Raw genomic sequence first — 115,343 nt, forward strand, 5'->3', positions numbered from 1 at the left:
AATTTTATAGACTTCTTCCACGTCTGTCTGCGGAAACAGACTACCAGCCAGTATGAGCAAGCCCAGGAAGAAAGCCGTGATGGATTTCATACTACAAAAATAGCCCATCTAGCTGACTACTTGGCTATCGGCTGATCATTAACAATTATAGGCTATCTGAATACTCTATGTATTTTAACATGATCAGGCGCTTACTATTCAACAATAGTTGCAACTGCTCTGATTTTTGTACCTACAAACAACTATTAATGAAAGTTTATTTTTTGTTGACAAAAACGAAAACCGAAATACGTATAAATAACAATAGCAGTGGTCTCAATAAATTGCTCCAGCCGATGGGTTTCGTAAAACCCACTTGTATGATCTTGAATGAGATCTACGAGGGCAGCACAGTACCAAATAAACGTTACCGCAGACCCTGTGAGCAACAAGAAAAGATAAAGTGATTTATTCATCAGACTTAAATTTTAGTTCTAACAAGCTATAAACAAGCCGAATAGCCCATTTCAAATTAGCTTGTAAACTAAAAGTGTACAATAATGTTTCGTGTTATAGAAAACTCGGATGTCTTAGGTGACAAATGCATTTTTATATACATCCAATAGGAAACATACACTTTGTACAAATCTTTTTGATATCCATTAACTACATATAAACAAAATATAGATACAACATACAATCGCTCTTTGTGCTTGCTCTGCCTGTAGAACCACTTAATCAATTGTCACAAACCATCTACGCAAATGGCTGTTCAGTCGAGACAACAACCAACTTCACTGTCATGGGAAATTTACTGTACACCATAGCCGTAATCCTCGTAATCATCTGGCTATTAGGCTTCTTAGGTTTTAACAGCTTTGGCTTAGGCGGTATCATTCATATACTGCTGGTCATTGCTATCATCGCCGTGCTTTTCCGATTGATTCAAGGAAGAGGCGTCTGAATAGGTAAGTATTGAGGCTATTTTTTGTGTCACTCACTGAGTCAATTGTAGCTATTCTGTGCAGAACCAAAACTGATATTACTTCTCTCGTCATCAATGATGAGAATATAGAAAAGCGACCGGACTGCTTTGATCCGGTCGTTTTCCATTAGCAGAGGCATAAAAAAGGCTAACTCGCAGGTATCAGCAAGTTAGCCTTTTTGTTTGTGCTCCCGAAGGGATTCGAACCCCTATCGATGGTACCGGAAACCATAATTCTATCCATTGAACTACGGGAGCGGCATCCCTACCAGCAGACCTGCTGCGTGTTTGGGAGTGCAAATATACACGTTGCCGATTAATTGCGGTAGTGAGGCTTCATGATTTTGTTTCGACAGCGTCGTTCTTACCCACGCATCAGGCAACTACTGGCCGGTTTGCCAGGTACGTTAGAATGGGAGCAGCGACCTCGTCGGGGTGAAACACCAGATTGAAATGATCACCCGGTGTTTCATGATAAGGCTCATCGGGGACACGCAACACATTGTCGGGGCGAGTATGAATACGCACGTCGGGCATAGCGGGCGGTACATGAGGCGGAGCCAGCAATACGCGCAGTTGCTGATAGATATAGCGCTGGGGCTGCGCGCACATCGCTCCGATCAGTTGTCGGTGTAAGGCCCGCGATTGCTCAAACGGGTATTTGCTCAGGGCATAGCGGGCGAAGCGTCGGCTTTGCACCAGCCCCAGTCGTACCAGCCACTTCAGTAGTGCAACATTGCGCGTGATGGTCACGATCTTCCGAGGGTCGGTATAGGAGGATATCTGTACCGCGCCACAGCCGGTTTGCGCTTTCAGGTTAACCGCAATCCAGCCACCCATCGAATGGCCAATCACCACATCGGCCGGCCCTATCTGGTATGTATTGGCCAGGTACGCCGCCAGTGACGACACGTTGACCACCCGATCGTTGGGATTCCAGCGGGCAAATTCATCCTGCAAATTCAGCTTCAGTACCGATTCGCCGGGTAGCAAAGGGGCCAGTTTATCGAAAATGCCGGGGTCTTCGACGTACCCATGAATGTAAATAAGTCGCATAAAAGCACACGTTGACAGTGCGTTTGTTGTGGCAACATTACGAAAAAGCACTGCATGCGCCGAGTCTTAATCGATTGGTAACGGTTGGCTCACGTATACGTCATACCTCGGAGGCACTTTTGTTGGCAAGATCACGGACTATGAATCGCCGGAACCTGCTGAAAACAAGCGGAGTGGGCTTTGCTTCACTTGCCCTCCCCCACCTGAGGCTTTCTGCCGGGGTTGCCTCGCCCCTACTCACTCAGGCGCCCAAACGCCAGCTACGCATTGCGCACCTGACCGATGTACACATGCAGTCGGTGGTGGGGGCTGCCAAGGGGTTTGCCCGCTGCCTGCATCACGTACAGAACCTACCCGAGCCACCCGATCTGCTGATGAATGGTGGCGATGCCATTATGGAAGCCCACGGACGCGGACGGGGTAGCGTTGCCCGTCAGTGGCAGCTTTACAACGAGGTATTGGCCGCTAATAACAGCCTCACCACCCTGAACTGCGTAGGTAATCACGACATCTGGTGTCGCGAGGAGTCGGCACTGGCGCTGTCCGACGGCAAACGGTGGGCAATGGATCAATTGCAGCTTCAGGCGCCATACTACAGCCTCGACCGCAATGGGTGGCATTTGATTGTGCTGGATAGCGTGCAGGCCAATGCCAACGGAAGCTGGTATACTGCCCACCTCGACGAAGCCCAGTTCGACTGGCTAAAAAAGGATCTCGCCAACGTACCCACCACAACGCCAGTGCTGGTGTTTTCGCACGTACCCATTCTAGCCGCCTGCGTTTTCTTCGATGGGAAACGCTATGAGGGGCAGACCTGGAACGTACCTGGCCGCTGGATGCACACCGACACCCGCCAATTGATGGAGCTTTTCAACCAATACCCAAACGTGAAAGCCTGTCTGAGCGGGCACATCCACCTCACCGACCGCGTCGATTACAATGGCGTCAGCTATTACTGCAATGGTGCCGTCAGCGGTGCCTGGTGGTTTGGCAAGTACCAGCATACACAGGCTGGTTACGCCCTCGTCGATCTTTATGAGGATGGGTCCGTTCAGAACCAGTACGTACCGTATTAGGCGGAACTAATCTTTCGGTTTCAGAGCATGGCTCAGTACCGAAATCAGCCCGGCGACGGATACCAGCAGCAAGACACCAACGGCAATCTGCGTGCTTGTACCCTGATTCGGATTGTCCATCAGGGTTCGGATGTGATGCGCCTGTGCGCCTGTCCAGATGGCCAGCAACGTGCGGGGTACCATGCCCAGAAAACCACCCAGCAAAATGTTGCGCAGTTGCGCGCCCGAAAGCGAAAACACCATGTTGGTAAGCGAAAACGGAAGGGCTGGCGACAGCTTGGCAAAGAAGATAAACTTCAGTTCTTCCTTCCGGATCCGGCTCATGATCAGGGCCGCTTTTGGGTTCTGCTCAATAAGCGTACGGATACGATCATGGTCAAACCACCGCACGACCAGATTGACTAACAGAATGGCCGACATGTTGATGATGAAGAGCGGCAAGGTAGCCTGCCAGCCGATAAAATAGCCAAAAACAAGCGCCAGTGGTGTCGGCAGCATCAGGGCAAACGCACAGCCCAGGCTACATACCAGCGTGATCAGCGCCCAGTCTGAGGCGGTAAACAACGCAATCTGCGCCTCGTGATTAACGGCGTAGTACGTAATCCAGGAGCTTGTCAGAACAGGTAATACAGACAATAAAAGGCCGAGCAAAGCCGGGCCCGTCAAAGCCTTTTGCAGGCGATTCGCCATGGGTTGTAGGGGGTGGGAGTGTAAATAACGAAACACAAACGATACTCCATAGACACCAGATCGGCGCCAATGGTTTTCTCGTCGAGTATGCGGTGTGGGCTAGCGCCGAATCATCACATTTCTAAACTATTCAAGATGGCATAGGTTAAACAGACACATATTTTCTGACAACTAAACCACCTAGCATATGGCTGCTTCATCAGCTCTTTCCGACGGCGCTCAACAGGCCAACATGGTCTCTAACGAAAACGCAGAAACGATGTTTGGTGCCGATCAGGCCGAAACAAACATGGTTAAACTGGTCGACGGTAAGCTTACGCCCATTGGCGATACCAACGACGACGTCATGGACGAACAACTCCGTAATCGCTATAGCAGCGACGAAGAGCGGAGTCTCCAAGGCTACGACGAAAAAACGTATGAAAACTCAGACGCTGCGCTGCGCGTAGGCGATGGTATTGATGGCGAGGCCGAAACAATGCCCGCTGATAGCCTTATCGCTGAAGCCGGCCTGACCGATAATCAGCCTGCCAACACCGCAGCGGCCAACGACTCGACGCCTACCGACCGTACGCAGGCCAACGGCGCCGATCAGACCAATACGTTCTCGGGTTTTAGCGCCGATATGGTACCTACTACGCCGTCTACGCCTGATCCGAACAACCCGGTGCCGGCTGCTCCCGAAACACCGCAGCCGCCAACCCCGCCCTCGCCCGGCCCCGAAATTCCTGATCTGCCCGGTTCACCGCAACCCGACCGGCCCGAGATCACCGAGCCGAGCGAACCAGGCCGGTCGCACGAGATCAACGCCCGGAGCAATGCTGTTGGCTTTTCGCAGTTTCCGGCGGTTGGGTACGTTGGTAATAGTACGTCTTCAACCCGTACATCGTCCGTATCGGTAGCCGATAACGGTGTGGAACCCTCACCCGATCAGGTCGAACCGGGCGAGGCTGTTCCCGGCACGCAATACGTGGGTATGTCGGCAGGGCCAGACGACGAAGGCATGGATGAGACCCCTAACACGGGGGATTCATCGCATCCGTACCGGGTCAACGGTGACGTAGCCAACGAGTACCGCCCCGACGAACGGCCCAACGAAGCCGCTCAGATGCAAAACCAGCCCCGCGAGGCAATGGACGAGAGCGGTGTGAAAGCGCAGGACATGCTCGACAACGACGGGGACGGGGACCGCTCGGACACGAAATCGACCGACGGACTCGATCGCAAATACAATGATCCGCAGGCGGCGCGCGACATGGCATCCTAGTCAGGTACGTCCGTTAGTCCATATTAACAGGGGGCTACTGCTTAGAAATAGGCAGTAGCCCCCTTTGTTGTGTAAACACACGCACATTCACATGAAAAAGACGTTGCTTACCGTGGGCCTGCTTACCTCAGCGACTGTTGCCCTGATGAGTTTTGGCCAGAAAGACAAATGGGTCAATCTGTTTGATGGTAAATCCATTACCGGCTGGCATAGCTACCATAAAACGGGCGTAGTCGGCTGGTCGGTAGAAGACGGTGCCGTAACGCCAGATGGGACAGGTGGCGATCTGGTAACCGACAAAGCCTACGAAAACTTCGATCTGGAATTTGAATTCAAGCTCCCGAAAGGCAGCAACAGCGGCGTTATCTACAAAGTAGACGACCGCCCCGACATTGCTACCACTTACATGTCGGGCCCCGAGTATCAGGTTATTGACGACAAGGGCTTCGACTGGCGCGATCAGGATGGGAAGAAAATTGAACTGGCCAAAAGCCAGCTCACCGGTGCCGCCTATGATATGTATGAGCCCAATAACCTCAACCTGATCAAGCCCATCGGCGAGTGGAACAAGGGACGGATCGTGGTCAACAATGACCATGTAGAGCATTACCTGAACGGCAAAAAAGTGGTAGAGTACCACTACGGTAGCGACGACTGGAAAGCCCATCTCGCCAAGAGCAAGTTTGCCAAGTGGCCCTACGCGACCCCACATGCCAAGGGGCATATTGCGCTTCAGTGCCACAGCCCGAAAGAAAAGGTGTGGTACCGTAACATGCGCATCCGCGAGTTGTAGGCCAATCACCTCTTTTAACTTCGTAGCTAGAAGGCCACCGTATGATCAGATACGGTGGCTTTTTAGCTATCAATCGGTTTCCAATAGCCGAATCAGTTCCGGCGGGTAGGATAGGTAGGCGCTGCTGCCTTCCACACGCAATGGAAATCGTTCATAACGACCTTCGTAGAACCAGTAATACGTCTCTGTGACTGAATACACCTCCTGCGTGTAGAAGTCGTGGATCATCTCATGTGAAGCCACAATGTATTCCATAACCGTATCAGCTTCGATCGGGTGAATAAACACCGTGCCTTTGGCCGGAATGCTCACCACCGCGCCGTAGGCCCCGACCACGTCTTCGGCGTTGCGCGTCAGTTCGACCGCCGCCGCCGCGGCAAAATCGTTATGAAACAAGCTGAAAACCGTAAGCGTGTTGGCTAGCTCGTAGGCTGTCAGGCTCAGTTCTTCGCGTGCTATGTTGTCCAGCGCGGTGTCGAACAGGTACGTGTCTGACGCCTCCCACTCGGTGATTTCGCTACGGCGCACATAATGCAGGGCTTCTTCAAAGTCGATCACCAGAAACGTGAACGTACCTGGAAAATCTTCCCGATATACGCAGTCCTGCATAATGTCTTTAGCAAAACCCGACGGTTTCACCTGCACTTTCAACAGGGGCGCGGCAAACTCAAAATCTTTGTAGATATAGGTAATCGCCGCGCTGTTGATGGGCAGTACCTTCACGTGTCCGGCAATCAGGTCAGGCCATTCGTCCCGGTCGGCGGCTTTGCATTTTCGCAGCAGATTGTCCATGTAGAACCGGGTGGGTCCTTTCTGCTTGTCGAACTGAATGGTAATGACGCCGTCTTCCGCTATCGACTCCACATTGCCCTTCAAACTGATCTGTTCAATGGTCAACTGCAAAATTTCGTTGTACTCGTCAGCGTTCAGTAAACTCGTCAGGTGAGTTGGTAAAGGGTGCAAATGGTCACGCATAAGACTAAAACCGATGGGCGCTGCGGCAGGTTGCTTACGTCGAAATAATCCAAACATCGTATTAGAAAGATACGAATAAATTTCCATGGTTAGTAGTGGGCCACTAACTGCTTTGTTAGGTACGTCTATTCGCCGGCACGGACTATGCCAAACCAGTAATTGCCTGTAGGCGACTGATTTTTAAGCACCTACCGGCATTTCCCGAAATAATGCTAATTTTGTGGTTCCATAATGGGAGAAACAGCTCTGTTTTTTGTTTTTGGCAGTAGTAAGGGCCATTTCTCCGATGCGGTGCCTACCTCAACTAACAGTGAGAGGGAATCTCAACACTTTTTTATTTATTCATGAAGAATGTATTGATCGTTTGTGCAGGGTTGGCAATGCTCTCATCCTGCGCGGCCAGCAAGAAGCGCAAAGCTGAACTGATTAACCTCCAAGCCGCCCACGAGAAAACCGTGGCCGACTTAAACAACTGCGAGAAACGCACCGCTGACCTCCAGGCAACTATCAAGAACAGAGATGCTGAACTGGCTACCAAGACCAGTCAGATGGGCGATCTGCAAAGCCAGATCGATTACCTGAAGAAAACCAACACCAACCTGCTCGACCGCATGAGTGACCTCTCGGTAGTGAGCAAGCAAGGTGCCGAAAGTATCAAGAAATCGCTCGAAACCCTCAACGAGCAAACGCGGTACGTTAACAACATCAATAGCCAGATTCGGAGCAAAGATTCGCTTAACCTGGCGCTGGTGATGAACCTGAAACGCTCACTGGCCGACATCAACGATCAGGACGTACAGGTGGAAGTGAAGAAAGGCGTCGTGTACGTATCGATCTCCGACAAACTGCTGTTCAACACGGGTAAATTTGACGTGAACCCGCAAGCGGAGGCCGTACTGGCCAAAGTGGCCAAGGTCGTAAACGACCATAACGAACTCGACATTCTGGTTGAAGGCCATACCGACAACGTTCCGTTTACGTCGGGTGTGCTGAAAGACAACTGGGACCTGAGCGTACTGCGGGCTACGGCCGTATCGCGGTTGCTGCAAACCAAGTTTGGGGTTAGCCCCACGCGCCTCACGGCTGGTGGCCGGGGTGAGTTCATTCCGAAAGATGATAACGGTTCGCCGGAAGGCCGTCGCGTAAACCGCCGCACCGAGATCATCCTGACACCGAAACTCGATCAGTTCTTTAACCTGCTGTCGAGCGGTTCACAAGGCAAATAAGCTTAGCTGATAACACAAAAAGCCCCGGTCAGTGATGACCGGGGCTTTTTGTGTTTAAGACCGCCGGAGATTACCCAGCCCAATAGCCACGCGGCTATACAGCTTCATCAACGGAGGCGGAATAATGTACTGTTGCAGAATCAGTTTGCGTTCGGCAGCATCCGGACGTCCCAACCAAAGGTATTTGGCCGCCAGCAGATTGCGCGGATAATAGCGATCACGGTATTGTTCGCTTTCGAGCATCATCTTGTAATACCGCGCAATGTTCCGTTTCAGCTTGCGGTCATAGCGGTAGTCCAGTTCCTGATTGATGCCCTCGTACATGTCGATGCGGTTACGCAGAAAGACGGCATCATGATACTTATCGGTGAAACTGGTCCCGCCCTGATTCTTTCGGTAAACCGACATCACGTCGGGCAGGTAGCCAATTTTGCCGTGCTTAGCCAGCAGAATGTAACGCGGAATGTCGCCGCTGACCGACCGCATAAACCAAGCTGGGTACGTGTGCAGTACATTCCGGAATAGCACGCTCGACGTCGCCATAAACCAGATTTCGTCCTCACCGATCAGATCATCGAGTGTTGATACGGCTGGCTGATCAGGCGGATTGAGAATGTGGCTCGGCGAGCCGTCTTCGTAAGTGATGAGGGCGTTGTGGTAGCAAGCCACAAAGTCAGGATGGGCGTCGAGGAAATCGACCTGTTTCTGTAGCTTCAGTGAGTCGGTCCAGTAATCGTCGCCATCAAACGAAGCCAGGTACGTTCCCTTAGCCAGTTTGAAGGTTTCCATCGCGTTAAACAGCCCATTTTGCCCCAGATTGCGCGGATGAAAAACGGGCTTGACCACATCAGGATACCGATCGATATAGGTCTGAACAACGGCCCGGGTGTTATCGGTCGAAAAATCATCGCCAACCAGAATCTCCATAGGGAAGTTAACCTGCTGCGCCAGCGCACTTTCGATGGCCTTCCCAATAAACTTCTCCTGATTATACGTGGCGATACAAACGCTGACTTTCATACTTGGAGTCCAGAGTACTTAGTGCCGAGTCTGGAAAGTCCGTTTAACGAGTTGACTGCGTAAGCAACACGACAACGACCTTCCAGACTCGGCACTAAGTACTCTGGACTTATTTTAAGCGTACACCTCCCGGATTTGCTCCGACGTGGGGAAATCGGGGGTAATGAGTTCGTCCTGAGGGCGGTAGATGTACGGCATGGGATAGCCGCGCTCGATGAACGTTGGCTCGGCCAGGTTGTTATACCGTAACTGCACCGACCAGCGGATGTTGCGCGTCACGTTGTTGCCCGACCGGTGCACCAGCAGTGCCGAGAAGAAGAGCATATCCCCTACTTCGTATTCGGTCTGTACGTACCGACTGTCGTCGATCTCTTCGCCAATCACGCCAGCATAGCCAGCGGCGTCTGCCTGCATCAGCCCGTCGCGGTGGCTGCCCGGAATGACCTGCAACGCCCCGATTTCTTCGCCGGCCGGCACCATGGGGAACCACACTACCACGCTATCGAGTGAGCCCTGTCCGTTGCGCCAGTCCTGATGCGCGCCCAGCCGCCAGTAGGTATTTCCGTCTTTCGACAGGAATCGGCTGTTGAACTGCATCGATGGCCGCACGGCAATCACCGGCTCAGTCAGCCCCAACGCTTTGATGGCGTCGATGATCTCGTCGCTCACACCCAGCTTGTGCAGGGCGATGGTGTGCTGTACGGTCTTGCCAGTGCTCGAAAACGCATTGAAATCTGCTTCGAAGAACGCAAACATCGCTGCCTCGAACGCGTCGCGGTCGTCGATATCGACTTTCTGACCCAATACCCGCTCGATCTGCCGGGCAAAAATGGCGCGCGCCTCCCGGTAAATTGGCTCAATGACTTCTTTCGGCAAAACGCCTTTCAACAGCAGGAATCCCTGCTCTTTATACTGTTCTATCTGCGCAGAAGTAAGCATAATAATCTGTAGATGAGTTGACTGATGGCCTGATGCCACGACACGAAGTACATACTGCCTGGGCCAAGGCCGCGCTGTTCTGGATCAATGCCGTTTATGATCTACCTCATAATTCGGCAATTATGGTTCCAAAAGCAAGTTAGTCTTCCCGAATGGCGTAGCCAAAACCCGACGCACCAAAGCCGTTGCCATTGTAGAACATCGTCCAGCGGTTCTGGTGTTCAATAATGTGGCAATAATCCATCATTTGGGAATCCCACCCATCTGCTGATCGTTCGATACCTGCCAGTTCGTCGCGGCGCGTCCAGTTGATACCGTCCGTCGATTCAGCGTAGCCGATCCGGTAGCTGCGCTCCACGTCGGTGCGGTAGTGCGTTGCCGACCGGTAAGAAAAGTACATCTTGTACAGATCCCCTTCCTTAAACACTGTAGGGCGGCCAATCGCATCGGTAAATTCGTCGTAGCCTACGCAAACCTGTCCAGTACGGTTCCAATGGATACCGTCGGCCGATTCGGCATATTTCACGTCGTAAAACGGTTCAGGATGACCATCGATGATCTCGATTTTGGTGCACGACAGGTACCACATCCGCCAGCGAACGGTGCCATCGGCTTGCGGTTCGCGCATGACGCACGGCTGCGCTACCCATACCTGATCGAAAATATATCGGTCCAGTAGCGGCCCCGTGAAGGCGCGCTCAAAGGTAAGCCCCCCGTCGCGGCTGATGGCCAGACCGATACCGAGGCGATAATGAGCCGTTTCGCTTTTGTTCCAGCCTGTGTAGTACAGCCAGATTTCGTTCGTACCATCCTCGCCCGGTACGTTCAGAAACCATGAGGGCATAACACCCGTTTCATCGAACGTACCTACCGCCCCGTGCTTGATACAGGGCTTGTCGTGTACGTACAGCACCTTCGAAAAATCGTTGGCATCCAGTTCGACGAACGTGGTAGCCGACTGCCGTTGCGCGTCGCGGGTAGCGAAATAAACGCGCAGCCGATTGGTGTCGGCCAATGGAAAACCAAACGGTACCTGAGCGTGCGTTTGACTAAACGGCAACGACGCATCGGGCTTAAACACCAGCCCTTTCTTACTCCAAGTCATAGAATGAAGTTTGGCGTTTGCTGACTGGGGTTCACTGCTACGCTGCCAACGTACCTGACTCGGCATTGGCAAGCAACGGCAGTCCCAACAACAAACGCCAACCTGATTTAAACGTGTTGCAGGCGGGCGGCCATGCTATCGTGGATTTGAACGAGTGTCTGCTTCAGATCGAAGGTCCAGTTCCAGCCGGGGTAGTGCTCCTTGAACTTCGACAGGTCAGAAATATACCAGATGTGGTCACCAATGCGGTTCGTTTCCGAATAGGTGTAGTTCATTTTATTGCCCGAAATCTCTTCGCAGAGGGCAATGCCTTCGAGCATCGAGCAGTTGGCGTAGCGACCACCGCCAGCATTGTATACTTCGCCGGGGCGCGGGTTCTGGTAGAAATGCCAGAACATGTTGACCAGGTCATAGCTGTGGATATTGTCACGTACCTGTTTGCCTTTGTAGCCGAAGATCGTGTATTGATTGCCTGTGATGGCGCACTTCATCAGGTACGACAGGAAGCCATGCAGCTGCGCCCCCGAGTGGTTAGGCCCCGTGAGGCAACCACCCCGGAAAATGGCGGTTTTCATGCCAAAATACCGGCCATATTCCTGCACCAGCACGTCGGCAGCCACCTTCGAAGCCCCAAACAGAGAGTGCTTGGTGTGGTCGATGCTCATGTGCTCATCGATCCCGTTCTCGAAATAGGGGTGATTCTGATCGATCTCCCAGCGCGTTTCCGTTTCAACGAGCGGCAGGAAGTTGGGGTTATCGCCGTATACTTTGTTGGTCGACGTAAAGATGAACACCGCCTCGGGGCAATGCTGACGGGTCATTTCCAGCAAATTAAGCGTGCCGTTGGCATTCACCGAGAAATCAGTGAAGGGTTCGCGGGCGGCCCAGTCGTGGCTCGGCTGAGCAGCGGTGTGCACAATCAGTTTGATGTCGGCTCCAAACTCCTTGAAGATTGGCTCCAGCTGCGACACCTCGCGAATATCGGCGGGGCGGTGAGCGTAATTGGTATAGGCTTCTTCCAGTCGGTTACGGTTCCACTCGGTTGAGCCGTCGGCACCAAAGAAATACTGCCGCATGTTGTTGTCGATACCAACAACCAGATCAAACTTATCTGAAAAAAAGGCAACAGATTCACTCCCGATGAGGCCTGCCGAGCCTGTAACAAGTGCAATATTCATAGCGTCAATGGCTTGTCTGTCAATATGTATTATCTAAAAAGTCCTAAATGGACCTACAGTTCGCTGCGACAAAGTAACGCAAAAAAGTTATACTGCTTGGCACCGTGTGCTAACTGATCATCGCCACCTTGACAGCCTTTTAACGTAACTCGACCTGCGGGTCGCCTTCATAAGCAGAGCCGATGCGCGTTAGTTCATGAAGGACTTCGGCAAAGAGATCATACAGCGCTTTCAAACGGTCGACATCTTTGATGACACCAACGACCTGAAAATACAGCTGATCGACCCCTTCGGGAAAGCGGCCACTCAGCCAGCCGTCATCATCTTTCACCTCCAGACTAATGGAGGGCTGCACATCGAACAGTTGCCGAATCATGCTGCTGGTCAGCAACTGCCGGACCTTGGTCTCATCGTTTCCCTGAAGGATAAAGTCCTCATCGAACTGCGGATGACCAATCTCGATATCCTGCATCCCGAAGAATTTGCCGATGCCACTAAACAGCCCTTTACGGTAAATCTTGAACTGAAAACCGTCTTTGTTGATGTACGGCGCCCGTATCCGGGTATAGGTAATGGTCGATTTTCCTGTCGACACGGCATAGGTATCCAGCCTGACGGTCCATTCGCCAACCGACGCATCGACAAAGCTTTTATGCCAAAGGCCTCCGTCGGTGTAGCGGGCGTTTATTTCGTGGGCGAGTTGTTGCCAAATTTCCTGCTTACTAGGGCCAAAAAGTGATCGCATAAAGCTCATACGCAATGTGTTTAGGTTTTGTCTGAGCAAAGATGCCTTCAGAGCCGACATGAAAAAAGCGGTACTGATAAGCACCGCTTTTTTGGGGTTCAATGGCTAAATCTCGTTGTCCAACGTTCAACGTCTAGGCTTTAGACGCTGCGTCGCTCCTGCACGAGTCAGGGTTGCGATAACACAACCGTAAACGCTGGCTGGTCAACCCAACTAAGCGCCCTGATTGATGCTGCCGTTGCCGAACAGCTTCTCGCGGATCTTCTGCGTGCGTTTGTCCAACTCTGGATTAGGCGTGTATTTGTATGTCGACTGTACAGCAGCCGAATCCTTACCCCGACCATATACTTCAGGATCACCGGCTTTGTAATCAGCGCTGACATCGTTCTTACGGAAGTCTTCCTGCCGAATGGTATTGTTTTTCTGGTAGTCGCACGAAGCCAGCGAGAGGCTAGCCAGCGCAAACACACCCATATACGCGACGCGTTTCATAGCGAAATGATTATGGCCTAATTTTTCGGCAAAGGTAGTGATAAAGTTGGGTTTTGCCCTGCCTCATATCGAACAACCCGCTCACCATCAATAACACCAATTTCGATGGTCGGGGTCGGGTCGGTCAGGTATTGTTTGAGGATAGTCTGCGCCGCGTAGGGCGTGTTGAGCAGCCGCCCTGAACGGAGCCAGCCCAGAACTGATGACCGCGTGGAGACCGTCGGGAAGATAAGCGGCGCCCGGCTGCCGTCGTAGGCGGCATTTTTCTCCCTAATCAGCACATACACCTCGGCCGATGACGAAAATGCGGGCTGTGGCATGCTCAACAGATTGACGCCAAGCCGCTCCTTGTTTTCATCAAACTGTACCTCGGCCTTACCGGCAATCGGGGCCTGTGCCAGCGCTTCGAGTTGTGGGTTATCGTACCGAAAAATCCCTTTGGCTTCGGCCTGTTCCATCCAATTGTCGACGACTTCCTTGTGCAGGAAATAAATGGGTGTTGAGGGAATGATGCGGTGGTGTTGCCAGCTATGCAGGTCGGCAAGCAGGGCCTGCCGAAAATGCTTTGCCTCAGAAGCGTATTGAAACCACAGGGTCAGGCTGTATAGAACGCTACCCCCTACCGCCACAGCCACCAGCCACGTTTGCTGACGAAGCCGAGCGGGCAACCGGTACAGCAGCAACAAATACAGCAGCACCAGCCACGCCATGTGCATGAACCGGTAGCGCGTAATAAACGCGGCCTGCACGCCTTCTACGGTGCGCCCCGTCGCGAAGAGCGTGAACACGCCTAGAAAAAGCAGTACACCGCCATACAGGAAGAGCACCTGTCTGTTAGGTACCTGCCGCTTTTTCAGATATAGCGCTGCACTTTGCCAGAACGAGCTCACCCACAACCCAACCCCGGCCAGCCCTACAAGGATCGTTAACCCCAGACGAACGGCAAATGGCAAGCGAGGAACGGCATCGGCCCAGAGTCCCTGCATCGATAGCCACAGTTGGAGCATCGTTCCCGGCAGCTTGATATTGTCGGAAAACGACGGCCGGTAACCCGGCACCTCAAAATGATGAAAATACGTACCCAGCGCCAGGGCCGTTACGGCTACCCAGACGGCCAGTTGCCGCCAGCGCTGTTGAATAACCAGTAAAACACCCCCGACGATAAACGGCAGCAACCCCGTTACGTCGGAAAGCAGCGCGATGACGGCCGCCATAATGGCCCAACCAAACGTTTGGCGGGTATCACGACTAATGAGCCAGATGGCCAGCAGCGCCCAGATGTAGACTGCCACGTGCTGAAACGGAATAATCGACCATAGAATCGCGTCGAAATATTGCGGGTGGAAGAGCATAAACGGCACGGGCACAAATAGCCACGGCGACCACCGATTGCGCCTGAACCACACCCAGAAAACACCCAGCGCCAGCAGCAATACCAGCGAGCCAGCCAGTATGTGCGTGCGGAAGTTAAACTCCCCCGTAAGCAGATACTGGGCGTGAACCGCCATCCGGTTGGTGATGATCCGGCGCTCATCGTCCTGCGTGGCGTAGGCCGTCCAGATGTCATCGATCGTCAGATCCGGTTTGCTGAAGGTAATGGCAGGTTCGAGCAGCCCGTCGAAATCATCCTGATAGGGTACGTTAACCGCCTGAAACCAGAAAAAAACGAAGAAGGCGACCACCGGTAACCCACCGACCACCCACACTAACCACTTCGCACTACGCACCCGTCGAACGACAGGGCTCTCCATTTCGGTAAACAGTTCGCTCATAGATTCGCCTTTAAATCAAGGCAAATTAACATATAAGTTAGCGAACGTCCGGATACTGGCTGCTTCGAAATTCAGGGTTCAGGCGCTTTTGACACCTCTGGCTAGCTACAGGCCGCCAACCAGCTTACCGGGCTGCCTGCTACCTGACAACATTGGCATACTTACGCTTTCAACCGACCGATTTCTTCCTGTAAGAAAGCCATCAGTTCACCGATATGCTCTTTCGAGAAGTCGAACGGCACATTGGCGGCGGCGTAAATGGTGCCGATTGGTGCTTGGTAGCCTAACTTTAGCGCCTCTTTGTAGCCCTGCAAGCCAGCCTGCGCATCGCGCCGGTAATTGCGCCAGACGCCAATGGCCCCTAGCTGCGCAATTCCGTATTCAATGTAGTAGAACGGCACTTCATAGAGGTGAAGCTGCTTTTGCCAGATGTATTCTTTATAATGCTCCAGCCCACTCCAGTCGGTTTGGGTATCGGCAAACTCGTCGAAGATACGTACCCAGGCGGCGCGGCGTTCGGCGTGGGTGTGGGCGGGGTGCTCGTAGACCCAATGCTGGAATTTGTCGATGGTGGCCACCCAGGGCAGCGTTTCTACAATCGATTCCAGGTGTTGCAGGCGGGCGCGGCGCAGCTCGTCGGGGTCCGTAAAGAACACGTCCCAGTGATCCATCGAAATAAGCTCCATCGCCATCGACGCCAGTTCGGCTACCTCCATCGGCGGATTTCGGAAAGCCTTCAGCGGCAATTCGCGGGTCAGGAACGAATGCACGGCATGCCCCCCTTCGTGCACCATCGTGACCAAGTCGCGCAGGCTTGACGTAGCGTTCATGAAAATAAACGGCACGCCAATTTCTTCGAGGGGGTAATTGTAGCCGCCCGGCGCCTTGCCTTTCCGCGATTCGAGGTCGAGGTGGCCCATTTGCCGCATCACGCGCAGGTAGCCGCCCAGTTCGCCGCTGGGGTCCAGGTGGTCGAAACAGCGGATCGTTTTATCGACCAGATCGGCACCGGTTGCAAACGGCACCAGCGGCGCGTGGCCATCGGGGTCGACCTTGCTATCCCACGGGCGCAGCACATCCAGCGACGTATCGGTCCGTTGCAGCTTGGCCTTGCGTTCGGCCGCCTGCTGAGTCAACAGCGGCACCACAGCCTCGGCCACCGACTGATGGAAGGTAAAGCAATCGGCGGGAGTGTAGTCGAACCGACCCAGAGCGGCAAAGGCGTAGTCGCGGTAATTGGCGAAACCCGCATTTCGGGCAATCTGATGCCGCAATGAAACGAGCGTGTCGTAGAGCGCATCAAGGGCTTCGTGATCCCGAAAACGCCGCTCCTGAATCAGAAACCAGGCGTTTTCGCGCACGCTCCGGTCGGTACTTTGCAGGAAATCGGTGGCTTTTTGCAGCGTAACTTCCTCGCGAATACCATCGATTTCCATCACCACCGTCATGGCGCCATTGAGCGCGCTGTATTTGCGCTCCTCGGTCTGCATCTCGGTTTGCAGTGGAATGTTTTCGTCCCGAAAAATAGCGTTGGCCAGTTTCATCCCCCGCACCATCACGGCGTGCGCTTCATCGTCGAGCTGATCGAGAAAGGGACTGGCCAGCGCTTTCTGATCCAGTTCATTGCCCAGCGTGCTCATCTGTGGCTGAATGGTCTCAATGAAGAAATTCAACTGAGAAACAAGTGCTTCACTGGCCGTATCGCAGGTCATGCGAATGTAGCGCCAGGCGAAATTTTCCGACAGATACGATTCCAGTTCGCTACGGTCGGCAAACCAGCGGCGCAGGTCGTCGGCCGAGTCGATGGAACGCTGAAGCAGATCGTCGTAAAAGGGCTGTACATGCGCCCAATCGGTCAGTTCGTAGGATTCGGGCAGAAAGTGCCGGGGAGGCTGGGCAAGGGTCAGTTCGGGCTGCATAGTAAACAAAAGTAATCATTTGTCGGGCTGGCATCACACCCGGCAAATGACTAACTCGACAAGCCCGTTTCGGTTTGTGGATTAGGACCGCAAACACATACCTGAGCCACAATTCAGGGTAGTACATTTCGGATAACCATACAGACGTAGAACACAGCACTGTCTTTAGCAAGCACGCAAGGCGATAACGAAGACTGTTAGTTTCCGAACTTGTAGATTGACTCCCCTTTGGTCTTGCTACTTCTTGAAACAGACCACGCCAAATACATTGTCCCGACCAACGTGGTAGGTAGGCATTGCCCCGACATAGCCGTTTTTGGCGGCCCAATCGCCTGCTACCCTCGCCCAGTCAGCGGTGTCGGCGCGGTCGAAGGGGCGTACATTCCTCAATGACGAGACATCAACGAACTTGATTGCCTCTGGTTTCACCAGCATGACCCCGCACACCATACCCCGGCCATGATCGGCGTGATAAAATGTAGGAATACCCGCGCCGTAACCGTGGTTGGTCGCCCAGGTCATGGCCTGACGCACCCGTTCCTGGTAATCAGTAAGTGATACGTTACCTAGCTCGGTTACAGGGATATCTTTGAACTCAACTGCGCTTTTCGCCAGCAGCACCGTTCCGTATACGATTTGTCCGTTTTTTTCACCGTTGTAAAAGGTGGGGATACCCGCCCCGAATCCATACTTGTTGGCGTAATCCATCGAGGCACGTACCCGGCCCATAAGGTCGGTAACGGCCACGCCGCCGAGTTCACCGGCAGGTACGTCCCGCCAGATAGCCCCCTGTGCCTGAGCGGTAAGTTGGGCGATGGCCAACAAAAAGGCGACGAATAGATTGGTTTTCATGTAACTTATAGAATTAGTGGTGGTGTGGTTAGAAGCGGAATGACTTACTGTACCATGCCGCTGATACCGGCGTGGTAAACGGTGCCATCTTTGGCGAGCACACAAGGCGATGACTCATCAACACCACGACCGGTTTCGTACTCCCATTTTTTAGCCCCGGTTGCCGCATCGAAGGCGTAGACTTTCTTGTTGATGCCCAGATAAACCAGGCCATTCGCCACCACTGGTCCTGACAGAATCAGACCACTGCCATCGGGTCTGGTTTCCCATTTCTTCGCCCCGGTTGCGGCATCGACGGCGTAGAGCGTCCCACCCGCGCCGATGTACACAATGCCATCAGCGACAATGGGTGACGAATAATCGGGGCCACCATCGGGCGTTTTAAATTCCCATTTCTTTACACCCGTTTTAGCATCGATGGCGTAGAGCTTGTTATTGTCTGTGTTTGTGCCAAATGCACTCGCTCCCACGTAGACAATACCATTGGCAATGGTAGGCGAAGAGTTGACGATCAAGCCACTATCGAACGTCCATTTGATAGCCCCGGTGGCAACATCGATTGCCTTAAACCCGTTAAATTCCGATCCGGCATACAGGAGTCCAGCCACCACGGCAGGCGACGACTCCGAAATGCCAATCTCGGGCTGGTGCCATTTCAGCGCACCGGTTGCGGCATTTAAGGCATGAAGGCCCGACTTTCCGCCCGAACTGCCTCTGATACTGGCATACACAATCCCATCGAGCACCGTGGGCGAGGCATCCCAGCTATACACCTCATCATGCTGATACGTCCACTTCTCGGCCCCGGTCAAGGCATCGAAGGCGTAGAGATAATGCTCGCCCCCATAATAAACGAATCCATTCGCCACCATTGGGGCTGCAAAGGGTTGCTTGAGTACCGCAGCCGATTCCCATTTCTTGGCGCCGGTTTCGGCATCCAACGCATAGAGCTTCTTGTCTCCACTCGCAAAATAGACGAGCCCATTCGCTACGGTTGGCGTTGATTTAACAATATCACTGGTCGTGAATTGCCATTTCTTGGCACCCGTCAAAGCATCCAGGGCGTACAGGTTACCATCAAAACTACCGATGTACACAGTCCCGTTATTGACAGGCTTCGCTATTGTCACATTCACCGTATATGCCTGCGTCGTACCATCTTCGGCTGTCACGGTATAAGTTACGGCTTTTGAAAAATCCTGAACAACGCCTGATGCGGGCGATACCGTCGCTTTTTCCGACAGCGTGATCGTGGGAATCAGCTTGGTGGCGTCGGTGCCGGCGGGCAACGTACCTGTAACGGTTTTGGCCGTAGCATCCACCGTGCAGGACACCGCCGGGATAAGGGCCGCAAACGTGAACGTCAGAATGGCCTTCGCCGAACTCTTGTTTACCGACATGGTGGCCGTATAGGCCTGCGTGCTGCCGTCTTCGGCCGTGACGGTATACACCACCGGCTTGCTGAAGTCCTGCGCTACGCCCGATGCAGGCGAAACAGTGGCTTTGTCAGACACCACAATGGTCGGCGCCAGGCTGCTCAGGCTTGTGCCGAGCGGCAACGTACCTGTGATGGTGTTGCCGCTAACGGTGGCCACCACCGCCGGGCTCAACGACCCAAACGTGAACGACGTAATGGCCTTGGCCGAATTTTTGGCAACCGGGTCGGGGTCTTTCTTGCAGGCGGTAACCAGACCAAGCAGCAAGACTAGGCCAGTCAGCAAAGGCGTTACGGAGGCACGGAGCGTTCTCATGATTATACAGCGTTAATAAGGGGTCTTTTTCCTGGCAAAAACAACAAGTCCCTGCGGATGACCGAGGTTAAAGAATCAGCAACCCGATGATAGCCATCGCACTCACAATCAGCGAGATAGCCAACCCAATAAGGGCCTGATTAGTCTTGGATGGTTTCATGCGTAGCGTGTCGATTACCTTAGCAAAGGTCCCCTACCGACCAAGGCCCATCCATACCCTGATCTTGGTATTTTACAGCCCTGCCACCGGCACCTCGATTACGGTACACATCCCCTTTCCGGGCTCGTTATCGAGCTGGCAGGTGCCTTTGAGCAGGTCGATCCGCTGCCGTATATTGATAATGCCGTGGCCAGATGTACTGGCTGGCGTGGTGCCCGCCATGCCGCGCCCGTCGTCGCGGTAGCTGAGCGTAAGGGTGTTGGCCTTGTAGTGAAGGCTCAGCCAGACGTGCTGGGCGTTGGCGTGTTTAAGGGTGTTCTGGACCAGTTCCTGCACCACCCGGAACAGGTTGATCTCGATGGCCTGCGGCAATTGGCTGGGTACGTTGTCTACGTCTAGCTGTAGGTACAGTTGGTTGGTGTCGTTCAGCATGGCCACCATGTCGGTCAGGGTCTGGGCTAGTCCCTGCTGACTCAGGCTGCGCGGGTGCATGTCGTTGATCAATGCCCGGATGTCGCTGACCGAACTGTTGAGCACAGCCATCGCCCGCCCCCGAATGACCTCCGGGTTGGTGTGGCCTTTTCCCAAGGAGGACAGGTAGAGCTTCAGCACCGACAGGTTGGCGCCAATGCCATCGTGCAATTCTTTGGCAAAACGCTGACGTTCCAATTCCTGGGTACGTATGGCTATAACCATTTCCTGCGTCAGTTGCCGCTGAACCTGCCTCAGCCGAAACCGGTAAACGCCCCAGATGCCGGTCACCAGGAGCGCGATCAGCCCCACCCGAAACCAGATCGTTTGCCAGTACGGCGGTGCCACCCTTACCCACACCGACGCCCCCTGCGGGTTCCACGGGCCACCATCGGTGCGGGCCTGTACCCGGAAGCGGTAGTCGCCGGGCGGTAGTTTGGTGTAGTTGGCCGTGCGGCGCGTGCCAGCCTGCACCCAAGCGGGATCGAGACCAATCAGTTGATACCGATACTGGGTACGTCGGGGGTTGGCGAAGTTGAGGGCCGTAAAGCCAATCGTGATGAAGTTCTGGTCGGCAGCGAGCCGCAACTCGGCCCGGTTGGGCGTATAGACGCTATCGAGCACTGTCAGGGCCGTCAGGCGCACGGTTGGCGGTGTTCGGGGGGGTAGCAGCGTCGGCGGGCGGAAATAACTCACCCCGTTAACTCCCCCAAAAAACAGCGTGCCATCGGGGTCTTTGAAGCAAGCGTTGGTGTTGAACTCATTGCCTTGCAGCCCGTCGGTTTCGTCGTAGGTGATCAGCACGCCCCGCGTGGGCGAAAACTGGGTTAGCCCCTGGTTGCTGCTCAGCCAGAGGGTTCCCGCGTCGTCGGGCAGTATGCCATAGATCACCTCGTTGGGCAGGCCATCGGCGTGGGTGTAGTGGCGCAACAACCGCATCGTAGCCCGGTCGATCCGAAACAGCCCCGCATCGGTTCCGACCCAGATAGTGCGCCCCCCCGCCCACACCGACCGGATATTGGCCGTGCCCAGCCCCACCACCCGCTCAAACGACCACAGGCGGCGAGTCTGGCGATCGTAGGCAAACAGCCCGTGATTCAGCGTACCAATCCAGAGTCGGTCGGGCACGATTGGGTCGGGGTGCAACAACCGGATGGGTAGCCCTGTTACGCGCAGCAAGACCGGGTGATCGTGCCAAGTCAGCCACTGACGCTGACGCACATCGAACCGCAACAGGCCCGTTTGCCCACCCACCCATACTTCGCGGGTCTGGCGAGTGGCCGGGTCGGCGACCATATGGGCAGCAAATACATACGGTTGGCCTTGTTGCTTCTGGGCAACGGGGTACGTCTGCACGGTTTGGCGGGCGATATCGTAGGCGTAAAGGCCTTGCCAGTTGGCCAGCCACAGGCGTCCTTGCGCGTCGGGCACTATCACCCGTACCTCACTACCCGCCTGAGTGGGCAACAAGGCCGTGACGCGCCCCGTGGTGCGATCAACGCGGGCCAGGCCACCCGTGGCGGTGCCAATGTACACCTGTTGCCCTTGGCCCACTATCCTAAAAATCATGTTATCGGGTAGCGAGCGCGGGTCAGCCGGGCGGTCGGGATGCTGCTGTAGGCGTTGAAACACAAACTGCCGGGGGTCGTGTTTAGCCACGCCCTGACTGCTAAAGCCCACCCAGATCAGCCCGGAGTGGTCTTCAAACAGCGACCAGACATTGTTCTCGGTCAGGCTGTGGGGTTCGCCGACTTCGCGTTGATAATGGCTAAAGCGTCGCGCTTGGGGGTCATAGACAGTCAGGCCGCCGGTGCGGGTGCCGATCCAGACGTGACCGTCGCGGGCCATCAGCAGGGCCGACAACTCATTGCTGCTCAAGCCGGTGGCCCCGGCCCGCCACGGCTGTACCCGTGCATGTGCCCCCGGCTGCTCGACCCAAAACAGGCCATCGCTGCGGGTGCCGACCCAGAGCCGTCCGGGCTGATCGAAGGCCACCAGCCGAAAGGGCGATGCACTCGGTAGCGGGTAGGTGCCAGATACGTTGCTGCGGCTCAGCACTGGCTCAAACTGATCGGTTTGCGGGTTGTGTCGATAAATAACATCACGGGTAGCCAGCCATAACACCCCGCCGGGACCGAGGCAGGCGTTTTGCAACGTCAGATTTGCACCAAAAAAGACCGTTACGGGCCGATTGCGCCGGAGTGCCAGCAGCCCGTGAGCGTCCGTCAGCACCCAAACGGTATGGCTGCTGTCTTCGATGATCTGCTCGACTGAAGCCTGACCGAGCGCCGCCGTGTGGGGTTGCTTCAGGTACGTTGTGGCGGCAATAAATTGCTCAGAAATGGGCTGGTACAGGTTCAGCCCTTTGGCCGTACCCACCCAGAAACGACCCTGCGAGTCGGTAAACAGAGCCTGCACCATGTTGTTGCTGAGCGACCCGGCACCGCCCGCCCGAAAGACCCGAAACCCATAGCCATCGAAACGGTTGAGGCCGTCCTGCGTACCCACCCATCGGAAATCGTCGTACTCAGCCACGGCATAGCCTGTTCCCTGCGAAAGGCCCTGCGCCTGCCCCCACGTCTCGAAAAATCGCGACTGAGCCGCTGCCGTAACAGCCATCCCGAGCAAGAGCCAGCTCATGCCCACGGCCAGCAATCGGGCTGCCAGGCCGCTCATAGCAGACGCCGCTGACGGGCGATAGCAGCCAGCTCGACGTTGGTGTGTACCCCCAATTTGCGGTATATGTTTTTCCGATGTGTTTCGACGGTTCGGGGACTCAGGCAGAGCTGTTCGGCAATCTGCTGCGTGCTAATCCCGCTGGCAATGAACACAGCAATCTCGGCTTCGCGGGCACTCAGCCCGGTGCTGTCGAGCCCCTGCTGCCTGGCTTCGCGCTGTTCGAAATAGATAGGCGGCAGGTAGGTCTGGCCAGCCAATACAGCGGTCAGCGCCGTCAGGAGCTCATCATAACCCGAATTTTTGGGGCAGTAGCCCGTGGCACCGGACTCCATCATGCGCCGAATCGAGTGCGTATCTGTGAGCATGGACAGCGCCAGAATCGCCGTTTTAGGAAAATGAGCCCGAATTTGGCCCGCCAGCTCAAAGCCCGACCCATCGGGCAGGTCGATGTCAAGCAGCAGGGCATGGGTCGGCTGCTGCCGCAGGAAGTGTAGCACGTCGCGGCTGCGGTTCAGCGTGCCGACGACCGTATAGCGGTTGGTTTGTTCGAGCAAAAACCGGATGCCTTCGGCAAACATCCGGTGGTCGTCGATAATCAGGACGGTGGCTTTCGCGACGGGAGTATGGCTGCACATAGGTCAACAGGTGGTCAAAACTTACTTCCAGTAAAGCAACAGCACATCAATCGGCTTAAACTCCCCAAAATGGGGGACCCGTCACTTATCATCGCCGCCGAGCCCGCCAGTCCGGTATAGTTGCCGCCTTTGTGTCTTATCTTGCCGCAACCTCAACAGGCACTAACCGTTGCGCTAAAACTCCAGTTATGAAACCGTTTCTGTACCTCCTCCTGACCCTATTCACCTATACAACCCACGCCCAGCGCCTCGCTAATCAGAACGCCCAGCGCGAAGACTGGCTGTCGCTCTTCAACGGCAAAGACCTCTCGGCCTGGGACATCAAAATCACGGGCTATCCGCTGGGTGAAAACTGGGGCAACACCTTTCGCGTCGAAAACGACATGATTCGGATCGCCTACGATCAGTACGAACGGTTCGACGGGCGGTTTGGGCATATGTATTACAAACAGCCGTTCTCGCACTACAAGCTGCGGTTCGACTACCGCTTTACGGGCAACCAGACGCCGGGCGGGGCCAGCTGGAACGTGCGCAACAGCGGCGTGATGTTCCATTCGCAATCGGCGCAGAGCGTGAGCCTAAAGCAGGATTTTCCGGTATCGCTGGAAGTGCAGACGCTGGGTGGTTTGAGCAATGGCAAACCCCGCCCCACGGCCAATTTATGTTCGCCAGGTACGTTGGTGAAGCAGAAAGGGCAGGTGAACCCGCTCCACTGCATCGAATCGAACTCGAAAACCTACGATGGCGATCAGTGGGTAACGGTTGAAGTGCTGGTGCTGGGCGATTCGCTCATCGAACACCGCATCGACGGCAAGACGGTGCTGGCTTACGAAAAACCCGTTACGGATGCCGTCTTCATCAGCAAAGACAATGACTTCGAGCAGTCGGGCGTGGCCAACGCCGAGTATTGGCGACAACGGGCCGGCAAGCCCCTGAAAGAAGGCTACATTGCCCTACAGGCCGAAAGCCACCCGATCGACTTCCGCAACATCAAGCTGCTGAACCTGAAAGGCTGCATGAACCGCAAGGCGAAGAACTACAAGTCTTACTACGTCGAATCGGATGAAGCGGCGTGTGTATTTAAATAAGCTTGGGGGTGGGGGCTCAGGGCGGGGGGTATTGCTTTCGCATGAGTAATCCCTCACCCCTACGCCCCTCCCCTATGCCCAAATCACTTTCTCTACGTGCCGGACTCGGCAGCATTTTATTCTGGTCGGTTATTTCGGCGGCTTTTATTGGGCCCGGTTCGGTAACGGCCTGCGCCATCGCCGGGTCGCGCTACGGCCTCGATCTGCTTTGGGTGCTGACCTTCGCGACGCTGGGAACGGTCTGGTTACAGGAGGCTGCCTCGCGCATCACCCTCACCACGGGCCGCGACCTGGGGCAGGTGATCCGGCAGAGCTATGCGGAACCGACGGGGCGGCGAGTGGCCTGGGCGTTGTTTGGGGCCATTTTCCTCGGCTGTGCGGCTTACCAGGCGGGCAATATTCTGGGTGCCGTGGCGGGGTTGTCGTTACTGACGGGCCTACCAGCCCCGACACTAACCGTTGTAGTAGGTATCGGCTGCGCAGCGTTGTTGTGGATTGGCTCCACGCAGGGCCTCGCCAATATGCTGGGGCTGGTGGTGTTTGCGATGGGCGGGGCATTCGTATACGTCGCATTTGGTACGCCCGTGACGCCCCTCGCCCTAACCAAAGCGCTCATCGTCCCCAACGTACCCAGCGGCTCGCTCAATGAGTCACTGCTGCTCATCAACGGGCTGATCGGCACCACCATCGTACCCTACAATCTCTTTTTCGGATCCAGTATTTCGCCCAACCAATCGCTGGCCGATATGCGGCTGGGCATCTGGGTGGCCGTGGTGCTGGGCGGTATTATCTCGGTGGTACTGCTGCTGGCGGGCCTGCTGATTCCCAACGATTTCACCTACGCCCACATGGCCACGGTGCTGGCCGACCGGCTGGGTACGTGGGCAGGTACGTTGTTTGCCTTCGGGCTGTTTGCCGCCGGGTTCGCCTCCTCGCTGACGGCCCCGCTGGCCGCGGCGATTACGGCGACGAGCCTGCTGAACGTACCCAGAAACTCGGGTACGTTCAGGCTCATCTGGGCGCTGGTATTGCTAACGGGCGTCGGCTTCGGGCTGGCCAACGCGACGCCGATCCCGGTGATCGTGGCCGTGCAGGCGATCAACGGGATTCTGCTACCGTTCGTGACGGTGTTTCTGTTCAGGGCCGTCAACGACCGGGCTTTGCTGGGGCAGCACGTCAACTCGCTGGGCCAGAATCTGGCGATGGGCCTGGTGGTGCTGGTCACGGCTGTGCTCGGCGGCTGGAACGTCTGGCTGGCGCTGACCGCCTGATGCCTTATCTCGGAATCAGCGTATACACGTTGATGGTGTTGCCCGTTTTCAGGTTCGGCTTGCTGGCCGTAATCACGACCTGCGTATCGGAGAACGAATTGACGTCAAATTCGACGGTGCCGCCCGAATTGGTCGGGGTTGGGGTGAGGTTACGCAACGCCAGGTACGTTCGTGAGCTGTTGTCGAGGGCGGTCCAGTCGCCGTCGAAGACCTCGCCGGTAAACTCGGTCAGCTTGACCTTCTGCCCCGTAAACGTCAGTTGGTAGTTTCGGTAGCCGGGATAGATGTTGTCTGAGCGGCCATCCTGATAAACTGTTACGGTTCCCTCCTGCACGCGCAGGGCTTTCCACGATTTGTTGGCAATGATGTCGGCAACGCTCTTTGTCGGTTGTGGGGTGAGCGTGGGGTCGCTACCGGCGGTCTTACAGCCGATACCGAACAATGTGACAAACACGAGGAGGCTGGTGGTGGTGATGAACGGGCGCATGGAGTTAGCGTTTTAGAAGACGGGTAGAAAAACGAGTTGTTGTGGTAGACACCGTGACGACATACAGGCCCGTGGGCAATGCCCGTAGATCGAGCACGAAGCGACCAGCCAGGCTACTGACCCGTTGCTCGAGCACAGGTAAGCCCGCCACAGACAGAATCTGCACGACACCCGACCCACCCGACGGACAATCGATGGTCAGCAGGTCGCTGGTGGGATTGGGGTAAACACGGACCTCGGCGGGCAGACTGACGGCACTGACCAGCGGCGCCCGGTCCGTAATGACGTTCGACCAGTCGGAAAAGGTGGTGTTCTGCACAGCCCTGACCCGGTAGAAATAAGGTACACCGGCCCGCAGCCCTACATCGGTGAAGGTGGCCGCGTTGGCGGGCAGTTGGGCCACGCGGTTCCAGTTGGTCTGATCATTGTCTGCACGCCACACTTCATAACCCGTTTCGGTGGTGGCCACGTCGGTCCAGAGCAGGCTCAACTGCGTAAAAACGGGCGAACTCGTGGCAAAGCGCAGGCTGGTCGGCGCGGGCAAGGTGACGGGTGTACTCGTCTGCGTGGTAGCGGTCGTTTCCAGCCAATCACCGCCGCCGCCGCAGTTTTTGGCCCGCAGCCGGAGCCAATAGGGCGTGCCGGCTTTCAGGCCCGTTACGGCCTCGGTCCGGTTGGCTTTGGCGAGGTCGCGTTTGGTGCTGTTGGCATAGTTGCCATTATCCGCATATTCCAGCTCAAAGGCCTCTTCCGTGCTGGCCGTGTAGGTCCAGGCGAGGTCGATCTGGGACTGGCTGACGGCGGTCCCGGCGAGGCTCGCGGCTTTTCCAGGTACGTTGGGGCTAAGCGTAATTTTTCCACTTAGCCAGTCTGAACTACCGGCGCTGTTGGTCGCCGCGACGCGCACGTAATAGGTTCGGCAGGGTTGCAGGTTATTGACCGAACCCGTAACCACGCCCGCGCCGACATTGGTTGCTGTAGGATTGGCAAAATCGGCGGTTTCGGCATATTGAATATCGAACCGGTCTTCGTTGGAAGAGGCGTCTGTCCAGCCAATGGTGATGACGCGCCCGTCAGCGGAACCGCTCAGATTAAGGTTTGTCGGGGCGGCGGGTTTGGTAAGTGGGGCCGGAGCGGTGCGGGCGTCCGCGGTGGCGGCGGGCGACGTACCTACGCCGTTGATCGCGTAGAGCCGGAAGTAATACGTTGTGTTGGGCAGCAGACTTTGCACCGAAAACGCATTGGCAGTGCCAGCCAGCCCGGTCTCGGTTTTCAGGTTTGCAAATGCTGCGTTGTCGGCGTATTCCAGTTTGTATCCCGTCAGGCCGACGGCGGCAGTCCAGCCTAGATCAATCTGGGTCGAACTGACGGTGGTGGCCTTAAGATTAGCCGGGGCCGATGGCGCCACCAGCGTGGCGTTCGTGGTGGCATCTTTCAACACCCAGTCGGAGGCGAGTCTGGTTACGCTGTGTGACGCCCGCAGCCGGAAGAAATAGCGCGTATTGGGTTGCAGGCTGCCGATGGTGACGGTACTGCCCGCAACAGGTACGTTCTGCCCGCCCAACCCGGTTGCGAAACCGTTATCCAGCGCGTATTGCAACTCCAGGGTGGTGGCGTTGGCACCTGCCGTATTCCGGTAATCGACTTTGATGTCGGTGCTCGACAGCACTTGCAACGAATACTCGGGCGCGGCCGGCACCGTCGGGACCGTAATCGTTTTTACCTCAGACAGCGCATTACCACTCACGTTGGTCGCGCTGATCCGGTATGAATAGGTTTTTCCTACCTGAACGGTTCGATCAGCGTAGGTGGTTTTGCTTGCGTCCAGGTTATCGATGTTTCCAAAACTGCCCGACCCTTCGGCCCGCTGTACGAAAAAGCTGGTTGCCCCGCCGCCATCGGCCCACGACAGGTCGATCTGGCTGGCCGATACCAGCGTCAGTTGCAGGTTGGTGGGCGCGTTGGGCGGGGCGGGGGCTGTCGAGGCGCAGGCTTCGTTGGAGTAGTCGGAAGGGCCACCCGCATTGGTCGACCTGACCCGGTAACAATACGTCCGGCCGGCGAAGAGTTTGATGTCGGTGAACGTACCGGCCCCATTGAAAGCCCCTGTTTTACCGAAATCGGCAAAAGCCCCGTTGCCTTCCTTGCGCTGAATTTCGTAGTCGACTTCGTTACTCGCGTTGTCTTTCCAGGTCAGTGTAGCCGTTGTTCCCGCAATCGCTACGACGAGGGCGGTAGGAGCCGTCGGCGTCTGAATAGGCGTATTGATTTTGGCCGAAAGTGCACAGGCCTGGCTAGTCTTGTTCGAGGCACAAACCTGATAATAGTAGGTCGTGTTAGGCTGCGCGCCGTTATCCGTAAACGTTTTGATGTTGACTCCTACCCGACCAGCCTCTGTCCACGGCCCATTCGATCCCGCTGAACTGCGGCTGATGATGAAATTTTCTTCGTTATCCGAATTGTCGGTCCAGATAACGTCGACCCGCGTGGGTAATATGGGCGTAGCCTGAACTCCCGTCGGGGCTAATGGAGGTCCCAGATCTGTTGTCGCGTTTACTGTATTCGACCAGTCAGACCAGTACTCTATGCCGCCGACGGTATTTTTGGCCCGTACCTGCATGTAGTAGCTTGTGTTGTCGTTCAGGTTCGTAAACGTGTAGGATGTCTGAAGGAAGCTAATATCCTGCGTAATAAGCCCCTTTGTAAAATCAGGTACGTTGGCCCGTCGGGCCTGATAGCCCTCAACCCCAGTAACGGCGTTCCATTTTATGCCAAGACTGTTTGTGTTCTTGCTGGTGACGGCAAGGCCCGTTGGGGTGGCGGGCCGGGCATCCTGGGTAGCGGCTTTGGCCTGCACCCAATCCGACTCCTGCGATCCGTTGTATGTTGTTCGTTTTAGCCGAAAATAGTAACCGGTATTGGGGGTTAGCCCGTCAACAAAACCGCTTTGTTCCGTCGTGAATCGTTTGGCGGAGGCTCCGCTGAAATCTGCGTTTTTGCTGTATTCAAGCAGGGTGGGAAACCCGCCGCTGTTCCAGGCCAGATCGATCCTTACGGTTGATGCCGCCGTAATGCCAAACCCCGTCGGCGGATTTGAGAGCGTGGTAGCTTTAGCAGAAACGGTAGTGGAGTTTCTGGCGCCCAGCGCTGCGTACATCCGGTAAAAGTAAACGGTGTTGGCATTCAGCCCTTTATCGTTGAATGACCGGCTAGTAGTAGCCGGACTGGCTAAGGCTCTATAGACAACTCCATCGGTCGATTTCTCGATAACGAACTTGTCGATGCCTTTGCCGTCGTGGTTCCAGCTGAGTTTTATTTCTGTGTTCGAGACTACATCGAGCGTAAAGCCCGTGGGGGCGACCTGTGCCGTGGCGGTTATAGTCGTCAGCAGCAACAGTAAACTGTAAAATGCTTTCATAAAAAACGGGGATGAAAAAGTCGTAGATGGTGTAGAATCGGCATAGGGGAAGCCAAGCGACTTGCCTAAGTCGCTGATGAACAACTAAAAGATGACAGATTGGCGCTATTGACAGCTTTGATTGGTAGTCAGAAAGTAGCGTCGGCCCTGGAGGTGGATCTCGCCCTGAGCACCAGGTGTCAGACCGTACACACTCGGCTGGCCATTAGCTGGTCTTAATTCCAGATAGACCACGTTACCTTCCAGCCCGACCCGCCACGTTCCGCTGCCGCCATCGCGCATATAGGCACTGAAGTCGCTGCCACCGCCGTAGCTGCCGTAACTGGTGTCGTCGCTATAGACGTAGGTACCATTGCTACACAGGTCGTAATACCACTTCTGGGCCAGGCCATTACCTGTTTTTAGGTACAGTAAACGCCGCCCACGCAACAGAGCATCTACATTGGCCGCGACACCCGACGTTGGCCGTTTGGCAGGGACTGCCCGTTGCGGGCCAGGTACGTTGCGGGCTTGCGGCGAGGCCACCTGGCCCGCGCTCCCTTGCTGCGTAAACGCGCCCATGATGCTGGGTACGTTGTTGAGGCCAAACGCCACCACCAGTTTCCCGTTGGTCAGGGCCAGTTCTACGTTCATCGACGTACCGGCGGCGGCGTCGGTAACCGTACCGGCGGCCTGCGTACCAGTTATCTGGGCATTCACCCGGTACGTCTCGGTGCCGGTCGGTACCTGCGCCGTTACCGTCCCGGTGAGTTGGCTACCTGCCGCGCGGAGGTTCATACTGGCCGGGTACTCCTGATTCGGGTTCTGCACCCCGGCAATGGCCCCCTTCCAGTTGCCGGAGAATGTCTGCGCCATCAGCATAGACGGGTAGAGAATAAGGGAGAGGATGAGTAGCCGTTTCATGACTGTACTGTCTTCCGATTTATAGTCAATTCGGCTATGCTTTTGCGGCTTCCCGCGTGGCCTGCGTGTAGTAATAGACAAAGCCAAGCCCCAGCACCAGCCGGAACAGGGTATCGACCACGAAAAACGTGCTGAAGGGTACGTGCAGCACCAGTACGTGGTAGATGCCCAGCACCACCCCCGTCAGAATCTCGCTCGCCTGTGCCAGCAGCAGCGTGCGCAGCGGGTACGAGTTGGGCTGATTGCGGTTCAGCAACGTCATCAGTGACAGCGCACCGACGTTGGCCCCCAGAAACTGCATGATCGCGATATGATCGACGTCGACTTTGGGGACACCATAATTGGTCAGGCTGCTCTCTGTCAGGAAGAGCATGGTCAGGGCCAGCAGCACGCCGTAAGCGCCGGCGATTAGCAGAAAGTGGGAGCGTTTCATGGATAGTCGATTCGGTTTGGGGAAGTAGGAAGTGAGCGTTACTAAAATGGTGTGGATAGAGTCACTCGGTGTGTATGGGTAAGCGTCACTGTGGGTTGGCTCAGTGGGTCAAAGGTCTGCCGGGGTTGCCCTGTCTTGTACCTACCAATTCGGGTGGTTTTCTGGCAATCAGATCAGTCTCTGGCGTAGGGCTCCCTTCAACAGCCCTGCCACCGGACGTGTAGTATCCTGCCTGGAACTGCTTAACAACACCATCAGGCGACAGCGTCTACCCTTGCGTTCAGTTTCTCCGTAAGTATGTTGCTGCTGACGGTTAGTAATAATGGCAAAGGGGTGGCCGACCTGTCAACAAACGACCTATTAGGCCACAGAACACAACGGCGCGGGTGGCCCCACTCTCAGGTACATTGGTCACCGATTCGGAGCCAGGCGGAGGCGACTGTACGTGGGTTACAGTGCCGATCAGGCTACCAGCCCGTGCTTCATCGCAAACTTGATCATGCCCCCTGTTGTGTTGAAATTAATGCACGGCCAAGTAAGTAACAGGAGTAATAAATACAACGATAACCACAATTAGTTAATCTGTTAATCGGGTGGCGCGATCAGTCTGCAGAAAGCGGATTTATAAATTTAGCATATGTCGTTTTCCACAGCCCATAGGCGTAGAACACGTTTTGAATAATCATAATAACGTTGCGCACAAACGAGGCTTTTACGAAGAGAACAAAATCAGTTTCGTAGAGCTTCGCCCCAACAAAATAGAATAATAGAGTAGTCAAATGCAACAAAATAAAACCTAGACTAAACCAGACATAAGGCACTTGAAAAAAGGAGACCTGTTGTCCACTTTTTCCAAGAAACCACAGATAAAACATAGGCAACAGCGTAGTAAATAAGCCATTCATAATTGGGATCAGTACCCCCGGCGACTTATAACCGGTTAACCACACATAATCGACTAGGGCAAATACAGACAAACCGAGTGCCGTCCATCTTATATACTGGCGCAGTTTACCCACAAATAGTAAGCTGTAACACCACCCAAACAAACCGAAATTGCACAGATACGATATGATTTGCAGGAAGTGTGTATCGCCAATGCCCCAATAGCTTAGGTAGGGCGACCAGAAAGCCTTATAGGCGTTGACCGCCCAGATAAAGGCCACTTCAAGCCCACTACAAAACAGGGTAGCCACAGCAAACCACCAGAATGCCCAGATAGGCTGATTAAACTGCCTGTATTTCAACATAACAACAGCCACCGGAAGGATCATGGTGGCCGTTGTTAGCTGCCCAAACTGGGTCAACAAGTCGTTATAGTAGCTTTCTTCTGGCGTCATGGGCGGCCACCTGGAATTTTAACGCCGCAGGAAGCAGTCAGGCCCTGTGGATGTGGCCCCGATGATGTATACGGATTAATTATTGGAAGATTATCATCCGTAAGGTAGTCGAACGGGAACAGCGTAAGAAACAAATCGCCACCTGGCCCTTGACCTGGCGCAATATAAAAACCCGAATATTGATTCCAGAAGAGACTTCTAACACGAAATCGGAATACAAAGCGAGCAGACGAGCCTTCTGTTTCAATAATATCTTCAATATCTATGCGAAAGATAGGGCGCAGTAATGAATCTACTGATGGTCTGGGTAATGCAATAGACTCAAAGCGATTTCTGGAAAGTAGACGTAGTGTATCACGCTTGTAATCATGGGCGAATTTTATCTTTGTCGGATCATCAAAATAAGTTACTGTAATCTCAAGTAAATCATCCTGATGATTCCTGATTTCTGCAGTGTCGATGGTATGGCAGCGTATAGGAGAAGCACCAAAATAGGCACATAAAGCCATATTTCTTTCTCCGTCATTAGTCCAAGCGGACTGATTCGCGTCAATAACAATGGTGCGAGGTGCATTGGCTGATGGAATCATCTTTGTTTGTGGTTTAAGGGATAAAAAGGGGCTATCAACTCACCAGTTTCCCCTCGATTGCTTTGGCGACGGCTTCGGGGGCGGAGTTGACGTGAAGTTTTTCGTAGATGTTCTTTACGTGCCAGTGTACGGTATGGTAGCTCAGGCAGCAGGCGTCGGCGATCATCTTGTAGCTCATGCCTTTCACCATGCAGCCCAGCACTTCGCGTTCGCGGTCGGTGAGGTCGACGTAGGTAGGTTGTGTCTGCACAAACTGCTGCTGAAACATACCCAGCACCTTCGCCGCGATTGTGGGCGACATCTGTGCCCCGCCGTTATACACGTCGCGCACGGCCTGCACGATCACCTCCGGATCGGGGCTTTTGAGCACGTACCCAGACGCTCCGGCGCAGATTGCCGCGAACACCCGATGCTCATCTTCGTAGACCGTCTGTATCAGCACTTTCGTGTCGGGGAACGTCGCTTTGATGGTCTGTAGCGCCTCGATCCCCGACACGCCCGGCATCTGAATGTCCATCAGTACCACGTCGGGTTTGTGCTTCCGCACTTTGGCCAGCGCGTCGTTGGCGTCGGGGAAGGCGCCGCAGAAAAACAGGCCATCGGCGCTTGCCAGGTACAGACCAAGGCTTTGCCGTAGGCTCTTATTGTCTTCAAACAGCACGACGCGGATCATGACAAACGTGGTTAAAACGAGTAGCAAAACTGCCGGTAAGTCGGCGATAACGTACCCCCTAATTCTGGTGGTATTTCACAGGCTTGGCACCAGCAAGGTCAGTTGTGTACCATGCCCCGGTGCCGATTGCAGGGTCAGCTCAATAAAACTCAGGGCGGCCCGTTCCCGAAAATTCTTCAGGCCGTTGCCTGCGTAATCAGTGGAGGTGTCGAAGCCGCGCCCATTGTCGCTAATGACCAGGCACAGGCCTTCGGCGAGCGGGCTTACTTCGATACGGGCTTTGGTGGCGGCGGCATGTTTGGCGATGTTGTTAATGGCTTCTTTCACTATCAGATACACGTGTCGGCGCTGATCCATGCTCATAGTCTGCTTGTTACCGGGCGGTGGCGCATAGTCGAACTCAAACGCTATGCCTTGCGTGGTCAGCACCTGAAACCCAAACGATCGCATTTTTTCGAACAGCTTGTCAAGCGAGTCGTTGTCGGGGTTGATGGCCCAGATCGTATCGCGGATGGTGTAGATCGTTTCTTCCGAATCGGTCATAATCGTGCTCAGGATCGACTGCACGTCGGGCTGCGAATCGCCCACTTTTTTCTGAGCCAGCCGGGTCGAGATGGCAATGCTGCTGAGGGTAGCACCCACTTCGTCGTGCAGGTCGGCGGCAATTCGGTAGCGGATATGCTGCACTTTCAGCTTCTGCCGGAAGGTGTAGAGCAGGAAAAAGTAGATGGCCGCGCCTAACAGCAGCATAACGTACCCAACCACCGACGGCACAAACCACCATTCTTCGGTCAGTTCGCGCTCGACCTGCACCGGTATCAGGTACGTAGCCGACAGCCGACCACGTACCTGATACCGAACCCGAAGGGTGTAATCACCACCGGTCAGGTTGGTGTAGCGGGCAACAGGATAAGGGCTGCTCTGCCATTGGCGGTCAAACCCGACAAGCTGGTATTGATACGTACCTGAGCCGCCTGGAATGGGGCTGAAGAAGATGGAAACATCGTTATCCAACGCGGCCAGCCGTAAGGGTTGCCCGGCCTGTATCGACAGATTGCGTCCGTTTGCCAGAACCCTAACGACCGTCGGGATAGCCGCACCAATCCCAACCGCCGGCAGCAGGCTCAGGCAAATGGCAAGCAGGTACGTTGTGGTAGGCATGGCGTTGATCGCCCTTACGGCGAATTACCCACGAACGTACCAATAAGTTAGGTATTTTCAGCAGCCTCTAAGTATTTCCAGCAGCTTCAGTGCGCTACAGCCCCATAGCGCGCTTCCCTCAGACGGACCCTCGTGCCGGGGGAAGGCCATTTTTGGGTCCGCTGCACAATGAACAGCCGATCGAACTCCTGCTCGCCAATGCTCGTAACGGTGGGGGTGGCTCCCAACGCCCGTACAATCTCCAGAATAGTGTTGCTGTGGCCTACCACGAGGCAGGTCTTTTTCTGGCGGAGCGTTTCGGTAAAGGCGGCAAGCACGTCGGCCTGCCTGGCGGGGTCGGCGTAATTGTAAAGCGTAATGGCTACGCCAGTGGCTTCCGAGAGCGGCGTAGCCGTGAGGCGGGTACGTCTGGTGTCAGTACTGAAGATATGCGTGATGCCTTTGTTTCGGAGCGAATCGGCCAGCACGCGGGTGCGGGTTTCGCCAGCAGGTGTAATAGCATCCTGCCCTGGCACCCGGTCGGCGTGGCGCACAATGTAGTAGGTGCGGGTCGTACAGCTACTGGCCAGCAAGAACAACAAGGCTAAAAGGGTGTGGGTGGTAACTTTCATAGCAGTGACGTGAATACGTTTCCGTTACGGTTTGCGGTTAGTGGGAGGTTGGTTGGGGGGCAGGCGCAAGGTCGCGATTCGTTTGCCCTGGCCGGTTAGTTCCAGTTGCTGGATAGCCGGGTCATTGGGTAGCAACACTTCAAACGTGAACGTACCCGTTGGGCTGCGTGGTCCCACTCGCTGGCTTTCACAACTCCGCACAGTCTCGGGCATTTGTATCGAATAGCCCCCCAGCCGTTTGCCATTCGTGCCAATAAAACTGATCCCGAAAGGCGCACCCATCTCTTGCGAAAAGGGTAGTTTACCCGGCCTGACTACCCGCCGAACGGGCGTATAGACCCCATTGGTGACCGACACGGTCAGAGCCTGATGCTGATGACGGGCATCGTTGAAAAAGGCAGGGTTGAACTGACCCGCTGCCTTATCGAGCTTAGGCAATTCGGTATCCAGGCGTTTGCGCTCATCGTCCGATGGCTTCTCAGTGTTAGTCTGAGCATGGAGCAGTACCGGAAACAGGACCGTCCCAAGCAATAACAGGTTTGTTTTCATGGCTTTATGACGTCATTAGCTTATTCGCTCCCCCGTTTCAGGAGTGCATACAGAATACGGTCTCGGCACGGTTTTTCGTAGGGATGCATCGCTGTACCCGACGACTCCATCACGCAACTGGTGGGGCAAAGCTTGTACCAGCCACTGCTCCCCATCTGATGGGCATCGGCGGTGGTCATACCCCGTCCGGGCGCATCGGCCTGGCAAGCTGCCAGGCTGCTCCAGTTAGTGGGCAGGGTGGCTTCCTGCCAATGTGAGCCCGAGGGGTATTCGTCGGCCAGTCGGTAGAAGCAATGGCCGCTTTCATGCAGAAACGTACCCCGCACGTAATGTTCGGCAGAAAATAGATTTTTGTCGGGTTCGTTGAAATCGCGGATACTGCGGCTGTGCAGAATGGCCTTACCCTGGGCAAAACTCAGGTTATCCCAGTTGGCAGGCAGTTCGTGATCGTGCGTTTCGGTGTCGAAGTCATGGGCGTGGCCAGCATCGGGATTAATGAAGAAGTTGTACGAACTCCTGAACCGACGTACCCAGTCTTCACCGTGGATCACCTCGTCGATATCGGTCTGCACGGCCGTTCGGAAAGTAGTCATATCGGCTGCCATGTCTGTATCGGGAATAAAGACCAGGTTCATGACACTGTTGATGTCGCCTACTACATACACTGGCGCGGCCTGACCCGCAACGGGATAGGGCCGGGTAGCAAACGAAATACGGTGCTGGTAGGTCTGCTTAGATCCTACTACTTCGAATCGGTACGTCACGAAGCGGTTGGTACCATAGCCGCTACTCCGGGTAAAGGTCAGCGGAAAATCGGTAGCGGCGGGGGAATTCCAGGTACGTAGCAGCTGTTCTGTTGGACTTCCCGACACTTGCCCGGCGGCATTTACGTTCTGAACCACCTCAAAAAGCCGTACCGTTTTGGCGTCGCCTTCAACCCGCCGGAGCGAGTAGGTTACCGTTTCGGTACTGGCCGGAAAAATGGGGCTATGAATAGCAAACGTTTGAGGCTGCTCTACACAGGCAAAAAATGATTGGCAGGCGACAAGCAACAATGCCAGCCGAAACAAGGGAATAGGTTTACAAGACATAGTTGAGGTACGTTTAGGTGAAGATAGGATTCGAGAAATCAGGCAAATGCACAACTAATGACCTGACTTTCAATACACAGCACGACAAGACTTGATCTACCGGAAGCCGATTGATTAACTGGCAACCAAACGAAAGAAGCCCGACGACGTAGCCTGATTAGTATAGAACAGGCCATGTCGTCGGGCAAACATACAGGCAATATCCCCGTTGCGAACCCGCCAATTCAGGTGGTATTCGGGGGGTAGAGCAAATCGCTTACGCGCCTAGTTGACGGGCAAAACTGGCGGCGTCCCAGTTGACCGTCAGGCTCTGGATTTGGTCGGCTTCGTTGAATGTGAAGACAAAGACATGGTCAGAGCCGAAGCGGAGCCCTTTGCTGGGAATACCCAGAAACTCCTTTGCCTGTGTGCCGCTGATCGTTACGTTAGCCGTTACGGTATCACCCTCAGCCACCAGTTGATCAACGGTGTTGCTGATGTCGGGGAAACAGTCGATGAGCGAGTCCCAGACGGCTTTACCGAACGTCCAGAACGTACCCAGCCCCGCCTCGCCGAGGGGCAGAAAATGAACGGTGGCGTCGGGGGCAGCCAGGCCAATCATGCGGGCGGTGTCGAGGTCGTCGTAGGCCGTAAAGAAGGCCAGACAAGCGCCTTTGCGGCTCAGAGCGGAAACAGATTCCTGTTGGGTGGTCTGCATGGCAGTTAGGGGTTTATTTGGCTGAAAGTGATCCTTGTGGATAGTTGGGATGCTGTTTGATCTTGGCGATCTGGCGCAAATGCCGGTCGACGTGGCCCCACTGGAAAATGTAGACCTGGTGCATATTGCGCGGATACGGCGTGGCGGTTCGTTCAAAATGAGCGCGCATGTCGGCCGTTGTTTTGCCGACGAACTCGATGGTCTGATTGCGCAACCGCAGGAAGAACGTCAGGTTGTTCTTGCCGTCGATGAAGCCGCTGGGTCTGGCAAAGTCAGGGGCGTTGTGTGGCGCGGGTTCCATAATCCATTCCCTGTAGAAGCTATCCGGGCGGCTGGTCTGATTCAGTTCGGGCAGGGGTTTGTTGCCGATGCCTTCCCCCACTTCCCGCGCCCAGATGATCTCCCAAAGGGCCAGGTGCTCAACCACTTCGCCGATGCTCCAGCGGTCGGGCGATTCGCGAAACGCCCATTGCGCGGGCGTCAGGTTTTCGGTTTCGCGAGTCAGCGCGTCGCGGGTCCGTTTCAGGTTGTCGATCGTATAAGCACGGTCGGCTTCGGTCCAGAGTTTGGGCGGCGATTGGGCCACTACCGGACTGGCCGTCAGCAGCAGGGCGATACAGCCGTAAACAATGTTCATGACAAAGGGAGGTTTGTGTGTGGCTCAAAAGTCGCACCGCTGCCCCGCCCCGGATTGTATAAATGCGACATTACCGCGCCAGATAGTGACTCAGTTCGGCATTGTCTTTCACGTAGAGGGTAGGCCGCTTGCCCATAAACTGCGTGAACTCCCGGATGAAATGCGACTGATCGTAATAGCCCGCCCCAAAGACCACATCCTGCCAGTCGGTTACCTGCCAGCGTTGCGATGCCAATTGGGCACACAGATACCCGACGCGCCGGATACGGGCGTAGTATTTGGGGCTCACCCCCACTTTCTGGAGAAATTGCCGCTCGAACTGCCGCCGACAGACATACAGATCGTCCAGTAACTCATTGATGGTGAGCACACCACACCGGTCTACAATCAGGTTGGCGGCAAAGTCGGTCCGGTCGAAGTGGTTACCCCGGCGCAGCAGTTGCCGGTTCAGGAATTGGTCAAGCAAGGCGATTCGGCCGTCAGTTGTCCGGCAATCGCCAATCTGTTCGTGCAGGTACGTTATCGACGTACCCAGCACATCGGTCAGGCTCACGCGCTCGTCGTTGAATTCGTACATCGGCAACCCGAAGAGCGTGCTCAGCCCCGCCGGTCGAAACACGATGCCCACCATACCAAGTTGCCCAGCCAGTTGCAGTTCATACTGCCGGGTGGCCTGCCCGGTCAGGAAGGCCACCGGAATCGTGGTTATCGTATTCCCGGTACGTACCTGATAGGGATCGCCGTAGACAAACACCATCGACGCAAAACCCGTCGGCGGCGACTCGATCCGCAGCGGCGTTACCAGCCGATCCTGCTTTTCCCACACGAAATAGCACTCCACGAAAGGAGCCAGCTGCGGGGCCGGTTTGTGTTTCTGGTAGTGCATTGGCCTGATCGTCAAGCCATGAAGCTACCTAACCGGGTGGTTAGCCAACCGATGACTTTAGTAAGTGGCATTAATTCTTACGAATCGTGTGGGGGGTATTGGCTCGCAGCGCATCCATAAGCCGCCAATACAGGTAGCCGGTACATCACAATCGGAAATAAAATGGATATTGAGCCCCAGCCAACCCATCCCTTTCATCATAAATGCAGTCCAAAATCGTTTAAATAAGGTACTACGAAATAGCCGGTCGAAAACGTTATTATCTTGGGCGGGTTAATCGGTTATCGCTCACTTCGTTACTATGAGATTCTTTACGCAGGCCTCACTGCTGTTGATACTGGGTGCGGCCATTGGCCTCGGCGGGTGCAACTCAGCCATGCAGGCTTATAAAAAAGGGGTTCGCCACTTCGAGGCGGGCGAATACAACCTGGCGCTGGGCCAGTTTGACAAGGCCAGCAAAGGCACGATCGATGCGGCACGCCTCAATTATTACACTGCCGAGTCGTATCGTCTCTCCAACCGCATTGCGCAGGCGGTGCCGTTTTATCAGAAGGCGATCGATGCGGGCGCCGGTTCAACGGTATCGGCCGACGCCACAGCGCCCAAATCGGGCGTTACCGACCCGGATCTGCGCCTCAACTACGCCTATGCCCTGAAAGCGAGTGGCGACTACGCGGCTGCCCAGGGTCAGTTGCAGCAGTACCTCGACAGCCGCCCCAAAAACAAGGTCGGGCTGGCTAAAGCGCAGCGCGAGATCGAAACGCTGAAGGCGATCAACCTCATTTCGTCGAAACAAACCGACTACCGCCTCACCAACCTCGGGGGGCTCAACTCGCCCGGCACCGAGTATGCGCCCATCCTGCGCGGCGATGAACTGGTGTTTACGGCCTCGCGCAAAGACGTTGTCTACAAAAACAATGGCTTAGCCATGACGGGTCTTTACAAGGCCAAAATTGGCCAGACCCCCGATGAAACCGGCGCCGGTGGACCACAACTCTTTAGCGGATCGGTCTTCCAGAACGACGTGAACGAAGGCACGCCTGCTTTCTCGAAAGATGGCAAGATGATGATCTTCGCCCGGGGCAACAACGGCAAACGCAAAGGTGGCCTCGACGTGGATCTGTACATGAGTCGGCAGGATCAGGGCGGCAACTGGGGCATTCCCTTCCGGCTTCCCATTTCCGACTCGACGGCCTGGGATGGCTCACCCGCTTTCTCGGCCGATGGCAAAACGCTCTATTTCGCCTCGAACCGGGCCGGTAGTGTAGGCGGCATCGACCTGTACCGCGCCAACATGGACGCCTCGGGCCGGCTGGGGCGCCCCGTCAACATGGGCCGCGACATCAACACGCCCGGCGACGAGCTATTTCCCTTCGTGGCCGCCGATGGTAAACTTTATTTCTCATCCGACGGCCACCCCGGCCTCGGTAAGCTCGACATCTTCGTAGCGACCCGGTCGCAGGGGGTTATCCGGGTCGAAAACATGGGCGTACCTATCAATTCACCCGCCGATGACTTTGGTCTCACCTTCCCCGAACCAAACCGGGGGTATATGGCCAGTAACCGACCGGGCGGCAAAGGCGACGACGACATCTATCTGGTTCAGACCGGCGCCGATTCGCCCAAAACACCCGGCGATTCGACAACGATTGCACAGAATCCGCCCAAACCCGGCACACCCGGTGCACCCAAGGTCGTGCGCTATTTCCTGGCGGGTACCGTAGCCACCAACAGCACACCCAACGCCCCGCTCGACTCGGCCCGCGTTCGGATTATCGACGACTCAAACGAGGCGACCGTAGCCGAAACGACGACCGGGCAGCCAGGTACGTTCGGTAAGTTTCCGGTGCAGGAAGGCAAAACGTATAGTGTCGTGGCCGAACGCCCCGGTTACCTCACCCGCCGCGAACCCTTCACGATGCAGGGCCGCAGCGTACCCGAGATGTTCCTGACCAAACCCGAGACCGATACGACGTTCAACGTGGCTTTGCTGCTCGATAAGGTAGAGTTGAACAAGACGTTCGTACTGGAGAACATCTATTACGATCTCGACAAGTATGCCATTCGCCCCGACGCTGCCGAAGAGCTCGACAAACTCGTGACGATTTTGAAAGACAACCCGACCTTGAAAATCGAACTTAGCTCACACACCGACGTGCGTGCCCCGGATGCCTACAACATGACGCTGTCGCAGAACCGGGCCAAAGCCGCCGTCGATTACATCATCTCGAAAGGCATTGACGCCGACCGATTAATCGCGAAAGGCTATGGCGAAACGCAGTTGATTGTGAAGCGAGCCCGCACCGAAGAAGAGCACCAACGCAACCGTCGCACCGAGTTTAAGGTGTTGGCTTTATAAACCTATAAGGTCTTGAAGACCTTATAGGTTTGACAAAAATGCCGGCTGTAAATCAGCGGGCATTTTTGTTTAAGTGCCGTCATACCGGACTGCGGGAATAAGTGCCAAACAATGACCCGACTCTCATTTGTTCGTCTAAAGCATGATGAGGATTGCTGTACTTTTCTGGTTCATCACGCTCGCGGCCACAGCGCAGGCACAAATTACCCTTCGAGGGCGCGTCATTAATGCGGCAGATGAACAGCCCGTGCCCTTTTGCAGTGTCTTTCTGGCCAACACCAACAAAGGCACAACCGCCGACGAAAACGGCGCTTTCACCCTAACCAACGTACCTGAAGGCCGCTACGAACTCGTGGTGTCGAGCGTAGGCTTTGAAACCTGGACACAGCGGCTGTCCGGCCAGTCAGACGATGCCCTGCTGATTCGCGTACAACCCACCACTACGCAGCTAAAAGAGGTAGAAGTCAATGCGTTTGGACCTGAATGGGAGAAACAGTACGCCCTGTTCAAGCAGTTTTTTCTGGGCACCAGCAAGAATGCTCAACAGTGCCAGATTCTGAATCCGAAAGCGATCTGGTTTGAGCAGGACCCCGCCACCGGGCGACTTACGGGCGGCGCCCGCAAACCACTTATGATCGAAAACCTGGCGCTGGGTTACCGCATTCAGTACGTACTCGACCGGTTTGAAGCGGAGCCCAATCAGCAGGCGGTAACGTACCTGGGCTACCCGGTGTTTGACGACATCAAACCTAAAAATCGGCGCGAAGAACTGCGCTGGCAACGCGCCCGGCTCGATACCTACGCGGGCTCAACGCTGCATTTTCTACGCGCACTGTACGCCCGGAAAACCAACGAGCAGGGGTTTATCATCCGGCGGGTGCTCGAACGGGCAACGGATTCTAGCCGGGTCAACGGGGATTGGCAGGTGCGAAAAGCCCGTTTTCTGGTGAAAGATCCCCTGCCGCCCACCTTTCTGATCGACGACCGCGAATCGACCGAAAGCGCTAAAGCACTTACCTTCGACACACCCATTCAGGTCATTTTCAAAGGCGAACCCGAACCACCTGAATACCAAGACGTACCCGATGAGCAAGGCACCCTCGGGCGGACGGCGGGCGTGCAAACGTCGCTGATTCGCCTCACCAAGCCGATGGTGCTGCTCGAAGCCAATGGGAATTATTACGAACCGCTCGGCTTGGCATTTGAAGGCTATTGGGGCTGGGAAAAGATGGGCGATTTGCTGCCACTTACGTATCAGCCTTAACAGGAGTTTGTCGTTTGTGGTTTGTAAGTTCGTGGCGGCTCACTAACGCATTGGTTATCGGGCCTACCTATAGAGTACAAACGAAAACGACAAACCTGCCATGTTGAACGACCGTCTACGCCAATTTCTGGTTGTCTTCGTCACCGTTTCGCTGATCGTCATGAACGGCCTCTCTAATATCCGCGTGTTCGGGCCGAATACCAATGCCGACATTTCTGCCAAATACGATACGCTGGTAACACCCGCCGGCTATGCCTTTTCGATCTGGGGCCTGATTTTTCTGGGATTACTAGGCTTTTCGGTTTATCAGGCACTGCCCAGCCAACGGCATAATCCTCGGTTTCGAACGGCGGGGCCCTGGTACATTATCAATGGCATTGGCAACGCTATCTGGAGCCCCATTTTCAATCAGGGCTGGATTGGGCTGGCGCTGGCCGTGATTCTGGTCATGTTTGCCAGTCTGTTTATGGTGATGGAGCACCTGCGGATCAACCCCCGCACCGATATGGCCATGATGCGACCCGTGAAAGTAGGCGAAACGTGGCTGGCGCGGGTTCCGTTTTCGATTTACTTCGGCTGGCTCACCGTTGCGACCATCCTCAACATTACGGTCTGGTTCCGGGCCACCCGCTTCGATCTGTCGGGCATTTCGGAGCCGATCTGGGCGGTTGGCGTGCTGGTTATCGGCCTGATCGCCGGGGCGGTCTTGTTCAACCGCTACCGCAGCGCCGCCTACATGCTCGTCTTTACCTGGGCCTACGCCGCCATCGCCGTTAAACAGGCCGATCTGCCAACGGTAAAATTCGTCGCTATCGGCGGGGCGGTGATCGCCGCCCTGCTAGCCCTCTACGGCCTCTTCGCCCCCCGCCAACAACGGGCTACTGTTTGAATGAATAATGTATGATGGACAGTGTATAATGGGGCTGACGCAAGAGTAAGACGCGTCAGCCCCATTATACACTGTCCATCATACATTATTCATTCACTTAAGCGTTCACTAGCTTCATCATGGCTTCGGGGTAGCGCAGGCCCGCAACGGCGTCTTTGGGCGAAATGGCTTCGATTTGGGCCAGATCGTCGGGGGTAAGCGTTACGTCGAGCGCGCCAATATTTTCCTGTAGGTACGTCCGGCGTTTGGTGCCGACGATCGGCAGAAACTCCTCACCTTTGGCCAGAATCCAGGCCAGCGCCAGTTGCGACGCGGTTACGCCTTTGTCGGCGGCCAGCGCCTCAATCCGCCTCACCACGTCGAGGTTCTTCTGGAAGTTCTCACCCTGAAAACGCGGCGAGTGGCGGCGGTAATCATCGGCGTCCAGATCCTCGAACCGTTTGATCTGCCCCGTCAGGAAACCCCGGCCCAGCGGGCTGTAGGCTACCAGCGTGATGCCCAGTTCGCGCACGGTCGGCAGCACGGTATCTTCGATGTCGCGGCTCCAGAGCGAATACTCCGACTGCACGGCGGCAATAGGATGCACCGCGTTGGCCCGCCGAATGGTCTCGGCGCCGGCCTCCGACAGACCCAGGAAACGCACTTTTCCTTCCTCAACCAACCGGCTCATCTCGCCGATAGTGTCCTCGATCGGCGTGTTCGGATCGACCCGGTGCTGGTAATACAAATCGATATGGTCGACGCCCAGCCGCTTCAGACTTCCCTCGCACGATTGCCGCACGTAGTCGGGTCGGCCGTTGATGCTCCGTTTTGTCGGGTCGTTGGGATCGCGCACAATACCGAACTTGGTAGCCAGCACAACCTCGTCGCGGCGGTCGCGGATGGCTTTTCCAACCAGTTCTTCGTTCGTATACGGGCCATACATATCGGCCGTATCGAGCAGATTGATCCCCGCGTTGAGCGCAGCGTGAATGGTGGCGATCGACTCGTCGTCGTTACGTTGACCGTAGAAATCGGTCATACCCATGCAGCCCAGCCCTAACACCGATACTGACTGGCCACTCTGGCCAAGGGTTTTCATTTTCATAGTGATTCTGTTGATTACGATACTGATTCAGCAGCAGAACAAGCGAGAGCAGGGCAAATGGTTCGGAGCAAGCCGAATAGTTAGCGACCGTGCCCGGCCGTCACCATTGGGTAAGTGGCTCCCGCATATCTACACGACAATGCACCGCCCGCTCGTTTTATATAAAGCCTTTCCTAGAAACTCGTCTGAAGGCATTGTTGCTCAACGCGTATACCTTTGTTCATGCTTTATCCTTTTCGCCACACCTCATCATTTTTTTTAACTACTTCGCTACTAATTAGCAGTCTTGGCGTCTTGCTAACGTACCCGGCAAGGGCTCAGGCACCACGTCAGCATCAATACCAGGCAGAGGCGGGTACGTTGCTCGCCACCGATCAGACTCCCTTCTGGCTACGCGCCAATCAATATGGTATCGTACCGCTGAAAGGGCCGGTTCTGCGCCTACGGGCGGGCCTCCGCTCAGACTACCGGCTCGCCGACAGCACCGGAGCGAGGCCCACCGTCGATTGGGGCTATGCGCTCGACGCCGTTTCCAACGTAGGCGCGACGAATCAACTGCTGTTGCCCGAAGCGCACGTGAAAGCCCGGCTGGGCAATCTTGAATTCTACGCAGGTCGGAAGCGGGAAGTCGTTGGCCTGGTCGATACGCTATTGACCACGGGTGCCTATGCCTGGTCGGGTAATGCGCTGCCGATTCCAAAAATTCAGATTGGGTTGTATCAGTATACCTCCGTGCCGTTCACAAAAGGCATCGTCTCTTTTTTGGGTGCTTTTGCGCACGGCTGGTTTGAGAACGATGGCCGGCTGGTGAAGGGATCTTACCTGCATCAGAAATACCTCTATGGCCGCCTGGGTAAGCCCACCTGGCCTTTCCGGCTTTATGGCGGGTTCAATCATCAGGTTATTTGGGGCGGGCAGGCTGCCCCCGGTGTGCTAAGTGATTTAGTGTCTGTAAATGGGCAACTTCCTTCCGGCATCGAGTACTACCGGGCCGTTGTGTTTGGCTCCCGCGGACAATGGAAGCCCGGCGACCCCAACGTGACCTCCTTTGAAGACAACCGCATCGGTAACCACCTCGGCTCGCTCGATTTTGGGGCCGACGTGAATCTGAGCCACTGGAATTTGTATGCCTACCGCCAGTTTTTTTACGACGATGGGTCGCTTTTCTACGGCACCAATCTGGCTGATGGCCTCAATGGGCTTCGGCTCAAAAACCGCCGCCAACCCGACGGGGAAGCCTTCTTTCTACAACAGATTACACTGGAGTTTCTGTACAGCGCCAGCCAGGGAGGCGACGCCTTTGTGATCGACGATTCGGACCTGCGCGGGCGCGACGACTATTTCAACCACGCCCAATTTCTCGACGGTTGGGAATACCGGAACCGGATCATCGGCACGCCGTTTTTCTCATTGCCCAACGAAACGCGTCCGTCGCTACCTCAACGAGTAGGGGTGTCCAACAACCGGGTAAGCGTAGGGCATTTTGCCGTTAAAGCACTGGTCAACGGCCGTATTGACCTAACTAGTCGCCTCTCGCTCTCGCGCAACCTGGGTACGTACGCCCTCTCTTACCCCACTGCGCCAATGCAATTTTCAGGCCTGTTTAGTGCCGCCCTGCCCGTATCGGCCTTTGGTGGGGCCACGCTGAGCGGTTCGCTGGGTCTCGATCTCGGCGGCTTGTTACCAACAAGCGTGGGTGTGTATGTAGGGCTGCGGAAGACGGGCTTGCTGAGCCGTTCCACAACGTATTGATGTTCGTTTAGTGAAACCTCTTATGTCTGTTCAGCCACCCATTCCGCTTTCGCATACGCTTTTTCTGTTGCTGGGGGCCAACCTCGGCGATCCGCGCCAGACATTTACCGAAGCACGGCAGCAACTGACCGAGCAGGTTGGTATTATTCAGCAGGCATCGGTGCTCTACGAAACCGCCGCCTGGGGTGTCACCGATCAACCAACGTACCTGAATCAGGTATTGCGGCTGGGTACGTTACTCGCGCCCGACGCCGTACTGGAACGTACCCAGGCAATTGAACAGGCGCTGGGCCGGGTACGTCGGGAACGGTGGGGCGCCCGCCTCATCGACATCGACTTGCTGTTCTACGACAACCTCGTCTTACAGACGTCTACCCTCACGCTGCCGCATCCGCTGCTGCACGAGCGCCGCTTCACGCTGGCCCCGCTGGCCAATATCGCCCCCGAATGGCTCCATCCGGTACTTGGCAAAACAGTAGCGCAGTTGCTGGCCGAATGCACCGACGCGAGCGACGTACACCAACTCATCTTTTAATCTTGCACCTCTCTGTGTAGCTCTGTGCTCCTCTGCGAATCTCTGTGTTACAGCTCTTTTCGTGGCTTCTCATCAATTAAATTCTCACAAAAACACGCCTTAACCGCTTGTGATTCACTAATTTTGCGGCCGTTCAGTTGCTAAATTTTCAATAAAACGACAGAAACTATGTCTGCCGCCGTAGCAAGCTCTGCCAGTCTGCTGGCCGATCGGATCAACGCCCTCGAAGAGTCTTCGACACTGGGTATGACCAAGATGGCCCGCGAACTCGCGGCTCAGGGTCATAAAGTCATCAGCCTCAGCGTGGGTGAGCCCGATTTCAAAACACCCGCCCACATTTGCGAAGCCGCCAAAAAAGCCATCGACGACGGCTTCCACGGCTACAGCCCCGTAGCGGGTTACCCCGACCTGCGGAAAGCCATCGCCGATAAATTCAACCGTGACAACGGTCTCAACTGGAAGCCCGAAAACGTGGTGGTCTCAACGGGCGCCAAGCACTCACTGGCCAACGTGTTGCAGGTGCTGGTAAATCCCGGCGACGAGGTAATTATTTTCTCGCCTTATTGGGTAAGCTATTCCGAAATGGTAAAGCTCGCCGAAGGTGTATCGGTGGTGCTCGACGGTCCGTTTGAAAACGAATTCAAGGTAACGCCCGAGCAGTTTGAAGCCGCCATTACCGACCGTACCAAGGTGGTGATGTTTGCCTCACCCAACAACCCCACGGGCTCGGTTTACACCGAAGCCGAACTGCGGGCCATTGGCGAGGTGGTTGCCCGCCACGAGAACGTCTATGTGCTGGCCGACGAAATCTACGAATACATCAACTTCACACCGGAAGGCCATTTCAGCATCGGTTCGATGCCCGAAATCCACGACCGGGTGATCACCGTCAACGGGGTGGCGAAAGGCTACGCTATGACGGGCTGGCGCATCGGCTACATCGGTGCCGCCAAATGGATTGCCGAAGGGGTTGAAAAACTACAGGGTCAGGTAACGTCGGGCACCAACTCGATTGCCCAGAAAGCCGCCGTGGCGGCTCTGAATGGCCCGCTGGAACCTAGCCGCGAGATGGCACAAGCCTATCAGCGCCGCCGCGACCTGGTGGTAAAGCTGCTGAAAGAAGTGCCGGGCTTCAAGGTGAACGTACCCCAGGGCGCGTTCTACGCCTTCCCCGACATCAGCGCCTACTACGGCAAGTCGGACGGGACGACGACGATCCACAACTCCGATGATTTCGCGACCTGGCTGCTCAACAAATCATTTGTAGCAACCGTAGCTGGCTCGGGCTTTGGGGCTCCCAACTGCCTGCGCATCTCCACCGCTGCTTCCGACGAAGCCCTCGCCGAAGCCGTGCAACGGATTAAGGATGCCGTAGCGACGCTGAAGTAATGAATAATTGATAATGTACAATGCACAATGGGGGCTGACGCTAGAGTAATATGCGTCAGCCCCCATTGTGCATTGTACATTATCAATTATTCATTCATCTACACCAACTCCCGCACCTGCATCAGATCGGCGGGGAGGGTGATTTTCGCCAATAGCTTCTCTTCGAGCAGATTAGCCCACTCGTTCAGGTACGTTACCACGTCGTCGCGGCGATTGTGTTTCAGAAAACGCGCCTCCAGGGGCAACCGCACGAGCACCTCGCGGTCGTCGAGTTTCTCTAAATGTTTCAGGTCTTCCAACGCCAAACCCGCGCCGAGCATCTGGTTAATGATGACATCGAAGGGTAATTGGCTTGTGTCGCAGTAATCAGCAACCTGTTCGTTCCAGTCGCCGTAGCGTTGCATGGCATACTGGTGAATTTGGTCACGCGTCATTTTCGTTAATTCTTGGGCAAGGTTGCCACAGTTACAGCCACCCATGTGCCCCCACTGGTAGGGAGCTCCTTCGGCCAATTTGCGGGCCGTGCGGCGTAAAGCGTCGATCAGTTCCGGATTGGGACGTGCCATTGTGAAGTTTGACGGTTGAAGTTTGGGGTTTGCTGGTTTTCACCCACATACGGTCAGCAAACTACGAACTATACACTGTTTCGTCAACGCCCTGCTCAACAAGATTGTTCATCCCAAATCGGCTTGCGGCTAAACAGACGGGCATTACCTTTGGCACCCTATTCTATCTCCTCACCGTGATTGCTTCCTTGCTTCGGACCGGTTTGTTCATTGGCCTTGCCGGCTTGCTGGCAGGCTGCTTTACCAGTCGTCCTCAGCCGGTTTTTCCGTTTACGCCAGTCACACAGACCTATTCGGTAGCGCAGCTACAGACCGACTTTCGGCTGATGCGACGCGCCCTCGAAGAAGCGCATCCTGGCCTCTACCGCTACCACTCTCGTGATAGTGTGTCGCGGTGGTTCGATACGGCGTTTGCGCAGCTCACCAAACCCATGACCGAACTCCAGTTTCGGCGGGTCATCGAGCCGGTAGTCGACCGCATTGGCTGCGGCCACACCGACCTCTACGCGTCGAAGTTGTTTACGGCTTACCGGAAAAAGCACCCGCTGCGCCCCTTTCCGGTCGATGTGGCCGTGCTGAATGATCGGCTGTATGTGCGCGACAACCGCAGCACCGACTCCACTATCCAGCGCGGCAGTGAAATCCTCGCCGTTGACGGGCAACCAACCCACACGCTGCTCAACCAGTTTTACCGGTACATCTCGTCGGACGGCTATAACCAGACGTTCAAGTCGTATGTGCTGAACACAGGCAGTTTTGGCTCCTATTACGCGCTGGTTTGCGGCATCGACTCTACCGCCCGCCGCCTCACCTTCCGCGACACAACCGGCACCGTCCGCACACTCACGTTCCGCACCCGCCCTGACAAGCTTCCTCCCCGCCTCGACTCGCTCGATAAGCGGAACGTACCGGCGTCGAGCCCCCGTAAGCGGCCAAAACCCGACAAAGCCCCCGACGAGCAACGACAGTTCTGGCTCTCCGAGCGCGACTCGTCGGTGGCGATCATGAAAGTGTCGTCGTTTTCCGGGTTTGGGCAACGGATGTTTTTTCGGCAGAGTTTCGAGTCCATTGCCGCCAGTAAAACCATCAATACCCTGGTCGTTGATCTGCGCGGTAATCTGGGCGGCAACTCCGGTACGAGCTTGCGGTTGGCGTCGTACCTGATTGATAAACCCTTTCAGGCATACACGCAGGTGGATGCACCCGTGCGGAATGTGTCCTTCAACCGGTATCTGGGTTGGAAATTCTGGCGGTTCTGGCTGCGGAATTTCTTCACGCGCCGCACCCCCGAGGGTACCTACCGCCGCACCGGCACCACCAGCCTGATCAAGCCCATCAGGCGCTACGGCTTCCGGGGACGCGTTTTCCTGCTCGTCAACGGAGGTACGTTCTCGGCGGCGTCCATTTTTGCTTCTCTGGTGAAGCATAACAGCGCGGACCGGGTCACCGTTATCGGGCGCGAAACAGGGGGCGGGGCCTACGGCTGCAACGCCTTTACCTCGCCCTACATGACCCTACCCGAAACCGGCGTACAGCTACGGCTCCCCCTCTACAAAATTGTGCTGGCGATTCCCGGCCAGGATCAGGGCCACGGCGTCCTGCCCGACGTACCTGTGGCCTACACCGTACCCGCCCTCCTTTCTGGCCAGGATCTGGACATCGAAAAGGTATACGAGCTACTGCGGTAGTGGGCAGGGGGCAAACAGGTGCTTTTGTCCCCAAGCCCCTCAACAAATAAGCCCTCAGACAGGCGTCCGGAGGGCTTATCGACACTACCTACGAGTGAATTAATTAATGCTGGGCGACTGCGCCGGGGCTGAAGCGGGCATCAGCAGTTTGCTCATGAAATTGGGGAAGTAATACACCCGGTACAGGCCGTTGTCGTTGATGACCCACCTTTCGCGCTGGGCAATCCGAAACAACCAACTCGATACTTCCGACTGCCCGGCCCGGTAGCCCTGATCACGGAGATACAGTTTTACGTTCAGCGTGGTGGTACTGCCCTCGGCCAGCATCAGCATGGTAGCAGCCATCCGCACCGCCTGACGATTCAATGCTTTAAGTTTCATGGAGACTAGTTGTTAGGGCCATTGCCTTCGGCGTCATCGATTGTCGTTGTTGCTTTTACGATGAATGACAATCAATAACTACGAATGACGCCGAGGGCAAATGACCTTTTTAGCTTTTTATACGGACCAGATACCGGATGGTGCTTTGGTCCTGATTATAAACGATGAATTCGTTTTTCAGCAGGCTTTTGCCGCGCTGGGCATACACCGAATCATAGTGCTTGCCCCGCTGTTTCAGCTTGTCGGCATCGAGGTCGTAGCACCATACTTCGTGCTGATCAACAACCAGTTGCTTGCCCACGTGCACTTCATAAATCGCCAAGTACGCTTCTTTTTCCCGACCACCGGCCCAAACCGAACCGTGGAGTGAGGTGTAGTTGAGCGACTTGCTGAACTGATCGGCGAAATAGACGCCGTAGCCAAACATTTTGCCCGTAATGACAGCATTGGTTGGGCGCAGGACGAGGCCAGTTTTCAAAATCGACAGCCAGTTTTCGCTGCGGCTACCGTGCCAGAGCAATTGCGTTTTGGGGTGTCGGGCTTCCGCCATGTGCAGCGCAAAGGCCACCTCGGTCCGGGCCTGACTCACGCTGAAGGCGGCATCGAATTTGTCGGCATCGGGGCCCATCATGCGCTTGATGAACGTTAGGATGCGGTCGTCGGTAACGGGTTCGATGCTCAGGCCAAGCGTATCGAGCAGCGGGGGGGGCGTGGTTTCCGGCGAATCGGTAGGCGTGGCATTCAACTCCACCTGGCTCCGCATCACGTCAAGCGTTTCCTGCTCAGCGGCCAGCCGGTCGCGCAGGGCCTGAAGGTCAGCGTCAGTCTGCGGGGTCTGCGTTACCAGGTGCTGATTTACCCGGCCCATCTTGCGCGGAATCGTCTGGAACAGCGTCAGGAGGGTGTCGTTATACACGGCGGGGTCGAGCGTCAGGCTCATCATGCCGGCCAACTGATCGAGCAGTTGCTGGGCTTTCTCGACCTGTTGACGCGTCACCTGCTGCGCTGTTACGACGTAGTTACGGAAGATCGACTGGCGGGCGTAACCGATCAGTTTATCCACCAACGAGCGCACCGTCTCGTCGGCGATGGTTTCTGTGCCTGTCGACTCCGGCTTGTCGGCATACAGGTGCGTCTGATCAACGTAGCCTTTGGCCAGTTTCTCCCGGATTTTGTTGTCCCACAGCGCGATTGGGTACGTTGCCGTGCTTTTGGTACTACCCACCCGGCCATATTCGACCTTAAACGTACCGTTGGCTGTCTCGCGCATTTCGTAATACTTATTGTTGTTCTGCGCCGACACCATAATCAGCTTCACGGTGCGAAGGGCCGTAATATCCTGCGCGGCCATCTGGCTTGGGGCAGGCGTAGCCGTAGTCGTCAGCGTGGGGGGCTTACTGGTGGTTGGGGTAACGGCTTTGAGCGCATCGGCCGGATCAGCCGTGCCCATTATATGTTGGATTAACTGAGAAAGCATAGGAAAAAGGCTTTACCACAGCGACACCGAGCCCCGCAAGGGCAGTCCAGTGTTCATGGCTTCATACTCAGTGCCTCTGTGGGGTCTGACAATCACTTACAACATGGCCCGCCAGAACAGCGTGAGGCGTTCGCGCTGGGTATAGCTACCCGAATCGGCAGCCGGAGTCTGCGTGATGCTGCCATACTGGCTCAGGCTGTAGATGCGGGCGGCAGCAGGCAGCGTCGCGTATTTCACCAGCGCCTGAAACCACACCGCGCGGTTCTGATAAGGGGCCAGCAGCGTGCGGCCACGGCTCAGCAGCCGGTGCTGCTTGGGCGTCCAGACGGGCCGACGCAGGTGCACCATGCCGTTGCCCATTAGCAGATCGGGCAGGGCTTCAGGCGGCGCGTCGGGCAGGAGTTCGGTCAGCAGAAACAGGCCCAACTCGATATTCAACAGCCGGTTGGCCGTTTGCCCGTGCAGGTCGTACTGGTGCTTGATGCGCGTGGCCAGTGGTTCCTGCCAGCCGAAACGCCCACCGCCACCGTATGTCGGCAGGGGCAGGGAAGGCAGCGTGTCGGCAAAACCGACTACTGGAGCAGTGGGGTTAGCCGAAAGGCGGGTTGAGTGTGCTATCGTTTTCATTAGTTGTTGTCGTTGTTGTTTGGTACTGTTCGAGCGGGGTCACGCCAGCAGGTGAGTCAGGGTGCGGACGCGGTTGCGAAAGAATCCCACTGATTTGGGGCTGAACCGGTTGCCATCGCAGCTGATGTCGAAGGCTTGGGTATCGTGCGGGAGCCGGGCGTAGCGGTCGAGCAGATCGGCCCAAAGGGAGCGTGTCCCGTCAGGGCGGGATGGTTGCGTGAGTTGCGCCAGCATCAGCCGGGCTTTGTCGAGGCTGCGGCGTTGTTTGGCCGTCGGGGCGGTACCGTCGATCAGCAAATCGGGCAGGGTAGCCGGCGAGGCCGACGGGCTGATGGCGGCCAGCAGGCACAGGCCCAGTTCAACGTCGAACAATTGGCGAGCTGAGAGTTGGCTCAGTCGGGGTGTACGCTGCGTCGGGCCGACGGGCAGGGCGGTTAGCGTGGGGTTGGTTTGAGGACGCTGTCTAAGGTTCATGATGTTCGTTCTATAATGTCCTGTACAAAGATTTACCCCCCAGAACGTAATCTTTTTCCGTTGTGCTATTCTTTTTCAATTATTTTTCGCGTGAAACAATTGAACGCAAAGGCGCGAAGGGTTCGCAAAGAGCGCAGCGTCTTACTGAAAAAAGAGACGTCTTCGCGGCCTTTGCGAACCCTTCGCGCCTTTGCGTTCAAATCATACTCCTATGCCGATAACCCGCTCTGCTTTTCAACGCTATCGCCTGATCGATGAGGTGATTAGTCGCTACCCGCGCCAGTATTCCAAGCAACGGCTTTTTGAGCTTTGTCAGGACACCTGCGGTATCCGGTCAATTTCGTCGCTCGAAAAAGACATTCAGCGCCTGCGCGAAGACCACGACGCCCCCATCGCCTACGATAAGCGCGCCAACGGCTATTACTACACCAATCCGCAATTCAGGCTGCTGAAGCTGATGCTCACGCCCGACGACATGGAAGCGCTCGACTACGCCCGCGAGGTACTGGCCGCTACGCAGGGCGCCTCGGTCGCCGACGAACTCACGAGCGCCTTGCAGAAAGTGCGGCAAAGCCTCGACATCATTCGGGAAGTCAAACCCGGCGATCACCCCGATGGGGCCGGACGGCGGGTGGTGTATGTGGAGGAGAAAATTCTGGGCGGCAACCGCCACTACGTACCTGTGCTGATCCGGGCCGTCAACCAGAACCGACAGATTGAGTTTCGGTACCAAAAGCACGAGGACGTACCTGGCAAGCTGACCCGCAGCACCGCCCCGCCCCCACCCCTACGCACGCTTCACCCCATTCTGCTACGCGAAGTGTGGGACAGCTGGTATGTAATCGGCTACGACGAGAAAACGGGTGGTGAACGCACCTTCGCCCTCGACCGCATGAGCGACCTGAGCATCACCGACGAGCCTTGCGCCGTGCCGCAGACCGTCATCGACAACGTGAGCGAGCTGTTTGAGCACATCTATGGCATCACCGACAGCAGCGGCCCCGTCGAAGAAATCATACTGAAATTCAGCCCCTTGTTTGGCCGCTACATCAAAGCCAAGCCCATCCACCAAACGCAGGAGATCATCAGCGATACCGACACGGCCTGCGTGGTGCGCCTGCGCCTGGCCCCCAACCGCGACCTGCTGATGCACCTGCGTTCCTACGGCGAGCACCTGTGTGTGCTGAAACCCGAGAGTCTGGTGCAGGAGATTAAAACGTCGCTGGAAAAAACACTGGCCGCCTACCATGCCTGATACGCTGCACACCTTCACAGCACCCCTGCTTCGCTTTGGTGACAAGGGCGAAAAAACGGGCTGGACCTACATCGTGTTGCCAATCACCATCACCGAAGCCATGAAACCGGGCCGAAAAACGTCGTTTCGGGTGAAAGGCCTACTCGACGCCCACCCAATCCATCAGGTGGCGCTCATTCCGATGGGGCAGCAGGACGAACCAGACGAAAACTGGAACGGGGCGTTCCTCATGGCCATCAACGCTGGTATGCGAAAAGCCATTCGCAAAGAAGCAGGCGCCAGCATCACCGTCAGTCTGGAAGCCGACGATTCGCCCCTGGTCAACTCCGACGATCTGATGGCCTGTCTGGCTGATGACCCGGCAGCGCTGGCCTTTTTCGAGTCGCTCACGCCGGGGCATCAGCGCTATTACAGCCGCTGGATCGAGGAAGCCAAAACCATCGAAACCAAAACCAAACGCATTACGCAGGCCGTGCAGGGTTTCAGCATGGGCATGGGCTATTCAGAGATGATCCGGTATTTTAAGAGCCGAAAAGACTGACCAGCTTTTATGATGATAACGTCATTTTCTCCTGTTACCAAATAGAATAAGTGGCGTCTAAAAAACCGTATGCAGACGCTTTTCTGGCTCCTGGTCAGCCTCTTCTTCGTTGGACTGACCCTCAACACGCTCCACTACTTCTTCTACGCCGCCATCGGACGGGCGGGCAGCGCCGACGATGTGACGCCCACACCCGACATGCCGAAACGGCGTATTGCGGTGCTGGTGCCAGCCTACAAAGAAGATGCCGTTATTCTCGACTCGGTGCGGGCCAACCTACAGCAGGATTACCCCGCCGATCGGTTTCGACTGATCGTCATAGCCGACTCCTTTCAGCAGCATACCCTCGACGCACTGACGCAGCTAGCCGCGACGACGCCCGTAACGGTGCTGCCCGTTTCGTTTGAGGTCTCGACCGTAACGAAGGCTATCAACGCCGCCCTCGCTACGATCTCGCCCAACGACTTCGACATCGTGATGGTGTCCGATGCCGACAACCACCTGGCACCCGATTTTCTGAGCCGGGTCAATGCGGCGTTTGCTGCGGGTTGGCGCGCCATTCAGGGGCACCGGGTCGCCAAGCCCACCTCGGCCTACGAAACCTCGCGCGTGGCTGTGCTCGACGCCGTCAGCGAAGAAATCAATAACCACATCACCCGCCGGGGTTACCGCGTGGCAGGGCTGTCGGCCACGATCATCGGCTCGGGCATGGCGGTCGAAACCGGCCTGATGAAAGCCGCCATGAGCAACCTGACGACTATCGGGGGTTTCGACAAAGAACTCGCTATGAAACTCGCCGTGGATGGTCATCGCATCGGTTACCTTGAAAAGGCATTTGTGTATGACGAAAAAGTGGCCAAACGGGCTGTTTTCGAAAACCAACGTACCCGCTGGATTGCCGCGCAGTATCAGTTTGTGGTCGACTATTTCAAGCCGGGTATGGAAAATCTGCTGGCGGGCAACTGGCTGAGCGGCATCAAGCTCGTACAGGAAATGGCATTACCCAAGGTGCTGCTGCTAGGCATTTTGCTGCTGACGACCCTCGTTTGCGCGATCGCCGGACACGTACCTACGCTCCTGCTATCGGCCATCCTGCTGCTGACCCTGATCGTGAGCATGGCGCTGTCGATCCCGGCCTATCTCTGGCAACGGCTGTCGTTCCGCGACCTGGGTGTCGTCTTCACACTCATGCTCAGCTTTGGTAAGGCGCTGCTCAACATGCGCAAAGCGTTCAAATCGTTCATGCACACGCCTCATAACGCATAGGTTAGTTTAAAGTTTGGTGTCTAGCGTTTAACGTGGTCAGCAGCGAATTGCCTGAACAGAACGTTAAACTCCGAACACCAAACATCAAACGTCAGTCATGCTTCCACTTATTTCGCTCATTACGATCAACTATAATCAGGCCGAGATGACGCGGCTGTTTCTCGACTCGGTCCGTCAGTTGACGTACCCGAACGTTGAGGTGATTGTGGTCGATAATGCGTCGTCGCCCGCGCTGAACACGCAGGTCGATCTGGGTACGTACCCGTTTGTGCGACTGGTGCGGAGCGAGAAAAACCTTGGTTTTACGGGCGGCAACAACCTCGGCATCGAAGCCGCGAAAGGCGATTATTTTTTCATCGTCAACAACGATACCGAACTGGAAGCCAATCTTCTCGATGAATTGCTGAAGCCGTTTGCGCAAAATCCGCAGGTCGGGGTGGTTTGCCCTAAAATCCGTTTTTTCGACGCGCCCAACCTGGTGCAGTTCGCGGGCTACGGACCCATGAATATGTATACGGGCACGGCGCATCTGGTCGGCTTCAACCAACCCGACGGCCCACAGTTCGACGCCCCGGCTAACACGCCGTTTGCCCACGGCTGCGCCATGCTCGTCAGCAGGGACGTGGTGGAGAGCGTCGGCCGGTTTGCTGACCGGTTTTTCCTCTACTACGAAGAACTTGACTGGTCGCAACGCATCCGCGACGCGGGTTTCCTGATTTACTACCAACCCACGGCCACGATCTGGCACAAAGAGTCGGCGTCGGTGGGGCGCGAAAGTACCCTACGTACCTACTACCTTACCCGTAACCGCATTCTGTTTATCCGGCGGCACGGTTCGCTGGCACAACGGCTTATTTTTTACGGTTTTTTCGCCACGGCCGTACTACCCAAGCACATGGCCTCGTATTTGCTGAAAGGTCAGTGGAAACACGCTAAAGCCTTCGTCGACGCCACCGTCTGGAACGTCTGGAACGGAACGGCTTCGCCTGTTTAATGAATAATGTAAAATGTACGATGCATAATGAACTGATATGACATCCCTTAATGCGTCAGCGATCCGCCGTCAGGCTCATTGTACATTGTACATTATTCATTGACATTCATCCATGCCCCAATCACTCTCCCTTTTCCTGAGCCGCTGGCGCTATAACCCCTGGGTGTACGGGGGGATGGGCATTGGGCTGGCCTTGCTGGCGGGGGTGCTCATTGCTAAAATGGGCATTATGGGCGGGCTGGCTGTAATTGCTCTGCCCATTGGAATTGTGGTGCTGCTGGCAGTATTGCTCGAGCCTAAAATCGGGGTGTATATCTACGCCAACCTGAGCTTCATGATCGGGGCAGCCCGCTTTCTGGATGGCGACATTCAGGTTGGGCTAGGACTCGACGGACTGCTGATGCTCACCTTCGTGGGTACGTTGCTCAACGCCCGACGTATGGCCTGGCATCGGCTGAAGAACCCCGCCTTTTTCTGCGTGTTGCTCTGGCTGTTCTATACTATTCTGGAGTATTTCAACCCCAATTCACCTTACCCGCCCGCCTGGTTTTACCACGCCCGGTCGTTTTCGCTTAGTTGGGCGTTTCTATCGTTCATCGTACTGGTCAACCCCATCACCCGCAACGATGTCTGGCTGATGGTGAAAACCTGGATTGGCTGGTCGATTGTCGCCGCTTTCTGGGGCTTCAAACAGCAATATGGCCATATTCTCGGCCTGCGCGACCTCGAACAATCGGAACTGAACTGGCTAGCGGCGGGTGGTGCCCGCACGCACATTCTGTGGGGACAGCTACGGAGCTTCTCGTTCTATTCCGACGCCGGTCAGTTTGGCTCCGAAATGGCGGGCATCACGCTCGTCTGCATCATCCTATTTATGGCCGAAAAACGGTGGCTCTACCGGTTTGTCTATCTCGGCCTCACGCTCGTTATCTTCTGGGGATATGCCGTATCGGGCACACGCTCGGCCCTGTTTGTACTCATTGGCGGGTTCGGCGCATTTCTAATTCTTCAGCGTAAGGTCGCTCCGATTCTGTCCAGCGCCATGGTAGGTTTACCTTTGCTGGCTATTCTACTCTACACGCACATCGGCGATAGCGTATACCAGATTTACCGCATCCGCACAGCCCTGCGCCCTACGCAGGACGAATCGTTTCTGGTACGGCTCGAAAATCAGCAGCGGCTCAAACGGTATCTGGCCGATTTACCATTCGGAACGGGTATCGGCTCGTCATCCGGGGCGGGTGTGCGCTTCACGCCCTGGCACTGGGCCGCACAGATTCCGCCCGATAGCTGGTATGTGCAGCTTTGGATCGAAACGGGCATCGTGGGGCTGAGCGTCTACCTGTTTGTGTTGGCGGGCATCATCCTGACGGGTGTCTGGCGACTCTGGCACCTCAAAGACCCGTGGACCATCACGCTGATGCTCCTGCTTCTCAGCGAATTCATCGGTATCTGTGTAGTCAGTTATTCGAACCCAATTTTGGGGCAGTTTCCGACCAGTACCATGCTCTACATCAACTCCATGCTTTTCGCCTCAGCTAATCGGTGGGAGGAGAAATAATGTATAATGCACAATGAGCGAGCATCGAACTGCGGGCATGAGTGGTAAGTCTGCGTCAGCGGTACGCCGTCCATTCATTATACATTATTCATCGTACATCGTGCATTGAAGAATACTATGGACATTATTTGCGTCGGTCAGACCACCTGGGAGGGCGATTTTCAGAAGGCTATTGTACAGTTGAGTTGCGAATTGGCCGTTCGGCATCGTGTTCTGTATGTCGATTATCAGCATACCGCCAAAGATTGGGTGATGGGCGCACTGGGTCGCCAGAAGGACGTACCTGTACGAAAAATTGCCCGGCTGGAAAGCCCATTGACGACCAAAGCCGGCGAGCAGGGGAGCACTGTACACGTGTGGCAACCGCCCGTGATGCTGCCGATCAACTTCCTACCCGACGCCGCTCACGACCGGCTGCTGACCCTCAACGTGGGTCGGCTATTGACTGGCCTTCGCCGCGTGATAAAGCAGCTTGGCTTTAAAAAACCGCTGATCATCAACGGCATGCACCCAGTTTTGGGCCTGCCGATGCTGGGAAAGCTCAACGAAGCCGCCACGATTTATTACTGTTTCGATGAAATCACGATTTCGCCCTGGATGCGGCAGCACGGTGGGCGCTACGAACAGGACTACCTCCGCAGCGTCGATGCCGTTGTGACGACCTCCGAAACGCTGCGCCGGGTGAAAGCCCAGACGCAACCCAACGCCTTTTGCGTGAAGAATGGCGTGAATTTCGACCTGTTTAGCCAGGTACGTTTGCTGATTGAGAAAAACCCGCCCACCAAACCCGTAGTTGGCTACCTTGGCACTGCCGACGATCGTGTGAACGTCGACATCGTAGAGCACTGTGTAAAAACCATGCCCGACGTGACGTTTCAGTTCATCGGCGAGATCAAAGAGCCAGCTATCATCGATCGCCTAAGTACGTTTCCCAACGTAGTTTTCACGCCGCCGCACAAACCCGAACAACTCCCACCGCTGCTCGCCGGGCTGTCGGCCACGATGATTCCGTTCGTCTGCAACGCGCACACATACACCATCTACCCCTTGAAAATCAACGAGTATCTGGCAGGCGGGTTGCCCGTGGTATCGACGCCCTTCTCCATTCTGGATGATTTTACGGGGATTGTCGCGATGGCCGATACGCCCGAGGCATTTGCCAAATCCTTACGCCACGCCCTAAGCGATCAAGCCCCTGACCGCATTCAGGCCCGGATCGACATGGCCCGCGCCAATTCATGGGCACACCGCGCCGAAGAATTCGAGACCGTATTTGATCAGGTGCTGGCCGGAAAAAAAGTGGTGAACTAGCCGCTCAATAGCGCTTCACGACCCGGACTTTTTCGGCGACTCCAGCCACGTGGAGGTAATACGCGCCGCCTTCCTGACTGACGGTGGCCTGCGGTCGATATACCGAATGATCAACGTAGCGGTATTCATCCTGCTGCCAGCGCTCGCCATCGCTGAATACAAACACCGTCTCCCGATTGCGGAAACCGCTGAATTGCCCCTGTAGATTACCCTGTTTGATAATGGTCATGGCCGAGTTGAGTTAGATAGATTGATGAATACCATGTGCCGCCCATAGCGACTTCAACGCCTCTACCTGCGAGCGGTGCCGATCGATGTGAAAGCGCAGGAATTCGAGCCGCTGCCCGAACGTCATCAGGCCTGAAATAGGGTGTGGATGGGCTTTCCTGAGCAGATCATCTTCCTGGAGAATAGCGCAGAAGTCGGTCAGGCTGGTTTGCAGGCCGTGCAGCGCCGACGACCAGTAGGCCAACGGTCCACCCATACGCGGGGCGGCGACCGCCGGTACCAGTTCTTTCTCCTGCCACGTCCGCCGGATCACCTCCTCGATGGTCAGGTCATCGTTCGGACCGACGCCTTCGTAACTCACCGTACCCGCCCGGATACCCAGCAGCGTTTTCCACATGCCCAGGATACCGCCCTGCTCTGCCCAGAACAGGTGCTCGGTAATGTCCACGGCGCTCCACTGATCGGGGGCTGGTTCCCACTGCGCCGCTGTCTCGTCGAGATCGGCTACCGCGTCGAGGTACCGCTGACGGGCAAGACCAACGTTATGCAGCAGGTGTTGGGTGGTTATCATAACGACTGGTTAGGCAAGGAGCAGCAATATCGCAAAAACACTGACAACCAGCCACCACCGCTTACTAAGCTGCGTTGTATCGACATGCTAGTATGTACGATGATTCTGCCCCCTGAGCAGGATTCACGAAGCAAGAGCACAGGCTCTGTTTATTTTTACCGATTAACCAGCCGATTCCGCTAAAAGGGAAACCCGCCTATCAGGCAGCACACAAGACCTACACTCTGCAAGACAAGGCTCCAGCCAATAACGTAATAGGTATCGACAAGTTGAATAAAAAATGCATTCGTCGTCCAAAAAGAGGCAAGTATGCATAGTAAGCCAATTCCTAAAAGAGCTAATTTATTATCCATTGATTGACTATATACGCAGCGCGTGTCTCAGACAAAAGACGAGTTAACAAATACAAAGTATACTTTATTCAATCCAGTATGCATAGGCGAGCCTATTCAACTATAAAATAAATGTAAACCATGTTTATTACAGACGTTTTTATTAATTAAATTATTAACGGTATGTGTGATACAAAGTACTAAATAGAAAACCGTTAGCGACTAATTGGTATTGGCGTTACGGTATACCCTAATGCTCTCAATTGCTGAATAAGCCCCTGCTTATACATCAGATGCCTATAACCTACCGCAACAAAACAGTTATTGCTTGAAAAAGCGTTCTCTAACAGGCGAACCCATCTATTATTTCGTTGAACCAACAGAGGCGAGCGGCCAGCATTTTTCAGCAAGTCTACATCGAATTCATAATTAATATCAAATCGCTTGTAGGCACTAACTATGTCGCATCCTGTCAAATCATCATCAAGCATCATTTTCATGAACTGAATACTATAGGACGCATACAATGAATCTTGTAAAGAGCTAAACTTTTTAGCCTCTTCGGTTAGCAAACTAACTTGTTCTGTATCTAACGATTGAACCGATTTCCTGTCTTTCATTGCTACTTGCTCAATATGATGGTCCATCAAACCAGCTAAAGCAGAATCCGTCTGACAAAAATTCAGTAAGTATGATCTAGATGTTGTTAATGTAAGTAATAATGGATTTAGCTTATAATAGGCTCTATCCTCTGCTTTTTTCACAAAATCAGAAAAAACCTGATCTTGTGTATTTGTTAAAAGTGAATTCCATTTATCGGTATTCCACCCTGTCTGTTCAGAAGGCGGTTGTTTTCTGGCATCAGAAATGCGTTCTTCAACAAACAGAATAGTTGATCCCTTTAATTTATCAACAACGTTGGTTAATGAATCAAAGAAGTAAGGATTTACTTCATGAAATGTACCAAATAGATACGATTCATTTTTGCTTCCTTCTTTGCTTACTTTCCAGAAAATAGTCCTGGGCTTATCCTGGCTATAAGCATTGGATAAACAAAAAAGTATCAAAGCAATAAATAATCCGTTTCGCATTCAATTTATTGGCAGAAAGCTGGCACCTGACGACTATTCATGAAAGAAGAAGCACTGGATAAATTACATCCTGTCATTCAATGTACCCAAAATATACCAGAATCGAACGTACCTGGTCAGCTAACCTACTTATGCACTCAATACCAGCGGGCAATTAAGGCTATCGTGTGACATCATAGTAGCAAAACGGGGTACGTGCCGGTTAACACGTACCCCGTCTAACGTACCTAGGCAATTTCCAGCTGTCGGTATTTGCCGGGTTGGTCAGGGTCGGGGACGAACCAGGCGGGGTTGCCCTGCTGATCGCGGCCAAGGCGGGCACCGGGTACGGGCGGTTGGTGCGCCAGCCAGGCTCCGGAGGTTGTTTCGGTAACCGACATCGGGAAGAAACCCGCCCGGATGAGTTCGTTGGCACTGTCGATACAGGCATCGCGGATCGTGGCGAGCTCAGCTTCGGTATGGGCTTCGGTAACGAAGCAGGGGAAGCCGTCCCAGATGTGGATGCCTTTCTGCCGCATCAGTGTGAAGAGCAGTTCGCCATAGGGTACATCCTCCGTCCATTTCAGGCGCCACAACGAGCCAAATTGCGCAGCGAACATGGGCAGTTTTAGGCGCGTGAAGGCGGCGTTGAGGCTTTCGGCGATGGTTTCGGCGTGGCGGGTCAGCGTTTTTTGCAGCGCAGGGCCTTTCTCTTTCAGGTGCAGCAACGACGCTTTGGCCGACGCCAGCGCCAGCGGGTGCCGCACAAACGTACCGGCAAAGTAGGTAACACCCACTTCGGGAATCGACTCGTCGCCGTACTCCCAGAAGCCACCGTCGAGCGCGTCCATGAATGATTTCTTACCCGCGATGATCCCGATGGGCAGGCCGCCCCCCACTACTTTTCCGTACGACGCCAGATCGGCCTGGATCCCGAACAAGGCCTGTGCCCCGCCCGGATGCATACGAAAACCAGTAATCACCTCGTCGAAGATGAGCGCCGTGCCCGATGCTTCCGTGATAGCCCGCACTTCCTTTAGGAAAGCGACCGGCTGGAATTCGGCGCGGCGACTCTGCACCGGCTCGACCAGTACGGCCGCCAGTTCGTGCGCCCGTTCGCGGATGATGCGCAGGCTTTCGTCGGTGCCGTAGTCGAGGATAAGCATATTCTGCACCGATTCGGGCATGATCCCCGCCGCCGCCGGGAATGACTTCAGCTTTTTGGTACCACGCACGAGTACCTCATCCACAATGCCGTGGTACGAGCCCGTAAAGGCCACGATCAGCGAGCGGCCGGTGATGGTCCGGGCAATACGCATGGTGCCCAGCACCGCTTCTGAGCCGGTACTGCACAGAGCCGCCCGCTCGTTATTGGTCATTTCGCAGAACAGTTCGCAGACTTCGCCGGCCAGTTCGTGCTGCGGGCCCACTTCAAAGCCATTTTCGACCTGCGCGTGCAGGGCTTCCTTGATGAAATCGGGCTGGTGGCCAAACATGGTGGCACCGAAGCCGTTGAGGGCGTCGATGTATTCGTTACCGTCGACGTCCCAGAGCTTGCTCCCCTTCGAGCGGTTGATCACGATCGGGTAAACCAGTTCTTTGGTCTGCGGCCGGAAACCCGACACCACCCGAGGATCGGCCATCTGAGCGCGGTGTTTCTGCGTGTAGGCTTTGCTACCGGCTGTTTTTGCATTATAGGTCTGGGTCAGTTCGGCCAGAAACTGCTGCTGTTTCGGACCCAGATTGTCCGTTTTTTGCCGCTCGATACGAGCCGTTGCGCCAAACGGTTTTTTTAACTCTACAGCTTCCTCCGGCGTGATGTCGGCGGTGGGCTGGGGACGCGGGGCTGGGGGCGTGGGGGTAGTGGATACGGCCGGAGGTGCAGAAACTGGCGATACGGCGGCTGGGTACGTTGCTGCCCCCTGTCCTATACCGCCCTGCATCAGCGCTACCTGACGGGCCAGTAGCTGCAACTGCTGAGCAATGAGCCCCAGCGCCGAGTCGCCACCGGGTAGGGCGGGCATCGGGTCGAAGCTCGCGGTCCCAGGTCCAGGTACGTTCATCGTAGGTACGTTGCCCATCGGCACTACGGGTGCCGGGGTGGGCGTGGGCTGATGCGTCTCGGCGGGTAGCTGGGCGTCGAGGTAATCGGCAACTTTCTGCGGCGTATCCAGTTCACTGCTCAGCTGCCGGAACGAAATAGGTATCCCAAATGAACCCCGCAGGCTGATCGAAATCTGGGTAAGCAGCAGCGAGTCGAGCCCCAGTTCGAGGAAAGTATCGTTGGCATTCAGATCGCCCAGATCAATGCCAGACGCATCTTCCAATAACGTCTTGATCTTGTTGAGTAAATGTTCGCTTCGCATAGGCGTAGGTACGTTGGCCGGAGCCGGGATGACTAAATTATAGGTTGTATCTGGGATATAGACAGGGGTACTCACAGGCGACGGGGCAACGGGCTCTTCCGCTGGGATTGTCACGTTCATCTGCGTAGGAATCAGCGCCATGTGGCCAGCCGGTGAGTCAATCCAGCACCGCTTGCGGTTAAACGGATAGGTAGGCAACGGGATACGTTTTCCAGCCGAACCGGCAAACACGGCATTCCAGTCGGGCGTGAGTCCGTGTTGCCAAAGCGTACCCAAGGCGGTCAGCAGGGCCTGCTCTTCGGTACGATCGGGATTTGGACGGTGCAGGCTGGCGACCGTCACGACGGGTCGAGTGCCGGCCTGCTGCCGCGCCAGCGTGGTCGAGCTGAAGCCCGGCCCCACTTCAAGTAGTACAGGCTGGCGCAGTTCAAACAGAGTGTCGAGGGCATCGGCAAATCGGACGGTTTCGCGCAGATGCTTCGCCCAGTAGGCGGGGTCGGTCGCCTGCGCGTCGGTCAGCCAGGTGCCGGTTACCGTCGAAACCACGGGTTTCTGCGGTCGCTGCAAGTGGATTTTCTCCACCACGGCCCGGAACGCATCGACTACGGGGTCCATCATGGCCGAGTGGAAGGCGTGGCTGGTCTGCAATACGCGGTTGGGCGTTTGCTGCTTGTCGAGCCGTTGGGCCAGCGCCGCGATGTCTTCGTCGGGCCCCGCTACTACACACAGGCTGTGGCTGTTGATGGCCGCCAGCGACAGGGTTTCGGGCAGGAGCGGCGCCACGTCGGCCGCCGACAGCCGCACCGACAGCATGCTTCCCCGCGGGCAGGCGCTCACTAGCTGGCCCCGCGTCGCGACCAGGTGCAGGGCGTCGGGCAGCGAGAAGACACCGGCTAGGTGCGCCGCAACAAACTCACCGATGCTATGTCCGCAGAATACCGTCGGCTGAATGCCCCAGCTTTGCCAGAGTTGTGCCAAGGCGTAGTTGGTCACGAACAGAGCGGGCTGGGTGTAGCGCGTATTTTTCAGCAGCTCTTTCGCCGCCAGATCTTCATCGTCGGAAAACAGCACCGTCCGGATATCGACATCGAGGTACGGCTGTAACAGGGCCGCGCACGCATCGATCGCCTCTCGATACACGGGTTTCTGGTCGTAAAACGTCCGGCCCATGTTCAGGTACTGCGCGCCCTGACCGGGGAACACAAAAGCCACTTCGCCGGGCTGCTGTTTCAGCACGACACGCGGTGCTTTCGTCAACAAAGCCGGGTCGACAGTGTCTCCGCTGGACACTACCGCAAACTGCCGGTGTGCATAAGCGGGGCGGGTAGTCGCCATCGTATAAGCCACATCAGCTACATCAGCCGTGGCGAGGGCATCGGCCAGTTTTTCGCCATACGCCGTTGCGCTGACGTCGTTTTTCGCCGACCACACTAGTAGAGACGCATTCCCATGCGTCTCCCGCGCGTCAGCCATTTCAGGATGAACAAACGGCTGACGCACAGAAGACGCATGGGAATGCCGCACCGGCGGACCGGTCTCTACATACGCTTCCAACACGACGTGAACGTTGGTGCCGCCGACACCGAATGAACTGACGCCTGCGCGGAGCGGGCCTTCAGCGCTCCAGTCGGTGAGGCGGTCGTTGACGTAGAAGGGACTGCTCCCAAAGTCGATAGCGGGGTTAGGTACGTTGAAATTGATGGACGGCGGCAGTTGACGATGTTGCATCGCCAGCACCGTTTTGATTACGCCCGCCACGCCCGCCGCCTGCGACAGGTGGCCCATGTTGCTTTTCAACGAGCCAATCGCGCAGAATTGGGTCTGGGCCTGTTCGCCAAAGGCCATGCGCAAACCGTCGATCTCGATCGGGTCGCCCAGCGGTGTGCCCGTACCATGGGCTTCTACATAGCTGATGGTAGTGGGGTCGATCTGACCATCAAGGTGGGCGTTGCGGATCGCGGCGGCCTGTCCTTCGGCGCTAGGGGCCGTGAAGCTGCCTTTGCCACCCCCGTCGTTGTTCACCCCAACACCTTTGATGACCGCTAGTATCGGGTCGCCATCGCGTTGGGCGTCGGCCAAGGGTTTCAGGAGCACCACGCCCGCGCCGTCGCTGAAGACGGTCCCTTGCGCTTCGGCATCGAACGACCGACAATGGCCGTCGCGGCTCATCATGGCCCCATCTTCGTAGAGGTGGCCGCTGTTGATGGGGGCTGTAATGCAGGCACCACCCGCCAGCGCCACCGTACACTGCCCGTTCCGCAGGCTCTCGACCGCCTGGGCAATCGCCAGCAGCGACGTCGAACAGGCCGAGTAGACGCTCACGGCGGGGCCCGTCAGGTTCAGTTGGTAGCTGGTTCGGGTAGCGATGTAGTCTTTCTCGTTGACCGTCATTGCCTGAAACGCCCCAACTCGCGCCATCTGCGCCGGATTCGGCAACACATTATTCAGGAAATAGGTGTTGTTGCCACTGCCCGCATAGACGCCCACGATCTCGTCGCGAACCTGCGGCAGGTAGCCGGTCTGCTCCAGCACTTCGTAGGCGATTTCGAGGAAAACGCGCTGCTGCGGGTCCATCAACTCAGCCAACGCGGGCGTAATCCCGAAAAAGGCCGGATCGAACTGATCGGCGTTGGTTATGATGCCCCGCGCTCGAACGTACCCAGGATTGGTGCGCACGGCGGCCGGAATGCTGGCGTCGATCTGATCGGGCGTAAAAAACGTGACGGTCTCACGTCCTTCGGCAAGCACGTTCCAAAGATCGGCGACCGAGTCGGCACCCGGAAACCGGCCCGCCATACCGATGATGGCGATGTCGCCGCCTTCAGCCCGACGGGGTGAGGCAGATTGTCGACCCTTCTTTTGGGTAGTAGCCCCCTGCCCACTCAGGTACGTTGCTAATCCGGCGACGGTAGGGTATTGATACAGTTTGGTAATAGGCAGTGTCTGACCCCGTTGGGCCAGTTGAGCCACGGTCTTCTGCGCCAGCAGCGAGTTACCACCCAGTTCAAAAAAGTTGTCGTCGAGACCAACGGGGCTGATTCCTAACAGCTCGATCCAGATGGCCGCGATAGCTTTTTCCTGTTCCGAAACCGGCTCCCGAAACAACGTACCCAGCGCGGGGCGGGTCGATTCGGGTTTAGGCAGGCGCAGCTTATCCACTTTACCACTAGTGGTGCGGGGTAATTCAGTCAGTTCAATGATATGCGCCGGCAGCATGAAGTCGGGCAGCGTTGCGGCCAGTTTGGCGCGCATATCGGCGACATTGGCCGTTTGCTCAGGCGCCATTAGCACATATGCCACGATACTTTTCAGGCCTGCTTCGTTTTCCAGAGCCACCGCCACCGCCACCGCCTGTTGCACGTCGGGCAGGTGTGCCAGCGCTACCTCGATCTCGCCCAGTTCGACCCGGTTGCCGCGGATTTTCACCTGATCGTCGGCCCGACCCTGAAAATCGAGCAACCGTGCGCCGATGCTGTCAGGTACGTAGCGGGCCAGATCACCAGTACGGTAGAGGGTCATGAGCCCTTTTTCCGGATGCTGCCATTGAATAAAGCGTTCAGCCGTGCGCTCAGGCTGATTCAGGTAACCCAGCCCCACGGGTGACCCGCCAATGCACACCTCCCCTACCTCGCCATCGGGCAAAAGCGTCAGCGTTTCCGACAGAATCAGCACCTCGGCGTTGGCAATGGGCGAGCCAATAGGCGGCAGTTTGGGCCAGTTGGGCGCGTCGCCGGTCAGTTTGTATTGCGTCACCCACACACTCGTTTCGGTGGGGCCATACACATTCATCAGCGTAGCGGTGGGCAACTCGGTAAAAAACCGGCGGATTTGCGGCGTAATGCGGAGGCGTTCGCCACCCGTGATAATCTCCTCAAGCGAAGTCGGGAACAGCCCCTGCGCCTCGGCCGCTTCACATAGGTATTGCAGCACGACGTAGGGCAAAAAGACCCGATTGATGGCGTTATCGACCATAAACCGCAAGAGCCGACCGGCGTCGAGGCGGTAACTATCGTCGATCAGATAGACCGTGCCACCGGTACTGAGCGGCAGGAAGATTTCCTGAAACGAGGCGTCGAAGCTAAGATGACAAAATTGAAGCGTGCGGCTGCCAGGGCGCGCCGGACCATGCGCGGCTTCCCAATGCAACAGGTCGATTAACCCGGCGTGACCCAGACAAACCCCTTTGGGTACGCCCGTTGACCCAGACGTATATAATACACAAACATACGGCGTCTGCTGGTGCGGCTCGGGTACGTCGGCTGGCGCCTCTTCGTTAGTACGCACTTCGGTCAGGCCCAGCCCGTTATACAAATTTTGTGCCAGGTCAGTAAGCACATGCGTCAGTTGCGCATTGTCGATCAATTGCCGAAGGCGACTGGCTGGGTACGTTGGGTCGAGAGGCAAGTAAGCTTTGCCGGCTTTTAGTATCCCCAGTAATTGACTCACCAACGACAGTCGGCGGGTTGTATCGATACCGATAATAGGGGCGTCCGGAGCCTGACTGAGCAGTTGATTGGCAATCCGATTAGCGGCTTCGTTCAGTTGCGCATACGTTTGAACAGCCCCTTCGATTACTACAGCCGGCTGATCGGGGTAGCGACTAGCCATCGCCTCAACGAGTTGCTGAACCTGCTGCGCTTCCGTAAACTGATTGGTCTGTTCGGAAAAAGGTGACGGGTCGTTTAAACGGGGCGTCTGCATAATAGAGTCAACTCAGGCGGTCATCAGGGTCAGCACCAATACTGTGCCCGTATAGCCATAGCCTTTAGACGAAGTCATCCGCACCGGGCCACATTGAGTTTACTTATTGTGGTAACAAATAGGAAAAAGCTATAGACTATTGGTAAAATCTATGTAATCTATACTTAAGTATATGATACCAATTTGTTTTACGTTTTTTGACAATTCCATGAATATAATGTAGTAAACAAAATCTACATTCATATATATATGGACATACACTAATTAGATATTCTATAGAAAGACTAGTGTTTATGAAGGAATTTAAAAGTGACTAGCAACCTCTCAATCAATTTCAATCTCAGAACCTTACTTATTTCCTGTGAAACATACCATCGTCTGTGAGTCCTTACCCAACTTACGATCATGTCTGACAACGGCGCACTGGGTAAATATAGCCTTTAACCAGTAGTAAATAACTGATAATGAACACCTAACGAATAGGTGGTTACGTAGCATTTATCTGGTGAAGGAGAGGCCGCTCAACTCGTAGCGGTGGGCGATCTGTTCCCGGCTGAAGCGAGGAGTTGACCAGTTTGGGGATTGTCTCCAAGCGGCTATCTAGCAACCGACCGCCTAATAAACCGTCAGTTAAATCGTAATTAACGACTGTGACGTATGAAACTAATACCTAGTCTAAAAGCATGTATTTAACGAACTGGCCGGGAGATACAAAAAGAGAATCGACAGCACTGGCTATACAGTGCCTCCACGTAGTCGATTCAGCGTAGCGTAACACGTCAGTTTTTTTACACCCATAATGCCTGCCGCGCACGACTAGATTTCAGCAATTGTCGTGCCAGATTTCTCCAAAAAAGAAGTAGCAGGGAAAACCTAGCCATAATGAAAACGTCATTGAAACACTTGCTTATCGTTGAGGAAAACCCACACATCGTAACGGTTTTAACCCAAACCTTAAGAGCTGACTATCAGATAACAGTAGCCACCAATAGCCGCGACGCCGTTCGCATGTTGATCCAAGGCCGCAAGTTCGACTGTGTGATTACCGAGCTTGACCTGCCCTTCTTCGACGGTCTGGAGTTGATTAAACTGGTCCGTATGAGCAAACTCATGGGCCGCACCCCCATTCTTGTTTTATCAGAAGCGTTTGACAGCGATACCCGGATTGCCTGCCTCGAAGCCGGTGCCGACGGGCACATCGCCAAGCCGTTCAATCCGCTTGAAGTAAAAGTGAAGCTCCAGTCGATGACTGGCCGCTCTGTGCTGGGCATAGAGAAAGCAGAAGCGCAAGCCGTACCGATTCATTCAGCCTTGCTGAAACGATTCTGGTCGCCAGGTTCCCTGAATCTATAATCGAACCGTACCAGGTCAAACGCCTCATTGACGCTGGTAACAGATGCCGGAAACCATGTCTGCTTTTCCCACACACCACAACACTTCACCGACTATGAATGGGCAGCAAGCGCCATGCTTAGTGCTGGTCGATAAAAATGAGGCCGTATTTAGCCAAATCAGCGACTGGCTGGATGCTTCGTGCCTGATCCGCTGGTATCAGCGGATGGACGATGCCATTGCCTGGGTACGTGACCGCCGATCTACCTCGCTCATCATCATCAACGAAACCGAAGCCCAAGCCGACTCACTGGCTGCCCTTCGCGACCTGACTATACAGCGCAGTGTACCGATTTTGCTGCTCTGCCAGACCGTTACCGACCGGGTAACCCAGCTGGCCATGCACACGGGCGTCACCGATCTGCTTACGCTGACCGATCCGACCCATCTGGAGCGCCGGATCAAGTTTTTCCTGACGCTGATGCGCCGGGTCGCTACTCAGCCCGACGCGGAAGTGGAAGGGCAGGCCTTTACCTTTCAATTACCGACCTGGAAACGCGCCATCGACATCGCGGCCTCCCTGCAGGCACTGATCGTGTTCAGCCCGCTGATGCTGCTGGTGGCTATTCTCATCAAACTCGACTCGAAGGGGCCGGTATTTTTTAAATCGAAACGGGTGGGTTCCAACTACCGCGTTTTCGATATGATCAAGTTCCGCACGATGCGGACCGATGCGGCCACGATGTTGAAAGACATGGCCTCAGAAAACCTGTACAACACTAGCGGTGTCAGCGACGAAACCCCGCAGGTGAAAGATATCTGCGAAGAATGTGCGTTGATTGCTTCATCCTGCCAGCGCAAGCTCTTCCACAACGACCGCTTTGTCTGCGAACGTCAATACCTCAAACAGGGCGAGAAAGGCGCCACGTTTGTTAAATTCCGGAACGACCCGCGCATTACGCGCCTTGGTCATTTCCTGCGCAACAGCAGCATCGACGAACTTCCGCAGCTGATCAACATCCTGCGTGGCGATATGTCGCTGGTTGGGAACCGCCCACTACCCGTATACGAGGCCGAAAAACTTACGGCCGATCAGACGGTGAAGCGCTTCGCGGGGCCCAGCGGCCTCACGGGCTTGTGGCAAGTGCAGAAACGCGCTAAAGGTGAAGCCAAAATGGACGAGCAGGAGCGCATTGCCCTCGATATCAAATACGTCGAAACGTTCTCGTTCTGGAACGACATGAAAATCATTTACCAGACGTTTTTCAGCCTTTGGCAGCAGGAAAACGTCTAATTGATCGACGAAGGCGCTCGGCAGGCTAAACGGTAATTAACGCACGACGATGTGCTGCCGAAGCGCCACTTCACCGCTTGTCGTTTACTACTCACCGTTTCTGGTTCCATGCTGCTTATCCTTCTCTTCTGGTTATTGTTTGCGCTGGTCGTGTATACGTACCTGGGTTATGGTCTCCTGCTGTGGGGCATCGTGCGGGTACGTCGGGCCCTGGGTATTGGCCAGCGAGTATTGCCGCCAATGGGCGAACCCGCCGATGTAACGCTGGTTGTGCCGGCCTATAACGAGATCGACTGCCTGCCTGCCAAGCTACAAAACTGCCTTGATCAGGATTACCCCGCTTCCCGGCTTCATTTACTGTTCGTGGTCGAAGGATCGACCGACGGTTCGGCCGAATGGCTGGAAGCGCAGCGCGCCAACGTACCCAACCTCACTATCCTCTCCGGGACGGATCGGCTGGGCAAAATCGTGGCGATGAACAAAGCCATGAAGCTGGTAAAAACGCCGCTCGTCATCTTCACCGACGCCAACACGCACCTTAACCCCGAGGCGGTCTCGCGGCTGGTTCGGAAGTTCGACCTGCCCAACGTAGGGGCCGTAACGGGCGAAAAACGCATTCAGTTGGAAGCGGCCGAAGCCGCCACAGGCAGCGGCGAAGGACTTTACTGGAAATACGAATCGTTTCTGAAACGCCTTGACGCCGAGTTGCACACCATTGTGGGAGCCGCGGGCGAGTTGTTTGCTATCCGTACCGATCTGTTTGAGCCTGTTGAAGCCGACACCCTGCTCGACGACTTCATGATTTCGTTGCGGATTGCCGCGCGCGGCTACCGGGTCGAGTATGAACCCAACGCCTACGCACTCGAACGGCCGTCGGCGGCGATTCGGGAGGAACAAAAACGCAAAGTTCGTATTGCGACCGGCGGCTTCCAGTCGATCGCCCGGTTGCGGCCGCTGTTCAACATCGGCCGGTATGGCTGGTTGAGTTTTCAGTACGTATCCCACCGAGTGCTGCGCTGGGCGGTAACACCTTTTTGCCTGCCCCTGCTGCTGCTACTAAATGGGCTGATCCTGCTACAATTGGTATACCAGCATGCCTCGTTGATCGCAATTGGCTTCTGGACCGTTATGTTACTTGGCCAAATTGCCTTTTACAGTCTTGCCTGGATCGGGTATCGGCTCGAAGATCAACAGACTCGCTGGAAGCCTGCTTTTGTTCCCTTCTACTTCACGTTTATGAACTGGTGCGTGTTGCAGGGGTTCATACGCTACCGACGCGGGGGGCTTTCTGGCATTTGGGAGAAAGCCACGCGAGCCGCCTGACGGCTCCCCGATAACCTACCGCCCGTGCAATTAGTGGGCAAGAGATCGCTTTCGGGCCGTAAATTTCCCCTGTTAAAAAAATAGGTTCTCTATCCTGTGTATGTATCCCCGCGATGCTGTGACAGGTTGGCACACTTTTCGTCAGAATAGATAGACAGCCTACGTCAAAAATCCCGTCGACCCTCGTCGGGTTGTCCATTTTAATCGCCCATGAACCGCTTGGTATCATTGAGTTCTTTTTATCGCTTTTCCAGCAGTCTATTAACCATAGCGATTATCTTCACCTCCGTTCGTGGCTACGGGCAGAATACAGGAGCGCGGGGTATGGTATCGTTCGGTAAATCGGCGGGGTTAGCCAGTGACACACTGTATCTGGACGTCAATCAGGATATTGCCGTGCAGTTGTTACCGTTTGAGCAACTATTGAAGGTGGCCATTGCTTACTCGCCCCTGATGAAATACCAGCGTGAAGTGGTAGGCATTGCTGATGCCGCCACCAGTGTAACCAAAGCGCAGATTTTGCAGAACGTGAGCGCGAGTGGCGGGTACGCGTGGACTAATCAATCGCTGGGCGGCAACACCCGGTCGAGTGTGCCGGTTACGCCAGGCACAGGCACACCGGGCACCAACCCGGACGTGAACACGAATACGTCGGGACTGCAACTGTCCAATGGCTACCGGGCGGGTGTTGATGTACGCATTTCCTTGTTCGATCTCTTCGGCCGCAAACACCAGATTCGGCAGGCAGTGGCGAATCAGCGGGCAGCCGAAGCGCAGCTCGACGTACTCGAACTCCAGCTACGGCAGCAGTTGATTACGTTGTACCAGGATATGATTACGTCGCAGCAGGTGTTGAAGGTGCGGTTGCTCGACGAACAGGCGTCACTGGCGGCCTACCGCATCGCCGAAGCCGAATTGCAGAAAGGGACCATTACAGCGACGGCCTTTGCCGCCTCTACTACCCAGTATGCACAAACCAAATCGCTCTCAGAACAACTAAAAGGCGATTTCTTGAAACAGGTTCACTTTTTTGAAGCCCTGATGGGTGTTCCCATTCAACGGCTGAAACGATAAAATATGGGTTCAACGATCAGGGTCTAGCAGTCAACGAGGCACCGCCATCTGAGATAGAGATTATGGTGATACCTTGACCGTTGGCCATCGACTATTGAACGCTCTCTGCTTATGTCACTCGACGGATTTTTAAGGCTAATGAAACAGCACGCGCTGCTGTTTGTACTGCTGCCGGCCATTACGGCCGCGACAGCCTTCTATGCCACGCGCCATGAGAAAAAGGTCTATAAGTCGGAGTCGACACTCTACACCGGGCTGGCATCGGGCTATAACCTGCTGAGCGACCGGCAATCGTCGTTTATGGACCGCTCGACGGGCGCCTTTGATAACCTCATGACCACGCTCACGTCCAAAGAAACGCTGTTGCAAGTGGGCATCAACCTGCTGGCCGATCATCTTCAGCTCCGCGAGTCGGATAGCCTGGTGCTTGGCTGGAACGGCTACCAGTGGCTTGAGCAGGAACTGCCCCGGCCCATGCGTGATGAGTTGGGTCTGTTTGGCCCCACGCCAAGGCTGCGGAAAGCATTAGACAGTCTGGCCAAAGCCGCCACGCCAAACCCCATCAAGACCCTGCTCTTCACCTCCGACTCGCCATATTCGGTTGAGAGCCTGATGATGAAACTGAAAGGGTCGCCGCGCAAGAACAACAATGACGTACTCCTGATGGAGTATGAGGCCAACGATCCTGCCGTAGCGCAGAAAACGTTGATCTACGCCATCGACGTGCTCAACGAGCGCAACACCCAGTATAAAACGTCGGAAACCAACTCGGTTGTCAAGTATTACGAGGGTCGGTTGGGTGCAGCCAAGACCAAACTCGATCAGGCTGAAGCCCGGCTGCGCGCCTTTAACGAGAACAATCAGGTACTGGACTACGACGAAGAGGCCCGTAACGTAGCCACCGCCCGCGAAGCTCTCACCGACCAATACAACCAGGAACTGATGCGTCGCGATGCCGCCAAGGCCTCGCTCGACGCCATCAACAAGCGCATGGGTCAACAGGGGAACGTATCGGCTGCCAACAGCGACCTGGCCGATAAGCGCCGCAAACTGGCCACCGCCGAGACCCAACTGGCCAATGCACAGGCCTATGGACAGCCCCGGCACGTCCTTACCAAACTACAGGCTGCCGCAAATCAGGCCGCCGAGGAGCTGAGAACCAGCGCCCAACGCTACGACGCCGTTACTAGTACTTCCGACGCGCTGCCGCAGGCGACTCTCGCCGCCGACAAGTTGAACAAGCAGCTTGAGTACGACGAGTCGGTTGCACGCCTGCAGGTCTACGCCCGGCGCATGAATGAATACCAGAGCAAGACCAACACCTATGGTCCGCTGGGTTCGCAACTGCGTCAGCTAACGCTCGACCGCGAACTGGCTGAGCAGGAATACAAATCACTGAAGCAGCAGGTTGATCAGTCGCAGACCCGCAAGCAGGACGTTGAAGTTGGGGGTAAGCTTCAAATTCTCGATGCGCCAAACTTCCCGCTCGAGCCGCAGGCTTCGAAACGTAAGCAGATGGTGATCATTGGGATCGGTGTAGGGATTTTCCTGGCGTTGTTGCTGACGGCCCTGCGCCTGTGGCTCGACAAACGCATTCAATCACCTGAGCAGGCCGAAAGCCTAATCGGGTTACCAGCATCGGCTTTTTTCCCCGTCGTAAAAAATCCGCTGTCGACAGCCAAAGCCGCCCGCGCGGCGCGAGTCATGTTCGAACAGTTGTTCAACGCCATCAACATCGAGATCGCGCAGGTAAAAGACAAGCCGTACCCACCCGTTATTTCGCTTTTTAGCGTGTTGCCCAAACAGGGTAAAACGTGGGTCGCTAATGGCCTGCTCCGGCTTGCCGAAGAGTCGGATCTGCGCGTGGCCTATTGCTATCCCGCAGTAACGGGCAAAGAACGCCGGGAATTGAATCTGGGGATAACGTACCTGCCGTATACGGTTAAGTCCGATTTCATGAACGTGACCAGTGTCGATTACCTGATCGACGCCGAACACGAGTTTGACTCGACGCAGTTCGACCGGATTTTCCTGGAAATGCCCGCGCTGGTTAATCATCAGATGCCGGTATACCTGCTAAAAAATACTGCCTTATCCCTGCTGATCGTCGACGCCAACAGCACCTGGAGCCGCGCCGAAAAGCAACTTATGGCCCTGTATGAGCGCATTACGCGGCAGTCTACCTTGCTGGTATTGAATAAAATAGGTGGTGACTACATCGACAATGCCAGCGCGGCGGTCGACATAGAAACACCTGAGCAAAAACGGAAACTTCAAACTGAGCGCAGAGGGTAGATTAAAATAGCATTAAAACCTATCTTTGTCTAAACGCTGCTGACTATAGTACATGTCTATCGCACCACCCCTACGCGCTGTTGATTTTGATCCGTTTGCCGGACCCGAGCTGTTTGGAGTGGTTCCTATGACCGAATCACAGGCCGAAATCTGGTTGGCCTGTCAGTTCGGAGGCGATGCAGCCAGTCGATCCTACAACGAGTCGGTTTCGCTGCGTTTTACGGGAAAACTGGATGTCGATGCGTTTGGAAGAGCCTGGGCCATGCTGGTGCGTCGGCATGAGGCGCTCCGCTCTACGTTCAGCCCCGACGGGCAGCATCTGTGCATCCTGGCCGATCTGGCCATTCCCCTTCAGGTTATCGATCACAGCGATCAGCCCGACAAAGCCGCTACGGCCGTTGCCGAGCTGACCGATGCCGACGCGCACCATCTTTTCGACCTGGAACACGGGCCGCTGGCAAAAGCCACGCTGCTGATCCTGTCTGAAACGGCTCACCATTTTACGCTGACGGCCCATCACATCGTTTGCGATGGCTGGTCGACGGGGATTCTCTTGCAGGATCTTGGGCAATATTATTCGGCCTATGTCCGGGGCCTGTCGCTGAGTTTGCCACCCGCGCCGCAGATCAGTCAGTTTGCCCTCGAGCAGCAGGCCTTTCTGAACAGCGATACGTACCGGGAAAGCGAAGCCTTCTGGCTCGATCAGTACAAAACGGGAGTGCCGCAAATCGACCTGCCGACCGACGTACCCCGGCCTCGGCAACGTACCTACGCCAGCCACCGTTACGATGTAGCCCTGGACGCCACGTTGGTTCAGCAACTGAAGCAGGTAGGTGTGAAAGCGGGCAGCAGCTTTGTGAGCACCCTCACGGCTACGTTTGAGCTCTGGCTGAGCCGCCTCACCAAACAGACCGATGTGGTGCTGGGCCTCCCCGCCGCCGGGCAACCCGTCGCCGACCGTTACTGGCTTGTTGGCCATTGCGTCAGCCTGCTGCCGCTGCGCAGCACCCACCGAGGCGACGAAACGTACCTGACGTACCTGCGCCGCCGCCGCACTGAGTTACTCGATGTGTTTGAGCATCAGCGTATCACCTTCGGGCGGCTATTGAAGAAACTGCCTATCCCCCGCGATCCGTCGCGCGTGGCGTTTGTACCGGTCGTCTTCAACGTCGACATGGGTCTCGATGAAGGCGTAGCGTTCGACGGACTGTCGCTGCAACTGCTGAGCAACCCGCGGGCGTTTGAAAACTTCGAATTATCGCTTAACGCGACGGGTTCCGAACAGACACTGATTCTGGAATGGTCGCACAACGCCCACCTCTTTTCCGCCCAAACCATCGCGACGTTCCACGCGTCGTTTGTCGACTTGCTGAAAGCAGTGGTGGCCCATCCTGATCAGCCGCTGGCTACGCTTGGAGTAGCGCCCGAGGCGCCGAAGCCCCTGAACGGACATGCCAAGACCATTGCTGCCCCCCCAACGGACTTACCGGCCAAAGGCAGTGGCTATACGCGTGAAAAAGGGCTTACCACCCTGCTGTCCGACACAGCCAGCCGGTTCCCGGATAAAGTAGCTATTCGCTTCAAGCAGGAGTCGCTGACCTACGCCGACCTGGACAAACAGGCCAATCAGGTGGGGCATGCGCTGCGGGGGCAGGGGATCCGGCCGGGCGATCGCGTCGGGCTTGCCATTGATCGGTCGTTACCGCTGATCGTGGGTATGTTGGGGATTATGAAGGCGGGGGCGACCTATATTCCCGTCGACCCGCAGCACCCGACCGACCGGATCAATTACATCCTGACCGATGCCGGTTGCGTAGCCCTGCTGACGTCGACTGCCCACAAAGGTCGGTTCGATCTGCCCAATACGCGTGAGTTGTTGGTCGAAACGCTCTGGCCAACACTGAGCCAGTACCCACAGACCGTACCCGATCAGCAGCCGACTGGTGCCAACATTGCATATATCCTCTACACGTCGGGCACGACCGGCCGCCCTAAAGGCGCGCTGATCCGGCATCATAGCGTGGCCAATGTGCTTTTCAGTGTGGCCAACGAGCCGGGCCTGACGCATACCGACAAAACCATCGCGCTGGCGACCATTGCCTTCGACTTGGCGGTGGTTGAAATCTACACGCCACTGCTCGTCGGTGCCGAACTGCTGCTAATCGACCCGGCAACGGCCCGGAATGGCGAGGCCCTGGCGCAGGTGCTTGGCGATCCGTCGATCACGTTCATTCAGACCACACCCGCCACCTTCCGGGTGTTGCTCGAAGCGGGTTGGCGCGGCCACAAGGCATTGCGCGTGATCTCCTGCGCCGAAGCCCTACCGATGGATCTGGCGCATACGCTGCTCGATCTGTGCGCCGAACTCTGGAATTATTACGGCCCTACCGAAACGACCATCTACGCCACTGGCAAGCGCATCCGCAAAACCGACGAGCGCATTACTATCGGTTCGGCCATTGCCAATACGCGCATTTACATCGTCGACGAAAACGGTCAGCTCATCACCGACGGCCAGCCTGGCGAACTTTGGATTGCGGGCGAAGGCGTGTCGAACGGCTACTTGAATCAGCCTGAACTGACTGCCGAAAAATTCATCAACAACCCGTTCTCGGCTACCCCGGAGAAAATCTATCGCACGGGCGATCTGGGTCGTTACCTGAACAGCGACACCGCCGATGCGCCTACCACAGGCGATGTTGTCTATATGGGCCGTATCGATCAGCAGGTAAAGATTCGTGGCTTCCGTATTGAACTGGGCGAGGTTGAGCACACGCTGGCCAAAAGCAACACCATCAAAGAAGCGGTGGTCATGGCTCGCGAAGACCGCCCCGGTGATCAACGGCTGGTGGCTTACATCGTTCCCGACCTGAGCCAGTTCGACAACACAGGCATGGACTGGCAGCAGCGCTGGGACACCATCTATGAAGCGGGCGTAAAAAGCCAGACCGATCACGCTACCGCCGAGCTCGACCTCGACGTGGTCATTGCTGAACAGTTATCCAACCAGACCGACATCCGGCAGCAGGCCGACGAGTGGCTGGCCCAATCGCTGAAGCGGTTGCGCGCGCTACACGCCAAACGGGTGTTGGAAGTGGGATCGGGAGCCGGACAATTGCTCTTTGAACTCGCCACCGACACTGACCTCTACATTGCCACCGACTACGCCCAAACGGCCATCGATAACCTGAATCAGCGCGTTCAGGCCAACCCGATCGGCAAGGGGCAGGTGCGGGCGCAGGTAGCTATGGCCGATGACTACTCGATGGTCGAACCGGCATCGCTCGATCTGGTGCTGATTCACAGCGTGGCCCAGTATTTCCCCGACGTCCGGTACCTGTTGAAGGTAATCGAAGGGGCCGTCAACGCGACGCAGGCAGGCGGTTGCGTGTTTGTGGGCGACATGCAGAGCCGCCGCTTACAGGTGCAACACCATACCTTCGATCAGTTGCAGCGCACCGCCGACAGCCAGCGCGTGGCCGATTTCCGCCGCATTGTGGATCGACGCGTAAAGCTCGATGATGAACTGATGGCCGATCCGGCGTTCTTCTACCTGTTGCCCACCCTGTTGCCAACCATTGGGGCGGTGGACGTGCAGTTGCGCGAAGGCCACGCCCTCAACGAAACCACCAAATACCACTTCGACGTTTGGCTTTACGTGGGCAAAGGCGCCGATCAGGTCCCTCCCCAACTCCCCGCCGATCAAACGATTGACTGGGTAGCAATCGGTTCGACTGAGGCGCTGGAACAACAGCTTCGCCAATCGCCAGACCAGGTTCTTCGGCTGACCAACGTACCCAACGCCCGTACCGCCATTGACCACGCGCTCGTTGACTGGCTGGCCAACGCTGCCGACGACCAACCGCTGGGTGAACTAAAAAACCGGCTGAGCAACGTACCTGCGGGCATTGATCCCGATCTGTTCTGGCCACTGGCTGAGCGGCTGGGCTTCCGCGCACATGTGCGCTGGGCTTCCGACGGGGCCGACAACCGGCTCGAGGTAGTGTTCATTCCGCAAAACCGGGCCAATGACCTGCCGCCACAACCGGCGAGCCTCAACCTCACCGACGCCGCCCCCCGCGACTTCGTCAATGAGCCCCACGCGCCGCTACCAGCCATCTCGAAGGAGCAACTACGTACCTGGCGACAGGAAGCAGCCCAGGCCCTACCCGACTACATGGTCCCGACGGATTTTGTGGTGCTGCCCCGCTTCCCGATTACGCCCAACGGCAAAATCGACCGCAAAGCCCTGCCCGCTCCAGCCGACGTTCGCCCCGAAGCAGCCCCGGAATCGACCAACAGCCAACCGACCACGCCTGAAGAAAAACTACTGGCTGGCGTATGGAGCAGCGTACTGGGTATCGACACCATCGGTCTCGATGACAATTTCTTTGAGTTGGGTGGTCACTCCATGATCGCCGTACAGGTGATGACCCGGCTCGAAAAACAGACTGGCAAACGCCTGCCGTTGGCATCGCTTTTCGAGTATCCGACCATCCGGGCACTGGCCACGCTCATTCATGAAGATGCGCCAGAGGTGAGGTCGTGGCAGTCGTTGGTGCCCATCCGGCCCGCTGGCAACCGCGAGCCGCTCTACATTGTGCATGGCGCCGGGCTGAACGTGCTGCTGTTCAATGCCGTCGCCAACAATCTCCATCCAGACCAACCCGTCTATGGCCTACAGGCCCGGGGGCTGAATGGTGTTGACGAGCCGTTCCGCAGCATCACCGAAATGGCCGAAGCCTACGTATCGGAGATTGTACAACATAACCCCACCGGTCCCTATTCGCTCAGCGGCTTCTCGTTTGGGGGAATTGTCGCCTACGAAATGGCCCGGCAACTGCTGGTACAGGGCCGCGAGGTGAGCCTGGTAGCGCTGTTCGACGCCTACGCCTACGACGCCGGCCGTAGCAATCCGTGGTGGCAACGCAAAGCCAATGGCATCAGCGAATTCATGGGCAAGGTGGGACACACGCTCCGGCTCGTCAGAAAGCATGGTTTCCAGGGCGTTTCGTATAAGATGCAGTCAATCGATCGTAAGCTGATCAAGCAATACTGGTGGCTCAAGCCCAGCCATCGGGTCCATCATGTCTTGCAGCGGATGGCGATTCGGGCCTACTGGCAGCTCAAATTTGGGCAGGCACAACAACAGGAAGCCATCTTCGATACCACGTTCCGCATTGAGGCGATCAACGACGTGGCCCTCGAAAACTTCCAGCTCCTGCCCGCTGATCTGGAGGTGCACCTCTTTCGCGCTACCATTCAGACATTCTTCATGGACGATTATGCCTATTACGGCTGGCAAGATTTTGCCCGCAAAGGCGTTCACGTCTACGACGTACCTGGTGAACACAGCTACATTTTTGCGCCTCCTAACGACAAAGAGTTTGCCGCCAAGCTACAGGCCGTACTCGATCAGCGGGGTAAATAGAATAGCAACGTACCTGATCGCAGAAAGGGCGTTAGACAAGTTTGTCTAACGCCCTTTTGTTTTGAAAAGCCATGCCTTATTGGTGAAATGACGTACCGATAAACTGAAGCGCATCGGGCAGGCCGGTTCGCCAATACGTCCAGGTATGTGCGCCATCCCGAACCCGGTATTCGTGCGGAATTTTCCGATCCGTCAGTACGATGTGCAGCCGGGCATTGGCGGTGCTCAGAAAATCGTCGTCGCCGCAGTCGATATACCAGCGCACTTTTTTCAAATCGCTCTCGGGCGCCGACGAAGCCAGTGTGAGCGGGCTGTTGCGCTTCATATGCGCCGTAATGCGCTCGTCGCCTTTTACCGCGCCACTAAACAGCTGGGCGAAAATCGTATTGTACTGCTCGTCGGGCATTGTTTTCATGGATTCTTCCGTGAACACCGCCGCACTCAGCGCCGCACAGGAGCCGAACAAATCGGGGTGGTGCATCGCCAGCAACAGCGAGCCGTGCCCGCCCATCGACAACCCCGACACAGCCCGAAAGTCGCGCTTGGTCCGGGTGCGGTAGCTGGAATCGATATGCGGAATGAACTCGGTCACGAACATATCCTCGTAGCGCACCTTATTCTGGAAATCGTTCATGTACCAGGTAACACCCGCATCAGGCATCACCACAATCATGGGCGGCAGCGTCCCGTTTTTGATGCCTTCATCGAGCAGCCGGTCGGCCTCGCCAAACTGAAGCCAGCCGGTTTCGTCGTCGGTGTAGCCGTGCAGCAGATAAACCACCGGATAGCGGCGGTTCGACACGTAATAGTCGGGTGGCAGGTAAATGGAGTAATGAACGGCGCGGTTCAGCAGCGAGCTTGACATCGAGACCCGCTCAAGCAGGTGCGGCTGCGGAGCCATCACCACCGGCATTGGGCTAGTGGGCAGGTTGGAACTGGTTTGGCGGCGGCGATTCTGGGCGTGAGCGACCGTTACAAAGCCGAGCAAAACCAGCAAAATCAGGTGGCGCATAGATCGATTTACCATAATAATGACCAGAGTTCGTTGTCTACGCTAATAACGCTCGCCCGCGCCCGAACCGCTGAAATCACCTCCACCAAATCGTAAATGTGGCTGATTTTGTGCATTAGCAGTAGCCTGTATGCTCGCAATCGTGCCAATGTGCTTCACCAACGCATGGGGCGGCTCGTCGTCGGGCTCGTCGGTGAAGCCGTGGCGCGGCTGACGTAAATACCGAATCAGCAACACCGCTACACCAATCAGTAGTGTTCCATCCACCGCCAGCGTAACCGACCGCGGCCAGGTGATGTAGTAGTGCTGGAAAGTCGCCACCGCCGCCGCTACGCCCAACGTACCCAGAATCAGCAACATGCGATTCCGCTGCCGGATACCAATCGTCAGGTACGTGATGGGCAGGCCGAAGGTGAACAGCCAGAACAAACCGGGTAGCGCAATCTGTGGCGACACCGGGGGACGGCGATCGAGCAGCAGGGCGTTGAGTTCGCGTACAACAAAGTAGTTACCCGCCGCCAGCAACATGCCCAGCGACAGCCAGCGCACTACGCCCAGCGCTTCGGCATAGTAGGCCCGCCGGGGCTCTTTCCGAACCAGCACAAACAGCAGCCCGGATACGCCCATCAGTACAAACGGCATCGCCGATTGGCCCCAGCTGAAATCGAGCAGCCGGTCGAAAATGAGACCGTAGAACAAGCCGAGGGCAATGTAGCTCAGCATGACGTCGCCCGAGTACCAGATCAGCGCCAGCAGCACCGGCAGCGCCAGCAGCGCACACATCCAAAACGGCGGATACTGCCCGCCATAACCGTTTGCCACGAACTCGATCAGGCCCCAGCTACCAATACCCGCCGCCGCCACCAGCAGCGCATTGTCGGTACCGTTCCGGCAAATCTGATTCTTTTGAACGAAATAGCGGGTAAACCACACGATCCCTACAGCATATACAATCGATAAGGTTGCGAAGACCACCGACCCGCTCACCGAAAACGCTTCGAACTGAATCATAAACAGTCCGTAGAGGCTCAGCACCGCCAGGATCGCAAACAGAAACGCCCCAATTTCAAGCCAGGGGTTGGTTTGTCGGAACCGCTTCGGGAAGGCTTGCTGAATGGCGGCAATCTGTTCGGGCGTAACCAGTTTCTGGGCTTTCCACCGATCGACCTGCCGCAGAATTTCGCGCTCGTCAATATGATTGGGATCGTAAAGCATAGGAGTTCAGGTAAGTTAATTCAGTTCTTTTACGGTGGCCTGATAACGAATGATCAGGTAATAGACCGCCGCCACACCCGTCAGCACGATGTAGAGCAAATAGGCATCGGCCGCCCAGCCAAGGCCGTCGGTCACGTCGAAAAACAGGTACGTGAGCCCAATGTAAGCGTAGACCATCGCCATCAGCGTGTACAGAAACGAGTGCCGCTGCCGAGCCAGCCACTCATAGCCACCACAAACCACAAACAGGACCAGCGCATACAGCCACCGCCGCCCACCGAAGTTGAACACCCCGGCCAGCAGCGCCAGCAACACCAGGTTACCAGCAAACGTCAGGATCGTATCGGTGAAATGGGGTTTGATCCGCCGCCGTTCGAACACCATCGCGACCACAATCAGCAACGTACCCAGCCCGATCGCCGTCAGTACGGTGCCTTCGTCGAAAAAATTGGTGCGTAGACGTAATTCCAGCGGACGCACAGTTAGTCCCACCCACGACGCCAGCGCCGTGAGGCCCATGCCCAGCACACCCCGGTGGTCGAAGCGGTAGGCGATGCCCAGAAACAACACGGCGGGCAGAAACGTAGCCAGCCCGTAGCGGGTACCAAACACGTTGAAGCGGTACTGCATGTAGCCTTCCAGCGAGAGAAATAGCAAGCACGCCAGCAACAGCGCATAATCACCGAAGGTCGACCGGCTCGGGGCCTGATCGGGTGAAAGCGGCGGGCGATTGCGCCAGGCAAACACAAAACTGACGACACACAGCGCCGTAATGCTACCAATGATGGCCACGTCGCCAATTTCGTCGTAATGTTCGTAGATCAGCAGCCCCAGCCCAGCCGTCAGCAACAGAATACCCACATACAGCAACGCCCGCAGTTCGTAGTTGACCGACAGCGGTCGTTGGCGCTCAAACCGGGCCATTTCGTCGGCCTGTTCAGCGGGTAGTAATTGCCGCGCTTTCAGGGTTTCCAGCACATCAATTGGGGACATATTGGGGCGGGGTTTTGTTGTTTATTAGGGGGATACGGACGACGCAGGCGAAAACCGCCACGCAGATTTTTAAGGCGCTGTAAAACATTGCTTCGATCAACAAGCTGCGTTAATTCATCCAAATCCGGGTCATCTGCGTTCTAATCAGCCTATGCAAAAAGTCATTCTGCAGCCGCGTTATTACTGGCATAACTTCCGATACGTGCTCGATTTCGTGCGGCGGCTCTATGGCGGACTGCTCAACGAGGGCGAGCACGATTTTCTGACCCGTTTCGATGCGCTCAGCGTCGACGCGCAATGCCTGTATGTACGGTGCAGCAATCGCAAAGGTGTCTTCTTTCGGGTCAATAAATTCAATTATCGCGAAATAAACGAGCTACCGGTTACTCTCGACGAACTCATTCGGGCGGGTTTTCTGGAACGGCTGTCGGCCCGGCACGAGGGCATGGGCAGCGAAGCGCTCGACGTATTTACCAAAGCCGACCTGCTCGCGCTGCTGCCTCTCGAAGCCGAGGAAATCCGGGCGCTCAATAAGTTGAAGAAAGAGGAGGTGGTGCGCTACGCCCTCAACGAACTCGATTTTGGCGAAGTCGTAACCAGCCTCACTACCCGCGAGCCCGTCGTGAAGGTGGCGTTCGAGGCCGAGGTGATGATGCTCAAGTTTCTGTTCTTCGGGAATCGTGGCTCCGACATGACCGATTTTGTCATGCGCGACATGGGCATGATGAACTTCGAGCAGTATGACGACAGCAAGATGACGGCCCGGTTCCGCAACCGGAAAGAGGTCGAAGACAAGCTGCTGATTTCGCTGACCAACGAAGCGTTTTATGACCTGAAAAACGCCGAAACGCCCGCCACCGACATCTACAACTGGTTTCTGAACTGGAACGAAACCCGCCCCGACCTGGCCGACATTGCCCTGCCGGGTTATCAGAAACTCGTTTGCCGCGTGGGCAGCTTTCTGGAGCGCCAGAAACTCCCCGACGAAGCTCTGTCGGTGTATGAACTGACCGACCGCTCACCCGCCCGCGAGCGCCGTGCCCGGCTGCTGTTCCGCAACGGAATGGCCGACGAAGCCCTGGCCCTGCTGGATGAAATGGCCGTGACGCCGCAAAACGCCGAAGAGCGCTTCTTCGCGCAGGATTTTCGGGAAAAGATCCTGGGTACGGCCGAAAAGAAACGTACCCGCAAAGCCACCACGCGCTTTCTGTCGGAAGCCGAAAGCGTCGATATCCCGGCCGCCTACCGACACCACGTCGAAGCGGGCGTGATGAACTACTATCTGGAACAGGGTTACGACGCGGCTTTCACCGAAAACTACCCCTGGCGTGGGCTCTTTGGGCTGGTGTTCTGGGACATTATTTACGACGCCAACGTGTCGGCCATTCATCACCCGTTGCAGCGCGCCCCATCTGATTTTTACCTGCCCGATTTCTACATCCGCCGTGAAGAGCTAATGAAAAGGCGGCTGACCGAACTAACGAGCCGGGAGGCCTGGCGGCGGCACGTGGGACGTACCTACAATGGCAAATACGGCATCACCAACGTACTGGTCGACTGGAACGACGAATTGTTGAACCTCGTGAACCAACTCATCGACCTGATCGATCTGGAGCAACTCGGCCTGATTTTGCTAGAAATGGCCCGCAACGTACGCGAACACACCCGTGGTTTCCCCGATCTGCTCGTCTGGAACGAAGCGGGCGAGTACAGCTTTGTGGAGGTCAAATCCCCCACCGACCACCTCGGTTCGCAGCAACTGCACTGGCTGCAATTTTTCGAGACCATCGGCGTGCACGGCAAAGTCGTGCGGGTGATCTGGGCGCTGTAATAGCATTTTATCGAAAGATCATACATTTGTTCACCATGAGTAAACTCACGCGATAAAGTGTATGTTTAACATTATAGCTCGCCGTACGCTGCTCGACTATTGTCAGTCTTATCCACAAGCGGCCAATGCACTTCGACAATGGTATACCGAGCTACAAGGATAGACCTTCGCCAACTTCAACGAATTAAAAGCCCTCTATGGGAATGCCAGCGTTGTAGCCGACGACCGGGTCGTTTTTAACATTATGGGTAATAAATATCGTCTGGTCGTCCGGATGGTATTTGAGTATAAGACCATTCAGATCAAATGGTGTGGCACCCACGCCGAGTATGATAAAGTTGATGTAAAAACTGTACAGTACGTGAAGCCATGACACTGAAGACACTCAAAACCGAACAGGAATATGATGAGCTGATGGCGTGGATTGATCAGCAGTTCGACAACAAAGTACGTCCCGATAGCCCCGAGGGCGAAGCCCTACAGGTGTCTTTGCTGCTGGTGAAAGCGTATGAAGACGAACACTACCCCATCTTGCCGCCTGACCCAATCGATGCAATACGCCTTAAGATGGCCGAAAAAGGTATCCGTAATCAGGATTTTGTTGGTAAGCTGGGCAGCAAAAGTTACGTATCAGCCGTACTGAACCGTCGCAAACCGATGACATTGGACATGGCCAAATTCTTTCACAAGGAGTTGGGCATCCCTGCGGCTACCCTATTAATGTAACGGGCCTTACTTCTTCATACCCAACCGCAGAAAGATCGGGAAACGGACTTCGCGGGTGCCCTGTGTCCCCCAGGCGCGGCGGAAATCACCATCGAACTGATCGATGATGTCGTAACCGTTGCGTTTTCGGAAGGCCTGCACCGCCGACCAGGTACGTAGGTAGTTCATGTACCACTCTACCAGCCACTCGCGGCGGGCCACAAACCGGGCCTCTTTCACGTTTTTGAACGGAAACGGCAGGTCGCGGTACTCGGTCTCGATGTGGCGGCGCAGCGGGTCCCAATAGGGACCCAGCACATTGGTGTACAGATAGCGCAGCAACGCATCGACGGCGGGTGTGACTTCGTTGAGACCATAGCCCCATTCGGCGATGACGCCGTTGGGTTTCAGCACTCGTTCGGCTTGCACGTGGAATGCGGGTACGTCGAACCAGTGCAGCGCCTGCCCCACCGTAATCAGGTCGAAGGTGTCGTCTAGGAAAGGGGCCTGCTCCGCCGTCGCCTCCTGATAGTGGATGTTGTGGCGGTGCGTGGCATTCTGCAACTGCTGTAGGCTCAGATCAGTTGCCTCGACCTGCTCAAAGTAGTTCGACAACGCGACGGCCGCCTGCCCGTTGCCCGTGGCACAGTCCCAGGCCGTTTGCCGGCCAGGTACGTTGGCCATCAGAAAATCATACAATTCGCCGGGGTAGTCGATGCGGTAGCGGGCGTAGATCGAGGCGTGTTCGGAAAAATAGTCGGGTGAGGCCATAGCGAAGGGGTAGGATCAAACCGGTTTACGAAGCTATAACGAAACCGGTTTGATCCTACCCCTAAAAAAGACGACTTATCGATCAGCGACGCGCCACCACCGCCTGCCCTGACGGTTTTCCTTTGGCGTCGAGCCACTCGACTGCTTTGGTTCCGGCGGGCACCCACAGCGTCCGGCTATTCTGCGACAGGAACGAGCTTCCAAATGGTAGCTCCACACGCTGTTTTTTGCCGTTGGCCAGCGTTAGCACCGCCGCCACCTGATTAGGCTTCGCACGCAGCATCTGTCCCGACGTACCTGAGCGGAAGGCGCACATCGGGCCGCGGTTCTGGGTAGCCACCAGCAGCCGGTTTCCGCGCGCATCAGGCAGAGAAACGAGGCCTTTGGCATTGCCCGGCACGCAGAAACCACTTTCGGCCATCGAGCGGGGTGTGAAGCCGCCGTTGCCATCGCCGTGCAGGTAGAGGCCGTTGAGCGCATCATAACGCCCCACGAGCACCTCGCCGCTGTAGTCGTTACCCACAGCGAGTATATCGAGGTTCCCGTCCTGATCGACATCCTCGGCAATCATCCCGAATAGCGGTGCCAGTTGGGCTTGCATCGGCAGCGGGTGTAGCTCAAATTGCGGCGTTCCGTCGGCACCGTTGCCCTTGTTTTCGATGTACATTGACCGGAACTCGTTGGCTTCGAGCACCATTGCCTGCTGCCGTTCTTCGGGCTTCAGCAACTTGTCGATGCTGGCCTGGGTGAAGTCGTTGTATTTCTGGAAACGCCCCCGCAACACAATCATCTGCCGAATCAGGTCGTCGCGACCATGAAACGTAAACTCGCGGGGTTCGCCTTTTTCGTCGGGAATATAAATCGTGGGGATGGCATCGTAGAATCCGTTGTTGTCAAAGTCGCCCGCGTAGATGCGGACGGGGTAGCGGTCGCTGGCACGCATGCGGGCATTCAGACCCAGATTACCGGCTACATAGTCGATATCACCGTCGTTGTCGAAATCACCGGGTGTCAGGGAATTCCACCAGCCTTTGGCTTTGCCCAGTTTAGCGTCAACAGGTTTCAACTGTCCGTTGTCGTTGCGCAACAGCGTTAAGGGCATCCACTCACCGGCCAGCAGCAGATCGGGGTCGCCGTCGTTGTCGGGGTCGGTCCAGATCGCATCGCAGATGAGGCCAATATCAGTAAGCGCGGGCGCGATTTTGGCCGTTACGTCGGTGAACTTCGGCTGACCGGGGCGGCTGTCGTTCCGCAGCACCAGGCTCGACGTAGGTTTGGGGTATTGATCGGGCACGACCCGGCCACCCACAAACAGATCAAGATCACCGTCGCCATCCATATCGGCCGCTTTCACGCACGATTTACTGGTCATGTTGACGGGCAACGTACCTGACGGAGCCAGCGCGAATCCGCCTTTTCCATCGTTCAGGTAGAGCCGGTCCTGGAACGTCGGCGTGTTGGCCTGCCCTTCCACGCTGCCACTGGCAATGTACAGATCGAGATCACCATCCCTATCGGCATCGAACAGCAACGTACCCATGTCTTCTTCGGGCTTTTGCGATGGCTGACGCACGGGCGACGCGAAGGATTGGGTATCGACAAACGCGCCCGATTTGCTTTGCACCATAAAACGCCCCTGCTGCCCGCGAGCACCACCAATGAACAAATCGTCGAGCCCATCGCCGTTGATATCGCCCACGCTCACGGCCGGGCCAAACTGCGAGAGTTTATGCGGCAACAGCTTCTGCGTATTGTAGTCGATGTACTCGGGTTCGGTATGGAACAGCGCCAGCCCGAGCGAGTCAGTGACGTCGCGCAACAGCGGTTTGGGCAACGTACCTGACGGTGTCGGCACTTCGGTGGCATCCTGTTGCCGGAGGGTCAGCACCTGATTGGGCTTCACGTTGCGGATCGTCTGCTGCCGGGCAGGTTGGCCGTCGTGGGCGGGCCACACCACGCGCAGTTCACGGATCACCGACACATTGCCCAAGCCAAAATGCCCCACTGGCTCCACCGTCGAGAGGTAACCGCGATACGGGCTGTGTTCGTAGACCTGCTGCTGTGGCTTTTTGGCGTCGCGGCTATCGTATTGAATCGTGACGAACGCCCCCAACCCCATCCGGTTACGGGCTGGTCCTTCAAATTTTAAGCGTAGGTAGCTCGCGGCTTCAGGTTTGCTCTCGACCAGGTTATTGCGGTACACAAACGCCGAGTCGTTGATGTTGTTGACCACGTAATCGAGGTCGCCGTCGTTGTCGAGGTCACCGTAGGCGGCCCCGTTCGAAAACGAGGGCGTTTTCAGGCCCCATTGCTCGGTGACGTCTTCAAACGTAGGTACGTTGCTGGCGTCGTCGCTGCCCCGGTTACGGAAGGCGTAATTCGGGATTTTCACCACCGGAATCTGATCGAGCATAAACCGCTTGGTAGCCACCGACGAACTCTGCGCCCGGAACGACACAAAATCGCGGTCGGTCACGTCTTTCGGGAACCCGTTGGTTACCAGTAGATCGCGTTTACCATCGTGGTCGAAATCGACCAGCAGCGGCGACCAGCTCCAGTCGGTTTCGGCCACGTCGGCCAACAAGCTCACCTCGCTGAACAGCGGCGCGCCCGCCTCGACCCGCTGGAAGGGGCTGGGTTCGGTCACGCCCAGTTGGGGCATATCACTGCTCAGGCCCATGGTGCCGGGTCTAGGTCCCTGATTCAGCTGAAGCGTATTCCGGACAAACTGATAGTGGAAGCCGTACTGCTCGTTGTTCAGGTACGTCTGGTAGTTGTTGGGCCCCACCAGCATTTTCTTGCGATAGTTGTCGCGTGGGAGCATATCCACCGCCACAATGTCCATCAGCCCGTCGTTGTTGACATCGGCCACGTCGTTGCCCATCGCCGAGCTACTCGTATGCTTGAAATATTGCGCCGCCTCGTCGCGGAAGCCCGTGTGTTGGCCACCCGCGTGCTGATTGATCCACAGCAGGTCGTCAGAAAGGTAATCGTTGGTCACGTAAACGTCGCGCCAGCCGTCGCGGTTGAGGTCGGTGATGTTTAGCCCCAGCCCGTAACCTTCCATCAGAATACCCTCCTGCTTCGACACATTGGTGAATACCGGATGTCCCAGTTTGGCGTCGAAATCATTCCGATACAGGCGGTCGGTCGTTTTTGACGAGCCGTCTTTGACTTTATCGTGGTACGCGCCGGGGCTACCCGCCTCGATCGTATTAGTCAGCACATAGAGGTCCAGATCGCCGTCGTTATCATAATCGAAAAAGGCGGCGTTGGTGGTGTGGCCGTCGTCGGCAATGCCGTAGTCGGTCGCCATATCCCGAAACGTAGGTACGTCGTTCTTTACGCCCTGATTCACGTAAAGCAAATTCCGGCGCTTCACCGAATCCTTGCTGACGGTAGCGCCAACGTAGAGGTCCATCAATCCGTCGTTGTTGATATCGACCATCGCTACGCCCGAGCACCATTTGCCGCCGCCACCGACACCCGCTTCGCTGGTGATATCGCGAAACTTCAGGTCATGCGAGCCGGGCTCGGTCTGGTTCAGAAAGAGCCGGTTGGGCACCTGATTGCCGCTAAAAAAAACGTCGGTCCGGCCGTCGTTGTTGAAATCGCCCAGGGCCACGCCGCCGCCATTGTAGATGTATTCGAAGTCGATGATGTTCATCGAGTCGTTATCGACAATCCGGTTGGCGAAGGTGATACCGGTTTCGTCGGCGGGCAGGAGGGAAAAGAGCGGTTTCTGCCCAAACTGGCAGGCCTGCAACAAGGCAATCAAACAAAGCGAAAGAACGAGTCGAAGAGGCAAGGTCATAACGGTACTTTACCGATGATTATCTGGTAGAACTAGGAAGTTACAACCATCAAACGGCATTTACAACGTTGGCTACTGATGTTTCACAATTGGGAGAAATGAATCAACTTTGGCCATCATCGCTGATTCGTCTCAGCGCCATGATTCGTTTAACCGTTGCGTGATGTCTACATTTTATACCTGCGGGCTGGTCTTTGTTGGCGGCGGGCTGGGCAGCGTGCTCCGCTACCTGCTTGGTCGGCAGTTACCAGCCAGCCTGGGCGGCGGCGCCTTTCCGCTATCTATATTGGTTGTCAATGTGTTGGCATCGGCTCTGTTGGGTGGCCTGATGGGCTGGGTGGCCTCTCGCCCCGACCGCGAGCCCTGGCGGCTACTGGTCGGCGTAGGCGTCTGTGGCGGTCTTAGCACCTTTTCCAGTTTCAGCCAGGACAACCTCATGCTGCTGCAACAGGCTCGCTACGGCGCGGCCTTCCTGAATATTGGTCTCAACGTCGTGGGTTGTCTGCTCGCTTCAGCCGCTGGCTGGAGCCTGATGGCCACTTCTGTTCGATGACACCTCTGCCCACCCGTTACTACTCACCGGCTACCTCCCTCCTAACCTATGATTTTCTCTCTTAAACCACTTCAGCAAAGCCGCTACCGTGCATTGTATAGTGTGTTTTGTGCCGTTCTTTTGTGTATGAGTTCGCTTCATTCCGCTTCAGCCCAGACGGTATCGCAGGACATCGCCCGTCGGCTGTTCGATACCCACGATACCTACAAAGACACCACGTTTACCCACCGCCGCTTCAAGCACAGAGACATTGTGCCCGTGTTGCAGTCGCTAGCTGATCCGTTGTCAGTCAGTCAGATTGGGGCCTCAACAGAGGGGCGTAGTATTCATCAGGTAAAGGCGGGGACGGGCTCAATTCCCGTGTTGCTATGGTCGCAGATGCACGGCGATGAAGCTACGGCCACGATGGCCCTGTTCGATATTTTCCGGTTTTTACAGGCCTCGGGCGACGAATTCGACGCTTTCCGGCAGAATATCCTGGCTAAAACCACGCTCTACTTTGTGCCGATGCTCAACCCCGACGGGGCCGAACGCTGGCAGCGCCGCACGTCGATGGATATCGACATGAACCGCGACGCCCTGCGGCTGCAATCACCCGAATCGGTGTTGCTGAAAGGGTTACAGCAGAGCTTGAAACCACTGGTGGGCTTCAACCTGCACGATCAGAATCCGCGCTACAGTGTAGGTAACACCAACCGGCAGGCGGTCGTATCGTTTCTGGCAACCGCCTACGATCAGGCCCGGAACGTCAACGACGTTCGCCGCCGGTCGATGCAGCTGATCGTGGGTATGAACCGGGTATTGCAGCAGTTCATTCCCGGTCAGGTGGCGCGCTACGACGATGAGTTTGAACCCCGCGCCTTTGGCGATAACATTCAGAAGTGGGGTACCACGCTCATTCTGATCGAAAGTGGCGGGCAGGTGGGCGACCCCGAGAAGATGAGCATCCGTCGGCTCAACTTCGTAGCCATCCTGACGGCTCTCGACGCCATTGCTAATGAGTCATATGGGCAGGAAAAGACCCAGGAATATCAGGCTATTCCCGAAAACGGTCGCCAGTTATTCGATCTGCTCATTCGCAATGCGACGGTGATGCGCAATGGGCGGCCCTACAGGATGGATCTGGGCATTAATCGCTACGAAGTCAACACCGATTCGGCGCGGTCGTTCAGCTACCGCAGCACCATCGAAGACCTAGGCGACCTATCGACGTTCTATGGCCTGACCGAACTCGACGCCACCGGCCTGACGCTCACGCCCGCTCGCCTTCACCCCGACACGCTCGACTCGCTGTCAAGCCTTCGCCGCCTCGATCTGCCCAAGCTACGCGAAGACGGTATTGTGGCCTTCCGGGTACGTTCGGCCAAGAAAAACACCTTCCCGAAAGCCCCCGTGCATGTCCTCTGGGAAGGGAAACTACCTGGTCGCCCGCCCGGTCTGGGCCAGCCCGCTACGTTCCTACTCAAGCAGGGACAACGTACCCAGCACATCGTGGTGAACGGCTTCCTCGACGACAACGGAAACGGACTTGTGGATTGAAAGTCAGCTATTTACAGACTATTTATTCTTTACAGACGCTCTGTTTACAGACATATTAGTTGTTTATACATCACTATTTTAACAGTTATTTTGTAGCTGCTTTGTATACTTGCAGGATTAATAACCTGTTAATTATACACAACCACTACATGTCTTCTTCTTTTACACAACTACGTTCACTTTTCCTCAGTACTCTTCTCATTGCAGCTATTGTCATTGGCTGTAAAAGCTCAGACCCCGCTCCCGCTAACACAGTCGACTTATCGGGCAACTACAAAGTCACAGCCTATACAGCTACCGGCAACAACCAAACTATCGACTACGTACAGCTTTTTGCAGCGGTAGGCAGTAAGTGTTTTCAAGATTTGATCATCTCATTGAAAACAGATGGCACAGCAACGAGTAATAACCCCGCCTCTTGCGACTCTGGAGGTTCACCAGTCGATGAATTCAATGGCGCAAAATGGTCGGCAACCAACACGACGCTGACGTTTAAGGAAGCAGGTCAACCCGATAATAACTGGACTTACGTTCTATTGGGATCTAAGCTAACGCTGACCCAGACAGCTACATTGAATGGCACCTCAGTTGCGTCTAAAATGGAATTGACAAAGCAGTAAGAAAGTGTATCTCGTCTGCAAGAAAGCCATCCGACACGGGATGGCTTTCTTGCAGACGAGATACCAAGGCATCTCAGCGATAACCCATAGTACCCGTATGTTTTCTTTTCAAGTCCGTTTTTTGTCGATCGCCTTTTTCGTATGCCTTGCAGTACTAGTTGGCTGTAAAAGCGCAGATCCTACGCCTACCGATCCAATAACCAGTATCACCGGAAATTACAAACTGACCGAAGCGTTGCGCATACAAGGCATCGTATCCCAGGAAACACTTTTCGTTTTTGGCTCATCCTGCACGGATGCTTTAGTGGTTACCTTCAATGCCGGTAATACCGTAACGACGAATAAACCAGCTGCTTGTGAAAACGCCAGTTATGAAAGTAGTACGCTGGTTCGCACGTTTACGGATGCAAAATGGGCTATCAGCGACAATACGATGTCGCTAACCACAGTGGGGCAAACAAAGACAGATTTTCAATAAACACTGTCAGGCAACAAGCTAACGCTGTCTCAAAGCACGCCACTCGCCAGTGGAGCGACATTGGTTGAAAAACTAGTCTTTACCAAACAATAAGCGCTTTATTGAAGCGCGTAAAAACGAGACGACCCCTCAACTACACTGGTTGAGGGGTCGTCTCGTTTTGGCTTAATTCAGATTCTTGTTCAGGTAATCGACGTATTGCTGATAGAGCAGCACATACGTAGCGGGACTGTAGGCCACGCCGTGTGCGCCCGGCGGATAAATACGCAGGTCGGCATCTTTGCCCGCGTCTTCGAGCGCGTTCATGAGCTGGAAAGTGTTGCGCACGTGTACGTTCTCGTCCATCGTCGAATGGGCAATAAACATCTTACCGGCCAGGTTTTTGGCGTAAGGCGATACCGCGCTTTTAGCATAAGCGGCATCGTTGTCGGGAAGCAGGCCCATGTACCGCTCGGTGTAAATACTGTCATACAGCCGCCAGTCGGTGACGGGCGCCCCCACCAGCGCGACTTTGAACACGCCGGGGTGGGTCAGCATGGTGTAGCTGCTCATGTAGCCGCCGTAGCTGTGGCCGCGAATGGCCATCCGGTTGCCGTCGATGTAGGGCAGCGTAGCCATATAGCGAGCAGTTTCGGCAAAATCGAGGCTCTCAAATTGGCCCAGTTTCTCATACACCATTTTCTCGAAGTTGCTGCCGTAGCCGCCACTGCCGCGGTTGTTGGTACTCACGACCACGTACCCCTGCTGCGCCAGGTATTGCTGCCAGGCCTGCCCGTGCCACTCGTTGTAGACCGACTGCGCACCGGGTCCGCCGTAGATGTCGAGTACCATGGGGTACTTTTTGGCGGGATCGAAATCGGCGGGTTTTAGGATCGAGATGTCGATTTTCTGCCCGTCCTGCGTCGTAAACGAAGCCAGTTCTTTGGGTGCATAGACGTTTTTGCTGACGAAATCACGTACCCGGGCGTTGTCTTCCAGCGTCTTGATGAGCTTGCCTGATACGTCGCGGAGTTCGACCTGCGTGGGCGTCTGCACGTTTGAGTAGCGGTCGATGAAGAACTGGCCATTCCGCGACATGTTGATCGCGTGCCGACCCGCCGCCGTGGTGAGCCGCCGCTTGTTTTTGCCCGTCACGTCGATCACATACAGTTGCCGCTCCATCGGCGAGGCTTCGGTACTCGTATAATAGACTTTACCCGCCTTCGGGTCGATGTGCTGAATCGTCGACACCTCGAACGTACCTGACGTTACCTGATTCAGCAGTTTGCCGGTGTAATCGTAGCGGTACAAATGCGCCCAGCCATCACGCTCCGACACCCAATAGTATTCCTTGACGTTTTCGGGGAAATAAAACAGGTGATCGACACCTGCGAAGAAGTCAAACACGTCGACCCATGTCTTCGAGTTCTCGGTCATGATCGGTTTGGCCGCGCCCGTGCGCGTGTCGGTCATGTAGAGCGTCAACTCGTTTTGCTTCCGGTTGAGGTGCACCACTGCCAGCTGCCCTTCCTGCGACGTCCAATAAATGCGCGGGATGTAGCCCTGCTGCCCTTCTACCTGCATAAAGGCAGTTTTGCCGTTGCTGATCTCGACCGCCCCAATCCGAACGCTGGGGTTCCGGTCGCCCACGCGGGGGTAAGGCAGCGAGTCGTAGGTTTCGCGGAAACCCCGGTAGTCGGTCAGGCGGTAAATGGGCACGGCCCGCTCGTCGGATTGCCAGAAGGCGATAAACTTACTATCCGGCGACCACTGCCACGCCTGCGCCAGGCCAAATTCTTCTTCGTAGGCCCAACCGAAACGGCCGTTGTAAAACGCCGGTTTAGCGTCGCCTGTCAGTTGTGTTTCTTTCTGGGTGGCGAAATCAAAAACAAACAGGTTACCGCCCCGTTCGTAGCCTACGCGCTTGCCATCGGGCGAAAGTTCAGCCGTCTGGGCATCTTTCGCCACTAGTTTCAGCACCTTGTCGGCAAGGCTGTACACGTAGTAATCGGATATACCTGACCGGCGGTAAACAGGCCGAAAATTGGTCTGGAAGAACAGGTTTTTCGAGTCTTTCGACCATTGAAACGACTCGTAGGCGAACGCCTTGTCGGTGCCGGGAAACTTCAGTTGCGCCGCGTCGAATACGGCTTCTTCCTGTTGCGTGGCCGGATTCAGCGTTTTGATTGTCCCCGACCGGTCGAGATACGAAAAGCGCGTACCCCCGTCGATCCAGTTGATCGAGCGCGGCCCGGTAGAGCCCGTCAGTTGGCTACCCGAGCGGATTGCCTGTTGCAGATCGGTATAGCGGGTCTTGGCGGTTTGGGCCAAACCCGTAATCGAAACAAAGAGGAGCAGTACCGCTCCGCTAATGCGTGTGTTGATGGTCATTTAGTCGATTTAACCGGTGCGCCGGTGCGGTTCAAAAGCCAAAGTTCATTCTTCTTCTCATAATATGCCAAGCAACAGTGAACTTTGGACTTTAAACGTTGAACCCTTAGTTTTCAACATGAAAATCAACAAACTGCTCGTAGCCAATCGGGGTGAAATTGCCCTACGCGTGATGCGTACCGCCCGCGAAATGGGCATCCAAACCGTGGCCATTTATTCGGAAGCCGACCGCAACGCGCTGCACGTTCGCTATGCCGATGAAGCCGCCTGTGTGGGGCCGGCGCCGTCTTCGCAATCCTACCTGCGGGGCGACGCCATCATCGACATTTGCAAGCAGTTGGGTGTCGATGCCATTCACCCTGGCTACGGTTTTTTATCGGAAAACGCGCAGTTTGCCCGTGCCGTGCGCGAAGCCGGGCTCATCTTCGTGGGGCCGTCGCCCGAAAGCATCGAGGTGATGGGCAGCAAGCTTGCCGCCAAGGCCGCCGTTGCCGACTACGACATCCCGATGGTGCCCGGCACGCCCAGCGCCATCACCGACCGGGCTGAAGCCAAAGCCATTTCGGCCCAAATCGGCTACCCCATTCTGATCAAAGCCTCGGCGGGCGGTGGCGGCAAAGGCATGCGGATCGTGGAAAACGAAGCCGATTTCGACGAGCAGATGGACCGCGCCGTGAGCGAAGCCATTTCGTCGTTCGGCGATGGGTCGGTGTTTATCGAGAAGTACGTAACCTCGCCGCGCCACGTCGAGATTCAGGTGCTGGGCGATCAGCATGGCAATATCATTCACCTGTTTGAGCGGGAATGTTCGGTGCAACGTCGACACCAGAAAGTAGTAGAAGAAGCGCCGTCGGCCATTCTGACGCCCGAAATCCGGGACGCCATGGGCAAGGCGGCGGTGGGGGTAGCGCGGGCCTGTGGTTACTACGGTGCGGGCACGGTGGAGTTCATCGTCGATGACCAGCTGAATTTCTATTTCCTCGAAATGAATACCCGCCTTCAGGTCGAGCACCCCGTCACTGAACTCATCACGGGCGTCGATCTGGTTGAGCAGATGATCTACGTGGCCGAAGGGAAGGCGCTCACCATCAAGCAAGAGGACTTGCAGATCAAAGGACACGCGGTGGAGATTCGGGTGTACGCCGAAGACCCCGCCAACAACTTCCTGCCCGACGTGGGTACGTTGGATACCTACGTGCGTCCGCAGGGCAACGGCGTGCGCGTCGACGATGGCTTCGAGCAGGGCATGGCCATTCCGATTTATTACGACCCGATGATCGCCAAGCTCATTACCTACGGCAACGACCGCGAAGCCGCCATTCAGAAGATGATCCGGGCTATCGACGAGTACCAGATTTCGGGCGTACAGACCACGCTCGGTTTCTGTCTGTTTGTGATGAAGCACGAAGTCTTCCGGTCGGGGCAGTTCGATACGCATTTTGTCAGCCGCTATTTCACCGCACCGGCCGACGTACTAACCAGCACGACGATCAGCCCCGCCGAAACCGAGTTAGCTGCCGCGCTGGCAACGTACCTGCTCGACAGCCACAAAACAAAACCCGCCGCAACAGCCCTCAGCGGACCCGCCCGCCCCGCCAGTCAGTGGCGAACCAAGCGGTTGCACTGACCATTACCACACTACCCACCATGACGACCAATCCTCACGATAAATTATTTAAAGCCGCTTTTTCAGAGCCCAGTGTTGTTGCCTCGCTCATCGAAGACCTGTTTCCTGCCGAGTTGGCCACCGCCATTCGCCTTGATTCGCTTACGTTGAGCAACGCCTCCTATATCGACGAGTCGCTTGATGAGCATTTCGCTGATCTGGTCTACGACTGTCAGTTTAACGGCAATCAATCCGTGCAAATTGCGCTTTTACTGGAACACAAAAGCTACACGGTCAGGCATCCGCATTTACAATTGTTGCGGTACTTAATGAATCGCTGGCAGCAAGATGTAGAGCACAATCAGGCGCTGACACCCACTATTGCTGTCATTATTTACCACGGTGAGGCACCTTGGCCCTACAAGCCTTTCTCGGCTTCTTTAGCTAGCTCAGATCCTGCTCTGGCACCCTTCTTTCCAGGGTTCGACTATTTGTTGATCAACCTGTCGACACTTCCCGATCAACAGATCGTCGCTTTTAAAAGTCAATTTCTGGCGTTGTCGGCGGCCATGATGAAGCATCGGCACGACAAGGCGTTCGACACGTTTCTGGCGACTATTGTGGCGCCGTTACTAGGTCAGATTGCCGAAGCCGATCTGGAACGAGTCATGTCGCCCCTGTTCGTTTACGCCCTGGAGGTATCTGAGTTGACTGGGAAGGAGATCATTTCTATTTTTAGGAGAACAAATCAAACAGAAACAACAATGACGACACTCGAACGCTTTCACTACGAAATGACCAAAATTGGCCGGGAAGAAGGGCGTGAGGAAGGACGCGAAGAAGGGCGCCACGAAGCCATTTATAAGACAGTTAAAGGTGCGTTGACGCTTGGGATGGATGCCCCCACTATAGCCGCCACCTTCGAGATTGCGCTTGAGGACGTGGAAAACGTTCTTCGTCAGCTTCAGAATGAGCAAGCCTGACTGTTAGCTAGCAATACATCAGCAAAAAGGCCCTACCAGCATTGGTAGGGCCTTTTTGCTGAAACGAAGTAGTCAGCTTAGCGCACTGATACAACTTCAATATCGAATGCCAGCGGCGTATAACCTGGAATAACGGAATAGCCCGCAGTGCCATAGCCGAGCGATGATGGAAAAACGATGGTTGCTTTCTCCCCTACTTTCAACGCCCGGATACCCGACTCAAATCCTTTGATAATTGAGGTTGAGCCAAGCGCCACCTCGAATAACTGTTTGCCTACGTTCGAGTCGAATACGGTGCCGTAGCGTAGCAGCTTACCCGTGTACCGCACGCTCACCGTTTGCCCGTTGACCAGTTCTGACCCGGTAGCGACCGCCTGCGTTTTGCAGATACGAACCCCATCCTGCGTCTGCGTAGTCAACGTCAGCTTGTTGCGGGTAATGTAATCCGCAATCTGCTCATCTTCCGACCGCAATTTGCGCAGCGTTGTATAAAAACGAATAGGCGTATTGGCAGGCAGGCCCTTGTATTCGGTGCTCTGGAAGGCCGCATACGACGGAATCAGATAAATGGCCGATTCACCTTCCCGCGTCTTAGACAATCCGATATCGATACCCGGAGGCAGGCTTCCGATATTGAACCGGAAGTAGGCCAGCGAATCTTTCTTCGTACTATCGGCTCGGTACTTGCCATCGAGCGAGGTAATCAGGTACGTTACCTCGGCTTCATCGCCTGAGGCTGGCAGCCGCCCCGCCGTGTTGGGCGTCGTAATGGCGTAACGTACCCCGGCTCCCGCATACAGGTAGTTCTGCGGCTGCGTTTTCGCAAAGGCGGCAATCGCCGTTGTGTCTTTCGAAAAGGTGTCGGCCGTCGTGTCTACGTAATTGTCTTTACACGAGAGGAAGGCTGTAGCGGATAAAACGGCGGCTACAAGCGCCATACTGGCTTTACGCATAAGAAAAGATTGTTTGTTGATGGCCGGTTGGATCAACCATTAACGTTTTTTATAAGTACCCCACTTTTTAAAGGAACGTTGGAAGTACGGTTAAAAATTTACGGATTCCCCATTTTTCAGTGCTTTAAACCGCGCAGGCTCAATCTGTTGGGCAGCCAGGGCTTTTTTCAGATCCGTTACAGGTTCGTTGGCTCCGTCGTCGGCCAGCGGGAACGTACCGAAGTGAATAGCCACGCTTTGCTCCGAACGGACATCCTGATGCACCCGCACGGCGTCGGGCGGGCCGATATGCACCGGCGCCATAAACCAGTTGGGTTTGTAGGCCCCAATCGGGATCAGGGCCAGCCGCAACGGACCAAACTGCGCCCCGATTGCTTTGAAGTGCGGGCCGTAGCCCGAATCGCCCGCAAAATACACATTCCCAACGGCTTTGTTGGCCATAACGTACCCAGCCCAAAGCGTGGCGTTGCGGTCAAACATACCCCGCCCCGAAAAGTGTTGCGCCGGTACGCAGTGCAGCGTCGTGGTTGAATTGATAGCCACCGATTGGTGCCAGTCCATCTCGGTCACGTTGCCGACGCCTTCCTGCTCCAGAAACGCCTTCACCCCCAGCGGGCAGACGATGCGCGGTTTGTCGCGGGCCGCCAGCTTCTTCACGGTGCCGATCTCCAGGTGATCCCAGTGGTTGTGGCTCAATAGCAGCAGGTCGACGTGGGGCAAATCGTCGAACCGGATACCGGGCGGGCAATTCCGGGCCGGGCCAATGAACGAGAACGGACTGACGCGATTCTCATAGATAGGGTCGGTGAGCACATTCAGGCCATCGAACTGAAGGAGCATGGTCGAGTGGTTCACGTAAGTTACGCGCACCGGGCTGCGTTGGGCCGAATCAGCAGAGGGCGCAGCGTTGGCGTCGACACGGGCGGGCGGAGCAGCCCCGGGCGGATCATTGTGAAACGCGGGCCAGGGTTCGGTTATCTCGTGGTTCAACTGCCATTTCAGCACGCCAGACAGCCCTTGAGGCTGCTCGGCACCGGGCGTAAAAAACGTTTTGCCGTTGAAATGATCCGATACCGGGCCTGTATAACGAGGAGCCGAAATCCAGTAGCCAATCAGTAGCGCGACCAACACCACCAGAATAAGAAGAGCCAGTAGGCCCAGCAGAATTTTTGAGAGCATAATTGCGGAACGAAGCGCCTCCGCAAAGGTATCGGTTCGGCCGGAAGATGGCTCATCGGCCGTGAAGTTGCTCCCCCACGGAATAGGCCTGATTTTTGTAGCGGTCCACTTATTGCCTCAACTCGTCGTTTGCGTCAATGCCTAACCCCTTCCGAATCAGCCTGTTTCTCGTTGCCTTGGCGCTGGCCCTCGGGGCAAATCTGACCCATTCGATGGCACAGTCGCGGAAAGTTCGGTATGCCTTCCAGCAACGCGTTTCCAGTCGTTTCAGTACGCCGTCGCGTACGCCAGCCATTACGCTGGCTACTTCATCGACTCAGCCAGTTACGACCGGCACCGCGGTTTCGATCATGCAGCGGCAAACCTATCTGGACGGTCAGCAGCCCGCCCTTCGGCAGCGCAATCGGGTTGAACTGAGTTTCCATTTGCTGCCTACCCTTACCTGGAACAGCGTATCCGGCTCAGGTACGTTCGCTCGCTTCGATAGCCCCGGTGCTTCGTTACAGTATAGTGTAGGGCCCAGCGTAGATATCTATCTGATGCAGAACCGATACGCCCTCAGCACCGGTCTTTGGTATACGGCCAAGAACGTTGGCTTTGTGCACCCGGTCAGCGACGGCGGCGGCCTCTCGACCTACAACCTGCAATACATTCAGCTTCCGGTCACGATGAAGCTGATGAGCGATAACCTGATCAAAACCGGACGTACCTACGTACAATATGGCGCTACGGTCGACGTCAAAGTGGCCGAGCGGGCACTCGACAAAGCCAGCAATGTGTTTTACCAGCGCAATAGCAGCCGCAATCAGTTTGCCGCTACCGATTTTGGGCTGTTGGTGGCAGTCGGCTACATCCGGCAGATTAGCCCCACCAATTCGCTCATCGTCAGCCTGCAATATCAGCGCAGTTTTGTCGACACCGCTACCCTGCCCGAGCTAACGTCGAAAAACAACCTGCTCGCACTTGGGGCCGGATTAAGCTTCTAAGCTTGGCATTGGCCGTTTGCTTGCCGTCATTTGTCGTTCAACGTACGTAATCGACAATCAGCTTATGCAGGAAGCCCTCCACGACGCGGCCAAATTCAAATTCTGGAAGAGCCAGCTCGAAACTAATGGCCTCAAAATCAATAAAATCGATGATCATTTCATCCGCCGACGTACCAACGGTGAGGTGCTGTTTGCCATGCTCACCGTGGATGCCGATACGCCCGAAGGCGATAAAATTCCGCCGGTATGTTTCCTGAAAGGCCATGCCGCCTCGGTACTTGTCTGCCTGATCGACGAACAAACCGGCGATAAATTTGTGGTGCTGGTACGGCAGCGGCGCATCTCCGACGGCTCGCATACCTACGAGCATCCCGCCGGCATGGTCGATACCGACGATGACCCGACCGATACGGCGGCCCGCGAAGTAGGCGAAGAGATTGGGCTCACCCTCCAGCCCGAGGAACTTACCAAGCTCAACCCAACGCTTTGGTTTCCCAGTACTGGCACCAGCGACGAAGCCATGCACTTCTATTTCGTCGAAAAAACGATGCCGCGCGAGCAGATCATGTCGTTCCACCTGAAGAAGATCGACAGCGACTCTGATTACGAGCGAATCACTTCGGTAGTGGCTACGCTGCCCGAAGCGCACAAGCTCGTCACGAACGTAAATGGGCTGCTAATTCAGTTTCTGTACCTGCATCATGTAGGCGATTATGAGACGATGCGGAAGTTCTGATTGCAACCGATTGCATAAAATTAAATCGCCACTTACTTTTGCTGAGTAAGTCGCACCTAAGCCCGGCTTTCCTTTTTATTTATCATGGCTCAAATTAACCTGACACTCGGCGACAAGGCGTATTTCCCGTTCGTCGAGAAAACCGTCGCCTACGAAGGGCGCGATTCGGATAACCCGCTGGCGTTCAAATTCTACAACCCCGCGCAGACCATCATGGGCATGCCCATGAAAGACCTCTTCCGCTTCGCGGTGGCCTACTGGCACACCTTCTGCGGCACCGGGGCCGACCCCTTCGGGCCGGGCGTGAAGCATTTCCCCTGGGATGCTGGTCAGGATCCGCTGGGCGCTGCCTTCCAGAAAGCCGATGCAGCCTTCGAGTTCATCACCAAGATGGGCATCGAATACTACTGCTTCCACGACGTTGATGTAGCGCCCGAAGGCAACTCGAACCACGATTTTGAAAGCAACTTCCGCAAGGTTGTCGACTACCTGAAGCAGAAGCAGCAGGCGAGCGGCGTTAATCTGCTCTGGGGCACGGCCAATCTGTTCTCGCATGAGCGCTACATGAACGGCGCAAGCACCAACCCCGATTTCCACGTGCTGGCGCATGGTGCCTGGCAGGTGAAAAACGCCATCGACGCCACCATCGAGCTCGGCGGCCGGGGCTACACCTTCTGGGGTGGTCGCGAAGGGTATATGTCGTTGCTCAATACCAACATGAAGCGCGAGCAGGAACACCTGGGGCGTTTCCTGCAGGTGAGCCGCGATTACGCCCGCAAGCAAGGCTTCACAGGGTCGTTCTACATCGAACCCAAGCCGATGGAGCCGACCAAACACCAATACGATTTCGATGCCGCCACGGTAGTCGGCTTCCTGAACAAATTCGGGTTGCAGGATGATTTCGAGCTGAACATTGAAACCAACCACGCCACGCTGGCCAGCCATACCTTCGCGCATGAGCTACAGGTAGCCGCCGACAACAACATGCTCGGCAGCATCGACGCCAACCGCGGCGACTACCAGAACGGCTGGGATACCGACCAATTCCCCGTCGATGTGTACGAACTGACCGAGGCAATGCTGGTGATTCTGGAAGCGGGTGGCTTCAAATCGGGTGGGGTTAACTTCGACGCCAAAACGCGCCGGAACTCGACCGATCTGGAAGATATCTTCATCGCCCACATCGGCGGTATGGATACCTTCGCCCGGGCTGCCATCGCCGCCGAGGCCATCCTGACCAAGTCGAAGTACAAACAACTTCGCACCGATCGCTACACCAGCTACGACAGCGGCGCCGGTGCCGACTTCGAAGCAGGCAAACTGACCCTCGAAGATCTCCGCCAATACGCCATCGACAATGGCGAAGCCAAGCAGGTCAGCGGCAAGCAGGAGCTTTACGAAATGATCGTAAATCAGTACATTTAATGTACAATGAATGATGTATAATGAACAATGGGCTGGCGCATCTTACTCTTGCGTCAGCCCATTGTTCATTATACATCATTCATTGTACATTAATCCTAGTAGTTAACGCAAGGGGTTGTAAACCACGAAGACCCCGTTCGTCAATCTGAATACAGGCTTTCCATCCGTGTCGAAGGCCGTGAAGGTAAGTTTGCCTGAAACCCTGTTACCAGAGGCATACTCGTCAACAATTTCTAGCGTTCCTGAAACGCGATAAGCCCGCCAGTCCTTCCTCAAATACGAATCGAGCGAAGCGGGATCTGTCTCCCCTAAAAATTCACTAAACAAAACTTTCAACGGAGTTACCGCTTCGGATGAAACATCATATACGCCCTTCTTAAGCGGTTTGAGGCCTACACCGTTTTCGAGTTGCACTTCGTACCCGTCCGTTGATATGAGCGTATGGCGGTAATAAGTAGGCGTCGGATACGGAGGCTGATATAGATTGTTGGTTTCCCCAGTGTTGAAGCGCTGTTGAAAGAAGGAGGTTTGCCTACCAATACGCTCAAGGCTAGCCGAGAAAGTATTGAAATTGCGGTTGGCACAGTCGGTCTGGCTTATGAATAGCCTGTCAACAACGGCCTTTAACGTAAGCGGCTGCAAGGTTCTGGTGTTCAGCATCGTCACTTCCAGGTTCAGCGAGAGTTCGTTTTCGGTTGTGTTATAAACGAAATTGCTGATGCTGGCCGACCGCATCGGTGCGAACGTCGATGTACGGTATTCACCCGTGTCGCCATCAAGTCTGGCATACAGCAGTTGGCCGCTTTTCGACAAGTGAAATTCTACCGAATACGGAAAGTCTTTGACGGCAAACTCCGCACTTTTTCGGTACATGTTAAAGCTGAAAAAGATCGAGTTACAGCTTTCGTTTGCCGATTCACGGTTAAGTAAGTCATACTGTGTGCTGCCAATCGTAAACTGAGCGACTGGTTGGGGAGCTACGTCAGGCTGCCCTTTCCGGGAACAGCCCAAGACGCCCACGACCAAAAGCAGTATCAATATAGTTGATTTCATAACGGCGCGTTAAACGTCGGAAACATAGGATATGTTAGCCAAACTAGTCATGAAATTGATCGAATGGGCACAAAAGGTCACTTAAGATGGCTACCTAGATGCTATTTCCACGTAGGTAGTCGCCGATGGCCATGCGCCGTTTTCCTTCGGCCTGTAGTTCAGTGATGCTAATCCAGCCATCGGCAGCTTTAACGAGCAGATTCGTTTTACCATCGGTGTAAGCCTGACCCGGTTCAGCAACCATCGGGCTTCCGTCGGGCGGCGTTCCGTTGGGCGGCATTCCGTTGGCTACGTCAGTGGCGTAGATTTTATAGAATCGTCCATTGATCGTCGTCCAGGCGGTCGGGTAGGGCGAGAGGCCCCGGATGAAGTTCCGCAACGTACCTACCGGTTGATTCCAGTCGATTTCGGTGTTCTCACGGTTAAGCTTAGGGGCGCTTTTTTCGTCACCGGGCTCCGGCTGCGGCGTTCGTGGGTACGTTCCGGCTTCAATAGCCTGCACTGTCCGCAACACCAGCGCTGCGCCACGCACCATCAGGCGATCGTGCAACGTACCTGCGTTATCGTCGGGATGAATCGGCTCCGTTTCCTGGAAGATCATCTGCCCCGTGTCGATCTCTTTCTCGATGAAGAAAGTTGTAACACCGGTTTCGGTTTCGCCCCGGATAATGGCCCAGTTGATGGGTGCCGCCCCCCGATAATCGGGCAGTTTCGATCCGTGCAGGTTGAACGTACCTACGGACGGCATACTCCAGACCACTTCGGGCAGCATCCGGAAGGCCACAACCACTTGCAGGTCAGCCTGGTAATTGGCCAGTTCGGCCAGAAAAGCCGGGTCGCGAAGTTTTTCGGGCTGCAAGACGGGCAGGCCCGCTGCCAGCGCGGCTTTCTTGACCGGCGAGGGCGTTAGTTGCTGCCCCCGCCCCGATGGCCGGTCGGGTGCCGTAATCACGGCGACCACGTTACAACCGCCCTCCAGCAGGGCTTGCAGGCTGGCTACCGCAAAATCGGGGGTGCCCATAAACACAAGGCGTAGTTTCTCGTTCATTATTCGTAAATCGTACGTCTATTGACAAACGGCTGACCAACTTCGTACATTTGTTGATCCGCTGTCTACTTCCAATGCGACAACAATACACATTGCTCTTAACCAAATCGGCTACCGATTCGGGTACCCACTCAGGTATCCGCTGGGTTTTCTGACAAGGCTGCAAAACAAATGAAATTGCTTGCAGAACGGTCGGTGGGCCGTTCTTTTTTTATCCCCCTGGGGAAAGACATTACTGCATTATGGCTAAGATTAACTATTACACGGAGGAGGGCCTAAACCGCCTCAAAGCAGAGCTTAATGATCTGAAAACCAAAGGCCGGGCGGCCATTGCACATGCGATTGCCGAAGCGCGCGACAAAGGCGACCTGAGCGAAAACGCCGAATATGACGCCGCCAAAGACGCGCAGGGCCTGCATGAATTGAAAATCTCGAAGTTAGAAGAAGTACTCGCCAACGCCCGCCTGCTCGATGAATCGTCGATTGACGCGTCGCAGGTATCGGTCTTGTCGAAGGTGAAAATAAAAAACAAGAAAACGGGCGCCGAAGTGACCTATACCCTCGTTTCGGAAGAAGAAGCCGACCTCAAACTGGGTCGTATTTCGGTGGGGTCTCCCATTGGCAAGGGCCTGTTGGGCAAGAAGGTCGGCGACACGGCCGAAATCACCATTCCCGCTGGCAAAATCGATTTCGAAATCATCGACATCAGCCGGTAGTAAAGTGAGTTCAAGGTTTAACGTCTAAGGTTCAAAGTTGGCTGACGCACAAATAGTGGTTGCGTCAGCCAACTTTGAACCTTAGACGTTAAACCTTGAACTCACTTTTCGTATATCACAAAATCGAATGCGGCTTCGTGGCGTTCGTCGGCGGGGTGATGATGGCGGCTTACTTCGTGCCACGCCGTCTTGTCGAACAGCGGAAACTGCGTATCACCGTCGTAGGTACGTTGGATTTCGGTTAGGTAGATACGGGTAGCCAATGGCAGGGCTGCTTTGTAGATTTCGCCACCCCCAATCACAAAGATTTCGGCCGTTCCCTCGCTTTGGGCTTCAATCGATCTGGCCACCTCAATCGCTTGCTCCAGCGTGTGCACGACAGTAGCACCATCGGGTTTGAAGGCGGTGTTGCGCGTCACGATGATGTTGGTCCGTTTGGGCAGGGGCTTACCCAGCGCCTCAAACGATTTGCGCCCCATAATGATGGCGTGCCCCATGGTCTGGCGCTTGAAATAGGCAAAGTCGTCGGGCAGGTGCCACGGTAGGTCGGGTTTGCCGTCGGCGTCATTGCGCCCGATCACGCGATTCTGGGCCATGGCCGCAATTAAACTAATGTGCATAAAGTCAGTTCGGCCGTTTTCCGTCAGCCGTTTTTGGGCGGTACAGACCAGCCGAGCAACGAACGGGCAAACTACCGTTTGCGCCGCAGCATGAGTTGGCGGCAGTTGGTCAGGTTAATTTCTTCGTATCAAAAACAGGGGCCAGCGCCGAGGGAAGCCAGCTTATCGCCTGAGTTTGCACAAAGGTATGACGAGCGTTGATTCGGGTCTTATGGAAGGCAAGCCAGCGCAAGGCGATCTACCCCCGCGGCAATGAGAGCGTCGAGTTCTGCGGCCGAAGCCCCATCGGCCGCGATACCGACACTCAGCGAACGAGGCACCGCCGCCCGAAAGGCCAGCGCTTTATCGAGCGAAAACGAAGCGGGCATTAGCCCCGGCAACGGCACCCCCGTGCTATTTTTCAGCCCATCGACGCCCGCATCGGCTGCTGTCTTGATCATAGCGGCCAGTTGATCGTTGGTAAGTAGGTCCTGTTCCAGTACTACCGTCAGCGGCACTTCCCGCGCGTGGGCCACGGCTGCCAGCTTCACCAGCTCGATTTTCAGCCATACCGACGTGGGCGATAGCAGCGCCGAGGTATTCAGTACCACGTCGATGGCATTGGCTCCATCGGCCAGCGCCAGTTCCAACTCCTGCTGCTTCACCTCGGTGCGCTGGTAGCCAAACGGGTAGCCAATGGCCGCCGTCAGCGTGGCGGGGTGCTGATCGCCCAACTCGCGGCGGTGTTTTTTCACCCAGAACGGCGCCACCACCAGCCCAAGCAGACCCAGCTGATTCACCTCATCGAGGGCGTCGTACTGCTCGTTAATCGTAACGTTGGGGTAGAGCAACGTGCGTTCGATGTAGGGGAACAGATGATTCATGGAAACTTAGTTTGTTGTTTGTAGTTTGACCTTTGACGCTGACCGAAAGGTGCATATGGCCGCAAGCTGGCTAACTACCAACGACAAACGTCACACGACAACCCTTTTTTTTGTTGCTTTGTACACACTACAAGCTAACCACTACCGACTATGCGTTTCTTCACGTACCTACTTGTATTTGTTTTACTGGTGCTCGGCGTTTTGTTTCTGCTGACTGGCTGGAGCTATTCAGATGGTGAACGGGCAGGCACCGTTTCCAAATTTAGCCGCCGGGGTTACCTCTTCAAAACCTACGAAGGTGTACTGAATGTAGGTGGCTTTTCGGGCGAAACCGGCTCGCTAACCCCTCAGTTCTTCGATTTTTCGGTAAAAGACGATGCCGTCGCCCAGAAGATCACAGAGGCCGTTAAAACTGGTCAGCGCGTGACACTTCACTACGAAGAGAAAATCCTGCGCCTCCCCTGGAATGGCGAAACCAAGTATTACATCACCGACGTGGAGTTTGTCGGCCAGACGCCTTATGGCCAACAGCCCTTTGGCGGGCAACAGCAGGTGCAGCCGCAACCCGATATGCAACAACCTGCTCAGCCGACTCCGGCCCCTCAGTCGCAGTCGGTAACGGCCGATTCGGTTCTATAACAGACTACAACTGACCAATGTCAGTCAACTACCTGCGAAGCGCCGTTCGGAATACTCGAACGGCGCTTTTCGTTTCGGTGTACCTTTGGGGCTATGCTGACAATACTCGACAAAACGTTTGTCCCCTTTATTGATCGTGATAGGCTTCAGAGCCGCATTGCCGAACTGGCCGAGCAAATCAACCGCGACTACGCCAACCGCCGCCCGCTGATCGTAGGCGTACTAAACGGAGCGGTCCTGTTTACGGCCGATCTGCTCAAAAACCTCACGATCGACTGCGAAATTACGTTTATCCGGGTGGCGTCATACGACAAAACCAGCTCGACAGGGCAGATCAAGCAAATCCTGGGGCTTTCTGAAGTCATCACCGGCCGCGACCTGATCGTGATCGAAGACATCGTCGATACCGGCCTGACCATGCAAGAGGTGTTACGTCAGCTCAACGAAAAAGAGCCGGCTTCCATCGCCATCGCGACCTTGCTGTTCAAACCCGAAGCCCTGCAAACACCCCTCGACCTGACTTACGTCGGGTTTGAGATCGAAAATCAGTTTGTGGTGGGTTACGGCCTCGACTACGACGGGCTGGGCCGGAATACGCAGGCCATTTTTGTACTGGAACAACCGTAACGGCGCACGCCCCTGCCCTGCTATCGTTGCGGATTTACGGATGAATTCACGTCACTACCCCCTACTTATTCTGGCCCTGGGCGCGTTTTTCTACCTGCCTTTTCTGGGTCGCGTTCACCTGTTCGACTGGGACGAAATCAACTTTGCCGAGTCGGCGCGGGAGATGCTCGTGACAGGCAATTTCGCCCGCGTGCAGATCAACTTTGAGCCGTTCTGGGAAAAACCGCCCCTGTTTTTCTGGCTACAGGCGACGGCCATGTACTGGCTGGGGGTGGGCGAATATGCCGCCCGCCTGCCCAACGCCCTCATCGGCATCGCCACGCTGCTTACCTTCTACAAAGTGGGAACGTACCTGCACGGGCCGCGCTTCGGGCTGCTATGGGCGGTGGGGTATCTGGGGGCGCTCACCCCACATCTGTACTTCAAAACAGGGATTATCGATCCCACCTTCAACCTGTTCATCTTCCTGGGTGTCTGGTATACGTACCTGGCGGCCCAACAGTATGGCAAACCGAAAGTGGGCCAACTGGCGGCGTTGGCGGGCCTGTTTGTCGGGCTGGCCATCCTGACCAAAGGACCGGTGGGTGCTTTGCTGGCGGGCCTCACGTTTGGCATTGTGTGGGCGCTCACCCGCTTCAGGCCGTTGCTGCGGTTTTGGCATGCCCTGATGGCTATCAGCATTGCCCTGGGTATTGCGTCGTTGTGGTTTGGCCTCGAAATCATCCAGAATGGTCCATGGTTTTTGCAGGAGTTTATCGAGTACCAGATCCGGCTCTTCTCGACGCCCGATGCCGGGCACGGACAGCCGTTCTACTATCATTTTGTGGTGGTGCTGGTGGGCTGTTTTCCGCTGTCGATTTTCGCCATCCGCTACCTCACCGCCTCAACCGATCCGCGCGATTTCCGGCTCTGGATGGTGGTGCTGTTCTGGGTGGTGATGATTCTGTTTTCGATCGTCAAGACCAAGATCGTCCATTATTCGAGCATGGCGTGGTTTCCGGTATCGTACCTGGCCGCCCGCCACATCGCCGATCTGCTGGTCGGCCGGGTAGCCTGGAATCGCTGGCTAACCGCCGGACTGCTGTTCATTGGTGTCCTATTGGGCTTATTGCTGACCGCCCTGCCCGTGGTGGGTCGGTTCAAAACCGCGCTGATTCCCTACATCAATGACCCGTTTGCGGTGGCCAACCTGCAAGCCAACGTAACCTGGGGCGGCTGGGAATGGGTGATCGGCCTGACGTACCTGGTGGTGCTGCTCACGGCTATTGTCCGGCTGGCTCATTTTGTGCGGGCAAGGCGCAACAACGTACCTGAAAACAGCCTGCCCGGCCCCATCTGGGCCCTGTTTGGGGCTACGGCTGTTTGCCTGTGGCTTTATCTGGCGCTGATCGTGCCCAAGATCGAGGAGTACGTGCAGGGTGCCGTGGTACGCTTTTACACCGAGCGGCAAGGGCAGGACGTATATGCTGAACCTGTTGGTTACAAAAGCTACGCGCAGTTGTTTTACTTCCGCAAGCAGCCGCCCGTAAATCCCAAAACCCGCCAGTCAGACTACCTGCTCAACGGTCCCGTCGATAAGCCAACGTACCTGATTACCAAGATCAACGTGGCCGATCAATACCGCACCAACCCCAACCTGCGGCTTATTCGTGAGGAAAACGGCTATGTCCTGTTTGAACGGAGGTAGACCGTTGAAGCCCTTTCCGACCGGGAAGAGGAACTGCTTAGGGAAAACTCACTGCGATTCACTACCTTTAGTAACCTTAGCCGATAGGTGGTTGAGGACTGCATGCCCTCAATCTAGATGTCTTCTACTTCCTCTAAGGATTTCTCATTTCCCTTACAGGCACTGCCCAAAACGCCAACCGGTATTACCGGATTGGACGAAATAACCGAAGGCGGCTTGCCCAAAGGGCGCCCTACCCTCATTTGCGGAAGTGCCGGTTGCGGCAAAACGCTCTTCTCGATGGAGTTTCTGGTGCGTGGTGCACTGGACTACGAGGAGCCCGGGGTTTTTATGGCTTTTGAAGAAAAAGCCGACGAACTGGCCGTCAACGTTGCGTCGCTGGGTTTCAACCTGCAACAGCTTCAGCACGACAAACGCATTAAGCTCGACTATGTACGCATCGAACGCAGCGAGATCGAAGAAACCGGCGAGTATGACCTCGATGGGCTCTTCATCCGGCTTGGGTACGCCATCGACAGCATCGGGGCCAAACGCGTGGTGCTCGATACCATCGAAAACCTGTTTTCGGGCCTGACCAATCAGGGTATTCTGCGGGCGGAGCTGCGCCGCCTGTTTGAATGGCTGAAAGAAAAGCAGGTAACGGCTATCATTACCGGCGAGCGCGGGTCGGGTACGTTGACCCGCCACGGGCTGGAAGAATACGTGTCTGACTGCGTGATTCTGCTCGATCACCGCGTCGATAACCAGATTTCGACCCGGCTGCTTCGTATTGTCAAATACCGCGGGTCGGTACACGGCACCAACGAATACCCGTTCCTGATCGACAAAGACGGCATTTCGGTACTGCCAGTTACGTCGCTTACCCTCGATCATGCCGTATCGAGCGACCGGGTTTCGTCGGGCATTCCCTCGCTCGATCGTATGCTCGACGGCAAGGGCTATTTCCGGGGGAGTAGTGTGCTGGTATCGGGCACCGCGGGTACGGGCAAAACCAGTATCGCCGGCAGCTTCGCCAACGAAACATGCCAACGTGGCGAACGCTGCATTTTCTTTGCGTTTGAAGAGTCGCCGCAGCAGATTATCCGCAACATGAAATCGATCGGGCTCGATTTGCAGAAGCATATCGATGCCGGGTTGCTGACATTCCACGCGTCACGCCCTACCCTCAACGGCCTTGAGATGCACCTGACAGTGATTCATAAGCTGATCAGGTCCGTCAATCCGCGGGTCGTGATTCTGGACCCGATTACCAACCTGATTACGGTGGGCTCGATGAGCGAGGTGAAGT

Annotated in this window: 94 protein-coding genes, 1 tRNA gene and 1 pseudogene (2 of these 96 cut by a window edge); 43 read left to right on the plus strand and 53 right to left on the minus strand. The window is 55.7% G+C overall.

All coding sequences use genetic code 11. From position 1 onward, the window contains the following. Positions 1 to 90: the 5' portion of a hypothetical protein gene (locus tag ACAW74_RS08335; protein WP_370697727.1), read on the minus strand. The gene continues 303 nt to the left of window position 1, outside the view; only the first 90 of its 393 coding nucleotides appear in the window; its start codon is at positions 88 to 90; the stop codon falls past the left edge of the window. Between the two features lie 691 nt (positions 91 to 781). Between ACAW74_RS08335 and ACAW74_RS08340 the strand changes: the two genes are divergently transcribed. After that, positions 782 to 943, plus strand: coding sequence for a lmo0937 family membrane protein (locus tag ACAW74_RS08340; protein WP_370698031.1), 162 nt, complete (start codon positions 782 to 784; stop codon positions 941 to 943). A gap of 207 nt (positions 944 to 1,150) precedes the next feature. Here ACAW74_RS08340 and ACAW74_RS08345 read toward each other — a convergent pair. Both ACAW74_RS08345 and ACAW74_RS08350 read right to left on the minus strand, forming a co-directional pair. Further along, a tRNA-Arg gene (locus tag ACAW74_RS08345) sits at positions 1,151 to 1,222 on the minus strand. A 117-nt stretch (positions 1,223 to 1,339) separates the two neighbouring features. Continuing rightward, on the minus strand, positions 1,340 to 2,020 hold the full coding sequence (locus ACAW74_RS08350; RefSeq protein WP_370697728.1) for an alpha/beta fold hydrolase: 681 nt from the start codon (positions 2,018 to 2,020) through the stop codon (positions 1,340 to 1,342). A 140-nt stretch (positions 2,021 to 2,160) separates the two neighbouring features. On the opposite strand from ACAW74_RS08350, the gene ACAW74_RS08355 reads away from it, so the two are divergent. After that, positions 2,161 to 3,096, plus strand: coding sequence for a metallophosphoesterase family protein (locus tag ACAW74_RS08355; RefSeq protein WP_370697729.1), 936 nt, complete (start codon positions 2,161 to 2,163; stop codon positions 3,094 to 3,096). A gap of 6 nt (positions 3,097 to 3,102) precedes the next feature. On the opposite strand, the gene ACAW74_RS08360 is transcribed toward ACAW74_RS08355, so the two are convergent. Further along, on the minus strand, positions 3,103 to 3,786 hold the full coding sequence (locus ACAW74_RS08360) for a TVP38/TMEM64 family protein (RefSeq protein ID WP_370697730.1): 684 nt from the start codon (positions 3,784 to 3,786) through the stop codon (positions 3,103 to 3,105). Between the two features lie 187 nt (positions 3,787 to 3,973). On the opposite strand from ACAW74_RS08360, the gene ACAW74_RS08365 reads away from it, so the two are divergent. Beyond that, positions 3,974 to 5,053, plus strand: coding sequence for a hypothetical protein (locus ACAW74_RS08365; RefSeq protein ID WP_370697731.1), 1,080 nt, complete (start codon positions 3,974 to 3,976; stop codon positions 5,051 to 5,053). Between the two features lie 91 nt (positions 5,054 to 5,144). Beyond that, positions 5,145 to 5,846, plus strand: coding sequence for a 3-keto-disaccharide hydrolase (locus ACAW74_RS08370; protein ID WP_370697732.1), 702 nt, complete (start codon positions 5,145 to 5,147; stop codon positions 5,844 to 5,846). Between the two features lie 69 nt (positions 5,847 to 5,915). On the opposite strand, the gene ACAW74_RS08375 is transcribed toward ACAW74_RS08370, so the two are convergent. Next, positions 5,916 to 6,821 (minus strand): DUF1444 domain-containing protein, encoded by a 906-nt coding sequence (locus ACAW74_RS08375; RefSeq protein ID WP_370697733.1) that lies wholly within the window; start codon positions 6,819 to 6,821, stop codon positions 5,916 to 5,918. Between the two features lie 344 nt (positions 6,822 to 7,165). Here ACAW74_RS08375 and ACAW74_RS08380 point away from each other — a divergent pair, with 344 nt between their 5' ends. Further along, positions 7,166 to 8,047 (plus strand): OmpA family protein, encoded by an 882-nt coding sequence (locus ACAW74_RS08380; protein WP_370697734.1) that lies wholly within the window; start codon positions 7,166 to 7,168, stop codon positions 8,045 to 8,047. A 54-nt stretch (positions 8,048 to 8,101) separates the two neighbouring features. On the opposite strand, the gene ACAW74_RS08385 is transcribed toward ACAW74_RS08380, so the two are convergent. The 12 genes from ACAW74_RS08385 to ACAW74_RS08440 all read right to left on the minus strand — a co-directional run bounded on the left by ACAW74_RS08385 (position 8,102) and on the right by ACAW74_RS08440 (position 23,765). After that, the gene (locus tag ACAW74_RS08385) at positions 8,102 to 9,067 is read right to left on the minus strand and encodes a glycosyltransferase family 2 protein (protein WP_370697735.1); all 966 of its coding nucleotides are present in this window, start codon (positions 9,065 to 9,067) and stop codon (positions 8,102 to 8,104) included. Between the two features lie 114 nt (positions 9,068 to 9,181). Continuing rightward, positions 9,182 to 10,006, minus strand: a complete 825-nt coding sequence (locus ACAW74_RS08390) for a phytanoyl-CoA dioxygenase family protein (RefSeq protein WP_370697736.1) — start codon at positions 10,004 to 10,006, stop codon at positions 9,182 to 9,184. A 139-nt stretch (positions 10,007 to 10,145) separates the two neighbouring features. Continuing rightward, positions 10,146 to 11,111, minus strand: coding sequence for a glycoside hydrolase family protein (locus ACAW74_RS08395; protein WP_370697737.1), 966 nt, complete (start codon positions 11,109 to 11,111; stop codon positions 10,146 to 10,148). 107 nt (positions 11,112 to 11,218) lie between these two features. Next, a complete protein-coding gene (locus ACAW74_RS08400; RefSeq protein ID WP_370697738.1) occupies positions 11,219 to 12,289 on the minus strand; it encodes an NAD-dependent epimerase/dehydratase family protein in 1,071 nt (356 codons plus the stop codon). Positions 12,290 to 12,428: 139 nt separating this feature from the next. Continuing rightward, positions 12,429 to 13,034: a DUF3137 domain-containing protein gene (locus ACAW74_RS08405; protein WP_370697739.1), complete on the minus strand. Its 606-nt coding sequence runs from the start codon at positions 13,032 to 13,034 to the stop codon at positions 12,429 to 12,431. A 213-nt stretch (positions 13,035 to 13,247) separates the two neighbouring features. After that, positions 13,248 to 13,526: a hypothetical protein gene (locus ACAW74_RS08410; protein WP_370697740.1), complete on the minus strand. Its 279-nt coding sequence runs from the start codon at positions 13,524 to 13,526 to the stop codon at positions 13,248 to 13,250. 17 nt (positions 13,527 to 13,543) lie between these two features. Continuing rightward, positions 13,544 to 15,298, minus strand: a complete 1,755-nt coding sequence (locus ACAW74_RS08415; RefSeq protein ID WP_370697741.1) for a hypothetical protein — start codon at positions 15,296 to 15,298, stop codon at positions 13,544 to 13,546. Between the two features lie 161 nt (positions 15,299 to 15,459). Beyond that, positions 15,460 to 17,217 carry a M3 family oligoendopeptidase gene (locus ACAW74_RS08420; RefSeq protein ID WP_370697742.1) on the minus strand — a complete coding sequence of 586 codons (1,758 nt, stop codon included), beginning with the start codon at positions 17,215 to 17,217 and terminating at the stop codon, positions 15,460 to 15,462. 237 nt (positions 17,218 to 17,454) lie between these two features. Continuing rightward, positions 17,455 to 18,069, minus strand: a complete 615-nt coding sequence (locus tag ACAW74_RS08425; RefSeq protein ID WP_370697743.1) for a hypothetical protein — start codon at positions 18,067 to 18,069, stop codon at positions 17,455 to 17,457. A gap of 44 nt (positions 18,070 to 18,113) precedes the next feature. Beyond that, positions 18,114 to 19,820: an SGBP N-terminal domain-containing protein gene (locus ACAW74_RS08430; protein ID WP_370697744.1), complete on the minus strand. Its 1,707-nt coding sequence runs from the start codon at positions 19,818 to 19,820 to the stop codon at positions 18,114 to 18,116. A gap of 232 nt (positions 19,821 to 20,052) precedes the next feature. Beyond that, positions 20,053 to 23,127, minus strand: a complete 3,075-nt coding sequence (locus ACAW74_RS08435; protein WP_370697745.1) for a sensor histidine kinase — start codon at positions 23,125 to 23,127, stop codon at positions 20,053 to 20,055. After that, positions 23,124 to 23,765, minus strand: a complete 642-nt coding sequence (locus tag ACAW74_RS08440) for a response regulator (protein ID WP_370697746.1) — start codon at positions 23,763 to 23,765, stop codon at positions 23,124 to 23,126. Before ACAW74_RS08440 ends, ACAW74_RS08435 begins: the two co-directional genes overlap by 4 nt. Positions 23,766 to 23,953: 188 nt before the next feature. Between ACAW74_RS08440 and ACAW74_RS08445 the strand changes: the two genes are divergently transcribed. Continuing rightward, positions 23,954 to 24,853 carry a 3-keto-disaccharide hydrolase gene (locus tag ACAW74_RS08445; RefSeq protein ID WP_370697747.1) on the plus strand — a complete coding sequence of 300 codons (900 nt, stop codon included), beginning with the start codon at positions 23,954 to 23,956 and terminating at the stop codon, positions 24,851 to 24,853. 74 nt (positions 24,854 to 24,927) lie between these two features. Continuing rightward, positions 24,928 to 26,124, plus strand: coding sequence for an NRAMP family divalent metal transporter (locus tag ACAW74_RS08450; protein WP_370697748.1), 1,197 nt, complete (start codon positions 24,928 to 24,930; stop codon positions 26,122 to 26,124). Between the two features lie 4 nt (positions 26,125 to 26,128). On the opposite strand, the gene ACAW74_RS08455 is transcribed toward ACAW74_RS08450, so the two are convergent. The 14 genes from ACAW74_RS08455 to ACAW74_RS08520 all read right to left on the minus strand — a co-directional run bounded on the left by ACAW74_RS08455 (position 26,129) and on the right by ACAW74_RS08520 (position 39,600). Next, complete coding sequence (locus tag ACAW74_RS08455; protein WP_370697749.1) at positions 26,129 to 26,611, minus strand: hypothetical protein; 483 nt, start codon at positions 26,609 to 26,611, stop codon at positions 26,129 to 26,131. 4 nt (positions 26,612 to 26,615) lie between these two features. Then, positions 26,616 to 30,029 carry a fibronectin type III domain-containing protein gene (locus ACAW74_RS08460; protein ID WP_370697750.1) on the minus strand — a complete coding sequence of 1,138 codons (3,414 nt, stop codon included), beginning with the start codon at positions 30,027 to 30,029 and terminating at the stop codon, positions 26,616 to 26,618. Between the two features lie 105 nt (positions 30,030 to 30,134). Next, entirely contained in the window at positions 30,135 to 30,932 is a 798-nt protein-coding gene (locus ACAW74_RS08465) for a hypothetical protein (RefSeq protein WP_370697751.1), read from the minus strand. 34 nt (positions 30,933 to 30,966) lie between these two features. After that, entirely contained in the window at positions 30,967 to 31,365 is a 399-nt protein-coding gene (locus tag ACAW74_RS08470) for a hypothetical protein (RefSeq protein WP_370697752.1), read from the minus strand. Positions 31,366 to 31,967: 602 nt separating this feature from the next. Further along, positions 31,968 to 32,705, minus strand: coding sequence for a hypothetical protein (locus ACAW74_RS08475; protein ID WP_370697753.1), 738 nt, complete (start codon positions 32,703 to 32,705; stop codon positions 31,968 to 31,970). Beyond that, positions 32,702 to 33,295, minus strand: coding sequence for a hypothetical protein (locus ACAW74_RS08480; protein ID WP_370697754.1), 594 nt, complete (start codon positions 33,293 to 33,295; stop codon positions 32,702 to 32,704). Before ACAW74_RS08480 ends, ACAW74_RS08475 begins: the two co-directional genes overlap by 4 nt. A 34-nt stretch (positions 33,296 to 33,329) precedes the next feature. Continuing rightward, on the minus strand, positions 33,330 to 33,968 hold the full coding sequence (locus ACAW74_RS08485) for a response regulator transcription factor (RefSeq protein WP_370697755.1): 639 nt from the start codon (positions 33,966 to 33,968) through the stop codon (positions 33,330 to 33,332). Between the two features lie 75 nt (positions 33,969 to 34,043). Further along, positions 34,044 to 35,129 (minus strand): ATP-binding protein, encoded by a 1,086-nt coding sequence (locus ACAW74_RS08490; protein WP_370697756.1) that lies wholly within the window; start codon positions 35,127 to 35,129, stop codon positions 34,044 to 34,046. 86 nt (positions 35,130 to 35,215) lie between these two features. Next, on the minus strand, positions 35,216 to 35,740 hold the full coding sequence (locus ACAW74_RS08495) for a SixA phosphatase family protein (RefSeq protein WP_370697757.1): 525 nt from the start codon (positions 35,738 to 35,740) through the stop codon (positions 35,216 to 35,218). A gap of 24 nt (positions 35,741 to 35,764) precedes the next feature. Then, positions 35,765 to 36,289 carry a hypothetical protein gene (locus ACAW74_RS08500; RefSeq protein ID WP_370697758.1) on the minus strand — a complete coding sequence of 175 codons (525 nt, stop codon included), beginning with the start codon at positions 36,287 to 36,289 and terminating at the stop codon, positions 35,765 to 35,767. A 20-nt stretch (positions 36,290 to 36,309) separates the two neighbouring features. Then, positions 36,310 to 37,380 (minus strand): hypothetical protein, encoded by a 1,071-nt coding sequence (locus ACAW74_RS08505; protein WP_370697759.1) that lies wholly within the window; start codon positions 37,378 to 37,380, stop codon positions 36,310 to 36,312. A 256-nt stretch (positions 37,381 to 37,636) separates the two neighbouring features. Next, positions 37,637 to 38,077: an ester cyclase gene (locus tag ACAW74_RS08510; RefSeq protein ID WP_370697760.1), complete on the minus strand. Its 441-nt coding sequence runs from the start codon at positions 38,075 to 38,077 to the stop codon at positions 37,637 to 37,639. Between the two features lie 13 nt (positions 38,078 to 38,090). Further along, complete coding sequence (locus tag ACAW74_RS08515; RefSeq protein WP_370697761.1) at positions 38,091 to 38,714, minus strand: DinB family protein; 624 nt, start codon at positions 38,712 to 38,714, stop codon at positions 38,091 to 38,093. Positions 38,715 to 38,784: 70 nt separating this feature from the next. Beyond that, positions 38,785 to 39,600 carry a DUF6597 domain-containing transcriptional factor gene (locus ACAW74_RS08520; RefSeq protein WP_370697762.1) on the minus strand — a complete coding sequence of 272 codons (816 nt, stop codon included), beginning with the start codon at positions 39,598 to 39,600 and terminating at the stop codon, positions 38,785 to 38,787. Positions 39,601 to 39,901: 301 nt separating this feature from the next. On the opposite strand from ACAW74_RS08520, the gene ACAW74_RS08525 reads away from it, so the two are divergent. From ACAW74_RS08525 to ACAW74_RS08535, 3 genes are all read left to right on the plus strand, one after another. Next, on the plus strand, positions 39,902 to 41,959 hold the full coding sequence (locus ACAW74_RS08525; protein ID WP_370697763.1) for a CHU_0125 family OmpA-like outer membrane integrity protein: 2,058 nt from the start codon (positions 39,902 to 39,904) through the stop codon (positions 41,957 to 41,959). 142 nt (positions 41,960 to 42,101) lie between these two features. Further along, complete coding sequence (locus ACAW74_RS08530; protein ID WP_370697764.1) at positions 42,102 to 43,223, plus strand: carboxypeptidase-like regulatory domain-containing protein; 1,122 nt, start codon at positions 42,102 to 42,104, stop codon at positions 43,221 to 43,223. A 100-nt stretch (positions 43,224 to 43,323) separates the two neighbouring features. Then, positions 43,324 to 44,112: a TspO/MBR family protein gene (locus ACAW74_RS08535; protein WP_370697765.1), complete on the plus strand. Its 789-nt coding sequence runs from the start codon at positions 43,324 to 43,326 to the stop codon at positions 44,110 to 44,112. Positions 44,113 to 44,209: 97 nt separating this feature from the next. On the opposite strand, the gene ACAW74_RS08540 is transcribed toward ACAW74_RS08535, so the two are convergent. Further along, a complete protein-coding gene (locus ACAW74_RS08540) occupies positions 44,210 to 45,199 on the minus strand; it encodes an aldo/keto reductase (RefSeq protein ID WP_370697766.1) in 990 nt (329 codons plus the stop codon). A 222-nt stretch (positions 45,200 to 45,421) separates the two neighbouring features. Between ACAW74_RS08540 and ACAW74_RS08545 the strand changes: the two genes are divergently transcribed. From ACAW74_RS08545 to ACAW74_RS08555, 3 genes are all read left to right on the plus strand, one after another. Further along, positions 45,422 to 46,951 (plus strand): capsule assembly Wzi family protein, encoded by a 1,530-nt coding sequence (locus ACAW74_RS08545; protein ID WP_370697767.1) that lies wholly within the window; start codon positions 45,422 to 45,424, stop codon positions 46,949 to 46,951. 22 nt (positions 46,952 to 46,973) lie between these two features. After that, on the plus strand, positions 46,974 to 47,486 hold the full coding sequence (folK, locus tag ACAW74_RS08550; RefSeq protein ID WP_370697768.1) for a 2-amino-4-hydroxy-6-hydroxymethyldihydropteridine diphosphokinase: 513 nt from the start codon (positions 46,974 to 46,976) through the stop codon (positions 47,484 to 47,486). A 168-nt stretch (positions 47,487 to 47,654) separates the two neighbouring features. After that, positions 47,655 to 48,875 carry a pyridoxal phosphate-dependent aminotransferase gene (locus ACAW74_RS08555; protein WP_370697769.1) on the plus strand — a complete coding sequence of 407 codons (1,221 nt, stop codon included), beginning with the start codon at positions 47,655 to 47,657 and terminating at the stop codon, positions 48,873 to 48,875. Positions 48,876 to 48,973: 98 nt separating this feature from the next. Here the strand turns inward: ACAW74_RS08555 and ACAW74_RS08560 are convergent, their stop codons facing one another. Next, on the minus strand, positions 48,974 to 49,441 hold the full coding sequence (locus tag ACAW74_RS08560; protein ID WP_370697770.1) for a hypothetical protein: 468 nt from the start codon (positions 49,439 to 49,441) through the stop codon (positions 48,974 to 48,976). Between the two features lie 176 nt (positions 49,442 to 49,617). Here ACAW74_RS08560 and ACAW74_RS08565 point away from each other — a divergent pair, with 176 nt between their 5' ends. Next, the gene (locus ACAW74_RS08565; protein ID WP_370697771.1) at positions 49,618 to 51,129 is read left to right on the plus strand and encodes a S41 family peptidase; all 1,512 of its coding nucleotides are present in this window, start codon (positions 49,618 to 49,620) and stop codon (positions 51,127 to 51,129) included. Between the two features lie 99 nt (positions 51,130 to 51,228). Here the strand turns inward: ACAW74_RS08565 and ACAW74_RS08570 are convergent, their stop codons facing one another. The 4 genes from ACAW74_RS08570 to ACAW74_RS08585 form a co-directional block, all read right to left on the minus strand. Then, positions 51,229 to 51,510 carry a hypothetical protein gene (locus tag ACAW74_RS08570; RefSeq protein ID WP_370697772.1) on the minus strand — a complete coding sequence of 94 codons (282 nt, stop codon included), beginning with the start codon at positions 51,508 to 51,510 and terminating at the stop codon, positions 51,229 to 51,231. Positions 51,511 to 51,619: 109 nt separating this feature from the next. Further along, positions 51,620 to 52,987, minus strand: coding sequence for an ADP-ribose polymerase (locus tag ACAW74_RS08575; protein WP_370697773.1), 1,368 nt, complete (start codon positions 52,985 to 52,987; stop codon positions 51,620 to 51,622). A gap of 96 nt (positions 52,988 to 53,083) precedes the next feature. Continuing rightward, positions 53,084 to 53,614: a pPIWI_RE_Z domain-containing protein gene (locus ACAW74_RS08580; RefSeq protein ID WP_370697774.1), complete on the minus strand. Its 531-nt coding sequence runs from the start codon at positions 53,612 to 53,614 to the stop codon at positions 53,084 to 53,086. A 39-nt stretch (positions 53,615 to 53,653) separates the two neighbouring features. Then, on the minus strand, positions 53,654 to 54,088 hold the full coding sequence (locus tag ACAW74_RS08585; protein ID WP_370697775.1) for a pPIWI_RE_Z domain-containing protein: 435 nt from the start codon (positions 54,086 to 54,088) through the stop codon (positions 53,654 to 53,656). A gap of 211 nt (positions 54,089 to 54,299) precedes the next feature. On the opposite strand from ACAW74_RS08585, the gene ACAW74_RS08590 reads away from it, so the two are divergent. The 6 genes from ACAW74_RS08590 to ACAW74_RS08615 all read left to right on the plus strand — a co-directional run bounded on the left by ACAW74_RS08590 (position 54,300) and on the right by ACAW74_RS08615 (position 61,016). After that, the gene (locus ACAW74_RS08590) at positions 54,300 to 55,343 is read left to right on the plus strand and encodes a helix-turn-helix transcriptional regulator (protein WP_370697776.1); all 1,044 of its coding nucleotides are present in this window, start codon (positions 54,300 to 54,302) and stop codon (positions 55,341 to 55,343) included. Continuing rightward, entirely contained in the window at positions 55,336 to 55,884 is a 549-nt protein-coding gene (locus ACAW74_RS08595; protein ID WP_370697777.1) for a YdeI/OmpD-associated family protein, read from the plus strand. The genes ACAW74_RS08590 and ACAW74_RS08595 overlap by 8 nt, the downstream gene beginning before the upstream one ends. 69 nt (positions 55,885 to 55,953) lie before the next feature. Continuing rightward, positions 55,954 to 57,150 carry a glycosyltransferase family 2 protein gene (locus tag ACAW74_RS08600; RefSeq protein ID WP_370697778.1) on the plus strand — a complete coding sequence of 399 codons (1,197 nt, stop codon included), beginning with the start codon at positions 55,954 to 55,956 and terminating at the stop codon, positions 57,148 to 57,150. Positions 57,151 to 57,247: 97 nt separating this feature from the next. Continuing rightward, positions 57,248 to 58,144 carry a glycosyltransferase family 2 protein gene (locus ACAW74_RS08605; protein ID WP_370697779.1) on the plus strand — a complete coding sequence of 299 codons (897 nt, stop codon included), beginning with the start codon at positions 57,248 to 57,250 and terminating at the stop codon, positions 58,142 to 58,144. A 112-nt stretch (positions 58,145 to 58,256) separates the two neighbouring features. Continuing rightward, a complete protein-coding gene (locus ACAW74_RS08610; RefSeq protein ID WP_370697780.1) occupies positions 58,257 to 59,705 on the plus strand; it encodes an O-antigen ligase family protein in 1,449 nt (482 codons plus the stop codon). 117 nt (positions 59,706 to 59,822) lie between these two features. After that, positions 59,823 to 61,016, plus strand: a complete 1,194-nt coding sequence (locus ACAW74_RS08615) for a glycosyltransferase (RefSeq protein WP_370697781.1) — start codon at positions 59,823 to 59,825, stop codon at positions 61,014 to 61,016. Between the two features lie 4 nt (positions 61,017 to 61,020). On the opposite strand, the gene ACAW74_RS08620 is transcribed toward ACAW74_RS08615, so the two are convergent. The 4 genes from ACAW74_RS08620 to ACAW74_RS08635 form a co-directional block, all read right to left on the minus strand. Next, positions 61,021 to 61,245, minus strand: a complete 225-nt coding sequence (locus tag ACAW74_RS08620; protein ID WP_370697782.1) for a hypothetical protein — start codon at positions 61,243 to 61,245, stop codon at positions 61,021 to 61,023. Between the two features lie 12 nt (positions 61,246 to 61,257). Beyond that, positions 61,258 to 61,815 (minus strand): DinB family protein, encoded by a 558-nt coding sequence (locus ACAW74_RS08625; protein WP_370697783.1) that lies wholly within the window; start codon positions 61,813 to 61,815, stop codon positions 61,258 to 61,260. Positions 61,816 to 62,362: 547 nt separating this feature from the next. After that, positions 62,363 to 63,238, minus strand: coding sequence for a TraB/GumN family protein (locus ACAW74_RS08630; RefSeq protein WP_370697784.1), 876 nt, complete (start codon positions 63,236 to 63,238; stop codon positions 62,363 to 62,365). Between the two features lie 227 nt (positions 63,239 to 63,465). Further along, positions 63,466 to 70,284, minus strand: a complete 6,819-nt coding sequence (locus ACAW74_RS08635) for an amino acid adenylation domain-containing protein (protein WP_370697785.1) — start codon at positions 70,282 to 70,284, stop codon at positions 63,466 to 63,468. Positions 70,285 to 71,166: 882 nt separating this feature from the next. On the opposite strand from ACAW74_RS08635, the gene ACAW74_RS08640 reads away from it, so the two are divergent. The 6 genes from ACAW74_RS08640 to ACAW74_RS08665 all read left to right on the plus strand — a co-directional run bounded on the left by ACAW74_RS08640 (position 71,167) and on the right by ACAW74_RS08665 (position 83,033). Beyond that, positions 71,167 to 71,637: a response regulator gene (locus ACAW74_RS08640; protein WP_370697786.1), complete on the plus strand. Its 471-nt coding sequence runs from the start codon at positions 71,167 to 71,169 to the stop codon at positions 71,635 to 71,637. A 94-nt stretch (positions 71,638 to 71,731) separates the two neighbouring features. Beyond that, positions 71,732 to 72,910 (plus strand): sugar transferase, encoded by a 1,179-nt coding sequence (locus ACAW74_RS08645; RefSeq protein ID WP_370697787.1) that lies wholly within the window; start codon positions 71,732 to 71,734, stop codon positions 72,908 to 72,910. Between the two features lie 108 nt (positions 72,911 to 73,018). Next, positions 73,019 to 74,233: a glycosyltransferase family 2 protein gene (locus tag ACAW74_RS08650; RefSeq protein ID WP_370697788.1), complete on the plus strand. Its 1,215-nt coding sequence runs from the start codon at positions 73,019 to 73,021 to the stop codon at positions 74,231 to 74,233. 210 nt (positions 74,234 to 74,443) lie between these two features. Next, positions 74,444 to 75,307 (plus strand): TolC family protein, encoded by an 864-nt coding sequence (locus ACAW74_RS08655; RefSeq protein ID WP_370697789.1) that lies wholly within the window; start codon positions 74,444 to 74,446, stop codon positions 75,305 to 75,307. A 111-nt stretch (positions 75,308 to 75,418) separates the two neighbouring features. Continuing rightward, the gene (locus ACAW74_RS08660) at positions 75,419 to 77,602 is read left to right on the plus strand and encodes a GumC family protein (RefSeq protein ID WP_370697790.1); all 2,184 of its coding nucleotides are present in this window, start codon (positions 75,419 to 75,421) and stop codon (positions 77,600 to 77,602) included. A 52-nt stretch (positions 77,603 to 77,654) separates the two neighbouring features. Next, positions 77,655 to 83,033 carry a non-ribosomal peptide synthetase gene (locus ACAW74_RS08665; protein WP_370697791.1) on the plus strand — a complete coding sequence of 1,793 codons (5,379 nt, stop codon included), beginning with the start codon at positions 77,655 to 77,657 and terminating at the stop codon, positions 83,031 to 83,033. A gap of 76 nt (positions 83,034 to 83,109) precedes the next feature. Here ACAW74_RS08665 and ACAW74_RS08670 read toward each other — a convergent pair whose 3' ends face one another. From ACAW74_RS08670 to ACAW74_RS08680, 3 genes are read right to left on the minus strand one after another with little or no spacing between them, the layout of a single operon-like run. After that, the gene (locus ACAW74_RS08670) at positions 83,110 to 84,060 is read right to left on the minus strand and encodes an alpha/beta hydrolase (RefSeq protein ID WP_370697792.1); all 951 of its coding nucleotides are present in this window, start codon (positions 84,058 to 84,060) and stop codon (positions 83,110 to 83,112) included. A gap of 27 nt (positions 84,061 to 84,087) precedes the next feature. After that, positions 84,088 to 85,260: a hypothetical protein gene (locus ACAW74_RS08675; RefSeq protein WP_370697793.1), complete on the minus strand. Its 1,173-nt coding sequence runs from the start codon at positions 85,258 to 85,260 to the stop codon at positions 84,088 to 84,090. 15 nt (positions 85,261 to 85,275) lie between these two features. Next, positions 85,276 to 86,253, minus strand: a complete 978-nt coding sequence (locus ACAW74_RS08680; RefSeq protein ID WP_370697794.1) for a DUF2157 domain-containing protein — start codon at positions 86,251 to 86,253, stop codon at positions 85,276 to 85,278. Between the two features lie 151 nt (positions 86,254 to 86,404). Between ACAW74_RS08680 and ACAW74_RS08685 the strand changes: the two genes are divergently transcribed. The 3 genes and pseudogenes from ACAW74_RS08685 to ACAW74_RS08695 all read left to right on the plus strand — a co-directional run bounded on the left by ACAW74_RS08685 (position 86,405) and on the right by ACAW74_RS08695 (position 88,810). Beyond that, on the plus strand, positions 86,405 to 88,084 hold the full coding sequence (locus ACAW74_RS08685) for a VRR-NUC domain-containing protein (protein ID WP_370697795.1): 1,680 nt from the start codon (positions 86,405 to 86,407) through the stop codon (positions 88,082 to 88,084). A gap of 178 nt (positions 88,085 to 88,262) precedes the next feature. After that, positions 88,263 to 88,457 (plus strand): annotated as a pseudogene (locus ACAW74_RS08690) (type II toxin-antitoxin system HigB family toxin); the annotation flags it as partial. After that, positions 88,454 to 88,810 carry a helix-turn-helix domain-containing protein gene (locus ACAW74_RS08695; protein ID WP_370697796.1) on the plus strand — a complete coding sequence of 119 codons (357 nt, stop codon included), beginning with the start codon at positions 88,454 to 88,456 and terminating at the stop codon, positions 88,808 to 88,810. The pseudogene ACAW74_RS08690 and the gene ACAW74_RS08695, both read left to right, overlap by 4 nt. A 6-nt stretch (positions 88,811 to 88,816) precedes the next feature. Here the strand turns inward: ACAW74_RS08695 and ACAW74_RS08700 are convergent, their stop codons facing one another. Both ACAW74_RS08700 and ACAW74_RS08705 read right to left on the minus strand, forming a co-directional pair. Further along, a complete protein-coding gene (locus ACAW74_RS08700; protein ID WP_370697797.1) occupies positions 88,817 to 89,560 on the minus strand; it encodes a class I SAM-dependent methyltransferase in 744 nt (247 codons plus the stop codon). Positions 89,561 to 89,642: 82 nt separating this feature from the next. Next, positions 89,643 to 93,374: a VCBS repeat-containing protein gene (locus ACAW74_RS08705; protein WP_370697798.1), complete on the minus strand. Its 3,732-nt coding sequence runs from the start codon at positions 93,372 to 93,374 to the stop codon at positions 89,643 to 89,645. A 163-nt stretch (positions 93,375 to 93,537) separates the two neighbouring features. Here ACAW74_RS08705 and crcB point away from each other — a divergent pair, with 163 nt between their 5' ends. The 4 genes from crcB to ACAW74_RS08725 all read left to right on the plus strand — a co-directional run bounded on the left by crcB (position 93,538) and on the right by ACAW74_RS08725 (position 96,564). Continuing rightward, entirely contained in the window at positions 93,538 to 93,927 is a 390-nt protein-coding gene (crcB, locus tag ACAW74_RS08710; RefSeq protein ID WP_370697799.1) for a fluoride efflux transporter CrcB, read from the plus strand. 126 nt (positions 93,928 to 94,053) lie between these two features. Next, positions 94,054 to 95,466 carry a M14 family zinc carboxypeptidase gene (locus ACAW74_RS08715; RefSeq protein WP_370697800.1) on the plus strand — a complete coding sequence of 471 codons (1,413 nt, stop codon included), beginning with the start codon at positions 94,054 to 94,056 and terminating at the stop codon, positions 95,464 to 95,466. A gap of 149 nt (positions 95,467 to 95,615) precedes the next feature. Then, a complete protein-coding gene (locus tag ACAW74_RS08720; RefSeq protein WP_370697801.1) occupies positions 95,616 to 96,086 on the plus strand; it encodes a hypothetical protein in 471 nt (156 codons plus the stop codon). A gap of 97 nt (positions 96,087 to 96,183) precedes the next feature. After that, the gene (locus ACAW74_RS08725) at positions 96,184 to 96,564 is read left to right on the plus strand and encodes a hypothetical protein (RefSeq protein WP_370697802.1); all 381 of its coding nucleotides are present in this window, start codon (positions 96,184 to 96,186) and stop codon (positions 96,562 to 96,564) included. Between the two features lie 165 nt (positions 96,565 to 96,729). Here ACAW74_RS08725 and ACAW74_RS08730 read toward each other — a convergent pair whose 3' ends face one another. Then, positions 96,730 to 98,934 carry a S9 family peptidase gene (locus ACAW74_RS08730; protein WP_370697803.1) on the minus strand — a complete coding sequence of 735 codons (2,205 nt, stop codon included), beginning with the start codon at positions 98,932 to 98,934 and terminating at the stop codon, positions 96,730 to 96,732. Positions 98,935 to 99,052: 118 nt separating this feature from the next. Between ACAW74_RS08730 and ACAW74_RS08735 the strand changes: the two genes are divergently transcribed. Together ACAW74_RS08735 and ACAW74_RS08740 are read left to right on the plus strand one after the other, a co-directional pair. After that, a complete protein-coding gene (locus ACAW74_RS08735; RefSeq protein ID WP_370697804.1) occupies positions 99,053 to 100,561 on the plus strand; it encodes an acetyl-CoA carboxylase biotin carboxylase subunit in 1,509 nt (502 codons plus the stop codon). Positions 100,562 to 100,581: 20 nt separating this feature from the next. Next, positions 100,582 to 101,523, plus strand: a complete 942-nt coding sequence (locus tag ACAW74_RS08740; RefSeq protein WP_370697805.1) for an Rpn family recombination-promoting nuclease/putative transposase — start codon at positions 100,582 to 100,584, stop codon at positions 101,521 to 101,523. A 77-nt stretch (positions 101,524 to 101,600) separates the two neighbouring features. On the opposite strand, the gene ACAW74_RS08745 is transcribed toward ACAW74_RS08740, so the two are convergent. Next, positions 101,601 to 102,476, minus strand: coding sequence for an FKBP-type peptidyl-prolyl cis-trans isomerase (locus ACAW74_RS08745; RefSeq protein WP_370697806.1), 876 nt, complete (start codon positions 102,474 to 102,476; stop codon positions 101,601 to 101,603). A gap of 90 nt (positions 102,477 to 102,566) precedes the next feature. Further along, a complete protein-coding gene (locus ACAW74_RS08750; protein ID WP_370697807.1) occupies positions 102,567 to 103,655 on the minus strand; it encodes an MBL fold metallo-hydrolase in 1,089 nt (362 codons plus the stop codon). Positions 103,656 to 103,792: 137 nt separating this feature from the next. On the opposite strand from ACAW74_RS08750, the gene ACAW74_RS08755 reads away from it, so the two are divergent. The 3 genes from ACAW74_RS08755 to xylA all read left to right on the plus strand — a co-directional run bounded on the left by ACAW74_RS08755 (position 103,793) and on the right by xylA (position 106,802). Then, the gene (locus ACAW74_RS08755; RefSeq protein ID WP_370697808.1) at positions 103,793 to 104,641 is read left to right on the plus strand and encodes an outer membrane beta-barrel protein; all 849 of its coding nucleotides are present in this window, start codon (positions 103,793 to 103,795) and stop codon (positions 104,639 to 104,641) included. Positions 104,642 to 104,705: 64 nt separating this feature from the next. Continuing rightward, a complete protein-coding gene (locus ACAW74_RS08760; RefSeq protein WP_370697809.1) occupies positions 104,706 to 105,377 on the plus strand; it encodes an NUDIX hydrolase in 672 nt (223 codons plus the stop codon). Between the two features lie 84 nt (positions 105,378 to 105,461). Next, positions 105,462 to 106,802 (plus strand): xylose isomerase, encoded by a 1,341-nt coding sequence (xylA, locus tag ACAW74_RS08765; RefSeq protein WP_370697810.1) that lies wholly within the window; start codon positions 105,462 to 105,464, stop codon positions 106,800 to 106,802. Positions 106,803 to 106,904: 102 nt separating this feature from the next. Here the strand turns inward: xylA and ACAW74_RS08770 are convergent, their stop codons facing one another. Continuing rightward, positions 106,905 to 107,855, minus strand: a complete 951-nt coding sequence (locus ACAW74_RS08770; protein ID WP_370697811.1) for a hypothetical protein — start codon at positions 107,853 to 107,855, stop codon at positions 106,905 to 106,907. 94 nt (positions 107,856 to 107,949) lie between these two features. Continuing rightward, positions 107,950 to 108,903 carry a methionyl-tRNA formyltransferase gene (gene fmt, locus ACAW74_RS08775; protein WP_370697812.1) on the minus strand — a complete coding sequence of 318 codons (954 nt, stop codon included), beginning with the start codon at positions 108,901 to 108,903 and terminating at the stop codon, positions 107,950 to 107,952. A gap of 242 nt (positions 108,904 to 109,145) precedes the next feature. On the opposite strand from fmt, the gene greA reads away from it, so the two are divergent. After that, a complete protein-coding gene (greA, locus tag ACAW74_RS08780) occupies positions 109,146 to 109,619 on the plus strand; it encodes a transcription elongation factor GreA (RefSeq protein WP_015329790.1) in 474 nt (157 codons plus the stop codon). Positions 109,620 to 109,720: 101 nt separating this feature from the next. Here the strand turns inward: greA and ACAW74_RS08785 are convergent, their stop codons facing one another. After that, positions 109,721 to 110,239: a dihydrofolate reductase gene (locus ACAW74_RS08785; RefSeq protein WP_370697813.1), complete on the minus strand. Its 519-nt coding sequence runs from the start codon at positions 110,237 to 110,239 to the stop codon at positions 109,721 to 109,723. Positions 110,240 to 110,448: 209 nt separating this feature from the next. Then, positions 110,449 to 111,102: a deoxyribose-phosphate aldolase gene (locus ACAW74_RS08790; RefSeq protein ID WP_370697814.1), complete on the minus strand. Its 654-nt coding sequence runs from the start codon at positions 111,100 to 111,102 to the stop codon at positions 110,449 to 110,451. 150 nt (positions 111,103 to 111,252) lie between these two features. On the opposite strand from ACAW74_RS08790, the gene ACAW74_RS08795 reads away from it, so the two are divergent. The 4 genes from ACAW74_RS08795 to kaiC form a co-directional block, all read left to right on the plus strand. Further along, positions 111,253 to 111,741, plus strand: a complete 489-nt coding sequence (locus ACAW74_RS08795; protein WP_370697815.1) for a DUF8785 domain-containing protein — start codon at positions 111,253 to 111,255, stop codon at positions 111,739 to 111,741. Positions 111,742 to 111,834: 93 nt separating this feature from the next. Then, positions 111,835 to 112,368 (plus strand): hypoxanthine phosphoribosyltransferase, encoded by a 534-nt coding sequence (gene hpt / locus ACAW74_RS08800; RefSeq protein WP_370697816.1) that lies wholly within the window; start codon positions 111,835 to 111,837, stop codon positions 112,366 to 112,368. Between the two features lie 40 nt (positions 112,369 to 112,408). Further along, positions 112,409 to 114,055 carry an ArnT family glycosyltransferase gene (locus ACAW74_RS08805; RefSeq protein ID WP_370697817.1) on the plus strand — a complete coding sequence of 549 codons (1,647 nt, stop codon included), beginning with the start codon at positions 112,409 to 112,411 and terminating at the stop codon, positions 114,053 to 114,055. A 117-nt stretch (positions 114,056 to 114,172) separates the two neighbouring features. Then, positions 114,173 to 115,343, plus strand: partial view of a circadian clock protein KaiC gene (gene kaiC / locus ACAW74_RS08810; RefSeq protein ID WP_370697818.1) — the 5' portion only. The gene runs 542 nt beyond the window's last position; only the first 1,171 of its 1,713 coding nucleotides appear in the window; the start codon lies at positions 114,173 to 114,175; the stop codon falls past the right edge of the window.

Origin of the sequence: Fibrella musci (assembly GCF_041321105.1) — a bacterium.
In the GTDB taxonomy this organism is placed as follows: Bacteria; Bacteroidota; Bacteroidia; order Cytophagales; family Spirosomataceae; genus Fibrella; species Fibrella musci.

What these genes read in the sequence shown, in the direction of transcription:
- ACAW74_RS08605 (WP_370697779.1), top strand. Translation starts at nt 57,248, where the DNA reads ATGCTTCCACTTATTTCGCTCATTACGATCAACTATAATCAGGCCGAG.
- ACAW74_RS08655 (WP_370697789.1), top strand. Translation starts at nt 74,444, where the DNA reads ATGAACCGCTTGGTATCATTGAGTTCTTTTTATCGCTTTTCCAGCAGT.
- ACAW74_RS08485 (WP_370697755.1), bottom strand. Translation starts at nt 33,968, where the DNA reads ATGATCCGCGTCGTGCTGTTTGAAGACAATAAGAGCCTACGGCAAAGC.
- ACAW74_RS08785 (WP_370697813.1), bottom strand. Translation starts at nt 110,239, where the DNA reads ATGCACATTAGTTTAATTGCGGCCATGGCCCAGAATCGCGTGATCGGG.
- ACAW74_RS08700 (WP_370697797.1), bottom strand. Translation starts at nt 89,560, where the DNA reads ATGGCCTCACCCGACTATTTTTCCGAACACGCCTCGATCTACGCCCGC.
- ACAW74_RS08530 (WP_370697764.1), top strand. Translation starts at nt 42,102, where the DNA reads ATGATGAGGATTGCTGTACTTTTCTGGTTCATCACGCTCGCGGCCACA.
- ACAW74_RS08650 (WP_370697788.1), top strand. Translation starts at nt 73,019, where the DNA reads ATGCTGCTTATCCTTCTCTTCTGGTTATTGTTTGCGCTGGTCGTGTAT.
- ACAW74_RS08715 (WP_370697800.1), top strand. Translation starts at nt 94,054, where the DNA reads ATGAGTTCGCTTCATTCCGCTTCAGCCCAGACGGTATCGCAGGACATC.
- ACAW74_RS08495 (WP_370697757.1), bottom strand. Translation starts at nt 35,740, where the DNA reads ATGAAAGTTACCACCCACACCCTTTTAGCCTTGTTGTTCTTGCTGGCC.
- ACAW74_RS08460 (WP_370697750.1), bottom strand. Translation starts at nt 30,029, where the DNA reads ATGAAAGCATTTTACAGTTTACTGTTGCTGCTGACGACTATAACCGCC.
- ACAW74_RS08455 (WP_370697749.1), bottom strand. Translation starts at nt 26,611, where the DNA reads ATGCGCCCGTTCATCACCACCACCAGCCTCCTCGTGTTTGTCACATTG.
- ACAW74_RS08540 (WP_370697766.1), bottom strand. Translation starts at nt 45,199, where the DNA reads ATGAAAATGAAAACCCTTGGCCAGAGTGGCCAGTCAGTATCGGTGTTA.
- ACAW74_RS08760 (WP_370697809.1), top strand. Translation starts at nt 104,706, where the DNA reads ATGCAGGAAGCCCTCCACGACGCGGCCAAATTCAAATTCTGGAAGAGC.
- ACAW74_RS08640 (WP_370697786.1), top strand. Translation starts at nt 71,167, where the DNA reads ATGAAAACGTCATTGAAACACTTGCTTATCGTTGAGGAAAACCCACAC.
- ACAW74_RS08695 (WP_370697796.1), top strand. Translation starts at nt 88,454, where the DNA reads ATGACACTGAAGACACTCAAAACCGAACAGGAATATGATGAGCTGATG.
- ACAW74_RS08355 (WP_370697729.1), top strand. Translation starts at nt 2,161, where the DNA reads ATGAATCGCCGGAACCTGCTGAAAACAAGCGGAGTGGGCTTTGCTTCA.
- ACAW74_RS08420 (WP_370697742.1), bottom strand. Translation starts at nt 17,217, where the DNA reads ATGCAGCCCGAACTGACCCTTGCCCAGCCTCCCCGGCACTTTCTGCCC.
- fmt (WP_370697812.1), bottom strand. Translation starts at nt 108,903, where the DNA reads ATGAACGAGAAACTACGCCTTGTGTTTATGGGCACCCCCGATTTTGCG.
- ACAW74_RS08365 (WP_370697731.1), top strand. Translation starts at nt 3,974, where the DNA reads ATGGCTGCTTCATCAGCTCTTTCCGACGGCGCTCAACAGGCCAACATG.
- xylA (WP_370697810.1), top strand. Translation starts at nt 105,462, where the DNA reads ATGGCTCAAATTAACCTGACACTCGGCGACAAGGCGTATTTCCCGTTC.
- ACAW74_RS08440 (WP_370697746.1), bottom strand. Translation starts at nt 23,765, where the DNA reads ATGTGCAGCCATACTCCCGTCGCGAAAGCCACCGTCCTGATTATCGAC.
- hpt (WP_370697816.1), top strand. Translation starts at nt 111,835, where the DNA reads ATGCTGACAATACTCGACAAAACGTTTGTCCCCTTTATTGATCGTGAT.
- ACAW74_RS08535 (WP_370697765.1), top strand. Translation starts at nt 43,324, where the DNA reads ATGTTGAACGACCGTCTACGCCAATTTCTGGTTGTCTTCGTCACCGTT.
- ACAW74_RS08595 (WP_370697777.1), top strand. Translation starts at nt 55,336, where the DNA reads ATGCCTGATACGCTGCACACCTTCACAGCACCCCTGCTTCGCTTTGGT.
- ACAW74_RS08390 (WP_370697736.1), bottom strand. Translation starts at nt 10,006, where the DNA reads ATGCTTACTTCTGCGCAGATAGAACAGTATAAAGAGCAGGGATTCCTG.
- ACAW74_RS08705 (WP_370697798.1), bottom strand. Translation starts at nt 93,374, where the DNA reads ATGACCTTGCCTCTTCGACTCGTTCTTTCGCTTTGTTTGATTGCCTTG.
- ACAW74_RS08520 (WP_370697762.1), bottom strand. Translation starts at nt 39,600, where the DNA reads ATGCACTACCAGAAACACAAACCGGCCCCGCAGCTGGCTCCTTTCGTG.
- ACAW74_RS08745 (WP_370697806.1), bottom strand. Translation starts at nt 102,476, where the DNA reads ATGCGTAAAGCCAGTATGGCGCTTGTAGCCGCCGTTTTATCCGCTACA.
- ACAW74_RS08560 (WP_370697770.1), bottom strand. Translation starts at nt 49,441, where the DNA reads ATGGCACGTCCCAATCCGGAACTGATCGACGCTTTACGCCGCACGGCC.
- ACAW74_RS08740 (WP_370697805.1), top strand. Translation starts at nt 100,582, where the DNA reads ATGACGACCAATCCTCACGATAAATTATTTAAAGCCGCTTTTTCAGAG.
- ACAW74_RS08505 (WP_370697759.1), bottom strand. Translation starts at nt 37,380, where the DNA reads ATGTCTTGTAAACCTATTCCCTTGTTTCGGCTGGCATTGTTGCTTGTC.
- ACAW74_RS08615 (WP_370697781.1), top strand. Translation starts at nt 59,823, where the DNA reads ATGGACATTATTTGCGTCGGTCAGACCACCTGGGAGGGCGATTTTCAG.
- ACAW74_RS08680 (WP_370697794.1), bottom strand. Translation starts at nt 86,253, where the DNA reads ATGTCCCCAATTGATGTGCTGGAAACCCTGAAAGCGCGGCAATTACTA.
- ACAW74_RS08570 (WP_370697772.1), bottom strand. Translation starts at nt 51,510, where the DNA reads ATGAAACTTAAAGCATTGAATCGTCAGGCGGTGCGGATGGCTGCTACC.
- ACAW74_RS08425 (WP_370697743.1), bottom strand. Translation starts at nt 18,069, where the DNA reads ATGAAAACCAATCTATTCGTCGCCTTTTTGTTGGCCATCGCCCAACTT.
- ACAW74_RS08575 (WP_370697773.1), bottom strand. Translation starts at nt 52,987, where the DNA reads ATGCTTTCTCAGTTAATCCAACATATAATGGGCACGGCTGATCCGGCC.
- ACAW74_RS08370 (WP_370697732.1), top strand. Translation starts at nt 5,145, where the DNA reads ATGAAAAAGACGTTGCTTACCGTGGGCCTGCTTACCTCAGCGACTGTT.
- ACAW74_RS08730 (WP_370697803.1), bottom strand. Translation starts at nt 98,934, where the DNA reads ATGACCATCAACACACGCATTAGCGGAGCGGTACTGCTCCTCTTTGTT.
- ACAW74_RS08630 (WP_370697784.1), bottom strand. Translation starts at nt 63,238, where the DNA reads ATGCGAAACGGATTATTTATTGCTTTGATACTTTTTTGTTTATCCAAT.
- ACAW74_RS08415 (WP_370697741.1), bottom strand. Translation starts at nt 15,298, where the DNA reads ATGAGCGAACTGTTTACCGAAATGGAGAGCCCTGTCGTTCGACGGGTG.
- ACAW74_RS08395 (WP_370697737.1), bottom strand. Translation starts at nt 11,111, where the DNA reads ATGACTTGGAGTAAGAAAGGGCTGGTGTTTAAGCCCGATGCGTCGTTG.
- ACAW74_RS08525 (WP_370697763.1), top strand. Translation starts at nt 39,902, where the DNA reads ATGAGATTCTTTACGCAGGCCTCACTGCTGTTGATACTGGGTGCGGCC.
- ACAW74_RS08380 (WP_370697734.1), top strand. Translation starts at nt 7,166, where the DNA reads ATGAAGAATGTATTGATCGTTTGTGCAGGGTTGGCAATGCTCTCATCC.
- ACAW74_RS08445 (WP_370697747.1), top strand. Translation starts at nt 23,954, where the DNA reads ATGAAACCGTTTCTGTACCTCCTCCTGACCCTATTCACCTATACAACC.
- ACAW74_RS08805 (WP_370697817.1), top strand. Translation starts at nt 112,409, where the DNA reads ATGAATTCACGTCACTACCCCCTACTTATTCTGGCCCTGGGCGCGTTT.
- ACAW74_RS08480 (WP_370697754.1), bottom strand. Translation starts at nt 33,295, where the DNA reads ATGATTCCATCAGCCAATGCACCTCGCACCATTGTTATTGACGCGAAT.
- ACAW74_RS08585 (WP_370697775.1), bottom strand. Translation starts at nt 54,088, where the DNA reads ATGAACCTTAGACAGCGTCCTCAAACCAACCCCACGCTAACCGCCCTG.
- ACAW74_RS08755 (WP_370697808.1), top strand. Translation starts at nt 103,793, where the DNA reads ATGCCTAACCCCTTCCGAATCAGCCTGTTTCTCGTTGCCTTGGCGCTG.
- ACAW74_RS08580 (WP_370697774.1), bottom strand. Translation starts at nt 53,614, where the DNA reads ATGAAAACGATAGCACACTCAACCCGCCTTTCGGCTAACCCCACTGCT.
- ACAW74_RS08795 (WP_370697815.1), top strand. Translation starts at nt 111,253, where the DNA reads ATGCGTTTCTTCACGTACCTACTTGTATTTGTTTTACTGGTGCTCGGC.
- ACAW74_RS08435 (WP_370697745.1), bottom strand. Translation starts at nt 23,127, where the DNA reads ATGAGCGGCCTGGCAGCCCGATTGCTGGCCGTGGGCATGAGCTGGCTC.
- ACAW74_RS08660 (WP_370697790.1), top strand. Translation starts at nt 75,419, where the DNA reads ATGTCACTCGACGGATTTTTAAGGCTAATGAAACAGCACGCGCTGCTG.
- ACAW74_RS08675 (WP_370697793.1), bottom strand. Translation starts at nt 85,260, where the DNA reads ATGCTTTACGATCCCAATCATATTGACGAGCGCGAAATTCTGCGGCAG.
- ACAW74_RS08465 (WP_370697751.1), bottom strand. Translation starts at nt 30,932, where the DNA reads ATGAAACGGCTACTCATCCTCTCCCTTATTCTCTACCCGTCTATGCTG.
- ACAW74_RS08590 (WP_370697776.1), top strand. Translation starts at nt 54,300, where the DNA reads ATGCCGATAACCCGCTCTGCTTTTCAACGCTATCGCCTGATCGATGAG.
- ACAW74_RS08400 (WP_370697738.1), bottom strand. Translation starts at nt 12,289, where the DNA reads ATGAATATTGCACTTGTTACAGGCTCGGCAGGCCTCATCGGGAGTGAA.
- ACAW74_RS08635 (WP_370697785.1), bottom strand. Translation starts at nt 70,284, where the DNA reads ATGCAGACGCCCCGTTTAAACGACCCGTCACCTTTTTCCGAACAGACC.
- ACAW74_RS08340 (WP_370698031.1), top strand. Translation starts at nt 782, where the DNA reads ATGGGAAATTTACTGTACACCATAGCCGTAATCCTCGTAATCATCTGG.
- ACAW74_RS08670 (WP_370697792.1), bottom strand. Translation starts at nt 84,060, where the DNA reads ATGGTAAATCGATCTATGCGCCACCTGATTTTGCTGGTTTTGCTCGGC.
- ACAW74_RS08545 (WP_370697767.1), top strand. Translation starts at nt 45,422, where the DNA reads ATGCTTTATCCTTTTCGCCACACCTCATCATTTTTTTTAACTACTTCG.
- ACAW74_RS08490 (WP_370697756.1), bottom strand. Translation starts at nt 35,129, where the DNA reads ATGCCTACCACAACGTACCTGCTTGCCATTTGCCTGAGCCTGCTGCCG.
- ACAW74_RS08645 (WP_370697787.1), top strand. Translation starts at nt 71,732, where the DNA reads ATGAATGGGCAGCAAGCGCCATGCTTAGTGCTGGTCGATAAAAATGAG.
- ACAW74_RS08625 (WP_370697783.1), bottom strand. Translation starts at nt 61,815, where the DNA reads ATGATAACCACCCAACACCTGCTGCATAACGTTGGTCTTGCCCGTCAG.
- ACAW74_RS08610 (WP_370697780.1), top strand. Translation starts at nt 58,257, where the DNA reads ATGCCCCAATCACTCTCCCTTTTCCTGAGCCGCTGGCGCTATAACCCC.
- ACAW74_RS08405 (WP_370697739.1), bottom strand. Translation starts at nt 13,034, where the DNA reads ATGCGATCACTTTTTGGCCCTAGTAAGCAGGAAATTTGGCAACAACTC.
- ACAW74_RS08375 (WP_370697733.1), bottom strand. Translation starts at nt 6,821, where the DNA reads ATGCGTGACCATTTGCACCCTTTACCAACTCACCTGACGAGTTTACTG.
- ACAW74_RS08450 (WP_370697748.1), top strand. Translation starts at nt 24,928, where the DNA reads ATGCCCAAATCACTTTCTCTACGTGCCGGACTCGGCAGCATTTTATTC.
- ACAW74_RS08515 (WP_370697761.1), bottom strand. Translation starts at nt 38,714, where the DNA reads ATGAACATTGTTTACGGCTGTATCGCCCTGCTGCTGACGGCCAGTCCG.
- ACAW74_RS08620 (WP_370697782.1), bottom strand. Translation starts at nt 61,245, where the DNA reads ATGACCATTATCAAACAGGGTAATCTACAGGGGCAATTCAGCGGTTTC.
- greA (WP_015329790.1), top strand. Translation starts at nt 109,146, where the DNA reads ATGGCTAAGATTAACTATTACACGGAGGAGGGCCTAAACCGCCTCAAA.
- ACAW74_RS08750 (WP_370697807.1), bottom strand. Translation starts at nt 103,655, where the DNA reads ATGCTCTCAAAAATTCTGCTGGGCCTACTGGCTCTTCTTATTCTGGTG.
- ACAW74_RS08385 (WP_370697735.1), bottom strand. Translation starts at nt 9,067, where the DNA reads ATGAAAGTCAGCGTTTGTATCGCCACGTATAATCAGGAGAAGTTTATT.
- crcB (WP_370697799.1), top strand. Translation starts at nt 93,538, where the DNA reads ATGTCTACATTTTATACCTGCGGGCTGGTCTTTGTTGGCGGCGGGCTG.
- ACAW74_RS08430 (WP_370697744.1), bottom strand. Translation starts at nt 19,820, where the DNA reads ATGAGAACGCTCCGTGCCTCCGTAACGCCTTTGCTGACTGGCCTAGTC.
- ACAW74_RS08720 (WP_370697801.1), top strand. Translation starts at nt 95,616, where the DNA reads ATGTCTTCTTCTTTTACACAACTACGTTCACTTTTCCTCAGTACTCTT.
- ACAW74_RS08665 (WP_370697791.1), top strand. Translation starts at nt 77,655, where the DNA reads ATGTCTATCGCACCACCCCTACGCGCTGTTGATTTTGATCCGTTTGCC.
- ACAW74_RS08410 (WP_370697740.1), bottom strand. Translation starts at nt 13,526, where the DNA reads ATGAAACGCGTCGCGTATATGGGTGTGTTTGCGCTGGCTAGCCTCTCG.
- ACAW74_RS08725 (WP_370697802.1), top strand. Translation starts at nt 96,184, where the DNA reads ATGTTTTCTTTTCAAGTCCGTTTTTTGTCGATCGCCTTTTTCGTATGC.
- ACAW74_RS08685 (WP_370697795.1), top strand. Translation starts at nt 86,405, where the DNA reads ATGCAAAAAGTCATTCTGCAGCCGCGTTATTACTGGCATAACTTCCGA.
- ACAW74_RS08350 (WP_370697728.1), bottom strand. Translation starts at nt 2,020, where the DNA reads ATGCGACTTATTTACATTCATGGGTACGTCGAAGACCCCGGCATTTTC.
- ACAW74_RS08600 (WP_370697778.1), top strand. Translation starts at nt 55,954, where the DNA reads ATGCAGACGCTTTTCTGGCTCCTGGTCAGCCTCTTCTTCGTTGGACTG.
- ACAW74_RS08790 (WP_370697814.1), bottom strand. Translation starts at nt 111,102, where the DNA reads ATGAATCATCTGTTCCCCTACATCGAACGCACGTTGCTCTACCCCAAC.
- ACAW74_RS08555 (WP_370697769.1), top strand. Translation starts at nt 47,655, where the DNA reads ATGTCTGCCGCCGTAGCAAGCTCTGCCAGTCTGCTGGCCGATCGGATC.
- folK (WP_370697768.1), top strand. Translation starts at nt 46,974, where the DNA reads ATGTCTGTTCAGCCACCCATTCCGCTTTCGCATACGCTTTTTCTGTTG.
- ACAW74_RS08470 (WP_370697752.1), bottom strand. Translation starts at nt 31,365, where the DNA reads ATGAAACGCTCCCACTTTCTGCTAATCGCCGGCGCTTACGGCGTGCTG.
- ACAW74_RS08770 (WP_370697811.1), bottom strand. Translation starts at nt 107,855, where the DNA reads ATGAAATCAACTATATTGATACTGCTTTTGGTCGTGGGCGTCTTGGGC.
- ACAW74_RS08735 (WP_370697804.1), top strand. Translation starts at nt 99,053, where the DNA reads ATGAAAATCAACAAACTGCTCGTAGCCAATCGGGGTGAAATTGCCCTA.
- ACAW74_RS08475 (WP_370697753.1), bottom strand. Translation starts at nt 32,705, where the DNA reads ATGACGCCAGAAGAAAGCTACTATAACGACTTGTTGACCCAGTTTGGG.
- ACAW74_RS08500 (WP_370697758.1), bottom strand. Translation starts at nt 36,289, where the DNA reads ATGAAAACAAACCTGTTATTGCTTGGGACGGTCCTGTTTCCGGTACTG.
- ACAW74_RS08510 (WP_370697760.1), bottom strand. Translation starts at nt 38,077, where the DNA reads ATGCAGACCACCCAACAGGAATCTGTTTCCGCTCTGAGCCGCAAAGGC.
- ACAW74_RS08360 (WP_370697730.1), bottom strand. Translation starts at nt 3,786, where the DNA reads ATGGCGAATCGCCTGCAAAAGGCTTTGACGGGCCCGGCTTTGCTCGGC.